Raw genomic sequence first — 114665 nt, 5'->3', positions numbered from 1 at the left:
CTATGGGCGGCTGCTCGACATCATCTTTGGTGCAGATATCTAGGAGAGGACTTGTCCAGGAAGCCCAAGAGGGCGCTAGTTGTGCTGGATTCCCGCCGCGCCGGCTTGCGGGCGGTGGATTACCTACGGGTCAGCACGGAGGATCAAAAAAAGGGCTTCGGCACCGCGTACACAGGCAAGAAGACGGCGGCGTTTATCCAGCGCAAGGGGTGGACACATGTCGGCACCTACGCGGATGAGGGGTACAGCGGCACCCTGCCAGCCGCAGAGCGGCCTGACCTGTGCGACCTCATGACGGCCGCCCGGAGGGCTGAGCGGCCGTTTGACGTGGTAGTCGTGCCCGAGGAGCGTGTTATCGGCCGCGCAGGTGAGGCGTTCTGGCCCTGGGTCTGGGAACTTCGCCATCTCGGGGTTTTTGTGGCCATTGTCCGCGGCGATTACGACAACACCACCGACGAAGGCGAAAGCCGTATGCGCAAAGCGGCCGACCGGGCAGAGGATGAGCGCATTCTGATTCGAGACCGCACGCAGGGCGGCATTCAGGAGAAGGCGGAAGTTGACGGCTATATGGGGGGCAAGCCTCCGTATGGATACCGCATAGAAAACAAGGGAGTGCTGAAGGAGTCCCGTCTTGTTATTGACGACAGGGAGAAAGGGGAAGCCGCGCTCTTGAGACGAGCGCGAACGCTTTTCATCCAGCGTCAAAACTGGAGTCAGGTCGCCGAGATGGTCAACGCCGAGGGGTTCAGGACCCGCGACGGCAAGATGTGGACTCGGGGGCGCCTGCGCGGGCGCACGTTGAGTGACACCACGCTCCTTGCGCAGCGCGTGTGGCGGGGCAAGGACGCGAAGACCCTCCCGGACGGTACGCCGTTCTACGGAGAGCGAGTCATTGTCAAGCTCCCCCCGATCTTCACTCCTGAAGAGGTTGCCGAGTTGCGCCGGGCCGAGGGGGCGACTAGGCGGAGATCGAACCGGACAGGAGAACGGGTCTATCCCCTGTCCGGACGGATCGCCAGCAGATGCGGGGGGAGGTATGTGGGGCAAGAGTGCAGTAAGGGGAGTGCCCGCTACAGGTGTAACCGGGGGGGCGAGTCATACCCAGGGGCTAACGATGGCTGCTCCTGCCATTCATTCCCGGCCGCCGTTGCCGAACAACGCGCATGGAACGAGTTGAATGACCTGCTGCGCGACGGGAGTCGCCTTGAGAGCATGACCAGGGACCGCCTGTCCGCCTACGACGGCACGGGCGAGGCGGCAGCGGAACGCGTGGCCGAGCTTCAGCACCGGGTAGATGAACAGCAGGAGATCATTGCGCTGACGACGCGCTCAGCGGCCCGTCAGGCGCATGGGCGCGGTCTCCGCGAGGGTGACGCTGACGCTCACATTGAGCGTGCCGTGGCTCCCCTGGTCGGGGAGCTCGCAGGGCAAGAAAGGCTCCTCGCCGAGGCTCGCGCGTGGCAACGTGAGGTGGAATCCGCCTCCGAACAATTGGCGGAGCTGAGCCGGCTCGTAACCCTGGCCAAAGAGCGCCTGCCAGGACTGGGCCCTGCCAGACAGGCAGAAATCTATGCGCTCCTGGAGTTGCAGGGTGAGGTTCTTCGGGTGCATGAGGGGAAGCTCGGTCGCCCCTGCTCTCTGCTGGCCTGGTTTGAGGCTCACGGCCGAGGGGTGCCAATACTGACAGACGCCCTTTGGGGCAAGGCGACAGTGGCCGTCCCCGAATTGACGGCCCGGGGGGCCAGGGCAAACCTTGAGGTCATCTTCGTCAAGGCCAGGACGGGGGCGCCCTGGCCGACCCTCCCCCGAGGGATCGCCGGACGCACCCAGTTCCGGCGGTGGCAGCGGCTTGGAGCCTGGGACAGGATCATGGCCGCTCTACAGGGCGCCGAGACGGCTGCCCCCGCGGCGGCCATGCGGGCGCCTGACCTGCACCTGAGCATCCGCCCTCTCGGGCTTGCTCGTTTCTCTGACGCGAACACCACTGCCCGAAGCGCCCGGGCACGTAGGAGATCAGCGCGTGCGGGAGTCCGCGGGAGTCGACTCCCTGGGACTCCTGGTTCATCAGCGCGTGGTCGGGTCCGAGCGGATCGGCGATCAGCCCGGGCGAGTTGACCCCGGCGGTGGCCGAGCCGGTGGTCGCCACGCGGGTGCCCGCCGCGTTGGTCCAGGTGCGGCCGTCGTCCGTGCTGCGGACGTAGACGGTGTCGTGGTTGGTGAGGTTGGCGCCGCAGGTCACCGCGCCGCTCCGCTCGCGCCAGGTGCCGAAGACGTGGAGGGTGCCGTCGGGCCCGTAGTCCAGTCCGTGCAGGTAGAGGTTGCGGGACGGGCTGGAGCCGCGGGCGGTGGTGTAGGTGCCGGTGGCGCTGCTCCAGGTGCCGAGTTCCCGCCAGCGGCTGCCGTCGTACTCGGCCAGCGCGGCCTGGCCGTTGCCCGAGACGCCGGTGCGGTAGCTGAGCAGCAGGCGCCCGCCCGGGGTCGGCAGGAACTGCGGGTAGGTGAACGCCGAGGTCAGCGCGACGCCGTCGAGGCTGGAGAGCACCGGGCCGAAGGCGGCGGGCGTCCAGTCGTGCGCCGCCGGCGCACTGATGAGGCCCGCGACGGACTTGACGTAGCGGTAGCCGCTGCTGTGCGCGTCCATCACCAGGTGCAGGCGGCCGTCCGTGGGCGAGACGCCGGCGGAGATGACGTTGTGCGAGTTGTCGGAGCTGAGCCGGTGGCCGACCCGCACGGTTTCCCAGTCGGCCGAGCCCACCGCCCGGCGGCCGACCACCGCGTTCCGGTCGGCGGTGTACCAGACCGCGTACTGGTGGCCGGCGTGGGTGAGCAGGCCGTTCTTCTGGAAGGCGTTGTTGTTGACGAGGCCGTCGTAGGAGACGAAGTAGATGGCGGCCGGGTCGAGCCGCGTGCTGCCCAGGGGCGTGACGGACGGCGCCGCTGCCGCTGCCGCGGACGGCGCGTGGCCGACCGCCGTCAGGGCACCGAGGGCGGCGGTGCCGAGGGCCCCGCGGACGAAGGTTCTGCGGTCGGGTGCGGGCGGCATGGCGGCTCCTCGGTCGGCCGGCCACCGGGGGCGGCGGCGGCATGAAAGGTTTCATCCCAGTCCCGCCACGGAAAGTAGGAGCTTGTCGCAGACCGGTCAAGAAGCCCGGCGGGGCCGTCTCAGTCCGGCCGGACGATGCGCAGGAACGGCGGCACGGCGACGGCGCCGATGACGGCGAACGCGGCGAACGCCAGGCGCGCACCGCCGAGTTCGGCCAGCAGCCCGGCGAGCGCCGCGCCGAGCGGCAGCGCGCCCCAGCCGAAGAGGCGGCTGACCGCGTTGTACCGGCCCAGCATGCCGTCGGGAACGATGCGCTGCGCGATGGTGCGCGCGTTCACCGACCAGAGCGTTCCGCCCATGCCGCCCGCGAACGCGGCCGCCGCGACCACCCCGGGCCGCGCGGTGAGCGCCGGGGCCGCCATCATGGCGACGGTGCCGAGCAGATCGGCGAACATCACGCGGCGGCGGCCCAGCCACCGGTTGAGCCGGGACACGGTGAGCGCGCCGGTCAGCCCGCCCACGCCCAGCGCGCCGAGCACCAGGCCGTACTGCCGCGTGTCCAGGCCCATGCCCTGCGTCGCGTACAGCGGCAGGAGCGCGAGCCAGGCACCCCAACTCGCGCAGAGCGCGGTGAGGATGAGCGCCATCGTGCGCAGCAGGCGGTGCCGCCACAGGTAACGGAGCCCTTCCGCGATGTCGTGGCGCAGGGACGACCGGGCGGACGCGGCGCCCGGGCCCGGACCTGCGTCGGCCGCTCCGCCGCCCGCGGCGAAGCGGCCGGTGAGCAGCACGAGGGTGAGGGCGCCGACGAGGTAGGCCGCCCACGTGGCGCCGAGCGCCACGCCGGTGCCCAGGGCGAGGAGCAGTCCGCCGACGAACGGTCCACAGAACTCCCCGCACACGGTTTCCGCGCCCGCCAGCCAGGCGTTGGCGCGCTCGCGCCCCGCGGGCGGCACCGCGGCCGGCACCAGGGAGGCGGCGGCGGTCATGGCGACGACCTCGGCGACGCCGAGCAGCGCGCCCGCGCCGTAGAGCACCGGCAGGCCGGGCTCGCCCGCGGCGAACGCGGCGAGCAGCCCGCCGAGCGCGAGCAGCCGCACCGCGCCCGCCGCCCACAGCAGCAGCCGCCGGTCGACGCGGTCCACGAGGGCACCGACCGGCAGCGCGGCGAGCAGCCACGGCAGCGTGAGGGTGAGCGAGACGGCGGTGATCTGCGCGGGCGAGGACGTGACGCGGGTCGCCAGCAGGGGCAGCGCCATCTTGGCCACGCCATCGGCGAGATTGGTCAGCGCGGTGAACGCGACGAGCACCGCGGTGTTGCGCCCGGCGCGCGGCGGCGCCCAGGGCCGTGCGGCGGCGGATTCCACGGGTGCCACGGGTGCCACGGTGGTCGGCACGACTCCCCCTTAACCATCTAAACGTTTTGCCGGTGCGCGCCGACTCAGCTTAACCAGTCATCGCATTAGCCGGTAGGGTGCGGGCATGCTCGGCCCGCCGCCCTCCGCCGTTCTGCTCCAGGACTTCACGAACACCCTGGACATCCACCTGGGCACCGACGCGGTGCCGACACCGGCCGCGCTGGCCGCCTGGCTGGCCGGTCGCGGCCTGCTGCCGTCCGGGTCCCGCATCACGGCCGCACAGCACGCCGCGTACCTGACGGCGCGGGCCGGGCTGCGGGAGCTGCTGGGGCTGCGGACCGCGGGAGACGCGGACCCGGAGGTGACGGCGGCGGCGCAGCGGGTCCTCGACGGGCTGCCGCTGCTGGTCCGCCTGGACGGACGGCCCGTGCTCACCCCCGCCCCCGGGCTCGCGCCCGGCCTGCGCCCGCTCGCCGTACTGGCCGCGGCCTGGGGCGAGTTGGTGACCACGGGGGACGCCGTACGCCTGAAGCGCTGCGCGGAGACGACGTGCGGCGAGGTGTTCTGGGACGTGTCGAAGAACCGCAGCCGCCGCTGGTGCTCGATGAGCGTGTGCGGCAACCGGGCGAAGGCCCGCCGCCACGCGACGCGCCGCGCCCCCGGCGGGCGGGAACCCGCCTGAGGAGCGCCTGCGGGCTCCCCCGTCCTGGGCGAACTACGCTGCGCAGCATGCGGATTGAAATACGTGAGATGACGCCCGGCGACATCGAGGGGGTGGCGCGCGTCCGAATCCAGGGCTGGCGGCACGCCTACCGAGGGCTGGTCCCCCAGGACTACCTCGACGGCATGCGGCCGGAGTTGTTCGCCGCCATGCTCAGGGCCGCGGCGCCGGGCGAACCGGCGGACCGCGTGCACCTGGTGGCGGACGCCAGGGGCACGGGAGTGATCGGCTGGGCGCACCCCGGCGCGTACCGGCCCGACGAGCACGTCGACGAACGGCCCGGCCGGCCGCAGGAGGAGGCCGGGCAGGGGAGTTACGGCGAGCTGTACGCGTTGTACTTAGTGCCCGAGTTCATCGGCACCGGCGTGGGCCGGGCGTTGCTGGACAGCTCGCTGCGGTGGCTCGCGGGGCAGGGGCACCGGCGGCTGCGGCTGTGGGTGCTGCGGGACAACGCGATGGGGCGCCGCTTCTACGACCGCGTCGGGCTCGTCGCGGACGGCGCGGTGCGGACGGATGCGATCGCCGGGATGCCGGTGAACGAGGTGCGGTACGCCGCGGCGCTGGACGCCGAGGGCCGCGTCCTGGCCCGGCGCGGTGCGACCCTGGGTGATCCGGCGTGACGGGGCGCACACCAGCGGGGGCTGCCGCGGGGGTGGCGACCCGGTTACTCACAAGTTAGCCTGCTCATCAGAGCGTTGGTCCGCTCAGACGGTCTGGCGACGCGGCCGTCAGGGACGCCGTCGGTCCGGCGTCCGTCGCACGTTCCGCACGGCGGCCCCGGGACGGGGCCCGCCGCTGCCCCGGCCGACGCGGGGCACCCGGTTATGCCCGCGCATCGGTGTGACGCATGCAGTACGTTCGGTCCATGGCCCAGCCCGTGAAGACCGCACGTCCGCATGCCGCGACCCAGCGCCTCAAGGTGCGCCGCCAGCTCGCGGCGGCGGCGATGGAGCTGTTCGCGACCAAGGGGTACGAGGCCACCACGGTGGACGAGATCGCCGCTACCGCGGGCGTCGCGCGGCGCACCTTCTTCCGGCACTTCAGGTCCAAGGAGGAGGCGATCTTCCCGGACCACGACGACACCCTGGAGCGCGCGGAGGCGGTACTGGAGGCCGCGCCCGCCCGGGAGAACCCCATCGACACGGTGTGCCGCGGCATCAAGGAGGTCATGAAGATGTACGCCTCCTCCCCCGCCGTATCGGTGCAGCGCTACCGGCTGACCCGCGAGGTGCCCGCGCTGCGCGAGCGGGAGATCGCCTCCGTCGCCCGTTACGAGCGGCTGTTCACGCGCTATCTGCTGGCGCAGTTCGACGAGAGTTCCCACCAGGGCGACGAGCCGCTGCTCGCGGAGGTCGCCGCCGCCGCGGTGGTCACCGCGCACAATCACGTGCTGCGGCGCTGGCTGCGCCGGGACGGCCAGGGCGACGTGGAGGCGGAGCTGGACCACGCGTTCGCCATCGTGCGCCGCACGTTCGGCGCGCTGCCCGCCATCAGCCGCGCGGCACCGGCGGCCATGGCGCCGGCCGCGGTCGTGTCGGCCCGCGACGAGGTGCTGGTGACCGTGGCCAGGACGGACGCGCCGCTGAGCGAGGTCATGCGGACCATCGAGCAGGCCCTGCACGACCGGTCCTGAACGCCCCTGCGGGCGAGGAGCGCGTCGTCGGCGTCAACTGCTACCGCACCGGCGAACCGAGCCCGCTCACCGCCGACCTGGCCGCCGCCGTCCTGGCCACGGACCTGACGTCGCGGGGGCGCCCGCCGTGCCGTACCCGGACGGCAGCCCGGCCCGGGTGCGCGGCGCCGCCGCCGCGGCGGCCGGGGAGCTGTCCGCCGGGCGACTCCGGCTGCTGGTCGGCAAGCCGGGCGAGGACGGCCACAGCAACGGCGCGGAGCAGATCGCCGTCCTGGGCAGGGACGCGGAGGTCGCCGCCATCGCGGCGGCGCTGCGGGCGGCGGGGGCGGCCGCCGTACTCGCGCCCAGGGACTTCCGCATCACGGAGATCACCGGCCGTATCGTCGACGAGATCCGCGCGGCCCACGGGCTGCTCCCCGTCCTGGAGGTCCCCTCATGACCACCGCAAGGTTCCGTCCCCGGCGCTCCTGCCTCGCCGTCCCCGGCAGCAACCCGCGCTTCCTCGAAAAGGCCCAGGGCCTGCCGGTCGACCAGGTGTTCCTCGACCTGGAGGACGCCTGCGCCCCGCTGGCGAAGGAGAGCGCCAGGCAGGCGGTCGTCGAGGCGCTGAACGAGGGTGACTGGGGCGGAAAGACGCGGGTCGTGCGCGTCAACGACTGGACAACGCACTGGACTTACCGCGACGTCATCACCGTCGTGGAGGGCGCGGGGGCCGGCCTGGACTGCCTGATGCTGCCCAAGGTGCAGGACGCGCAGCAGGTGCTGGCCCTCGACATGCTGCTCACGCAGATCGAGAAGACGATGGGGTTCGAGGTGGGCCGCATCGGCATCGAGGCGCAGATCGAGGACGCCCGCGGCCTGGTGAACGTCGACGCCATCGCGGCCGCGTCGCCGCGGCTGGAGACGATCGTCTTCGGACCGGCCGACTTCATGGCGTCGATCGCGATGAAGACGCTGGTCGTCGGGCAGCAGCCGCCTGGCTACCCGGCCGACGCCTACCACTACGTGCTCATGCGCATCCTGATGGCCGCCCGCGCCCACGGCCTCCAGGCCGTCGACGGCCCCTACCTCCAGATCCGCGACACCGACGGCTTCCGCGAGGTGGCGGGCCGTTCCGCCGCGCTCGGCTTCGACGGCAAGTGGGTGCTGCACCCCGGCCAGATCGAGGCCGCCAACGACATCTACTCGCCCGGCCAGGAGGACTACGACCGCGCGGAGCTGATCCTGGACGCCTACGCGCACGTCACCTCGCGGGCGGGCGGCGCCAGGGGCGCCGCCATGCTCGGCGACGAGATGATCGACGAGGCCAGCCGCAAGATGGCCCTGGTGATCGCGGGCAAGGGCCGCGCCGCCGGGATGCGGCGCACGACGTCGTACGAGCCGCCCGCCGACTGACGGAGGAGCCCATGCAGTTCGGCCGCACCTTTGCGGAGTTCACCGGCACTGGCCGGGGAAGACCGTCACCGAGTCCGACGGCCACCTGTTCTGCCGGCTGACCATGGACCACCACCCGCTGCACCTGGACGCCCACCGCGCGGAACGGACGGCCGAGTTCGGGCGGAACGCCGTCGTCGGCACGTACGCGTACGCGCTGCTGCTCGGCATGTCCGTGCCGGACGTCCCGGGCAGGGCCATCGCCGATCTGGAGACGGAGTCGCTGCGGTACGTCGCGCCCGGCCGGGCCACGGCGTGGTGGCCGTGGAGACCAGGGGGCACAAGCAGGACGGCACGCTTCCGTGCGCCTTCAGCCGCAAGGCGCTGGTGCCCGTCGCCGCCCGCGTGGCGGAGCGCGGCGGCGAGCGGCCAGGGCGGCCCGGGCCCCGCGGGAGGCTCTGAGATGCTCGCCGCGGCGGAAGGGCTCACCGACGTCCGGCGGGAGATCCTGCCGGTCGCCTCGGATCTCGACCACCACGACGAGTACCCGGGCGACACCGTCGCCGGGCTGCGCGGTCTGTCTCGGCCTGTTCGGCCTCTTCGGCCTGTTCGGCCTGTTCGGCCGACCGTTCCCGAGGGGTACGGCGGGCTCGGCGGGTCACCGCTCACCTACGCGCTGTGCCTGGCGGAGCTGTCGCGCGGCTGGATGAGCGTGTCCGGCATCGTGAACACGCACTTCATCGTGGCCCATCTGCTCCAGCGGTACGCCACACCCGAGCAGCGGGGCGCACCTCCTGCCGCGGATGGCGACCGGCGAGGCGCGCGGCGCGTTCTCGATGCCGGAGCCCGGCCGGAGGAGGCGGACGGGCCGCCGCACCGGTCGATGACGACGTTCCTGGTCGAGAATGAGCCGGGGCTCGGGCAGATCACCCCCGGCCTCACCATCCCCGGCAAAATTGAGAAAATGAGACATAAGGGCGTCGACATCGCCGAGATGATCATGGACGGGTGCGAGTTCCGGCCAACCGGGTCCTCGGCGGCGCCCCCGGTCGCGGTTTTTACCAAATGATGGACGGGGTCGAGGTCGGCCGCGTCAACGTCGCCGCCCGCGGCCGCGGCGTCGCGCTGCGTGCCTTCGAACTCGCCATCGCCTACACACAGCAGCGGCACACGTTCGGCAAACCCATTGCACAGCATCAGGCAAGCCACTTCCGACTGGCGGAGATGGCCACGAAAACAGAAGCCGCCCACACCCTCATCGTGCGTGCGGCGCCCGCCGAGGACGCCGGGCGCCGGGGCGACCTGGAGGCCGGAATGGCCAAGTATCCCGCCGCGGAACACTGCAGGGAAGTCGTCGAGCACAGTTTTCGCATTCACGGCGGTTACGGCTTTTCCGAGCAGTACGAGATCGAACGGCTCTGCCGGGAGGCGCCCATGCCGCTCATCGGCGAGGGAACGGCGGAAATTCAGAAAATGATCATTGCCCGCAGGCCGCTCGACGCCTACCCGCAGGCGGGCTGAACACCCCCGGCCGACGCCGCCGCAGGCCCGCCGGGCACGGGGTTTCCGGCCTCGAACGGCCCGCTGGCTTGCCGAGTTGCCGCTCGAAACCTATAGCATCGGCATAGTCGCATCGCATCGCACAGATGTGACTTCCCACGCTACGAAGGTCTCCCATGCCTTACCGCTCATCTCCCCTATCCGGCGGCCGGGTACGTCTGGCCCGCGGCGCCTCCCCCTGGCTGGTGCCGACGGTGGCCACCGCCGCCGTCAGCCTGGTGAAGGCCCGCCGCTCCGGCCGCTGGGCCGCGGCGGCCGTCCCCGCCACCGCGCTGGCCGCGAGCATGCTGTGGTTCTTCCGCGACCCCGAGCGGGAGATCGGCCAGGGCCGGGTGATCTCCCCGGCCGACGGCGTGGTGCAGAGCATCACGCCGTGGCACGACGGCCGCACCCGGGTGGCCATTTTCATGAGCCCGCTCAACGTGCACGTGAACCGCGCCCCCGTGGCCGGTACCGTCGCCTCCGTCGAGCACGTCCCGGGCAACTACGTGCCGGCCTTCGACAAGGAGAGCGAGAACAACGAGCGCGTCGTGTGGCGGTTCTCCGGCGAGCTGGGCGACATCGAGATGGTGCAGATCGCCGGCGCGGTGGCGCGGCGCATCATCCCCTACGTCCCGCAGGGCTGCAAGGTCGAGCAGGGCGACCGCATCGGCCTGATCCGGTTCGGTTCGCGCGTGGACGTCTACCTTCCGGAGGGTATCGAGCCGGCCGTCGAGGTCGGCGAGCGCACGAGCGCGGGAGTGACTCGCCTTGACCGTGATTGACCGCAAGTCACGACGCGCCTGGGCGGACGTCACCGACGAAGAGGACGGTGACGACGACGGCATGCCGCTGTCGATGCGGCTGTCGATAGCGGACACGCTCACCCTGCTGAACGCCACCTGCGGCTTCCTCGCCGTCTACTTCACCACCACCGGCATCCTCATCCCGCACCTCACCAACAGCGGCGACGAGGGCGTGGTCCGCAACAACGCGGCCACCGCCGTGCTGCTGATGCTGCTGGCCTCCGTCTTCGACCTCTTCGACGGCCTGGTCGCGAGGAAGCTGCGGGCCTCCCCCATGGGCGCCGAGCTGGACAACCTCTCGGACCTGATCAGCTTCGGCCTCGCCCCCGCCTACTTCGTGCTCGTCTGGGGCATGGTCGTGGGCGACGTGCACGAGCCGCTGTCGGCCCTGGCCGCCATCGTCGTGCTGCTCGCCGTCGTGCTGCGCCTGGCCAGGTTCTCGTGCGTGACCATGCCGCACGGCGTGTTCCAGGGCATGCCCAGCCCGTTCGGCGCGCTCACCGTCGTCTCCATCGTGCTGCTGGAGCTGCCGTTCACGCCGACCCTCCTGGCCATCGTCGGGGTGGCCTGGCTGATGGTGAGCCGCGTGGAGTACCCCAAGCCGCGCGGGCCGCTGGCCGCCGCCATGCTCTCCTGGATCGTGCTGAGCATGACCCTGCTGACCGCGTGGGCCTTCGACGCCCCCGGCGGCCTGCTGATGCTCCAGACCGCCTGCTCGCTGCAACTGGTGCTCGGCGCGGTGATCCCGCTGTTCGCCATGGTGCGCCGGGTCTACGCCTTCCGCGACAACCGCCGCGAGGCCCGCGCCGGCGCCGAGCCGTAGGAATACCCGAGTCCGCCGCCCGGCCCCTCGCGGGCCGGTGTCGGTGGTCCGTAGCACAATGGCCCGCATGGAGCTGACCAAGAAGGGCCACGCCTGCATCCGGCTCACCACCGGGGGCCGCACCCTCGTCATCGATCCTGGTGCGTTCAGCGAGCCGGACGCCGCCGCGGGCGCGGACGCCCTGCTCGTCACCCACGAGCACCCGGACCACTACGACGAGGGGCGGCTGCGGGCCGCCCTAGAGGCCGACCCGGCCGTCGGCCTGTGGACGCTCGCGAGCGTCGCCGAGCGCCTGTCGGCGGCCTTCCCCGGCCGCGTGCACACGGTCGGCGACGGCGACACCTTCCGGGCGGCCGGCTTCGAGGTCGAGGTGCACGGACAGTTGCACGCCGTGATCCACCCCGACCTGCCGCGCGTCACCAACGTCGGGTTCCTCGTGGACGGCGAGGTCTTCCACCCCGGGGACGCGCTGACCGTGCCCGAGCGCCCCGTGCGCACGCTGATGCTGCCGCTCCACGCCCCGTGGAGCAAGTTCTCCGAGGTCCTCGACTACGTGCGCGAGGTCGGGGCCGCGCGGGCCTACGCCGTGCACGACGGGCTGCTCTCCGACGCCGGCCTGACCGTCTACGGCCGCAACCTCGGCCCCCAGGGCCCGGGCACCGGCCCCACCGAGTACGCCAGGCTCGCTCCCGGCGAGTCCGTCACCGTCTGAAGAGAGCCCTCATGCGCATCGCCACGTGGAACGTCAACTCGATCACCGTTCGCATCGACCGTCTGCTGGCCTGGCTGGAGTCGAGCGGCACGGACGTGCTGTGTGTCCAGGAGCTGAAGTGCGACGCCGAGTCGTTCCCCGGGGACCGCCTGCGCGAGGCGGGGTACGAGGCGGTCGTGCACGCCGACGGCAGGTGGAACGGGGTGGCCGTGCTCTCCCGCGCCGGCCTGGCCGACCCGGTCACCGGGCTGACGGCAGGCCCGGAGTTCGACGGCCGCGCCGAGCCCAGGGCCGTCGCCGCCACCTGCGGGGGCGTGCGGGTGTGGTCGGTCTACGTGCCCAACGGCCGCGAGGTCGGCCATCCGCACTTCGCCTACAAGCTGCGGTGGCTCGACGCGCTGCGCGCCACGGTCGCCGAGGACGCCGCGGGCGACCGGCCGTTCGCCGTGCTCGGCGACTTCAATGTCGCGCCCGCCGACGAGGACCTGTACGACGTCGCGGCGTTCGAGGGCTCCACGCACGTCACGGACGTCGAGCGGGCGGCGCTCGCCGCACTGCGCGACACCGGCCTGTCCGACGTCGTGCCACGGCCGTTGAAGTACGACAAGCCCTTCACCTACTGGGACTACCGCCAGCTCTGCTTCCCCAAGAACCGGGGCATGCGGATCGATCTCGTCTATGGCAACCGGGCGTTCGCCGCCTCCGTGAAGGACGCGTACGTCGACCGCGAGGAGCGCAAGGGCAAGGGCGCCTCCGACCACGCGCCGGTCGTCGTCGACCTCGACCCGCGGTGAAGTCGCGCGATCTTCGGGTAGCGTGCCCTGTGGTGCGCCGGGCGCCCGGGATGCGACCCTGGACCGCATGAACATCCCTTTCCTGGACAACTGGCGCAAGAGGCCCGTCGCGGAGGCGACCGGTCCCTGGTCCGATCCCGAAGGGGTGGCCCAGCTGTTGTCCGAGTGCGAACTGCTGCGCGCCAGAGCCGAGCGCGCCGGCGTCGTTCTCGGCGACACCCCGCTGTCGCTTGAGGCGCTCGACCAGCTCCTCCCCCGCTGGCGGGACGACCCGGAGGAACTGCCGTGGCTCGCCAACGACGTCGGCCTCTACCTGGGCACCGTGATCGTCCGCACCGTGCCCGGTGCGCGCTGGGGTCCTGGCCCCGACGGCCAACCGGTCGTCGTCATGGCCTCCGGGCGCCAGGTGGACGTGGTCACCACGGGCCAGGAGTGGGCGGACACCGGCACGCCCGAGCTGTCCCAGGTCTACGCGGAGGTCGCCGAATCCTGAGGCGTGCCACCGCGGCGGCGGCGCCCGTCAGGTGCCGAAGGTGATGGCGTACTCCAGGCGCCAGCGGTCGCCCAGCACCACCGTGTCCGAGGTCTCCACGGGGCGGTCGCCCACGTCGTAGTGCGTGCGCTCCACCGCCGTGACGCACTGGCCCGGGGCGCAGCCGAGCGCCTCGGCCTCCGGGCTCGTGGCCGGCCGCGAGCCCACGACCTCGCGGGCCTGCGCGACCTGGATGCCGATGGCCGCGAAACGCCCCCGCACGCCGCGGCGCGCATAGGGCCCGCGCTCGGGGAACATCACGTCGGTGCCCTCGGTGAGGCTCAACGGCTCCCAGCTGGTGGCCAGTTGCAGCGGCCGGCGGTCGGCCAGGTACTCGTACTGGGTGCACATGACGCGCTCGCCCTGGCGGACGCGCAGCCGCTCGGCGATCCCGGGCGGCGCCACCGTACGCGTCGAGGTCGCCTCCCACACCAGGTCGGGCTGGCCGTTCACGGCGGTGGCGCCCGGCACGCTGATCCGGGCCGCGAGCGGCGTGTCCACCGCGTCGGTGGTGCGCACCAGCGCGCCGATCGGGGCCCGGTCGCTCACGAACACCCCGCGGCCGAACTGGCCGATCGCGTACCCCGCGGTCTTCAGCACCCGCACCGCCCGGTCCACCGTCTGGTCGCTCGCCCGGTAGGCGCGCTTCAGCTCGGCTCTGGACGGAATCCGCGCCCCGACCGCGAGCCCCCCCTCGTCGATCTGCCGCCGCAGATCGTCGGCGATGCGCTGGTACATCGGCCGCGTGTCGCCCATCCCCGTCTCCCTTCCGCGGGCCGTATCGCCCTGCGTACCCCAGGGGCCAGGCTACGTCACGCCGCGTCAGAGGTCCTTACTGGTGGTGAGCTTCGGCTGGGCCGTGGTGGCCGCGCGGGTCACGTCCTTGACGAGTTCGACCACGTCGGGGCCGTACGCCTGCGAATTGACGACTTTCAGCAGCACGCAGAAGTTGCCGCCCGAGCCGTGCTTCCTGGCCAGTTTCGTGTGGTGCTTGGCGAGATAGCGGGTCGCCGCCTGGTTGGTGACCGACCGCTGGCCGCAGGCCAGGAACACCGGCCTGCCCTGCTGCCCGGCGGTGAGGCGGGCGAGCAGCACGTGCTCGACCGAGCCGTTCTCCAGCCGGAAGCGCTCGGTCCCGATGAGGAACGCGCCGCGGTCAGGACCCGGTTCGGTATCCGTGTTGACGGCGACGCCCGGCAGCAGACTGTGCAGGTGCGCGGCCATCCGGCGGTTGCTCATGGGGTTCCCGATGCAGATCTCGGTGCGCTCGCCGAAGCCCTGCCGTGCGCTCTCGCCCGATATCAGCTGCGCCTTGGCGCCGCAGTTCTTGATGGCGGCGGCCAGTTCGAGCAGGGCGAAGACGTCGTTGCGGCCGACGGCGCCTTCCGGGCCGGCGTCCCGGCCGACCACGAGCAGGCACTCGGAGTTCTCCGGCAGCCCGAAGAAGGTCTGGAGGCGGCGCAGCGAACGGTCCCGCCGGTGGGCGTGGAGGAACCAGCCCAGCAGGAGCGCGGCCACCGCGGTGGCGGCCACGGCGATCAGGAGCGAGCGGACGTCGTCAGTCATGGCCGGGAATCTACCGGTGGGGCGGTCGGCGGACGAGCCCCGTGCCGCCGGTCCCAGCGGCGCAAGCGGGCACCGATCCGGCGACGTTGCGCCCATGCCCTTGCCACGGAGTGTGACGAATTCTACCGTTCCTCCTGTCGATCCACCTGTCGATCCACGCGAGTACGGGAGCAGTACATGGCAGAAGCGGTGCGTGCCGCGCTGGTGCAGACGACCTGGACCGGTGACACGGAGTCGATGATCGCCAAGCACGAGGAGCACGCGAGGGAGGCGGCCCGCCGGGGAGCGCGGGTGATGGGCTTCCAGGAGGTGTTCAACGCGCCCTACTTCTGCCAGGTGCAGGAGCCGGAGCACTACCGGTGGGCGGAGGAGGTGCCCGACGGGCCGACGGTCACCAGGATGCGGGCCCTGGCCGGGGAGACCGGCATGGTGCTTGTGGTGCCGGTTTTCGAGGTGGAACAGGCGGGCCACTACTACAACACCGCCGCGGTCATCGACGCGGACGGCACGTTCCTCGGCAAGTACCGCAAGCACCACATCCCGCAGGTCCGCGGCTTCTGGGAGAAGTTCTACTTCCGGCCGGGGAATCTGGGCTGGCCGGTCTTCGACACGGCGGCGGGCCGGATCGGCGTCTACATCTGCTACGACCGGCACTTCCCCGAGGGCTGGCGGGCGCTCGGCCTGGCCGGGGCGCAGCTGGTGTTCAACCCCTCGGCGACCTCGCGCGGCCTGTCGGCACACCTGTGGCAGCTGGAGCAGCCCGCCGCGGCCGTCGCGAACGAGTACTTCGTGGCCGCGATCAACCGGGTCGGGCGGGAGCCCTACGGGGACAACGACTTCTACGGCACCAGCTACTTCGTCGACCCGCGCGGGCAGCTCGTGGGCGGCGCGGCGAGCGATACGGAGGAGGAGCTGGTCGTGCGGGACCTGGACTTCGGCCTGATCGACGAGGTGCGGCAGCAGTGGGCGTTCTACCGGGACCGGCGCCCGGACGCGTACGACGGGCTGGTGCACCCGTGACCGGCGGGGGCGGCCCCGAGCAGCTGCTGGCGCGGCACCGGGCGGTACTGCCGGACTGGTTGTCGCTGTACTACGAGCGGCCCGTCGAGCTGACGCACGGCGAGGGCCGCCACGTGTGGGACTCCGAGGGGAACCGGTACCTCGACTTCTTCGGCGGCATCCTCACCACCATGACGGCGCACGCGCTGCCGGAGGTCGGCCGGGCCGTCGCCGAGCAGGCGGGGCGGCTCCTGCACTCCTCGACGCTGTATCTCAACCGGCCGATGGTCGCCCTGGCGGAGCGGATCGCCGCGCTCTCCGGCATCCGGGACCCGCGGGTCTTCTTCACCACCTCGGGCACCGAGGCGAACGACACGGCGCTGCTCCTCGCGACCGCGTACCGCCGGTCCAACCAGGTGCTCGCCCTGCGCAACAGCTACCACGGCCGGTCCTTCTCCGCGGTCGGCATCACGGGCAACTCCGCCTGGTCGCCGACCAGTCTCTCGCCGGTGCACACGCTGTACGTGCACGGCGGGGTGCGCACGCGCGGGCCGTTCGCCGCGCTGCCGGACGCGGCGTTCACCGAGGCGTGCGTCGCCGACCTGCGGGACGTCCTGGCGCAGACCCGCGGCGGGGTGGCGGCGCTGATCGCCGAGCCGGTGCAGGGCGTGGGGGGTTTCACCTCGGGCCCCGACGGGCTGTTCGCGGCGTTCCGCGAAGTGCTCGACGCGGAAGGCATCCTGTGGATCAGCGACGAGGTGCAGACCGGCTGGGGCCGGACGGGCGAGCACTTCTGGGGCTGGCAGGCGCACGCGGGCCACGGGCCGCCTGACGTGCTGACGTTCGCCAAGGGCATCGGCAACGGCATGTCGATCGGCGGTGTGGTGGCGCGCGCGGAGGTGATGAACTGCCTGGACAGCAACTCGATCTCGACGTTCGGCGGCAGCCCCGTCACGATGGCGGCCGGCCTGGCCAACCTGGAGTACCTGCTGGCGCACGATCTGCCGGGCAACGCCAGGCGGGTGGGCGGGCTGCTGATCGAGCGGCTGCGGGCGGTCACGGCCGGTCTCGGCCTGGTGCGGGAGGTCCGCGGGCGCGGCCTGATGATCGGCATCGAGCTGGTGCGCCCCGGCACGGACCTGCCGTACCCGGCCGCGGCCTCGCGGGTGCTTGAGGCGGCCCGCGCGGGTGGCCTCCTGCTCGGCAAGGGCGGCGGCCCCGGCGGCAGCGTGCTGCGGATCGCGCCGCCGCTGAGCCTGACGGCCGCGGAGGCGGAGGCGGGTGCCGAGGTGCTGGCGGCCGCGCTGCGGGCGGTGGACGCCGAGCCGGCCGCGTAGCGGCGGGCGCGCCGGATGTGCCGCGCGCCGCTCCCGGCCCGAGGCGCGGGCCGGGGGCGGCGGGAAGGTGCGTGCGCCGCGGCTACTCGCCGGGGGCCGGCTTGCGGGCGACGCCGCCGACCATGAGCAGGCCGCTGTGGTCGAGCGGCTCCGGCACCGGGGCGTCGGGGCGCCACAGCGGGAGCGGAACGATCCCCGGCTCGATCAGGTCCATGCCGTCGAAGAAGGTCGCGATGCGCTCCTTGCTGCGCAACTGGCCGCGGCCGAGGGACTGGATGAGGACGTCGTTCAGCTCCCTGGCCTCGGGGAAGGAGTTGCAGAAGTGCGTGATGAACAGGTAACTGCCCGGTGCCAGACGGGCCTTGTACGCGTCGACGACCCCGTTCGGGTCCTCCTCGTCCAGCAGGTGGTGGATAACGGCCACCATCATCAGGCCGAGCGGTTTGGAGAAGTCGATGAAGCCCTGGACGCCGGGGTGGTTCAGCACGTGCTCGACGTCGAGCATGTCCGCGGTGATGACGCGCGTGCGCTCGTCCTGGGCGAGCAGCGCCCGGCCGTGAGCGAGAACGATCGGGTCGTTGTCGACGTAGACCACCCGCGCATCCGGGTTGATCGCCTGGGCGACCTGGTGCGTGTTCTGCGCGCTGGGCAGCCCGGAGCCGAGGTCGAGGAACTGGTCGATGCCCTGCTCCGCGAGGTGGCGGACCCCGCGGATGAGGATGTCACGGTTGACGCGGGCACTCGCCACGCCCGCCGCCGACACCTGCCGGCCGGCCTCGACGACCGCCGCGTCCACCTCGTAGTGGTCCTTGCCGCCGATCGCCGCGTCGTAGACCCGGGCGATGCTCGGCTTGGTGGTGTCGATCTCCACCGGCTCGTAGTCCGGCAGCGCCCCGCTCCAACTCAGGCCGTAGTCACGGCCCGTGCCCTCGCCCGACCCCGCCGCGCCGCTGTCTCTTCGGTCGGCCATCTCTTCGCTCCGCTCCTCGACATGCCATCACCTTCGGGAAGCAGTTTCGCACGCCGCTTCGAAGGTGCCCGACCCCGCCGGGACTTGTCGCCGCCCGCGGCCACCGCCCGCGGCCACCGCTCCCGGGGCGCCCCGTGGATCAGGGCCGCAAACGGTGGAAGAGGTCGATCCGCCGCCGGTGGTACGCGCGGTCGGCCGCGCCCGGCGCACGGCCGTCCTCCGCCCCTCCCCCGCCCGCCTCGACGTGCGCCGCCTCGCAGCGCAACCGGTGCCGGATCAGCTGCGCCGTCGTCTCGTCGTCCATCCGTCCCGCCGTGCCGCCCGCCGCGGCGTACGCGTCGGCGAAGCGCCGCACCCCGCTCAGGTCCGTGGCCCACGGATCGCCGAACTCCCGTCCGGCCGTGGCCACTTCCAGCTCCGGCGGGCCGATGTGGGCCTCGTCGAAGTCCAGTACGGCCACGATCCGGCCCCCGCGCGCCAGCACGTTCCCCCGGTAGTAGTCGCCGTGCAGCGGCTGGCCCGGGCCCCGCCTGCGCGCGAACTCGGCCAGCCATCGGCTCAGTGCCGCATCCGCCAGTGCGGCGGGGCCCGACCACGGCTCGCCGCGCAGGCCGCGTTCCAGCAGCGCGGGTTCCGGCCGCGGCGGCGGGCGGTGGCGGACGAGCGCCCGGTGCAGACCGGCCAGCTCCCGCGCCGCTCCTGACCACTCTCCCCGATCCGCGCGGTCGGCCGGCGCGCCCGCCGCGTACGGCCACAGCGACACCGGCCGGCCGCCGATCCGCACCACCGTCGCACCGTCCCTGGTGCGTTCGGGGCGGACGACGGCGGGCGCGCCGCCCGCGGCGGCGGCCAGGGCCACGGCATGGCACCACTCCGCCTCCGCCGTGCCGCGCCACGGCGGGCCGATGCGCACCACGAGGTCACCGAAGCGGTGGGCGGCCGACTCCTCGCCGCCGGGCAGCCGTTCGCCCCGGCCCACCAGGCGGCGGCCCCAGGCGGCGGCCACGGCCGCCCGCAGCTCCGCGTCCGCCGCGGGGCCGGCCATCAGGCGCCCGCCAACGCGCCGGTCGCGGCGCGGATCGCCGCCGGGTCGTTCAGGAAGTCGGTGCTGTCTGCCCACTGGTCGACGCCACCGGTCAGCGGCAGCGCGCGCAGCACGGGGTCGGTCAGCGTGGCGGCCAGGGCCGACGCGAACCGTTCGGCGTGCAGCACCTGGAACGGCCGCGCGTGATACGGCCGCCGGGCCGGGTCGACCGGTGGCGCCATAGCCTCGGCGTTCTGGAGCGCGGCCACCGCCTCGTAGGCGTCGCACAGGTGCCGCTCCCGTTCCGCATGGGCGGTCGCCGCCAGCGCGCCGCGCAGCGACGGGGTCAGCGTTCGCGCGCACGGCAGCCGCCGGAAGGCGCCGCCGAGCCACTTGCTGTACGGCGCGTACTGCCGCGCCAGCAGCAGGCACAGGCGCATCAGGTCGCGCACCAGCCGGCCCGCGACGACCGCGGAGCCCAGGTCGTCGCCGGTCTCGGCGCAGCGCCCCACGAACGCCTCCTCCCGCGAGATCCGCTGCCACTGGCAGGCCAGCAGGTAGCGCCACACCTCGTCCGGGTACCAGGCCAGCCGCCGCCGCGCGGCGTCGAGCGTGCCGAGCCCGTCGTGGAACACGGCGCCCGCGGTCACCTCGGCGAGCCGCTGCTGCGGAATCGACAGCCAGTCGGCCGTGTCCGGCTCGGCCGCCGAGGGGTCGGTGCCGAGGTGGCCGCGCAGCCACGCGCCCAGCTCGTCCACCGAGACGCGGTGGTCGACCGGGCCGGTCGTCGGCGCCATCCGCCCCACGGGGTCGGCCGGGTCGGCGTTCCGCTCGAAGTGGGTGGGCCAGCCCTTCACCTGCTTCGGCAGCCGCCGGGCCAGCAGCGCGTGGACCGACGCGCCGTGCGCGGCGGCGTCCCCCGGGGAGAGGAACAGATCGAGCCGCGGCCCCCAATCGTGGTCGGCGGACCGTTCGGTGTCGAAGCCGAGCACCTCGGAGCCCGCGCCGATCCGCGCCGCCGAGTACCGCAGCTCGGGGAACTCCTCGGCGAGCAGGGGCCGCACCGCCTCCTCGTAGAGGGCGCGGGACAGCTTCAGGCCGGGCAGGAAGGCGGCGGGTGATGACGTCATGACCCCAGCCTGCTGTCGCCGGACGGCGCCCACCACCGAATTTCCCGGTGCCGCGCGTCAGTCGTCGCCCCTGATGGCGCGGGCCTTGAAGAAGGTGTAGTGGAACGTTCCGCCGTCCTCGGCGGTGCGCCTGAGGTCCGCCAGGCCGCGGTCGAGGTCGGGCGCGGTGATCAGGCCCGCGGCCAGCGCCTCGTCCCTGATCGACTCGATCATCGCGACGAACGTGTTGCGGGTGAATCCCTCGGTCAGCGCCGGGCGGGTGCCATCGGCGTACACGGTGCGGGGCCGGACCTCGACGTCCGCGTATCCGGCTTCGGTGAGCAGCGGCTGGAGCCGCCGTCCGATCAGCGCGTCCCCGCCCGCGGCCGACTGGAGCTGCACCTGGCAGTCGATCGCCGCCCGCGCGTACGCGCTGTGCGGGTGGAAGAAGGCCGACCCGTGGTCGCCCTCGATCACGGTGATGGTCCCGCCCGGCCGCAGCACGCGCCGCAGCCCGGACAGCGCGAGCCGCGGGGCCCGCAGGTGTTCGAGGACGAAGCACACGAAGAGGTGGTCGAACGAGGCGTCGGCGAACGGCAGCGCGAACAGGTCCGCCCGGCACCACGTCACGCCGGGCAGCCGGGCGCCGGCCTGCGCGAGGGAGTGGCCGGAGACGTCCACGCCGACGATGTGCGCCCGCGGTCCTGCGGCGACCAGATGCGCCGTCTGCGCGCCGACCCCGCACCCGACGTCGAGCACCCGGCTGCCCGCCGGGTACGCCGTCCCGCCGTGCAGCAGACCGGCCAGCGTGTCCGCCTGGTCGCCGAGCCTGCGGGACTCCTGTTCCGAATAGCCGTGCACGTAGCCGGGGCGGATCACCGTGCGCGGAATGGTCCTCGTCTCCATGGCAGCGACCCTGCCGCCACAATGGCCCGGTGAACAGGTCCAATGGGCGCGACTTGGACTGGTCCGAAACGGCCGGTGCCGACTTCCTCCAGCTCGACAGGAGCCAGGCTCCCCCGGCGGTCTCTCCGACTGGCTGGCCGGGACACTGCGGCAGGCGGTGTCCGACGGCCGCCTGCCGGTCGGCGGCACGCTGCCGCCCACCCGGGTGCTGGCCGCGGAGCTGCGCGTGTGTCCAGGGGTGGTGACCGAGGCGTACCGGCGGCTGGCGGAGGACGGGCACGTCGAGGGCCGCGGGCGGAACGGCACCGTGGTGGTCGCCGCGCCGACCGGCGCGCCGGGCCGCGCGCCCGCCTCCCCGCGCACCGCCCCGGCGCCGGGGCGCGGCGCCGGGCCGCGGGTGAGCGCGGCCGCCGCCTCAGCGCACCTTGGCGAAGAACGCGCGGATGTCGGCGGCGTGGCCGTCCGGCTCCTCCATGGCGATGAAGTGGTGGCGGCCCGGGTTGCTCTCCGGCCAGTGGACGATCCTGTTGTGCCGCTCGGCCAGCCGGCGGATCGCGGGCGGCCCCACGTAGACGCCGGTCGGCACCGCCGCCTGGCCCCTGGGCCAGGCGAAGGGGCCGGTGCTCTCGTACATGGACCACGAGGAGCTGCCCGAGGTGCCCGTCAGCCAGTAGAGGGTGGCGTTGGTCAGCAGCAGGTCGCGGTCGATGACCTCGTCCGGCAGTTCACCTGTCGTGCCGAACTCCTTGAACTTGTGGAGCAGCCAGGCCAGTTGCGCCACCGGCGAATCGTGCCACCCGTAGCTGAACGTCTGCGGCGCGGCGCGCAGCAGGGCGTGGTGGTCGACGCCGTTGGCCCACTCGCCCAGCTGCGCGAGCTGCTCCCGTTCCGCCGGTGTCAGGCCGGGCAGGTCGGCCTCCTCGGGGAAGCCGATGCCGGCGTCGATGTGCACGCCGACGACGTGCTCCGGATCGGCCTTCGCGACCTCGGGCGCGACATAGGCCCCGAGGTCGCCGCCCTGGACGCCGTAGCGGTCGTAGCCGAGGCGGTGCATGAGCGCCACCCAGATGCGGGCCACCCGCGCGGCGTCCCAGCCGGTGCCGTGCGGCGGCGCGGAGTACCCGAATCCCGGCACGGAGGGCACGACGACGTGGAAGTCGGCGGTCAGCCGGGAGATCAGCGGCGCGAACTCCACGAACGTGTTCGGCCAGCCGTGCGTCAGGATCAGCGGCAGCGCATCGTGCCGTGCGGAGCGGACGTGCAGGAAATGCACGTCCTGCCCGTCGATTCCGGTCATGAACTGCGGGAACCCGTTCAGCCACGACTCCTGCCGCCGCCAGTCGAAGCTCTCGCGCCAGTAGTCGGTCAGCCCCTTCAGATAGCCGACCGGCACGCCGCGGCTCCAGCCCTCGCCGGGCAGCTGCCGCGGCCAGCGGGTGCGCGCGAGCCGGTCGTGCAGGTCGTCGAGGTCGGCCTGCGCCGTCTCGATGCGGAAAGGGCGGATATCGGTACTCGTGGTGCTCATGGCGCTCCCCAGGACGGCGCGTGCGTGCTGACGAGAACGACGCTAGACGCCATATAGGCCGCGCTCTGTCCTACATCGCGCGGCATGATGGATGCCGTGAAGGACACCCCGGCGCGGCTGCTCGCGCTGCTCTCGCTCCTCCAGTCGCCGCGGGCCTGGCCCGGCAGCGAACTGGCCGGCCGCCTCGGCGTCAGCCCGCGGACGGTGCGCAGGGACGTCGACCGCCTGCGCGAGCTGGGCTACCCGGTGGAGGCCACGAAGGGCGCGGCCGGCGGCTACCGGATGGCCGCGGGCGCGGCCATGCCGCCGCTGCTGCTGGACGACGAGGAGGCGGTCGCCATCGCCGTGGGCCTGCGGACGGCGGCCGGGAGTCCGGTGGCGGGCATCGAGGACGCCTCGGTGCGGGCGCTCGCCAAGCTGGAGCAGGTGCTGCCCGCGCGGCTGCGGCGGCGGGTCGCGGCGCTCGGCACGGCGACCGTTCCCCTGGCGGAGCCGCCGGGGAGCAGCGGCGGGGTGCGCTTCGACCCCGAGGTGCTGACCGTGATCGCGGGGGCCGTCGCGGGCCGCGAACGGGTGCGGTTCTGGTACCGGGCCGCGGACGGGACGGCAGAGCGCGGGCGGCTCGCCGAGCCCTGCCGACTGGTCGCGGCGGGGCGGCGCTGGTACCTGCTGGCCTGGGACAACGACCGGGAGGACTGGCGCATCTTCCGCGTCGACCGCATCCGCCGGCCGTTCGCCACCGGCGTGCGCGTGCCGCCCAGGGACCCGCCAGGCGCCGACGCCGCCGCCTACGTTCGCGGCAGGCTGTACGCGCTGGCGCCGACGTACCGGGTGCGGGCCACCCTGGGGCTGCCGGCGGACGAGGCCGCGCGCCTGCTCGGCGCCGCGGCCTCGGACATCACCCCGGCCGGTCCTGCGCACTGTCTGCTGGAGGGCCACGCGGACACGGTGGAGTGGCTGGCCGCCAGGCTGCTCATGCTCGGCTGCCAGGTCGAGGTGCACGAGCCGGCCGAACTGCGCGCGTACCTGCGCACGCTGGGGACCCGCGCCCTGCGGGCCGCCGGGCCGTGACGGTCACGGCCCGGGGCCCCGTCCTGCGGCCGGGTCACGGCTTGCGCGCCAGGAGACCCCACTGGTAGGTGAACTCGCCCGGCGTCTCCGTGCGCCACTCGTTCAGCGGAACGACTCCGGGCGGCAGGATTTCGAGCCCATCGGCGGTGGCGGCCAGCTGCTCCTCGGTGCGGCAGTGGTAGGGCACCGCGCCGGTGGCGGCGTAGTCCTCGTTGAGCTTGATCATCTCGGGGGCCGCGATGGAGTCGCAGGTGGCGAGGAAGCTGCCGGAGGGCAGGCGCCGGGTGTACTCCTGGACCAGCAGCGCGGCCTCGTCCGGCAGGATGTGGCCGAGCATCGACATCAGCATCAGGGCCACGGGCTTGTCGAAGTCCAGCGTTTTCGCGGCCTCCGCCAGCACGGTGTCCGGGTCGCGCACGTCGGCCTCGACGTAGTCGGTCGCGCCGTCCGGGTGCGTGGTGAGCAGGGCGCGGGCGTGGACCAGGATCAGCGGGTCGTTGTCCACGTACACGATCCGGCTCTCGGGCGCGGCCCGCTGGGCAACCTCGTGGGTGTTGTCTGCGGTGGGCAGGCCGGTGCCGATGTCGAGGAACTGCCGCACGCCCTCCTCGACGACGAGGTGGGTGACGACCTGACCGAGGAAGTCACGGGAGGCGCGCGCCACGTTCAGCGCCTCGGGATAGTGCTGCTCCAGGTGTTCGCCCAGGCGCTGGTCCGCCTCGAAGTGATCCTTGCCGCCGAGTATCCAGTTCCAGATGCGGGCCGAGTGCGGGACGCTGGTGTCTATCTGGGGCGGGGGGTTCTGCCGGGTCATCGCTCGCCTCCGGGGGTGAGTGGGGTGGGTATGGGCGCCGTGGGGCGCGGCGCCGCCAGGCAGGCCGTGTCCATGGCCCGGTTGAAGGCCCGCACGGCGTCGATGTCGTCGGTGATGGTGGCGGCGGCCTGGTGCAGGCCGCGCACCACGAGCCGGTCGGCGAGGTACCGGTGGTCGAAGCGCACGATCTCCACCGCCCCGCTGGCGAGCATCGGATGGGGCGGCGTGGTGAGCGGCATGATCTGGATCTTGATCAGCGAGGACAGGTCGCCCGCGATCGCGTTCAGATGGTCGAGCTGCCCGCGCATCACCTCCCGGTCCCCCACCACGCGGTGCAGCGCCGCGTGCTCGATCAGGCACCAGTAGCGCAGCGGCCGTTCGCGGTCGAACGCGGCGCGCTTGCGCGCCTCGGCCAGCCGCACACGGCGGTCGAGGCACCGCTGTTCCTCCCGCGGGTGCTGCGTCCGCAGCAGGGCGCGGGCGTAGTCCGCGGTCTGGAGCAGGTCGGGTACCAGGCCGGGCGCGTACGCGCGGATCAGCGAGGCCGAGGATTCGAAGTCGAGCCGGTCGGCCTGCTCCTCGGTCAGCAGATCGCGGTAGTCGTGCCACCAGCCCGGGGTGTTCGCCGCGGAGAGCCGGGCCAGGACCTGGTCGACCTCCTCCTCGGGGACCCCGTAGATCCGCAGGAGGTGGGCGACGGTGGCCGGTTTGAACGTGTGCTTCGCCGCTTCGAGTCTGCGGATCGTCGTGGGATGGACGTCCAGCTTCTCGGCCGCGGTGGCGATGGTCACGCCTGCCGCGGCCCGGCGGGCACGCAGGTCCGCCGCGAGCAGACGCAGGGCGGACGTGGCGCCAGAGCGGGCTCGTGACATGCCCCTCCTGCCGGGTTGGCGAGCGGGTCGAACTTCCCGGCCATTAAATCACTTTGTGCGTGTTGCAAAGTGCCGCGGACAGAGTGACCCGGTGGGCTCAGGAGCCGTAGGTGCGGCGGATCAGGGGGACGGCGGGGCTGTAGTCGACGGCGGCGCGGTAGGCGGAGAGCATGGTGCCGTGGTCCGCCGTGCCGGTGCCGGCGATGTCGAACGCCGTGCCGTGGTCGACGGAGGTCCGCAGGATCGGCAGGCCGACGGTGACGGAGATGGTGCCGTCGAAGTCGTAGGTCTTGGCCGGGATGTGGCCCTGGTCGTGGAAGTGGGACAGCACGCCGTCGTACCGGCCGGTGAGACCCTGGTGGAAGACGGAGTCGGCGGGGACGGGGCCGGTGACGTCGAGGCCCTCCGCCCTGGCCGCCTCGCAGGCCGGGCCGATGTGCACGATCTCCTCGTCGCCGAACGCGCCGTTCTCACCGCCGTGCGGATTGAGGGCCGCGACGGCGAGCCGCGGCTCGGGGACGCCGAAGACGCGCAGCGCGGTGGCGGCCTCGCGGATGGCGCGCAGCACGTTGTCCCGCGTGATCCGGTCGAGGGCGCTGCGCAGGGAGAGGTGCCTGGTGGTGAAGAAGATGCGCAGGTGGTGCCCCTCGGCGGCGGTGTTGCGCACGACGAACATGGTGTCCTGGCGGGTGACGCCGGTCAGCTCGCCCAGCATCTCGGTGTGGCCGAGGTGCTTCGAACCGGCCTCCCAGATGGCCTCCTTGTTGATGGGCCCGGTCACGACACCGGCGACGGCGCCGTCGAGCGCGGCGCGGGTGGCGGTCTCGATCGCGGCGACGGCGGCGCGGCCGGCCCGGGCGTCGACGGTGCCGAACGGCGGCAGGTCGTCGCCGAGCACGCCCGTGTCGAGCACGTCGATGACGCCGGGTCCCGCCGGTGCGGTGCCGAAGTCGGTGATCTCGCGCACCTCGGCGGCCACGCCCGCGGCCCTGGCGCCGCGGCGCAGTGCCTCGGCGTCGCCGACGGCGACCCCGTGGTGCCCTTCCTCGCCCGCGACGGCGGCGAGGGTGCCCGCGGTGATCTCCGGGCCGATGCCGGCGGGGTCGCCGAGGGTGAGGGCCAGAACGGGACGGGTCATACGTTCCTCCGCGGGGGTTGGTGAACGGAAACCGGCGGTCATGATGCCCCGGCGGAACCGCGCCGAACAAGCAGCCGGGCCCCGGACGCCGCCGGACCGCGCGGTCCGGCGGCGCGGTACGCGAGCGGCACGACCAAAGTCTTCCGCGGGCGGACGGGTGTCGTCCGATGGTCTCGGATGCGCGCCGGGCGGCTCCGCGCGGCCCCGGTCGGCCGTAGATTCGGGAGTCATGCGCCGCAAGCTGACAAACTGGCTGGTCGACGCCGCGTTCTGTCTGTTCGCGGTCGTCTTCTCGATGCTCATCGCCGACTCGGTGCTGCCCGCCGACCTGTCCGCTACGGCACGCGCGGTCGAGGACACGCTGTGGGCGCTGGCCTGTGCCGCGGTGTTCGTGCGGCGCAGGTGGCCGGTCGCCCTCGCGGTGGTGCTCGTGCTCGCCGGCATCTGGGCGCACCTGCTGACGGGGCCGACGCTGGTCGCGCTGTTCACGGTGGCCGCACACCGCCCGCCCCGGGTCACGGCGTGGGTGGCCGCCGTCGCGCTGGCACCGGCCCCGCTGGTCGTGGTGCGCCAGGTGCTGGAGCCGGAGCCGGACCGCTTCGCCCGGGGCGTCGTCTTCTTCTTCCTGATCCTGGGGTCGATCGGCTGGGGTCTGTACATCCGCTCACGCCGTCAGCTCATCGCCTCGCTGCGGGAGCGGGCGGAGCGGGCCGCGGTCGACGCGCGGCGGCAGGCCAGGGAGGACATGGCCAGGGAGATGCACGACGTGCTGGCACACCGCCTGTCGCTGCTGAGCGTGCACGCGGGGGCGCTGGAGTTCCATCCGGGGGCGCCGCCCGCCGAGGTGCAGCGGGCCGCCGGGGTAATCCGGGAGAGCGCCCATCAGGCGCTCCAGGATCTGCGGGAGGTCATCGGGGTGCTGCGCCGGCCGGAGAACGGGGAACGCCCGCAGCCGGTCCTCACGGATCTGGAGCGGCTGGCGGCGGAGTCGCGCGCGGCGGGCATGAACGTCGCCCTCGACCAGCGGGTCGGTGCGCCGGAGGAGGCGCCGCCCGTGGCCGGGCGGACCGCGTACCGCATCGTGCAGGAGGGGCTGACGAACGCCCGCAAGCACGCCGCGGACGCCCCGGTGACGGTGACGGTGAGCGGCGGCCCCGGCGCGGGACTGACCGTGGAGGTGTGCAATCCGGCCCCGGGCGGCAGCCAGCGGGGGCCGATCCCGGGCGCGGGCCAGGGGCTGATCGGGCTCGCGGAACGGGCATCGCTCGCGGGCGGGCGCCTGGAACACCGGCAGGCGGGCGACCGTTTCCTGCTGACCGCCTGGCTGCCCTGGCCCGGCTGATCCGGGCTCGGCTGATCCGGGCTCGGGCGGCGCGGCCCCGGTCAGGTCAGGTCAGATTCAGGTCAGGTCAGGTCACCGGCCGACTCCAGTGGGGGGGCGATCTCGGCCCACTCCCGGTCCCAGCGCGCGTACCGGCGCGCGTCGAGGTGGGCGCGCACCGCGATACGGGCACCGGCCGCGGCGAGACCCACACAGACCGCCGCGGCCGAGCCCGCCGTCGTCGCGCCGAACCACGCCTCGGCCGGCGCGGCCGGTGAACCGGTCGGCCTGCCGCGGCCGTCCACCCACACCGTCACCCACGTGCCCTTCTCCGTGCCGTCGGCCACCCGCGCCTGGTCCACGCGCACGGTGCCGTCGGGTTCGGTCCAGCGGACCACGGCGCGCATCCGGCCCGCCGCGACCGCCGCACCCGTCACGGCCGCCCCGGGGGCGCGTTCGAGTACGACCGCACGCTGCTGGCGCGCCTCGCGCCCCTGTTCCAGCAGCGCGTCGCCCACCGCGACCGCCGTGGCGACGCCCGCCGCGGGCGCGCCCACGGCCATCACCGCCACCGCCGCGAACCCGACCCACGCCTCCGCCACGTCCGTTGTGCGCCGCAGCGGGTTGCGCCGCCGGCGCCACCGCCTCACCGTTCCTGCCATCGCCTCGTCCCTTCAGCGCGCCCGGGGGGAAGGTGCCACGACCCGGGTACCCAGGCGGGGACGGCATGGTCGGCCGGCCCACGGGTGTTTCCGGCCGAACCGGCGCCGACGGCCTCGGCGAGCAGGGGCAGGGAACGGGCGAACTCGCGTTCCCAGTAGCCGTAGTGGTGGCGGCCCGGGCCGTACAGGGAGGCGGTCACCGCGAGACCGTGCCCGCGCGCCCGCGCCACGTACTCCCGCGCCATGTCGCCGAACTGCCGCTCCAGCCCGTCGTCCCCCGCGTCCGGCGGGTCGAGCGGGCCGGGGCTGCCGTCCCCGCTGGAGACGTACACGGGAAAGCCGCGCGGCAGGCGGTCCAGCACCTCGACGGGGTTGTGGGCCGACCAGATCCGGGCCTGCGCCTCGGGGTCGCCCCACATGGCCCGCGGGTCGTGGCCGAAATCCTCCAGGCGGCGCATCACCGCGGCCGCGTCGGCCCTGGTGTTCAGCCGCCCGCTGTAGGAGGCCGCGGCGCGGAAGAACCCTGGGTGCCGCCCGGCGTACTCCAGCGCGCCCGTCCCGCCCATCGAGGCGCCCGCCACGGCCCGCGCGCTCCCCGCGCGCACCTCCCCGGCCAGCAGGCGCGGCAACTCGACCAGGTGGAACGTCTCCCAGGCCGGCGGCCCGCCCCGCCCGGCGTTCCACCAGTTCGTGTAGTAGCCCACGGAGCCGCCCTCCGGCATCACCACGAGCGCCTCGGTGCCCGCGGTGAGGCCGGCCACGTCGGCGGAGGACGTCCAGTCGTCGAAGCCCGGCCGGCTGCAGCAGCCGTGCAGCAGATAGATCACCGGCCACACCCGGTCCGGCTGATCCGCGTATCCCGGCGGCAGCAGGACCCGGGTCTTCACCTCGTCGGCCAGCGCCGGCGAGTCGATGGTCAGGTCCAGCGTCCGCTGGCCACTGCGTTCGCGCGCCACGACGGTCGCGCCGTCGGGGCGGGCCGCGGCGGCGGAGCTGCCGCCGACCGCGGGCAGGGCCAGCAACACGGCGCAGAGCAGCGCCCACCACGGGCGGCTGAAGCGTGCATGCCTCGGATTCATTCGTCCCTCGCGGTCGCATGGCATTCCCCGGAAGGGAACGCCGATGCCTTACGGGTTCCGCATTTTGTGCCCCGCACTCCCGGCCATCAAGATGGTCTTCGCGGAAATCCCCCGCACAGGGGAACGCCCGGGCTCCGCCCGGCACATCCGATACCGCGCGGGGGCGCGCGGAGCCGGGGGGACGACGTTCCGCATCCCCCGTGCACGCGTAGGTTTTCCGCCGTGCTCCACAGGCGCTGTGCCATCGTTTCCGAGGCGACGTTAATCTGAAGTTCCACCTCGGACGCAGGAATCGGAGCGGGTCATCATGTCTTCAACGGAGCCGAATGCGCTCACGCTCGCGGATTTGTACGACGGAGTCGCAGAATTGTACGACGAGTGCAGCGCCGCGCTGGAGGCGTCCCGGGCCCCGTTCAGTACCTGGATGTCCGCCCATCTGCCGCGCGGCAAGCGGGCGCTCGACATCGGCTGCGGTGCGGGGCGCCACACCACCACGCTGGCCGAGCTGTTCGACGAGGTGCTCGGCACCGATCCGGCCCCGACGATGATCGATATCGCGCAGCGCGACCGGGCCCGGCCGAATGTGACCTACCAGGTGCGCGACGCCCTCGATATGACGCCGGAAAAGGACGGCACCTTCGACTTGGTGTTCGCATTCAGTTGCGTGTTCCTGATGGGCGAGCCGCGGCAGATCCTTCCCCATCTCGCCGCGCTCGTCGCCCCGGGCGGCACGCTGGTCATCTCCGACCCGGAGAACATGATCGAGCCCGACCGTCCGGACATGCAGGCGGACCTCGCGTTCAAGTTCGCGCGCGTGGCCTACGACGTGACCGGGCGCGTGGAGAACTCGGTGAAGGCACTGAAACTGTTCATGCACGAGAACTGGGGCCGGATCAGCGAGCAGAGCACCAAGCTGAGCCATACGGAGTTCGTGCGGGAATACTCCGCGGCGCTGCCCGGCGTGGAGATCCTCGACGATGTGTGGCCCGGTATGCAGACGGCTCGCTGGCACAAGCCCGCCGTCTGAGTACCCGACCGGCAGGGGCCGGGTCCGTCGGACAGTCGGCCTTGGTGGATAATTCCTGGCCCTCCCGGCGTTCTCCCTGAAGGCTGTTGCGACCTGCGCGCAGGGCCGGGGAGCGGCACGCGGGGACGACCGGGAGGAAGGCGCCATGAGTACGACACATACGGTGATCGATTCGCCGCTCGGCGAGCTGACGGCGGTCGCCGTGGACGGCGCGCTGACCGGGCTGTACTTCGAGGGGCACCTGCGCATGCCCGAGGTGTCCGCGTTCGGGGAACGGACCGACGCGGGTTTCGAGGAGGTGCGGCGGCAGCTCGCCGAGTACTTCGCGGGCGGGCGGACCCGCTTCGACCTCTCCCTCGCCCCGCGGGGCAACGCCTTCCAGCAGCGGGTGTGGCGGCTGCTGGTGGACATCCCGTTCGGGGAGACGCGCACCTACGGCGCGCTGGCCGGGGAGTTGGGCGATCCGGGGCTCGCGCAGGCGGTCGGCGCGGCCAACGGGCGCAACCCGGTGTCGATCGTCGTGCCCTGCCACCGGGTGGTGGGCGCCGGCGGGGCGCTGACCGGGTACGCGGGCGGCCTGGAGCGCAAGCGTTTCCTGCTGGACCTGGAGGAGCCGGCCCTGGTGCGGGAGGAGCGGCTGTTCTGACCCGGCCCGCGGCGCCGCACGCGCACGGGGACCGGCGCGTGCGCGTGCGGCGGGGCGTGCCGTTCAGCCGACGAGGCCGGGAACGAGGTCGGGAACGGCGCACTCCGTGCGGATCTCCACCCGCCGCCCCGTCGCGGCGGATTCGAGCAGCGCCTGCATGGTGTCCAGCACATGGAGCGCCAGGTCGCCCGAGGCCCGGTGCGCGGTGCCCGCGGCCAGGGCCGCGGCCAGGTCGGCGAGGCCGGTCCCGCGGCCGGCGACGCGGTAGCCGTGGGTCGGCGGCAGTTGGCGCCACTCCCCCGTGCCGGCGGCGTGCAGCGCGACCGGTCCGTCGAAGCCGTTCGGGTCGGGTACCGACAGGCTGCCGCCGGTGCCGTGCACCTCGATCCTCGGCAGGTGGGCGGCGTGCGTGTCGAAGCTCATCAGCAGCGTCGTCAGCGCCCCCGAGGCGTGCGTGAGCACGCCGGTGACGTGCGTGTCGACCTCGACGGAGAAGGTGTGGCCCGCCCGCGGCCCCGAGCCGATGGTCCGCCGGTCGGTGGGCCGCGACGCCGCCCCGGTCACGGCGGTGACCGGACCGAGCAGGTGCACCAGGGCGGTGAGGTAGTAAGGACCCATGTCGAACAGCGGCCCGCCGCCCGGCCGGTAGTAGAACTCGGGGTCGGAGTGCCAGACCTCGTGTCCTGGCGTGGTGAAGAACGCGGTGGCGGCCACGGGCCGCCCGATGTGGCCGGCGGCCACGGCCGCGCGGGCGGTCTGCACGCCGCTCCCCAGCACCGTGTCGGGGGCGCAGCCGACGCGCACGCCCGCGGTGCGGGCGGCCGCGAGCACCTCGGCGCCCGCGGCGCGGTCGAGTGCGAGCGGCTTCTCGTTGTAGACGTGCTTGCCCGCGGCGATCGCGGCGTGCGCGACCTCGGTGTGCGCGGCGGGGATGGTGAGGTTGAGCACGACGTCGACGTCGTCCGCCGCGTACAGCTCCTCCGGGGTGCGGACGTGGACTCCGGGGCGGCCGGCCGCGGCCTTGGCGGCGCGTTCCGGGTCGAGGTCGGCGACGGCGGTCAGCGCGAGGCCGCCGTCGCGGCCGTGGTTGTCGAGGTGGCCGAGGTACGCGCGGCTGATGACGCCGGTGCCGACGATCCCGACCCGCAGGGGGCTCACCGGGCCGCCCACAGCAGACCGCGTTCGGTGAGTTCGCGCACGGTGGGGTCCTCCAGGTCGTCGGGTTTGTGGCCGATGGTGCTGACGAAGACCCGCCCGAGCCCCCAGGTGCGGGTCCAGACGGCGGCCGAGGTGGCGCCGCGGGCCGGGGCGGGGATGCCGTCGGCGTCGGCGAAGGTGGTGGTGGCCAGCACGTCGACGGCGGGATCGGTGTGGACGAGGTACTGCTCGGTGTGCACGGGGATGGCGTCCGGCAGGCCCTTGACGATCGCGTGGCCGGCCCGTTCGGGCACGATGTCCACGGTGTGGTCGACGAACTCCGGCGGGTGCATGACGAACTGCCCGCCGGTCAGCCACTGGTAGCCGGTGTCGGAGCGGAACGCGTCGCATATGCCGCCGTGCCAGCCCGCGAGGCCGGTCCCCGCCGCGACGGCCGCGGCCAGCCCTGCCGACTGCTCGCGGGTGATCTCGCCCATGGTCCAGCACTGGACGACGAGGTCGGTGGCGGCGAGGGCTTCGGGGTCGAGGTAGGCGTCGAGGGTGTCGGAAACGGTCAGGTCGAAGCCCTGCTCGCGCAGGAACGGCAGGAAGAGGTCGGTGGCTTGAACGGGGGCGTGGCCTTCCCATCCGCCACGGACGATCAGGGCGTGACGGACCGGTGGGGAGTTCAAGATGCGGCGCCTTTCGGCTAGCGGCGTGAATACCCATGCAAAGCCGGGCATTTGTTCGGGCGGCATGCTAGGCAGACCGGGAGAAGCAGGTCAATGGTGCGAAGCCCCTCCGGTCCGCCACGCCCGCCACACCCACCACGCCCGCCACGCGCCGCCGCCCCAGCCGACCGGTCGGCTGGGGCGGCGGGATCGGCGCCGGGGCCAGTCGGTTCCGGGGTCAGTTCCGGTGGAAGCGCGGCCCGTGGGCCGCGGCGCCCGCGAGGGCGGCGGCGAAGTTGTCCTCGACCTCCGCGCGCTCGGCGGCGTCGGGGTAGGGGTTGGTGCACGAGACGCCGCCGGTGGAGCCGGACATCAGGCTGCTGCACGGGCCCGGCTTCATGTCGGGCAGGCCCAGGATGTGGCCCAGCTCGTGGGCGGCGATGCGCGTGGTGTCGTAGCCTTGGTCGACCGCCTGCCGCCCCATCCACACGGTGCCGTTGCCCAGGCTCGTGGTCAGGGCGCGCGGCCAGCCGTCATCGGCGATGATCTCGACGTTGGCGTCCTCGCCCGGGGCCGCCGGTTCGAGCCGGACGTTCGCCACGCTCTCGTTCCACACCGCGGCGCCGCTGTGGACGGCGTCGACGAACTCGGCGGCGCGCGAGGTGTCGTACGTCACGACCACCGCGGCGGCGGACGGCGCGGCCGATGCCTGGCCGGCCGTCCAGGTCAGGGCCAGGGCGGTCACCAGCGCGGCGACCAGGGCGCGGGCGGCGGTTCTGAGTGTCACGGTCAACCTCCTGTGGGGGGACGGTAGATCATGTCCATGACAGATACGGGGAAGGGAGCCGAACGGAAACGAACGGGAACAGCTGTCATCTGCCCATCCGCCGCCCCCGCCAATCGGCCCGCCCGGCGGCCCCGGAACGCGCCCTCACAGGAACGCGAAACCCTCGCCGCGGTAGGTGGGCATCTCCCCCACCAGGCGGTCGCCCGCCACCAGGTGGAACACGTTCACGTGCTCGGCCAGCTCCCCGGCCTTCGCGTGACGGAACCACACCCGGTCCCCGATGCCGAGCCCGTCCGCGGCCCGGCCCGTGAGCGGCGTCTGCACCTCGCCCGCGCCCTCCAGCCTGCGGTACGAGAGACCGGCGGGGAAGGCGGGCCGCGGCAGCCGGTCCCAGCCGGGCACGCCGGAGGCCACCCACCCGCCGCCGAGCACGGTCGCCACCGCGCGCCCCGGGCGCCGCACCACGGGCAGCACGAAGTACGCCGCGGGCCGCGGCCGGAAGCCGCGGTAGGCGTCGAACAGCACGGGCCCGTACAGGCCAGAGCCCGCCGCGATCTCGGTGACGGCGGGCTCGGCGGCCGTTCGCTCGACGCTGCCGGTGCCGCCGCCGTTGACGAACTCCAGGTCCGCGACGGACCGCACGGCCGCCACCGCCGCGGCGCGGCGCCCGGCCAGCTCGGCCGCGGACCCGCGCTGCATCGCCCGGACCGCGAGGCCGCGCAGCGGCGCGCCGGGCGGGGCGTCGCCGATGCCCGCGATCTGCGATTCGTACGCCATCATCCCGACCAGCCGGAACCCCGGCCGCCCGGCGACGGCCCGGGCCAGCGCGAGCGCGTCGGCCGGGCCGCGCACCGGGGAACGGCGGGCGCCGATGTGCACCCGGCCGCCGAACAGTCGCAGCGAGACGTCGAGTTCCAGGCACAGCCGCAGCGGGCGCTCAGGAACGGGCGCGGCGGCCGACCGCAGGAACTCCAGGTGCTCCTCGGAGTCGACCATGAGCGTCACGCGCCGCGCGAGGTGCTCCTCGTCCGCCAGGCGCCGCAGCGCGCTCCTGTCCGCCGTCGGGTAGGCCACCACGATGTCGCCGCCACCCGCCTCGTCCTTCTCCGCCAGCCACAGGGCCTCGGCCAGCGTGTAGGCGAGCACGCCGCGGAAGCCTGGCTGCCGCCCCGCCTCGTTCAACAGGCCCGCGCAGCGCAGTGACTTGCTCGCCACCCGGACCGGCTTGCCCAGCGCCCGCCGGGTCAGTGCGTCGGCGTTCGCCCGGAAGGCGGCGAGGTCGACCACCGCGAACGGCGGCTCGAGCGCGGCCGTCGCCCGCGCGAGCCCGGGCAGGGCCGTGAGGCCGGACGCGGTCGGCGCGTTCATACGACAGCACGGTAATTGACGAGTGCCCGTGGCGGTAAGACACTTGCGCACCATGACGGCAACCGGGTGGCGCAACTGGTCGGGAACGCGTACCGCCCATCCGGTGCGCACCGAACGGCCGGGCAGCACCGAGGAGGTGGCGGACGCCGTCGCACGCGCCGTGCGGGACGGGCTGCGGGTCAAGGCGGTCGGCAGCGGCCATTCGTTCACCGGCGCCGCCGTGACCGACGGCGTGCACCTGCGGATGGACGCGCTGGACCGCCCCGTCCGCGTCGACGCCCGCTCAGGACTGGTGACGGTCGAGGCGGGCATGCCGCTGCACCGGCTGAACCGGGTGCTGGCCGCGCACGGGCTGGCCATGACCAATCTCGGCGACATCGACCGGCAGACCGTCTCGGGCGCGATCTCCACCGGCACCCACGGCACCGGCGCCCGCTCCGGCAGCCTGGCCGCGCAGGTCGTGGATCTTGAGCTGGTCCTGGCGGACGGCTCGGCCGTGCGCTGTTCCGCGCGGGAGCGGCCCGAACTGTTCCGGGCCGCCCGCATCGGTCTTGGCGCGCTCGGGGTCCTCACCCGCGTCACCCTGGCCTGCGAGCCCGCCTTCGCGCTGCGCGCCGTCGAGGTGCCGATGCGGCTCGGCCGCGTCCTCGGCGACCTGGCCGAACTGACCGCGGCGAACGAGCACTTCGAGTTCTACTGGTTCCCCCACACGGACCGGACGCTGACCAAGCGCAACAACCGGCTGCCGCGCGGGGCGCCGGTGCGGCCCCTGGGGCGGGGGCGTGCCTGGCTCGATGACGCGTTCCTCTCCAACACCCTCTTCGAGGGCGTCAACCGCCTCGGGACGGCCGTGCCGCGCGCGATACCCCGCCTGAACGCCGTCGCCGCCCGGGCCCTCGCGCCCCGGGTCTACAGCGACGCCTCGTACCGCGTCTTCACCTCCCCGCGCCGCGTCGTCTTCCGCGAGCTGGAGTATGCCGTGCCCCGGGAGTCCCTGGCCGGGGTCCTGACGGCCGTGCGTCGCTGGGTCGACCGTTCCGGCGAGCACATCGCCTTCCCCGCCGAGGTGCGCTTCGCCCCCGCGGACGACCTCTGGCTGTCCACGGCGCACGGCCGGGACACCGCCTACCTCGCGGTCCACCAGTACCACCGGCGGCCCCACGAACGGTACTTCCGCGCGGTCGCGGCCATCGCCGACGCCGTCGGCGGGCGACCGCACTGGGGCAAGCTGCACTGGCTGACGGCCGCGGAACTGGCCGGCAGGTACCCGCACTTCGAGGACTTCCGCCGGGTGCGCGCCGCCTCGGACCCGGACGGCACCTTCGCCAACTCCTACCTCGACCGGGTGCTCGGCGCCCCCTGAGTCCGAGGCGGCGCGCCGGCTGCCCCGGGCGCGGTGAAAAGCTGGCCCCGGAAGCCCGCCGCGCGCGGCAGCACGGCGCGCGGCAGCACGGCGCACACCAACCACACCGCACTCCCGATACTTCAGACGCTTCAGACGCTTCAGACGAGAGGAAGCCGTGACCCAGAGCACGACCGCAGACTGGTGGCGCGAATCGGTCGTCTACCAGATCTACGTCCCCAGCTTCGCCGACTCCGACGGCGACGGCATCGGCGATCTGCGGGGCATCGCCGACCGCCTCGACCACCTGGCGGACCTGGGGGTGGACGCCGTGTGGCTCACTCCGTTCTACCCCTCGCCGTGGGCCGACGCAGGATACGACGTCGCCGACCCCCGGGACGTCGACCCGCGGCACGGAACGCTCCGCGACTTCGAGGACCTGCTCGCACGGGCCCACGGCCTCGGGCTGAAGGTCATCATCGACATCGTCCCCAACCACTTCTCCGACCGGCACCCCTGGTTCGCCGAGGCACTGGCCGCGGGGCCGGGCTCCGACGCCCGCGCCCGGTTCGTCTTCCGCGACGGGCGCGGCCCCGACGGCAGCCTGCCGCCCGCGGACTGGCAGTCGAAGTTCGGCGGCAGCGCGTGGACCCGCGTGCCCGACGGGCAGTGGTACATGCACATCTTCGCCGCCGAACAGCCCGATCTGAACTGGGACCACCCGGAGGTCGCCGCGGACTTCGAGAAGACCCTGCGGTTCTGGCTCGACCTGGGCGTGGACGGCTTCCGTGTCGATGTCGCGCACGGGCTCTGCAAAGACCTGACGCCGCCGCTGCGCGACACCTCAGGCCGCGACACCGCCCCGCTGAACGCGCCGCCGGAGGGCGAGGACCACCCGTTCTGGGACCGTAACGAGGTGCACGAGATCTACCGCGCCTGGCGGAAGGTCATCGACGGGTACGAACCGCAGCGGATCGCCGTGGCGGAGGCCGGGGTGAGCGCCCACCGGCTGCCGCTGTACACGCGGCCCGACGAGCTGCACCAGGCGTTCAACTTCTTCTACCTGCGCTGCCCCTGGGACGGCCCCGCCTTCCGCGAGGTCATCGACACCTCGCTGGCCGCCGCGCGTTCGGTCGGGGCCCTGCCGACGTGGGTGCTGTCCAACCACGACGTGGTCCGGCACGTCAGCCGCTACGCGCTGCCGCTCGGCACGGACTACGCCGCCTGGCTCGCCACCGGCGGGCGCTCCCCGGCCCCGGAGCCGGCCACCGGGGAGCGCCGGGCGCGGGCCGCGGCGCTGCTGACGCTGGCGCTGCCCGGCACCAGCTACCTGTACCAGGGCGAGGAGCTGGGCCTGCCCGAGGTCGCCGACCTGCCCCCCGGCGCACTGCGCGACCCCATGTGGGAAAGGACCGGGCACGCGGTCAAGGGCCGGGACGGGAGCCGCGTCCCCCTGCCGTGGACGCGGTCGGGGCCGACGTTCGGCTTCGGTGCGGGCGGGACCGGCTGGCTGCCGCAGCCCGCGGGCTGGGGCGAGCGGTCGGTGGAGGCGCAGCGGGGGCGGCCCGGCTCCTTCCTGGAGCTGTACCGCACGGCGCTGCGGCTGCGCCGCACGCGGCGCGGCGCGGCCTCGTTCGACTGGCTGCCGGCGCGGGAGGGGGAGCTGGCGTTCCGCCGCGACGGCCTGGTGTGCCGGGTGAACTTCTCGCCCGCGCCGCTGCCCCTGCCGGCCGGCGAACGGCTCCTGCTCGCCAGCGGGCCGCTCGATGGCGGCGGCCTGCCCGAGGACACCGCCGTCTGGCTGGCTCCCGAGGCGGCCGGGTAGCCGCGCCGCGGGGCGGGCGGGCACCGGGCGGGCAGCGGGCGCCCGCCCCGCGGCTGCCGCCCGTCCGGATGCGATCAGCGGGCGGCGGCCCGACCATGGGAGGCGCAGGACGAGCCACCCGCACGGACAGGTCGATGCCATGAGTGACGTGATCGAGGACGCCGGCAGCGGCACCGGGGCCGTCCGGCGGGCACTCGCCACCACCGGCGCCCACCTGATGCCGCCCGCGGCGGTGTCCGCGGCCCTCGGCGCGGGGCCCGCGGACTGGGACCGTTTCGCCGCCCACTGGGAGGAGCTGGGGCGGGACCGGTACGCCGCCGAGGGCGGCACCTGCCGGCTGCGCCGCTACGGCGACTTCACCCTGACCGGCGAAGGCGAGCTGTCGGCGGAGCCGCATGTGGCGTTCGTGCAGCCGAAGGACACCAACCCCCTGTTCGTCGACCGGGACCGGCACTTCGAGCCGCTGACCGACGCCTTCGTGGCCGACCCGCTGCTGCGTTCCCTGCTGGCGCTGCTGTCCGACGTGGCGGCCGGACTCACCGACACGTCGGAGTGGCGGGTGAAGGTCCACCCGTTCCGCGTCGTCGCCGCGGCCGGCAGCGAGGGGCGGCCGACGCCGGAGGGCCGGCACCAGGACGGGGTCACGCTGGTGTCCTCGCTGCTCATCGGCCGGGACAACGCGACCGGCGGCCGGAGCGCGGTGTTCGACGAGGACGGCGGGGAGCTGCTGACCACGACGCTCGCGGAACGGGGGACCCTGCTGCTCGGGGACGACCGGCGCACCTGGCACGCCGTGTCCCCGATCCGCCCGGCCGATGCCACGGCGTCCGCGCGGCGCGACGTCCTGGTGGTGACCCTCACGGCGACCGGGCAGGCCCCGCCGGCCGGCTGAGCGCGCCGCCGCGCGCGGTCAGCGGCGCGAGCGCAGCCGCAGGCGCAGGTCCTGCGGGCTCAGCACGCCTCTGATCACCGGCTGGACCTCGGCGCCCGACAGCGGCTGAGTCGTCCAGCGGGAGGTGATGGCCGCCAGGGCCAGGACGACGTGGGTGAACGCGAACCGCTCGGCGATGCACTTGCGGGCGCCGCCGCCGAAGGGGATGTAGGCGGACCGCCCGGGGGGCGAGTCCTGCCACCGATCGGGGTCGAAGCGTTCGGGGTCCGCGTACAGTTCGGGCCTGCGGTGGATGACGTAGGGGCTCCAGGCCACGGTCGTGCCCTCGGGCAGCCCGACGCCGCCGAGGACGGTGTCCGCGGTCACGCGGCGGGTGGTCAGCCAGCCGGGGGGATACAGGCGCAGCGTTTCGTTGACCACGCGGCTGGTCAGCTCCAGGCGCGGCACGTGCGCCGCGGAGACCGGCCCGCCCGCGAGCACGGCGTCGGCCTCGGCCCGCAGGCGCTCGGCGATCCCGGGGTGGCGCGTGAGCAGGTGCAGGGCCCACGCGAGGGTGCTGGCGGTGGTGTCGGTGCCGGCCGAGAGGAACGTCACGACCTGCTCGGCCAGTTCCGCGTCGGACAGGGCGTGGCCCTCCGCCGCGCTGTCCGGGTCCTGCGCGCCCAGCAGGGAGGCCAGCAGGTCGCCGTGGTCGGCGTCCTCGGCGCGGCGGTCGGCGACGATGCCGCGGACGGTGCTCCGCAGGTGGCGGCGCGCCCGCGCGTAGCGCCGGTTGCCCGGGGTCGGCAGCCGGGTCAGGGCGGCCGGGGTCAGCATGCGCCGGAAGACCGCGGCGGTGAGGAGGCGGAAGTCGTCCGCGATGGACGCGGCGGTCGGCGGCTTGAGCCGCGTGGAGAACATCGTCTCGACCGCGATGCGCAGCACCACGGACGTGATCTCGTGCACCACCTCGATCTCCTCGCCGTCCCGCCAGGTCTCGACCTCGGCGTCCCACCGGGCGGCCATGGCCTCCGCGTGGCCGGGAATCCGGTCGCGGTGGAAGGCGGGCTGGCACAGCCGGCGCTGGCGCCGGTGCGCGCTGTGCGGGCAGGTGGCGAGACCGTCGCCCGTCACCTCGCGGGCCCGGTGGATGAACGGCCCGCCCTTGTCGAACGTGCGGTCGTCGACGAGCACCTGGCGGGTCAGCTCGGGGTCGCACACCACCACGACGGCGAGCGGCCCCAGGCGCATCCGCACGAGGTCGCCCAGGGCGGGCAGGGAGGAGACGAAGCCCAGCGGGTCCCTGAACAGCCGCAGGGAATGGCCGAGGAACGGAATCGGCCTGCCCGCCTGCGGAATCGTCACTTCGGCGCTCATGTGCTCAACTTTCTTCTTGCGAATTGCAGTGGCCGTGTGCCGGGGCGAACGAACGGCCCAGGGCCCGGCCCGGGCGTGCCATCACCCGCCCCGGGGGCACCAGGTGCAACCCTGTCCCCCCGCCGCCCCGGCCAATCAGCCCGCGCCCGGCCTGCGCGAAGCACGCGCGGGAGCGCGCAAAGAGAGGAGCGCGCCGTACCCAGGTACCGGGCGGCCGACCGAACATTTCCGCGGGCCGGTGTTCCCCGCCCCGTGCGGGCTAGGGCGGTGCCGAACGGGCAGACAGAGCGCCGTGACCTCTCCGGATACGCCCGCCGGCCGGGAAACGCCGCCGCTGAAAAAGGCGCTGACCACACCGCTGCTCTTTCTGTTCATCCTTGGCGATGTGCTGGGCGCCGGGGTGTACGTGCTGGTCGGGGAGGTGGCCGCGGAGTCGGGCGGTGCCGTGTGGGTGCCGATGCTGGTGGCCTTGGCGCTCGCGCTGCTGACGGCCGCCTCCTATGCCGAACTCGCCACGAAATACCCGTCGGCCGGCGGCGCCGCGCATTACACCGGCCGCGCGTTCGGCCCCTTCGCGGGTTTCTTCACCGGTTTCTGCATGCTTTCCGCTGGCCTGGTCGCCGTTGCCGGGCTGGCCCGCGCCTTCGGCGGGGACTACCTGGCGGCCTTCGTGACCCTGCCCACCACCGGCGTGACCGTGGTGTTCCTCGGCGCGCTGGCGCTGCTGAACCTGCGGGGCATCTCGGAGTCCGTGCGCGCCAACGCCGTGGCCACCGTGGTCGAGGCGGGCGGCCTGCTGCTCATCGTCGGCCTCGGGGCGTGGATCGCGCTGCGCGGTGACGGGCACTACGCGGAGCTGACGCGCCTGGGCACGGAGGGGAACGGGGCGGCGGCGGCCGTGCTCGGCGGCGCGGTGGTCGCCTACTACTCGTTCGTGGGCTTCGAGAGCTCGGCCAACCTCGCCGAGGAGACGCACGATCCGCGGCGTTCCTATCCGCGGGCGCTGTTCGCCGCGCTTGGCACGGCGGGCGTGATGTACGTGCTCGTGGGCCTCGCGGCCGGGATCGCCCTGCCCACGGCCGAACTGGCCGGGTCGAGCGGCCCGTTGCTCGAAGTCGTCGACGCGGCGGGCGGCGTCCCGCACCGGCTGTTCAGCGCGATCGCCCTGGTCGCCGTGGCCAACGGGGCGCTGCTGACCGGGATCATGGCCTCGCGGCTGGCCTACGGCATGGCCCGCGACGGGCTGCTGCCCGCGGGCCTCGCCCGGGTGCTGCCGCGCCGCCGCACGCCGTGGGCGGCCATCGCGGTCACCACCGTCCTGTCGATGCTGCTCGCGCTCACGGGCGATGTCACGACCCTGAGTTCCACGCTGGTCCTGCTGCTGCTCGTCGTCTTCACGGGCGTCAACTCCGCGGTGCTCGCGCTGCGCAAGGACCGGGTCACCGCGGATCACTTCCGGGTGCCGCGCGTGGTGCCCGTGCTCGGCGTGGTCTCGTGCGTGGTCCTGGCCACCCAGGTCGAGGCCGACGTATGGCTGCGCGGACTGCTGGTGATCGGCGCCGGAGCGCTCCTCGGCGGCCTCGCGGCACGCCGGTTCGCCCCGCACCGGCATGACCGCGGCGGCCACGGGTACGCGGAAGCGCCAGAGAAAGAACGTGGGTGAAAGGGAGATGACCAAGACCGAGCAAGAACCGGCCCGAAGCCTCGACGAGGAGTCGACCGGGGCACTGATCTCCAGAACGTCCCGGCAGCTCTCGCAGCTGATGCGCGAGGAGATGCAACTCGCGCAGGGCCGCCGCGCTCGCGGCGTGCGCCGCGGTCCTGGCCGTCCTGGGCAGGAGGCAGCTGCCCGGGGCCGCGCCGCCCAGGCCGGAACAGGCAATCGACAGCGTGCAGGCCGACGTGGCCGAGACCAGGGAAAGGGCACACCGATGACGAGCAACACCAAGGTCACAGAAGAACTGCGGGCCCAGGTGGACGGGACCCGCGAACAGCTGGGCAGGACCGTGGCCGCGCTGGCCTCGAAGGCACACGTGAAGGACCGCGTCGCGGGCAAGGCGGCCACCTTGAAGGGGCAGGCCACCACGCTCAAGGGACAGGCCACTTCGCTCAGGGGACAGGTGCGGGGCAAGGCGGTCGCACCGGCCCGCAGGCAGGCAGGCCGGGCCACTCACCTGGTCCGCAGCTCCCCCGTGCCGGTCGCCGCGGTGACGGTGGCCGTCGCGACCGCGGCGTTCCTCGTGATGCGGCGCCGCAGCCGGAGGAACCGGTGAACGCGACCAAGGCCGCCTACCGGCCCGTCGGGCTGATCAGCGGCACGCTCGGCGGGCTGGTGGCCGGGGCCGTGTTCAAGCAGGGGTGGAAGAGCCTGCGGCACGACGAACACACCTGGGGCGCCACCGACCGCGACCGTTCCTGGCGCGAGATCTGGCTGGCCGCCGCGGCCCAGGGTGCGGTCTTCGCCGTGGTCAAGGCCACCGTGGACCGCGCCGGTGCCAAGGCGGTGCACCGGGCGACCGGCACCTGGCCCGGCTGATGGCGGCAGGCGGGCGACCGCGGCGGGCGACCGGCCCGCCGTCCGCCCGGCGCCGCGGCGCTCACTGCGCCGTCCACTTGGTGACCCACTCCTCGTTGACCCCCGCGATGGCCGCCTCGCAGCGCCGCACGAACGCGTCCTCGGCGTCCGGGCCGCGCGCCGCCCGCCCGGCGGACCACTCGTCGAGCAGGCGGCGCAGCGCATCGGCGGCCCGCACGAACACCACCTGCTGCGACTGGTACTTGGCCGCGAGTGAGTGCGCCGAGAGGGTGGCCGCCACGGTCGCCGTGACGGCGACCCAGGCCGCCGCCTGCTCCGCGCCGAAGGCGCCCGCCAGCGCGCCGAGTGCCGCCCCCGCGATGCCGAGCGCCAGTTCGGCCCGCCGCACCAGGACCAGCCTGCGCCGCATCAACTCGGCCCTGGGCCGGTAGTAGCCGTCGATCTGCCGCAGCAGCCGGTGCTCCAGATAGGAGCCGACATCGGTGACGGGCGGCGGAACGCGCGGCACCGGCCGCAGACCAAGCGTCTCCGGCAGCAGTTCCGACGCCTCGGCCCGCAGTTCCTCGACCCGGCGGCGCAGCGCCTCCGTGGCGCCCGCGCCCCGGTAGGACGAGACGCCCGCGAGGAACGCGTACCCCTCGTTCTTCATCGCCTCGCTCACCGAGCGCAGCCGCGTCCACCGCTCGATCGCCGCGGGCCCGGCCCGGCCGGCCAGCAGCGGGGTGACACCGGCGGCCAGCGCGGCGCCGAAGGCCAGGGCGCCACCCAGGAGTTGACTCCATCCCATGAGCTGCGCGGCGGCGGTGCCGAAGACCGCGGCGGCGATCCCGAGGGCCAGCGCACCGGAACGCGCCCGGTCGATGCCCCGCTTGAGCCGGTCCGCCGCCTGTGACCACACGCTCTGCTCGTCCCACACGGCCTGCGCGGCCGTGTGGCCCCCAGGATTCGTCACCCCCGGATTGTCGCGGACGCCGGTAGGCGGGCGCAAAGCGCCGGTAGAATGCGTCACTTGGCGTTTCGCCGGCTCACAGGGAGGGGTGCGCCGTGGCCGCGCAGGAGGGCACCAGCGGGGCGGAGGGCGCGAGCGGGCGCGCCGTCGTCGTCCGCGCGGGCGAATCCGACTCGACGGGATTCCTGCTGGCGCCGCGGCTCGTGCTGACCGGCTACCTGCCGCGGGCGGGCACCATCCGGCTGACCCTGCCGGGGCACGCCGAGGACGTTCCGGCCGAGGCCGTCTGGTCGCAGGCCGACGAGGGGCACGACGCGGCCCTGCTGCGGGCCGAACGGCCCCTGCTGTCGGCCGAGGAGTTCGCCGCCCGCGGCCCGCTGATCCTGGCCCCGGTGCGCTCGGCCGCGGCCCGCGACATGCGCGTCGAGCACTACGGCGGTGAACCGGGCGGCGAGCCGCGCCTGTTCGGCGACGCCTGCGAGTTCGTCCTGCACTCCCCCGGGGCCGACCACCTCTCGCTGCGCGTGCGCCGCTGGCTCGACCTCGCGGGCATCATCGGCGCGCCGGTGCTGATGGGTGCCGCGCTGGTCGCCCTGGTCGGGCGGCACCGTTCCGCGCAGGGCCACATCGTCACGGCCGCCGCGACGCTGCTGCGGGACGCGGGTTTCGTCAGGCAACTGGCCGAGCACGGGGTGCCGGTGACGGACCCGGCCCTGCGCACGGCGTTCGAGCAGCGCTGGCGCGACAGCGTCGTCGCGCGGTACGGGGACCTGACGGTGAACGGGGCGGCCGGCGGCACCCACGCCGTGCCGCTCGACGCCGTCTGGCTGCCGCCCGAGGTCCTCGGGCGGCGGCGGGGAGCAGCCGTCGAGGGCATCGAGCAGGTGCTCGCGGCCCGGCACCGGGTGCTGCTGTGGGGCCCGGCCGGTTCTGGCAAGACGGCGGTCGTGCAGCGCCTCGCGGTGGCCGCCGCGCAGCGCCGGGGCCCGTTCGCCGACAGCGTGCCGTTCGTCCTGCCGCTGCGGGCGCTGATGCGCTCCGGCCGCCCCCTGCCGCCGCCCGAGGACTTCCCGCGGGCCGCCGGATTCGGAGAGGCGCCGGCGGGCTGGGCGTCCGAGGTGTTCGCCGCGGGGCGGGCACTGGTGCTGGTCGACGGCGTGGACGAGGCGCCGCCCCGGCAGCGGGACCGGGTCGGCGCGTGGCTGCAGGACCTGCTGGCCGCCTTCCGCGGGAACCGCTGGCTGATCACCTCGCGGCCCGACCCGGCGCTGTCGTCCTGGGCCGACCGCTACGGCGGTTTCACCGAACGGTCCCTCGGGCCGCTGTCCGCCGCCGCCATGGGGGACCTCGTCCGCCGGTGGCACCGGGCCGCGGGGGACGACGAGGACACGGCCGAGGAACTGCTGGCCACGCTGCGCCTGCGCGGCGACCTGACGCGCCTGGCGACGAACCCACTCATGTGCACGCTGCTGTGCGCGCTGCACCTGGAGCGGGGCCGCCTGCTCCGCGGCCGGGCGGCGCTCCTGGACGCGCTGCTCGGCGTGCTGCGCCACCGGGACACCGAACGCGGCCTGACCGAGGACTCGGCTCCGGCGCACGAGGCGCAGACCGAGGTGTTGCAGCGCCTGGCCTACTGGCTGGTGCGCAACGGCTCGTCGGAGATGCCCTGGGAAAGCGCCGTGCGCTCGGTCGAAACGGCGCAGAGCCCGTGGCCCGGCATGCCGCCCGCGGAGGAGTTCCTGCGTCTCCTCGTGGTCCGCAGCGGGGTGGTGCACCAGACGGCCTCGGGGAATGTCGCCTTCCTCGACCGCGCGTTCCTCGACCACTTCGCCGGCCGCGCCGCGGTGCTGGAGAACGACCTGCCGATGCTCGTGGCGCGGGCCGAGGCGGAGGCGTCGTGGGAGGACGTGTTCCGTTCCGCGGTCGCGTTCGCCCGGCCGCGCGAACGTTCCCTGCTGCTGGCGGGCCTGGTCGAGCGCGGCGGCCGGGCCGGGGACCCCGCCCGCGGCGTGCGGCTGCGGCTGCTCGCTCTGTCCTGCCTCGCGGAGGCGCCCGAACTCGACCCGGAGGTGCGCACGGACATCCTGCGGCACGCCGCCGGGCTGGTCCCGCCCGCGAACGAGGAGGGCGTCGCCCTGCTGGCCGCCGCCGGGCCGCTGGTACTCGAACTGCTGCCCGCGCCCGAGGATGTGGACGGGCCGACGGCCCGGCTGATCCGCGACCTGGCCACGCGGATCGGCGGCCCCGCGGGAGCCGCCCTCGCGCAGCGGTTCGCGGAGCGGATGGCGCTGAGTGCGGCGGGCAGCGGCCCCTGGCTGCCCGACCGGCCGCTGCCCTCCGGCTGGGTGCCCGACCGGCCTGCCGCCGACCTGGCGAGGGCCGCCCCGCCGGACGGGCCCTTCGCGTCGGACCCCGGGGTGCTCATGCTGTCCGCGGGGCAGCCCTGGACCAGCGCGGCGGTGCCGGTGCACACCGTCGTCTCGTTCGGCGACCGGGCCAGGTTCGGCGCGCTCGCCGGGCTGCCGGAGCTGCGCTCCCTCGCGCTGATCGGCAACGGCGTCGCGCAGGAGGCACTGCGCCAACTGCCCGGCCTGCCGCGGCTGCGGTCGCTCGTGCTGCACGGGTGCAGCCTCACGGACCTGTCGGTCGTGGCGGCCACGGGCGTGATGTTCCTCGAACTGTGGCCCACCCCGCCGCCGAATGTGCTCAGTGGGCTGGCCGGGGCCGGGTGGCTGCGCGTGCTGTATCTTCCCGACGCGGCCGGCCGGTCCGATGCCGACGCCGCCCAGGCCGCGTTGCCGACCGTACTCGTCCTGCACCGCCCCGGCGGGCTGGTCGACGAGACCTATCTTCAGGAACCTGCGGAGGTGCGCCCGTGAGGCCGGACGAGTCGGGCGGGGGGCAGCCGGGGGTCGACGTGCTGCGCTACGCCAAGGAGTTCGACCCGGTCCGGGACACGGGCCGGGACACCGGCCGGGCCGCAGCCGCGAGCGGCGGGGACGACGGCTACGCCGAGGACGACGAGGTCTACGTCTTCGATGACGAACGGCTCGTGCTCGCCGTCAACGTCGCGCTGAAGACCGGCCGTCCGCTGCTCCTCTACGGGCCGCCTGGCTCGGGCAAGTCCTCCCTCGCGCCGAACGTGGCGCGCATCCTGGGCTGGCGGCACCGCTCGTTCGTGGTGACGGCCCGCACCGAGCCGGAGGATTTGATGTGGCGCTTCGACGCGCTGCGGCGGCTGAACGACGCGCAGGCCAACGCGCTGTCGGAGGACATGGCGGTCTACTACCCGAGGGGCCCGCTGTGGCTGGCCTTCGAGGAGGCCGGCGCCTCGCGGTCCGTCGTCCTCATCGACGAGATCGACAAGGCGGACCCCGACCTGCCCAACAGCCTGCTGGAGCCGCTGGGTTCGCTGTCGTTCCCGGTGCCGTGGGACAGCGGGCGGCGGGTGACGGTCACCCCCGCGCAGGCCCCCCTGGTCGTCATCACCACCAACGACGAACGCGAGCTGCCCCGCCCGTTCCTGCGCCGCTGCATCGTGTTCGAGCTGAGCGCGCCCTCGGAGGAACACCTGCTGCGCGTGGCGCGCAAGCACCTCGGGGCGCGTTATGACGAGACGCTCGCCCGGCAGGTCGCCGGGGCCCTGCTCAACTTCAGGGACCGGCTCGACGACGGGGCGGCGGGGCCGAGCACCGCCGAGTTCCTCGACGCGCTGAAGGCAGGGCAGCAGCTCGGGGTGGTCCCCGGCACGCCGGAGTGGCAGGTGCTCGAAGCCGTGGCGCTGCGCAAACGGCGTGACGCGTGGGACCACCGGGCATGAGCGGGCGCGGCGAGATCTTCCTCGGCGACCTGGTCAGGGCGCTGGCCGCGCTGCGGCCCGCCGACCGGGCCACCGCGGGCGCCGTCTGCGAACTGCTGGGGCTCGCGGGCCCTCCCGCGCCGCACCCCCCGGCCGTGCCGGGCGCGGGCGCGCACCCCGCGGACGACAGACCGGCGGGCCCGGCCTCCGGGGACGAGGGGGCGGCGCGGTGGGCGGCCCCGCCCGCCGACGCGGACCGGCCGACGCCACCCGTTCCGGCCGCGGCCCCGGCGTTCTCGCTGACCGTCACGGAACGCGGCGGCCCCGGGCCGGCCGAGCGTCCGTCGCTGCCCGAGCCGCTGTCCGCCGCGGGGCAGCTCTCCGCGCTCTCCTACGAGCCGCCGTGGACACCCGGCTGGGCGCGCGGCGTCATGTTCGCCGTGGTGGCCACGCCGGTGGAGAGCACGCGCGTCGACCAGCGGGTCCTGGTGCGGAAGGTGTCGCGCCACCAGGCGGTGCGTTCCGTGCCGCGCCTGCGGCGGCCGAGCACCAGGCAGGGCGTGCAGCTGTTGATCGACCACAGCCCCGGCATGGCCCCGTTCACCGAGGACAGGGACTGGCTGCGGTCCCTGGTCGGCGGCGTCGCGGGGCGGGAGCGCGTGGAGACGCTGCGGTTCCGCGGCTCCCCGGCCCGGGGCGTGGTCGGCACGGACCCGCTCGCCCCGCAGCCGCACCGGCCGCCGACCCCGGGCACGCCGGTGGTCCTGGTGTCCGATCTCGGGCTGCTGCGCCCGCCGTTCGCCGGGGCCGCGGTGGCCGCCGCGGCCGAGTGGACGCGGTTCGTGGACTCGGTGCGGCACGCCGGGTGCCCGGTCGTGTGCCTCACCCCCTACCCCGCGGAGCGCCACCCGGCGCCGCTGCGGCAGCGGGTGACGCTGATCCCGTTCGACCGCGGCCTGTCGGTCACGGTGGCGAGGCAGGCGCGGAAGGCCGGGCCGTGAGCACCGCGGGCCCCGCGCGGGAGGCCGCACCCGAGACCGGCCCCGGCGACTCAGGCGACTTCGGCGACTTCGGCGACTATCTGGCCCGGCTCGCGCGGGAGCGGCCCGACCTGGTGACGCTCGCGGAGTCGCTGTCGCTCGCGGCCACCGTGGACCGGCCCCTGCTGCGGCGCGCGCGGCTGCGCTTCGTGCCGCGCTCGACGGCGGGCCTGGAGGCGGAGCTGTGGTTCTCGCCGCTGGTCGAGGCGGTCGGCGAGACGGCGCTGCTGTTCTCGCCCGAGGCCGCGGCGGCGCTGCGCGCCCGGCTGGCGGAGCGGCCCGCGGCGCACCGGCTGGCGGTGCGCACGCTGATCGACGAGGCCCACGCGAGGGCCCCCGGCATCGTGCGGGTGTGCGAGGACCTGCTGTGGGCGGACGTGGCACCCGCCGCAGTCGCGGAAACGCACCTGTCGCGGCAGGTGGGGCGGCTGCTCGCCGCGGTCGCGGACGAGGGCGAGAGCGGCGACGACATGGGGCGCTGGGCGCTGTACTACCTGAACCGGCTGCCGCCGGGCGTCCGTTCCCGCCGCGACGTGTGGCAGGTGCGGGTGGCCTCGGCCGAACGGCTGGGGGCGGAGCCGCCGGAGAACCCGCACGGCCACCCGCCCGCGGTCGCCTCCGCGGCCCGCGCCCTGGTGCACCGCGAGGTCGCCCTCGGCGTGCGGCTGCGGTCCGACGGCCTCGTCCTCAGCCGCCCGCCGCGGCCGGGCGACCGGGTCGTGCACGTGACGGGCGGGCCGCGGACGCGCCTCGACGTGCGGCACCTGCTGAGCCATGCGGACGAGCCGCGGCGGATCGAGTTGCGCGAGGGGGACGCCGCGCACCTGCCGTTCACCGTCGTCCAGATCTTCGACAGCGGGGGGAACGCCGTGCTGCAGGTGGCGCACCCCGGGGCGACGGGCGAGGTCGCCGTGGCGCGCGAGCCCGGCGGCCCGGCCCGGGTCGCGGTGCTGCTGCCCGACGGGGCGATCGCGCTGCACGACGACTCCGGGGCGGAGACGGACCGCATCCCGCCGGGGAGCGGGCGGCGGCAGCCGGCCCTGTCGGACGAGGGGCAGATCCTGACCTGGCGGGAGAACGGGGTGCCGGTGGTGTGGGACCTGCCGATGATGCGGGAGCTTGGCGGGCGCGCCGTGCTCTCGGACGCGCTGCTGCTGCGCCCGGTGTCCGGTACCGGGGACCCGGGGCTGTGGCGGCGGCCGCCCTTCCACGTCACGCACCACGCGGACGCGGGCCGGGGCACGTGGGTGGCGGCGGGGACCGGCGGTCCCGTGGAGGTCCGGGCCGAGGACGGTTCCGCGTTCCTGCTGGTACCCGAGGCGTTCACCACCGAGGAGACCCCGGGGGTGCCGTCGTGGAGCCGCGGCTGTGTCCTCGCCGAGGTGCCGTGGGGCACGGCGCACCCCGCCGGGCTGCCCGCCCGGCTGTCGGACCTGGCCGCCGCGGGCCTTGACGGGATCGTGCTCACCGATGCGTGGGCGGAGGCCGACAGCGCGCTGCTCGAACTGCTTCCGCACACGCGCGCCGCGGGGCTGCGCCTGCTGGTGGATGTGGAACGCGGCTCCGCGCGCCCGGCCGAGCTGCTCGACCGCGTGCGGCGGCTGCTCGACCGCGGGGCCGACGGAGTGCGTCTGGTCCCTGGAGCCGGAATCCTGCCGCCGAGGGAGGATCTCGGGCATCTGCTGGCCGCCTACCCGGACCGGGCGCTGATGGTACGCATGCCGACGTGGCCGCGGTTCGACCGCCGGCAGCCGGCGGCGACGGTGTCGGGCGCCGAGGAATACGTCGCGTCGGTCGTCCCGCCCTTCGCCCCCGACTCCCAATTCAGCGTCCCCCTGCCGCAGCCCCCGGACGCCCAGACCACGGGACCGGCGGCGGAGGGGGCCGCCGCTTTCGCCCTGTCGCTGCCCGGTTCACCGGCGCTGCCGCTGCCGCTCGCGACGGCCGGCGCGCTCCGGCCGCTGCTGCGCCAGCGGCGCAACCAGCTGGCGCTCTCCCGCGGGGACTGCGAGGTGATCCGCGCGGACGACAGCGTCCTCGGCCTGCTGCGCCGCCACGGGGACGAGCGGGTCCTGTGCCTGGTCAACATGTCCGGTGCGGAAGCCGGCTGCGCCTTCGGGGACGAGCCGCCGGCCGGGCGGCCGGTCGACCTGCTCGGCGAGGGCCGGGACCTGCCGCGCGACCGGCTGCCGGAGCGGGTGGCCGTTCCGGGGCACGGGGTGCGGTGGTTCCGGCTGCTGGCGCCCGCGCCGGACGACTGAGCCGACGCCACCGTCCGCCGCCCGCACCCGACCCCGCACCCGACCCGCACCTCCAGGGAGCCGCCCGACATGGCCCGCCCGCGCATCTTCGTCAGCCACAGTTCCCGCGCGTGCGCCGACGCGTCCTGCGGCTGCTCCGGGTACCTGGAGGCCGCGCTGCGGCTGGTGGAGGAGGCGGGCTGCACGCCCGTCTCCGACCGGGACGTGCTGGCCGCGGGCGATGCCTGGCACGGGGTGCTGATGCGGGAACTCGGCAGCTGCCAGGGCGCCGTCGTCCTGATCTCGCCGCACGCGCTCAGCTCGCACTGGGTGCTGGAGGAGGCGATCGTCGCCGCGTACCTGTGGGAGGTGACGGACGGCGCGTTCCCCGTGATGCCGGTCGCCCTGCCCGGGGTACGCCGCCGTCAGCTGCGCGGGTCGAAGCTGGAGAAGGTGGACCTGGGCAGGTTCGACATGGCCGACTGGGGCACCGAGGACGATCCGAAGGCCCCGCCGCACCGGCTGCGGGAGACGCTGGCGCGGCTGGCGCAGCGGCACGGGTCACTGCCGTACCCGCGGGTGACGGAGCTGATCGCGGACCGCGTCGGCGCCCTGTCCCCCGTCGTGCTCACGGACGTCGCGGAGCTGCTGGGCGTGACGGTGTTGCCGCAGGCGCCCGCGCACATGGGCTACGTGGTGTCGGCGGGGCTGCTGAGCGAACGGCCGGTGGCCGCGCTTGGCGCGCACTGCGCGATGCGCAAGGCGCTCGGCCGGTTCCTGCACCTGCTGAAGCAGGAGGAGCACCGGCAGGAAGTGGTCGACGTGGTCGTGCCGTTCGCGCGGGTACCGGGTCTCGCGGCCGAACAGCTGAACGGCCTGCGCGGCGCGGGGGGCGGGCGGACGGCGCTGCTGCGGGCCCGCTGGCCGGCCACGGCCGACATGTACGTGCGGCGGGCCAGTGAGCATCCGCGGCCGTGGCCGCTGCACAAGCCGGTGCCGCGGCCGGGGGGCGGGTTCGTGGACGGCCTGGTCGAGGAGATCCACGCCTTCCTGGTGCGGGAGCTGTGCTACGGCATGCCGTGCGGCGCGGAGGATCTGCGGCGCATCCTGGCCCGGCAGGAGGAGGAGTGCGGGCCGGTGACGATCGTGCTGAACGCGGAGCCGGACCAGGAGCTGGTCCGGCGCCTGACGGCCGCGTTCCCGCAGCTGCTGTTCCTCTTCACGTCCGGCGGGGCGCCGGACGGCAGGGCCGGGCCCTGGATGCTGCTGGCGAGCCTGCCGCCCGAGCAGGAGCTGGACATGGTGCTCACCCACCGCGACTTCACGCCGGTGCCGCCCGCCCCGTCGGCGGGGCGCGGCCGGGAGCCGGGGCGCGGCCGGGAGCCGGGGCGCGGCGGCGGAGTAGCCTTCGGGACATGACAGGACAAACGAAGCCCGCGGCGGGGTGGTACGCCGATCCGTACGGTGCGCCGAACCTGCTGCGCTGGTGGGACGGCGCCCGGTGGACCGAGCAGACGCACCGGGAGCGGACCGTGCAGGAGGGCCCGCCCGCGGCTCCGGGACCGGCGGGCCCGGCGGGACCGACGGGACCTGCCGCGGGTGGTGGCGGCGGCACCCCGTTCACCGAGCCGGTGCTCGTGGTGAGCCAGAAGACCAAGATCATCGAGCTGACGAACGAGTACGCGGTCTTCGACCAGAACGGGCAGACGATAGGCGCGGTGGTGCAGGTCGGCCAGAGCACGCTGAAGAAGGCGGCGCGGTTCCTGTCCAGCCTGGACCAGTTCATGACGCACCGGCTGGAGATCAGGGACGCGCAGGGACAGCCGCATCTGGTGCTGACGCGGCCGGCGAAGTTTGTGAAGTCGCGGGTGATCGTGACGCGCGCGGACGGCAGTGCGGTCGGCGAGATCGTGCAGCAGAACGCGATCGGCAAGATCAACTTCGCGATCATGGCGGAGGGGCGGCAGGTCGGCGCCGTCCGGGCCGAGAACTGGCGCGCGTGGAATTTCGCCATCGTCGACCACACGGAGACCGAGGTGGCACGGATCACCAAGACCTGGGAGGGACTCGCCAAAACGATGTTCACCACGGCGGACAACTATGTGGTGCAGATCCACCGGCAGTTGGCGGACCCGCTGCTGAGCCTGGTGGTGGCGACCGCCCTGACGGTGGACACCGCGCTGAAGCAGGATTCCCGGGGGTTCGGCTGACCCAGTTCCCGGCGGCTTGTATGATCTTCGACCGCACCTATGTCCGACCGCAGGCGGGAAAAGATCTATGGCCACCGCAGTCGGCCGAGCCGTCCGGGCGCGCGTCGCCGTCGCCGCGCTTTTCTTCACCAACGGCTTCGTCTTCGCCAACGTGGTCCCGCGCTACCCGGAGATCAAGGCGGACCTCGGACTGTCCAACACCGCCCTGGGCACCGCGATCGCGGCGATGCCGCTCGGCGCCCTCGTGGTGGGGCTGCTCGCCAGCCCGCTGATCAAACGGTTCGGCTCCGCCTGGACGGCCGTGATCTCGCTGGCCCTGATGGGCGTCAACATCGTCTTCGTCGGCACCGCCCCCGGCTTCGCGCTGCTGTGCGCCGCGCTGTTCATCGCGGGCAGCCTGGACGGCATCACGGATGTGGCGATGAACGCGCACGGCCTGCGCGTCCAGCGGCTCTACGGCCGGTCGATCCTGAACGCGTTCCACGGACTGTGGAGCGTCGGCGCGGTGCTCGGCGCCATCGCGGGCGCCGGGGCGGCACAGGCCGGTCTCCCGCTGGCCGGGCACCTGACGGCGGTGGGCGCCCTGACGGTGGCCGCCGCCTTCGTCTCCTCCCGCTACCTGCTGCCGGGCGCGGAGGACGCCGAACGGGAACAGAACGCGGCGGACCCGGCGGGCCGGCGGCCGGGGCTCGGCCTGCCCGTGGTCGGTCTGCTGGCCGTTCTGGGCCTGCTCGCCGCGGCGGCGGCCGTCATCGAGGACTCGGGCGCCTCGTGGGGCTCGGTCTACCTGCGCAACGAGCTGATGGCCAACGCCTTCGTCGGCGGTCTCGCCTTCGCCTCGCTCCAGGGCATGCAGACCATCGGCAGGCTGCTGGGCGACCGCGTCGTGCAGCGGCTGGGCGAACGCAGCACCGCCCGGCTCGGCGCGGTGCTCGTCCTCGTCGGCATGGGCGCCGCGCTGCTGTGGCCGTCGGTGCCGAGCACCATCGCGGGCTTCGGGCTGGCCGGGCTCGGCATCGCCACCCTGATCCCCGCCGCGTACCACGCCGCCGACGAGATTCCCGGTCTCTGGCCGGGCGCGGGCATCACCGTGACCGCGTTCCTGCTGCGGATCGGCTTCCTGCTCTCGCCGCCCCTGGTCGGGCTGATCGCCGACGCGGAGTCGATCCGGCTGGGCCTGGTGATCGTGCCGCTGGCCGCCCTCGTCGTCCTCCTCACGTCCCGCATCCTCGACGCCCGCGCCCGCGGCACCGACATCGGCACGGGTGCCGGCGCCGGTGCCGGCACGGCGGACTGAACCGCCCGGCGGTGGCCGGGCCGGCGGGCCGGCCCGGCCACCCGGGGCGTCAGTCCTCGCGCCGCTCGATCGCGGCGGGGCGCAGCTGCGCCGCCCGCACCCGCGCCACGTCCAGCTTCGTGGTGCGGTCGAAGCGGTAGATGCCGTTCTGCTCCTGGAACACGTCCGTCAGCTGCGTGTAGCAGTAGCCGAACATGTCCTGGTCGTCCAGCAGCACGCCGGTCAGACCGGCGAAGCGGACCTGGAACTCCTCCTCGTCGCGCGGCCGGTCGCCGTATCCCCAGGACTCCTGGCGGTCGTCGCCGCGCGCCTCGGCCGCCGTCTCCGGATGCCACCAGATGCCGCCGAACTCGCTGACGAAGTACGGCTGTCCGCGGTAGGGCACCGACCAGGCGCGGCCGTCGGCATAGGCGTTGACGTACGGCTCGTCGCGGTCGAGCCCGGAGACCTGCTTGGCGAAGGCGGCCGGGTCCTGCTCGTAGGTGTGCGAGTCGTACACGTCGGTCTCGGCGACCCGGTGGGAGTACCCGGACGCGTCGACCACCGGGCGCGTGGTGTCCATCGCCTTGGTCGCCAGATACATGGCGCGGGTCACCGAGTCGAGCTGGGTGATCCGGTCGTGCAGCTTCTGGTACGTCTCGTTCAGCGGGCACCAGCCGACGATCGAGGGGTGCGAGTAGTCGCGTTCGACGGCCTCAAGCCACTGGCCGACGTAGGAGGCGTCCGGCTGCTGGTTGTCGCCGGAGGTGCCGCCGACCTCGCAGCCCCAGTCCCCGAACTCGCCCCACACCAGGTAGCCGAGCCGGTCGGCGTGGTACAGGAAGCGCTCCTCGAAGACCTTCTGGTGCAGCCTGGCCCCGTTGAATCCGGCCGCCATCGCCAGCTCGATGTCCCGGACCAGCGCCTCGTCGCTGGGCGCGGTCATCAGCCCGTCGGGGTACCAGCCCTGATCGAGGACGAGCCGCTGGAAGACCGTCTTGCCGTTGAGCGTGATCGCCTTGCCGCGGATTCCGACCGCCCGCAGTCCGGCGTAGCTGTCGGCCGCGTCGACCACGTCACCCGCCGCGTCGAGGAGTTCGAGGCGCACGTCGTACAGGTGCGGGTCCTCGGGGCTCCAGGTGCGGCGGCGGTCCTCCGGGACCGACAGGTACAGCCGGGGCGCCAGGTCGAGGTCGGCCCGCGCCTCGGCGCGCGCCACCTCGCCCCCGGCGTCGCTCAGGACCGCACGCACCCGGTACCCGGGGCGGTTGCCCGAAAGCGGCAGCTCCAGGTGGAAGGCCGAGCCCGCCAGGTCGGGAGTGACACGGGGGCGCCGCAGGTGCACCTCGGGCACCGCCTCCAGCCACACCGTCTGCCAGATGCCGGTGGTACGGGTGTAGTTGCAGTCGTGGTTGGCGTACCTGACCGCCTGCTTGCCGCGGGCCTGCGGCCCGGACCTGGGATCGCGGGCCCGGACGGTGACCGTGAACTCCCGGCCGGGCACGGCCACACCGCCGAGGTCGGCGGTGAAGGGGGTGAAGCCGCCGCGGTGACGCGCCACCTCGGTGCCGTCGACCCACACGGTGGTGTCGTAGTCGACGGCCTGGAAGTGCAGCAGTATCCGCTTGCCCGCCCAGGCCGCGGGTGCGAGGAGGGTGCGCCGGTACCAGACGGCTTCCAGGAAGTCGGTCTCGCCGATGCCGGACAGCTCGGACTCCGGACAGAAGGGAACGGTGATCTCGCCCTTGAGGTCACGATCGAGCAGGCCGCGTTCGATACCGCTGTCACCGCGGTCGAACTCGAACTGCCAGGTGCCGTTGAGGTTCAGCCAGTCGCCGCGAACGAACTGCGGCCTGGGGTACTCGGGCCGCGGTACGGCGGAGGGGGAGGACACAAGAACTCCTGTGGGAGGGAACGGTCGGTACGGGGTTCCGTACCGTGCGGGCGGCGGCGCGCCGCGGTCAGGAACCGCCGAGGCCCGTGGTGGCCACGGACTTCACGATGCGCCGCTGGAAGAAGAGGAAGACGATGATCAGCGGTGCCGCGGCCAGCACGGCGGCGGCCATCGACTGGGCGTAGGCGACGCCGTAGGCGTCCTCGACGGTCGCCAGGCCGACCGGCAGCGTCATCAGGTCGGTATCGCTGGTGATGATGAACGGCCACATGAAGTTGTTCCACGCCCCGATGAAGACGAACACCGAGACGGCGGAAACGATCGGCCGCGACAGCGGCAGGACGATCGACCAGAAGACCCGCAGGTCGGAGGCGCCGTCGATGCGGGCGGCCTCCTCCAGCTCGCGCGGTATCGCGTCGAAGAACCGCTTGAGGATGAACACCATCATCGGCGCCACGACCTGCGGCAGGATGATCGCCCAGTAGGTGTCCACCAGGTTGAACGCGAGCATCTCCTGGAACAGGGGCACCATCAGCAGCTGCGGCGGCACCATGATCGAGGCGACCGTGACGGCCAGCAGCGCCCGCCGCCCGCGGAACGTACCGCGCGAGAAGCCGTAGGCGGCCAGGGTGGACAGCACGATCGTGATCAGCGTGATCAGGCCCGCGGTCAGAATGCTGTTGAACGCCCAGATCGGCAGCGTGCCCCGGTCGAAGACCTGGCGGTACGCGTCCAGGGTCAGTGCGCCCTTGATCGGGTTGAACCCCGGCGAGGAGATGTCCCGTTCTCTCTGGAAGGAGGTGATCAGAGTCCAGACGAAGGGCAGCACCCACAGCAGCGCGAAGATCCCGAGGGCTCCGCCCGCCAGCACGCGGGGCAGCCGGCCGTGACCGAGCAGCAGCGGCGCGCCCACCGCCTCCGGCGGGCGTCGGCGGCGGGGCCCGGCCGGGGGCAGGGAACGGGGACGCGTGGTCGTTGGGGCGGACACGGTCAGCCCTCCTTGCGCGGCATGAACCGCAGCTGGGCGATCGAGACGATGACGATGATCGCGAAGAACAGGTAGGAGATGGCCGAGGCGTAGCCCAGCCGGTAGCCGGTGAAACCGACGTCGTAGATGTACTCGAGGATCGGCCGGGTCGAGCCGTTCGGACCGCCCTTGGTCATGATGTAGATCTGGTCGAAGACCTTCAGCGACGCCAGGACCTGCAGCATCACCACGAGCACCGTGGTACGGCTCAGCTGCGGGAGCGTGATCGAGAACAGCCGCCGCCAGGCGCCGGCGCCGTCCAGGGCGGCGGCCTCGTAGAGGGTGTCGGGCACGGACTGGAGAGCGGCGAGGTAGAGCAGGAAGTTGAAGCCGATCGTCCACCAGACGGTCAGCGCGGCCATCGACCACATGGCGAACGCCTCGTCCGAAAGCCAGCCGACCGGGGCGATGCCGACCTTGTCGAGCGCCTGGTTGAACATGCCGAGATCCGGCTGGTAGAGCCACTGCCAGATCATGGTGACGACGCTCACCGGCAGCAGATAGGGCGCGAAGAACGCCAGCCGCCACACCCACTGGCCGGCCAGCCCGGTGTGCACCAGCAGCGCCATGCACAGCGCCAGGAGCACCAGCGGCACCACCGATATGACCGTGAAGAAGACGGTGTTGCCCAGCGAACTCCAGACGTCCGGGTCACCGAACGCCTCGGCGTAGTTGTCGAAGCCGACGAACTCGGTGTCCTTCAGGGACAGCGACTGGTCGGTGAAGCTCATCCAGATGCCCTGGACGATCGGCCAGACCATGAAGAGGGCGAAGACCACCGCGAACGGGAGGACGAAGAACAGGCCGGTGCGGCGACGCCGGACGGGTGCGGCGGGCACGGTGCTCCCGCCGGTCTCCTCGGTCACGGGGACTTTCGAAGCTGTGGTGCTCACGTTGCGGCTCCTAGTCCTCGTCACACGACCGGGTTGGGCTGGTCGAGAAGCGTGGCGCTCTCGTCGATCATCTGCTGCGCCGCCGATGCGGCCGAGGTGTCGCCGAGCAACGCACTCTGCATGACCGACGACATGCGGATCTGGAAATTGGACCCCGAGCCGGTGAACCAGGTGGGCGGGTCGAGGACCGCGATCTCGCCCGCCTCGGCATAGGAGGACTGCGGGTCGAGTTCGGCGTACGCCGGGTCGTCGACCACCGGCTGGTAGGCCGGTATGTGCCCGGCGCTGGCCCAGGCGAGGCTGCGCTTGAGCATCTCCGCCACGTAGCGGTGAGCCTGACGGCGCCGTTCGGGGTCGGGGTTCTCCTGCCGGGGCAGCACGTAGCTGTGCGAATCGGCGTTCACGGCGGGCTTCCCGAAGACGTTGGGGAACGGCGCCGCGCCCAGGGGCCGTCCCGATTCACGCAGTCCCGGCATCTCCCACTCCCCCACCATGATCGAGGCGCCGCGCCCGTCGGTGAACGCGGCCACCGCCCCGTCGTAGTCGAGGTTGTTGGGATTGGTGCTGCCGTCGAACAGGCTTTGCATGAACGAGACGACCTCCGTCGCCGCGTCGATGTCCACCTCGGGCTCGCCGCCGTCGGGCAGCGAGAACGTGTTGCCGGTCTGGGCGTAGAGCCCGTTGAACAACCGCCAGTTCTGCGCCGGGTCGGTCACGTGGCCGAACAGCACGCCTATGCCGCCCTGGGCCTCGGCGAACGCGGCGCTCGCCGCCAGCATCGCCTCGGGGGAGCCCATCTCGACCAGGGCGCCGTCGGAGTCGAGCAGCCCCGCGCGTTCCGCGACGTCGAGGTCGTAGAAGTAGACGAAGGGGTGGGTGTCCAGCGGAATCGCGTACACCTCGCCGTCCCACTGGGCCCGCTGCCAGATCGCCGGCGCGAAGTCGCCTTCGCGCACGCCGAATTCGGCCAGCAGTTCCATGTCGAAGGGTTCGAGGAGGCCGCCGGGCGCGTAGCCCGCCAGCCGCGACAGGTGCAGCACGGCCACCTCGGGGGCCCGCCCGCCGGCCGCGGCCATGGCCAGCTTGGTGTAGTACGCGGAGCCCCACTCCAGGATGGTGCGGTCGATCTCGAAGGCGTCGGGTCCCCGCGTGACCTCGGCGATCATCTCCTCCATCAGCACCCCGTCGGCGCCGGAGAACAGATCCCAGACGCGCAGGGAGTTCGCCCCGCCGGATGCCGCGGGCGAGGCGCAGGCGGACAGCAGTCCCGGTGCCAGGGCGGCGCCCGCTCCCGCGAGCCCGAAACGCAGGAAGCCCCGCCGTCCCATCCGTGGATGGCCGCCATGCCCTGAGTGGTCAAAACTCATCTCGCACCTTTCCAACCCCGACGCCGCGGTTTTCCGGCCATTCTTTACATCGATGTACACCCGCTGTAAAGACTTTGTGGCTTATGCCTTTCTGTGGTACTAGCGCAACGCTTTGTGTTCTTCGGTCGGCCGAACGATCCGGGGCGCGTACGATCGTGAACCGGCTCAGGAGGTGGGTGGGTGGCCAGGCCCAGGATCAAGGACGTGGCGCAGCGCGCGGGTGTCTCGGAGAAGACCGTCTCCAACGTGATCAACGACTACGAGCACGTCTCCGAGCGGACCCGGATCGCGGTACGCAAAGCGATAGAGGAGCTGGGCTACCGCGTCAATCTCGCCGGCCGCCACCTGCGGCGCGGGCGGACCGGCATCATCGCGCTGGTCCTGCCCGAGCTGGACTTTCCCTACTTCGCCGACCTGGCCAACGGGATCATCAGCGAGGCCGAACGCAACGGGCTGACCGTTCTGCTGCACCAGACCAGGGCCGACCGGCAGCACGAGCTGTCCGCGCTGCGCGGCTTCGACTCCGACTTCGCCGACGGCGTGATCCTCAGCCCGCTCGCCCTCACCACCGACGACCTGCGCGGCCGCGGACGCACGCTGCCGGCCGTGCTGCTCGGCGAGGCCATCGAGCCGGGCTGCGCCGACCACGTCGCGATCGACAACGTCCGCGCCGCCCAGGAGGCCACCGAGCACCTCATCGCGCTCGGGCGCCGCCGCATCGTCGTCATCGGCGGCAGGGACCGCCCGCCGCCCGGCACCGCGGAGGCCAGAACGCTCGGCTACCGCAGGGCCCTCCACGCGGCGGGGCTGCCCTACGACCCGACGGCCGTGATGCCGGTGCGGCAGTTCCGTATACCGCACGGCGCCGCCGCCGTCGTTCGGGCCCTCGACACCGGACCGCGCCCGGACGCGCTGCTGTGCCTGAACGACCAGATGGCGCTCGGCGCGATCAGGGCCCTGCACGAACGCGGCCTGCGGGTGCCGGAGGACATCGCGGTCGTCGGGTTCGACGATGTGGAGGGCGGCCGGTTCAGCGTGCCCACGCTGACCACCGTCGCACCCGACAAGAAGGCGGTGGCACGGGTCGCCGTGGAGCTGCTGCTCCTGCGCATCGCCGAGGCCGCCGACCGCACGCGGGACGCCCCCGGGCCGCCCCCGGAGGAGCGGGTCGTCCCGTACACGCTGGCCGTCCGCGAGAGCACGGCGGGGCGGGGAAGGGCCTGATCGTTGCACCGGCGAACGGTGCGGCCGGTCAGCCGCCCCGGCCCGCCGTCCGGCCGGCGAGCAGGCGCACCAGGCCGAACGCCGCGCGCGTCCATGTTGCTCTCAGCCGCGTCGTGCGCCTGGGGCGCGGCGGTGCGGCGGGCTTCCATCGGGGCGCGGCGCGTGGCCGCTCCGGGCTGATCGTCAAGTCGTCCCCCTCCGGCGGATACGGACGGTTTCGTGGGGGTGGAATGCGATGATGTCCCCGCCGGCCGCCGGGAGCGCCCCCCGTGCGCGATTCGTGACCTCGCCGTGACCTGGCGGCGCCGCCGCCGGCCGTCGCCCACGCCATCGGGGGCAACGGTCGTGCGGACTCAGGTGAGTTGAGCGCTCTGGAGGGTGGTGTACGCGCCGCCGCGGCGCAGCAGCTCCTCGTGCGAGCCGATCTCCTGGATCTGCCCGTCCTGCATGACCACGATGCGGTCGGCGTTGCGGATGGTGGACAGCCGGTGGGCGACGACGAAGGTGGTGCGGCCGTCGACGAGCCGGTTGAGCGCCTGCTGCACCAGCGCCTCGGAACGGGTGTCGAGCGCGGAGGTGGCCTCGTCGAGGATGAGGACGCGGGGGTTGCGTATCAGGGCCCGCGCGATGGCGAGCCGCTGCCGCTGCCCGCCGGACAGGCGCGCGCCGTTGTCCCCGACGACCGTGTCGAGTCCGTGCGGGAGGCGTTCGACGAACTCCAGCGCGTTGGCGTCGCGCAGCGCCTGCCGCACGGTCTCCTCGTCCGCGGCTTCCATGCCGTAGGCGACGTTCTCGCGGACGGTGCCCTCGAAGAGGATCGACTCCTGCGGCACGACCGACACGAAGTGCCGGTAGGTGCGCAGGTCCAGGGTGGTCATGTCGGTGCCGTCGAGCAGCAGGCGGCCGGTGGTGGGGCGGATGAAGCCGATCACGAGGTTGAGCACGGTCGACTTGCCCGCGCCGGACGCGCCGACCAGGGCGACCGTCTCGCCGGGCCGCACGGAGAGGGTGAAGTCCCGTACGGCCGGGGCCTTCGCGCCCTCGTAGGCGTGGCCGACCTCGCGGAACTCCACGGCGCCCGCGACCTCCGCGACCTCGGCCTTGCCCGCGTTGTGCTCCAGCTCCGGCGCCTGGAGCACCTCGCCGATGGACCGCACGGATTCGAGGCCCTTGGTGATGACCGGGGTGAGGCCCATCAGCGTCGTCGTGGAGTTGGTCAGCGTCGTCAGGAACGCGCTGAGCATCACGACGTCGCCCGCCGTGATCGGCCACACCTCGTAGTAGGCGATCAGCGCGGCCACGGTGAGGAAACCGATGCCGAGCGCGTTCAGGAAGACCCAGGCCAGGGACGCGAAGCGGCCGTTGAGGAGGTCGAGTCGCTGCCCGGAGTGCAGCACGCGGCGCAGCGTGCCGTCCATCTTGCGCAGGGCGTCGCGCTCCAGGCCGTGGGCGCGGGTGATGGAGATCAGCCGCGTCATTTCGCTCACCCGCGAGGAGAGGTGCTCCACCTCCTGTCTGAAGTGCTCGTTGTGCGCCCGGAGCCGGCTGCGCAGCCGGAACACCAGCAGCGAGGCGACCGGCACCACGAGCAGGAAGACGGGCAGGAACTGCGGCGTCCGCACCCCGATGATGATCAGGCCGCCGACGAGCACCGTGAGCGCGCCGAGCCCCGTTTCCGAGGTCTGCTGCACCATTTGCTCGACGGTCTCCACATCGCGCACCACTTTGGTCTGGAGCACGCCGGCGCTGACCCGCGAGTGGTAACCGATGGACAGCTGCTGCATGCGCGTGCACAGCGCCGAGCGCAGCGCGGTGCCGGTGCGGCGGACGCTGCCGTACATCAGGCGTACCCACAGCAGGTGCAGCGGGGTGTTGGCGGCCAGGATGATCATGATGAGCCCCGCACTGCTCCACAGCCGCGTGAGCGGCAGGTGCAGCACCACCGTGTCGACGATGGCGGCGGTGACCAGCGGCAGCAGCCAGACGGGGCTGTGCTTCACCGTGAAGACACCGAACGCGGCGGCGAGCCGCCAGCGGTCCGCGCGGAAGAGGTAGGCGAGGGTTCGGACGGGATGTTCGCCCCGGTAGCGGTGGTCCAGCGGACCTTCCGACGACGCCACGGCAGAAACCTTTCTCATGACACACAGTACGGATTGGGCGTGTCCGGCAAGTCCGACGACTGCCGGCCCCTGCTGCTTCTCCCCCACCGGACCACCGCTCAAAGGCGCCACGGCAACCTGCCGACGCGTCAGATCTCTTGGCCCCGCTTCAGGGGACGTCGTGCCTCTTCGGGGCGGGGATTCTCCGGTTGCCCCGGCCCGCCCACCGACTGGGAAGTGTGATGAGCGTCAGATCCTTCGTGCTGGCCGCGCCCGCGGCCGAGGCGCCCGACAGCTGGGGCACGCGGTGGGCGACCGACCTGATGGACGCCCTCGGCGCCCCGGGCGCCGGCATCGTCACGGCCCCTGAGGGCCTGGCCCCGGTGGTGCCGAGCGAAATCGTCCTGCTGCTCGGCGGCTTCACCTCGCGCTACGACGGGCCGAACTACGTCGCCCTCGTCTTCTGGACCATGCTGGGCTCGGTGCTCGGCGCGGTCGCGCACTATTACTTCGCCGGCTGGTGCCCATCGTCAGAACGTTCGTCTCGCTGCCGGCCGGAATCGAGCGCATGCCGATGCCACTGTTCGTCGGCTACACCGCGCTCGGCAGCCTGGTGTGGAACGCGACCCTGCTGTTCGCCGGATACCAGGCGGGGGACAACTGGCAGACGGTCGAGCAGTACGCCAACGTGTTCACCGCCCTGGGCCTGGTGCTCGCGCTCGTGCTGATCGGCCGCTTCGTGGCCATCCGGGTCCGGGCCCGCCGCCGCGCCACGGCGGCCGGTTCCGGTGCCCCTGCCGAGGCGGAGGCCGCCGCCGAGGCGGTAGAGCCGACCGGGTCCGCGAAGTCCGCACAAGCCGCTCCGCACGCGGAGGAAGGTGCGCCGACCGCCTGAACGCGATCCGGGAAACGGGCGCAAAGCAACGTCGGTTTCACGCCAGATCCGCCGCTCGCCGTGCCGCCCCGGCAACGTGCCGAGGGCGGCGCGAGCTGCGGAGGCTCGGGATCGCACGGCCGTGGGCGGCCGGAGGAGTTGGCCGGATACCGGGCAACGGAACCACGACTTGTTTGCCCGCGCACACAAAGCAGGAATGGCCTTCTAGTGTCCGTTCGTGCAGGACTTCGGACACGTGAAGGAGCACAGTGCCCATGCACCACAGTGACCCGAGAGCGCAGCGGGTGCGCAGGAGACGCAGGAGATCCGCCGCCGCGACCGCCGTCACCCTGGCCGTGGCGGGCGGCCTGCTGCTCGCCCCGGGGGCGGGCGCCGAGGAGACCGAGGCCGCGCCGGGCGGGGCGGCGCGCGAGATCACGCTGCTCACCGGCGACCGGGTGCGGCTCGACGCCGCGGGCGGCGTGACCGGTGTCCGGCCGGGCCCCGGCCGCGAGGACATACCGATCTCGGTGGCCGAGGGGCCCGAGGGCACGTTCGTGATCCCCGCGGACGCCCGCCGGCTCATCGGCGAAGGGCTCGTCGACCAGCGGCTGTTCGACGTCGCGGAGCTGAGCAGGCCCGAGTACGGCCGGCTGGCGGACGAGGGCCTGCCGGTCATCGTCCGGTACACGGGCGACCGGCCGGCCCGGCTGTTCGCGGACGGCGGGCCCGAGGTGCGCGCCGAGCTGGACAGCATCGACGCCGAGGCGTGGACGGTCGCGCCGGACGAGACAGCCACCGCCTGGGAGGCGCTCACCGGCCCGCGCACGCTGTCCTCCGGTGTCGCCCGCATCGCGCTTGACGGGGTCAGGACGGCGAGCCTGGACCGCAGCGTGCCCCAGATCGGCGTGCCCGCGGCCTGGGAGGCCGGCCTCGACGGCACGGGCGTGACGGTCGCGGTCCTGGACACCGGGATCGACGTCACGCACCCGGACCTGGACGGCGGCAAGGTCGCCGCCGCGGCCAACTTCTCCGACTCCCCCGGCACCGAGGACCGTTACGGCCACGGCACGCACGTGGCGTCCATCACGGCCGGCACCACCGGCGACTACACGGGCGTGGCCCCCGGGGCCACGCTGCTCAACGGGAAGGTGCTCGACGACTTCGGCAGCGGCGCCGACTCGGGCATCATCGCCGGGATGGAGTGGGCGGTCGAGCAGGGCGCCGACATCGTCAACATGAGCCTGGGCAGCGAGGACACACCGGGAGTCGACCTCCTGGAGGAGGCCGTGAACCGCCTGTCCGCGGACACCGGCGTCCTGTTCGTCATCTCCGCGGGGAACGACGGGCCCCGGCCGGGCACGCTCGGTTCGCCCGGGACCGCCGACGCGGCGCTCACCGTCGGCTCGGTCGACGAGGACGACGCGCTGGCCAGCTCCTCCTCCATCGGCCCGCGCCTGGGGGACTCGGCCGTGAAGCCCGATCTGACCGCCCCCGGCGTCGACATCGCCGCGGCGGCGGCCGAGGGCAGCTACCTCGCGGACGGGCAGGAGCCGGTCGCCGAGGGCTACATGAATCTGTCGGGCACCTCGATGGCGGCGCCGCATGTGGCGGGGGCCGCGGCGCTGCTGGCGCAGCAGCATCCGGACTGGTCGGGCGACCGGCTGAAGGCGGCGCTGGTGGCGTCTGCCGATCCCGTCGCGGGCTACGGCGCGTTCCAGCAGGGGGCGGGGCGCACCGACGTCTCACGCGCCGTCGGGCAGACGGTCGTGGCCGAGCCGGTCTCCGTCGGTTTCGGCGAGCAGGAGTGGCCGCACGCGGACAACGAGCCGGTCACCAGGGAGCTGACCTACCGCAATCTCGGTACCGAGGATGTCACCCTCGACCTGTCCGTCGAGGCCGTCGGGCCGGACGGTTCGCCCGCGCCCGCGGACATGTTCCGCCTGGGCGCCGATACGGTGACCGTTCCCGCGGGCGGCACCGCCGCGGTCGAGGCCACGGCCCACACGGCTCTGGACGAGACCGCCCCCATCGGCGGCTACAGCATGTACGTGACCGCGACCGGTGGCGGCCAGAGCGTGAGCGTCGCCGGCGGCGTCGACCTGCTCCGGGAGTTCCACGAGGTGACGCTCGAAGGCATCGGGCTCGACGGCGGGGTGCCGGAGAGCTGGTGGCTGAACGTGTACGACCTCACCACGGGCGAAATCCTGGAGGTCCCCGGCGATCCGGCCGACGGCACCTGGCGCCTCCGGCTGCCCGCCGACCACGACTACCTGCTGATCTCCACCATGGGCGGGGACGGTTACAGCAACCGGCAGACCGTGTCGCTGCCCGGGCTCGCCGAGGACACCGCGGTCCCCCTCGACGCCCGCGCGGCCGAGCCGATCGACCTCACGGTCCCCGACCCCGATGCCGAGCGGTTCTACACCTTCGCCAACATCGCCCTGCCGTCCTTTGGGACGAACCTGGGCTGGGAGGACCACGGCCCCGACACCTTGATGCTCACCCAGCACATCGGGCCCGCGCTGCCGGAGGACGAGCTGATCGCCAGTTTCCAGGCGTCGTGGACCGGTGGCGAGGACGCCGAGTACCACGCGGTGGTCGAGCGGGCCGGCTCCCAGTTCACCGGCCACGAGCAGCACTTCACCCACGAGGACCTCGCCGAGCTGCGGCTCGTGCAGGGCGCGCCGACCGAGGGCGCCACGGGGCAGCTGGAGGTGTCGGGCAGCCGCCGCGGCGCATTGGGGCCCAGCCGCGACCTGCCCGCCGACACGACGCTGTACCTGACCGGTGGCACCTGGTCCTACACCCTGACCCTGTCCGGGCCGGGCGAAGCGGGCTCGCTGAGCGTGTACGCACGGGAGGTCACGGCGGGCGAGACCTACACGGACGTGCTGGGGGTCGGGGTCTTCGCGCCGGTCGTGCCGCCCGGTGGCGGGATTCGGCGCGTCGGCGACCGGCTCGACGTCGGCCTCACCACCGTGACGGACGGCGCGGGACATCAGGCCTACCTGTCCGGCGGCCACGGCACCGCCACGCTCTCCTACGACGGCGAGGTGATCCACACGAGTAACGACTTCATCCGCGGCTGGGCCGGCTTCGACGTGCCGTCCGCGGCGGGCCGTTACGAGCTGACCACGACGGCCGAGCGGCCCGATGCCGGGGTGAGCACGCGGATCTCCGCGACGTTCGGCTTCACCTCCGCCTCCGTGCCGGACGGGGAGGAGCAGGTGCTCCCGGTCTCGCTGGTACGCTTCGCACCGGCGCTGGCGCCGGACAGTTCCGCGCCGGCCGGGCAGGAGATGCGGGTGCCGGTGTCCGTCGAGGGCGCGGCGGCCGGGGACGGGCTCGCGTCGCTCACCGTCGAGGTGTCCTACGACGGCGGCGGTACGTGGCAGGAGATGCCCGTCACCGACGGCGGCATATCCGTGGCCAACCCCGCGGCGGGTGGTTCTGTGTCGTTCCGCGCCGAGGTGGCCGATCGTTCCGGCGGCACGACCGAGCTGACCCTCATCGACGCCTACCGGACCGTGTGAGCGCGCTTCGCGGCGCGGGCTCCTCACGGCTGCCCGCGCCCGCGAAGCACCTCGTTCACACGGGGGAACAGGCGACCGGACCAGGCGATCGGGACGGCCGTGGAAAAGCCGTGCCCGCAGCGCACCGGCCGTATGCGCCGAGTGCCGCGGGCCCGTCACGACTGTGTATCCGAACCGGCCCCCGACTGGTCGCGCACTCGGCCGGTCCATAAGGATGGGCCTATGCCAAGTGACGGGATTCATGCCGACGACACCACCAGTTACTCCCTGCCGGCGCCGACGCAGCCGATGGACCGGAGTGGTGGGCGCACGGCCGACGATGGCCGGTTGCTGGGTGGGCGCTACCGGTTGATGAATCGGCTCGGTCACGGTGGCATGGGTACGGTTTGGCGCGCGCACGACGAGTTGATGGACCGGGAGGTCGCGGTGAAGGAGCCGCGCATCCCGGACACCGTCCCCGAGCGGCAACGCGCGACGCTGCACGAGCGGATGCAGCGTGAGGCACGGGCCGCGGCCCGCATCAGTCACGCCTCGGTCATCACCCTCCACGACGTGGTCGTCGTGGAGAACCAGCCGTGGCTGGTGATGGAGCTGGTGCGCGGCGAGTCCCTCGCGGACGTGCTGGAGACCGGGACGGTCGACGTGCGGGAGGCGGCCCGCATCGGGCTCGCGGTGCTCGACGGCCTGACGGCCGCGCACGACGCGGGCGTGACGCACCGGGACGTGAAGCCGGCGAACGTGCTGCTCAGCAAGGACGGCCGGGTGGTGCTGACGGACTTCGGCATCGCGCGGATGGAGGGTGAGCAGGGGCTGACCGACACCGGTTCGCTGATCGGCTCCCCCGAGTTCATGGCCCCGGAGCAGGCGCTGGGCCAGCGCCCAGGGCCGAAGTCCGACCTGTGGGCGCTCGGGGTGCTGCTGTATGTCGCGGTCGAGGGGGTGTCGCCGTTCCGGCGGAACAACACCGCCGCCACGTTCCAGGCGGTGATGTCCGCGGAGCCGCAGCGCCCGGTGCGGGCCGCGGGCCCGCTGGGCGAGCTGATCGTGCGGCTGCTCGACAAGACTCCGGCCGCCCGCCCCGACGCCCCCGAGATCCGCAGCGTCCTCCGTGCCGTCGTCACCCCGCCGCCGCTGCCGCCCACCCGCACGGCCGTCATGCCCGCCGCCACCGGCCCGTGGCACGTCGGCCGGAAGATGCTGGTGGCGCTCGTCGCCGGCGGGCTCGCGGTAGTGCTCGCGGCAACGCTCCTGGTGGTGCTGCGTCCCTCGGGGGACGACGGCGAGGAGACCGTCTGGGAAACGCGGGAGGAGTCCGCTTTCCGCATGAACATCGCCGTTCCGGAAGGCTATACGCGCAGCATCGGCGAGGACACGGAGGACCACGTCATCTTCACCTCGCCCGACGGCATTTACCTCATCGAGGTATGGCTGCGGCGCGAGGAGGAGCGCGGCGCCCTCCAGGCCGCCGGTGCGCAACTGGGGGACATCCAGGAGAACTCCAGTTACGACGAGGTGGACGGCGACCACTCGGAAACGGAGTTCCAGGGCGGCGAGGCCGCGGAAATGACCGTGGTGACGCAGGAGTCCGATTTCGACGGGCCGCTGCCGCGCAAGCAGCGGATGGCCCTGTTCTACGGCCTGGAGGACGAGAGGCTGATGTGGCGCGTCCAGGTCTTCATGCCGGGCGAGGACGGTCCCACCAAGACGTACGGCGAGGAGCTGTACGCGGAGGTCGTGGAGCGGCTGGAGCTGGACGCAGGCTGAACGGGCGCCCGTTCCTCCGCCGTTCGACCGCGGGCAGGCAGGCGGAGTTCACCGCCGGGCCCGTGCGATCCTGGGATGCTGTGAGCGATCCCACTGCCGCCGACGGTGCCCGGCGCAACCCGGAGTTGCGCCGCGTGGCGATGCGCCGGCAGGTGGCCGAGGCGGGTTTCGTCCGGGTGGACGCGCTGGCCCGGCACTACGGCGTGAGCATCATGACCGTGCACCGCGATCTGGACGAGCTGGAGCGGCGGGGGTTCCTGCACAAGGTGCGCGGGGGTGCGACCAGCGCGCCCACCACGACGTTCCACGGCGACCTCGAACACCGGATGCAGGCCCAGGTCGAGGCGAAGCAGGCGATCGCGCGGGAGGTGCTGGCGAGCGAGGTCGAGCCGGGCCGGATCGTCGCGCTGGACGACAGCACGACGTCGCTGATGCTGGCGCGGCTGCTGCCGGAGCGCGCGCCGCTGACGGTGGTCACGCACTTCCTCCCGGTGGTGCGGGCGCTCGCGGCGCAGCCCGGTATCGAACTGGTGGGTCTCGGCGGCCGGTACGACGCGGCGTACGACTCGTTCCTCGGCCGCGCGACCGCGGATGCGGCGGCCGCGCTGAGCCCCGACGTGCTGTTCCTGTCGACCACGGCGGTCGCGGACGGGGTCTGTTACCTCCAGTCGCTGAATACGACGATCACGCGGCGGGCGCTGGTCGCCTCGGCGGCGCGCACCGTCGCGATGATCGACCACACCAAGTTCGACCGCAGGGCGCCGCACCGGCTGGTGGGGATAGCGGAGCTCGACCGGGTGGTCGTCGACGGGGGGACGCCGTCCAGGACGGTGCTCGAACTGCGCGCGCGGGGCGCCCGGATCGACGTGGTCGACGTGGTCGACGGCGTCTGACGCCGCGATGTCATGTGAAGTTCACCTGCGGAACGCGCCCCCTGTGGCGTGTGCCTGACACTCCTAGCTGCTGTTTCCGTTCCCGGCCCCCTCGGCGCCACCAAGATCAATGTTAAAAGTTGCGAAATCCCGGCAGCCTGCGTGTAATACGCCTCACTTCGGACTCGGTCGGGGAAGAGGTGCGGCAGGTGGCGGTGAGCGAACCCGTTGCGGTATGCGTGGACGCCGGCACGACGATGATCAAAGCGGTCGTGTTCGGCGACGACGGACGCGAACTCGCGGTGTTCCGGCGGGAGACGGCGGTCGGCCACCCGCGCGGGGACCGGGCCGAGCAGGACATGGCCGCGGTGTGGGACGCGGTCGTCGCCGCGGCGGGCGAGGCGATCGCCCACGCCGCCGGGCCCGTACGGCTGCTCGCGGTCACCGCCCAGGGCGACGGCGCCTGGCTCGTGGACCGCGACCACCGGCCGGTGCGGCCCGCCGTGCTGTGGAACGACGCCCGCGCGGCCGGCGTCGTCCGCGCGTGGCGTTCCGATGGCGTCCTCGAACGCGCCTTCCGCGACAACGCCTCGCTGACCAACGCCGGGCTGCCGAACGCGATCCTCAAGGTGCTCGCCGCGGAGGAGCCGGACGCGCTGGCCGCCGCGCACGCCGTACTGACCTGCGGCAGCTGGCTCTTCCTGCGGCTGACCGGGGTGCTGGGCATCGACGCCTCCGAGGCGTCCGCCCCCTGGCTCGACATCCGCACCCGCGGCTACTCCGACGCCCTGCTCGCCGCCTACGGGCTCACCGCGCACCGCGGGCTGCTGCCGCCGCTGCTCACCGGCGCCGACCAGGTCGGGGCGCTGACCGCGCGGGCCGCGGACGATCTTGGCCTCGCGCCCGGCACGCCCGTGGTGCTCGCGCCGTACGACATCGTCTCCACCGCGCTCGGCACCGGCGCCACCGCGGTGGGCCAGGCGGCCTGTGTGCTGGGCACCACGCTGTGCACCGAAGTCCTGATCGACGCGCCCGCACCGGACGGCGAACCCTCGGGGCTCACCCTCGACTTCGGCGTGCCAGGACTGCTGATGCGCGCCTTCCCCACCCTCGCAGGCACCGGCGTCCTCGACTGGACGGTCGGACTGCTCGGCCTGCGCGACCACGACCAGCTGTCCGCACTGGCCGCCGCGGTGCCGCCGGGCGCGGCGGGGCTGCGGGTGCTGCCCTACCTGTCGCCCGCGGGCGAACGGGCGCCGTTCCTCGACGCCGCGGCCAGCGGCCTGGTCACCGGCATGCTGTTCTCCCACGGGCGCGAACACCTCGCCCGCGCCGTGTTCGAAGGGCTGGCGCACGTCATCAGGGACTGCCTCGACGCGGCCCCCGGCCGCCCCGCCGAGCTGCGCCTGTGCGGCGGCGGCACGGCAAGTGCCCTGTGGTGCCAGCTGATAGCGGACGTCACCGGCGTACCCGCCACCGCCACCCAGGACTCGGAGGTCGGCGCGAAGGGCGCCCTGCTCTTCGCGCGGACCGCGCTGGGCGACTACCGGGACCTGACCGCGGCGGCCTCGGCGCTGGTCCGCCCCGGGCGGCGCTTCGATCCCGAGCCGGCGCTGCGCGACCTCCACGAACGCGAGCACGCGGAGTTCCTCGCCAGCAGGGAGCTGGCCGCCACCCGCTGGACCGGCTGGCGCGCCCATGTCTGAGCCCGTGTGGCTGGGAGTCGACCTCGGCACGCAGAGCGTCCGCGCGCTGGCGGTCGACGGCCGGGGCCGCACCGTCGCCGCCGCGTCCCGCCCGCTGCGCGGCCGCCGGGACGGGCCCCGGCACGAACAGGACCCGGCCGCCTGGTGGGACCTGGCCGCGGACGCGCTCGGCGAGTTGACGGCCGCGCTCGGCCGCCGCCCCATCGGCGCCATCGCGGTGTGCGCGACCTCGGGAACCGTGCTGCTGACCGGCCCCGACGGCGGCCCGCGCACCCCCGGCCTGATGTACGACGACACCCGCGCCGGGGCGCTGGCCGCCGAGGCGCAGGACGCGGGCGCCGCGCGGTGGGGGCGCCTGGGGTACCGGATGCAGCCGACGTGGGCGCTGCCGAAGCTGCTGTGGTGGCGCGACCGCGGCCTGCTCGGCGGCGGCGCCCGCCTCGTTCACCAGCCGGACGTGGTGACCTCCGCGCTGGTCGGGCATCCGGTGCCGAGCGATTCGAGCCACGCGCTGAAGACCGGGTACGACCTGGTCGGGGAACGCTGGCCCGCGGAGGTGCTGGCGCGGCTGCGCGTCGACCCCGCGGTGCTGCCCGAGGTGGTCCGCCCGGGAACGGTGCTCGGCCACGTGTGCCGGGCCGCCGCGGCGATCACCGGGCTGCCGGCGGGCACCCCGGTGATCGCGGGCATGACCGACGGCTGCGCGGCGCAGCTGGCCGCCGGCGCGGTGGACGTCGGCGAGTGGAACGCGGTGCTGGGAACCACCCTGACCCTCAAGGGAGTCAGCACCTCGCTCCCCCACGACCCGACCGGCGCCGTCTACTCCCACCGCGCCCCGCACGGCGATCTGTGGCTGCCGGGCGGCGCGTCGAGCACCGGCGCGGGCGCGGTGCGGGCGCTGTTCCCCGGTGCGGACCTCGACGCGCTGACGGCCGCGGCGGCGCTGGTGCGCGACGCGCCGCTCTGCTATCCGCTGGCCGGGCACGGGGAGCGGTTCCCCTTCGTGGCGCCGCAGGCCCGCGGATTCCTCGGCGACGGGCCGCTGCCCCACCCGCATGACGCGACGGACGCGACGGACACGGCAGCCGCGGCGACGGCGTTCGCCGCGGTCTGCACCGGGGTCGCGCACATCGAACGGCTGTCCTTCCAGGTGCTGGCACGGGCGGGCGCCGACGTCGGCGGGCCCGTCACGTTCACCGGCGGCGCGGCCCGCAACGCGTGGTGGAGCCAGCTCCGCTGCGACATGCTCGGCGTGCCGGTGCGGCTGCCGGTCAACCCGGAACCCGCCCTCGGCATGGCGGTGCTCGCCGCGGGCGCCCTCACCGGCGGCGTGCCCGCCGCGGCCCGGCGCCTGGTACGGGTGCGGCGCACCCTCGAACCCGATCCGGCCCGCACCGCCGCGCTCATGCCCGCCTACCACGCGTTCGTCCGCCTGCTGGCCGAACGCGGCTGGCTCGACCCCCGGTTCGCCACCGGCGCCGGATGACTCAGGAAGGGAACCACCGTGCCAGAACCGATCCGGGTGCTCGTCGCCGGTGACGACTTCGTGCTGAACCGGCTCATGACCGACGCGCTGCACGCGGACAGCGGCCCCGCGCCGTGGGACGTGCGCGAACTGCACCTGCCCTGGCCGCACGTGCCGTTCGGCCGGGTCGGCGAGGTCGACGAGGCATCGGGCTCCGAGGAACAGCTCATCGAGGCGCTGCGCGGGGCCCGGGTGTGCCTGACGCAGATGGCACCGCTGACCCGCCGGGTCCTGACCGCCTGCCCCCAGCTCGAACTGTTCGCCGTCTCCCGCGGCGGCCCGGTGAACGCCGACCTCGACGCCGCGACCCGGCACGGCGTCGCGGTCACGTTCGCCCCCGGGCGCAACGCCGAGTCGACCGCGGAGCACACACTCGGCCTGATGCTCGCGGCGATGCGCCGCATCCCGCAGGCACACGCCGGGATGCTCGCCGGCCGCTGGGACAGTGGCCTGTTCGCCTACGAGGCCACCGGTCTCGAAATCGCGGGCAGCACGGTCGGCCTGGTCGGGGCGGGCGCGATCGGCGGCCGGGTGGCGGCGGCGCTGGTGGCCCTCGGCGCCGAGGTCCTGGTGACGGACCCGTATGTGGAACGTTCCGCGCTGCCGGCCGGAGTGCGGGCCGTCTCCCTGGACGAACTGCTGGCCCGCGCCACGGTGGTCTCCCTCCACGCGCGCCTCACCGACGAGACCGCGGGGCTCATCGGCGCGGACCAGATCCGCGCGATGCGGCCCGGCTCCGTGCTGATCAACTGCGCGCGCGGCGGCCTGCTCGACTACACCGCGCTGGCCGCCGCGCTGCGCGCGGGGCACCTGTTCGCCGCGGGCCTGGACGTCTACGACGTGGAGCCGCTGCCGGCCGGCCATCCGCTGCGCGACGCGCCCCACGTGGTGCTCACGCCGCACCTGGCGGGCGCCAGCCGGGCCGTGGCGGAGCGCGCGGCGCGCATGGTCGCGGCCGAGGCGGGCCGCTGGCTGCGCGGCGAGCCGCTGCTGCACCGCGCCAACCCGGTGGCGGCGCACCCATGACCGGCCGGCTGCTGCTCGTGCGGCACGCGGAGACCGAGTGGCACCGCGACAACCGGTACGCGGGCGCGCGCAGCGACCCCGACCTCACCGCGCACGGGCTGCGCCAAGTCGACGCGCTGGCCAAGGGCGTGCTCGCCGAGCGGGTCGAGGCGGTGGCCAGTTCGCCGCTGCGCCGCGCGCTGCGCACCGCCACGCCCGCGGCCGACGCCCTGGGCGTGCCGGTGGACGTGGTGCCCGACCTGCGCGAGGCCGACTTCGGCGCGCTGGAGGGCCGTACGCGGGCCGAGGCCGACCCCGGGCTCGTGCGCCGGTTCCTCGCCGACCCGGTGGCGCACCCCTTTCCCGGCGCGGAGCCGCCGCGCGACGCCGCGGCGCGCACCGCAGCCGCGCTGCGCGACATCTCCGCCCGGCACGCCGGGCGGACCGTGCTGGTCGTCGGGCACAGCACGGCCCTGCGCCTGGCCCTGTGCGCGCTGCTCGGCCTGCCGCTGGCCGCGTACCGGCAGGTGTTCCCCCGTCTCGACAACGTCGCGGCCACCGAGATCCGGCTGCCCGCGGAACCCGGCGGACCCATGTCCCTGCTCTCCCTGAACCGCCCCTTCCCGCCGTCGAGAAAGGAAGTTCCGTGCGACGACTCCTCGCCTTCGCCGCGACCGCGCTGCTCGCCCTGACCTCCGTGACCGCCTGCTCCGACGAGGGCGGCGGCACGGGGAACGGCGGGGACGCGGAAAACGCCAAGATCGCCTTTCTGATGCCGGACATCGCCTCGACCCGCTACGAGCTGTACGACCACCCGCTGTTCGAGGCGAGGATGGCGGAGCTCTGCCCGGACTGCGAGGTCATCTACAACAACGCGAACGCGGACGCCTCCCGCCAGCAGCAGCAGGCGGACTCCGCACTGGCCCAGGGCGTCAGCGCCATCGTCATCGACCCGGTCGACTCGACGGCGGCGGCCTCCATCGTCAACACCGCGCGCACGCAGGGCGTTCCCATCATCGCCTACGACCGGCCGGTCCTCGAAACCCCGCCGGACTACTACATCTCCTTCGACAACGAGGCGATCGGCGAGAGCATCGGGCAGTCCCTCGTGGACCACCTGGACGAAACCGGCGCGGAGGGCGGGCTGCTCCAGGTCAACGGCTCGCCGACGGACGCCGCGGCCGGGCTGATCAAACAGGGCATCCACAACGCGATCGACGACAGCGGCTACGAGCTGCTCGCCGAGTACGACACCCCGGACTGGCAGCCGGCGGACGCGCAGGAGTGGGTGAGCGGCCAGATCAGCAGGTTCGGCGACGACATCGCGGGCGTGGTCGCGGCGAACGACGGCACGGGCGGCGGCGCCATCGCCGCGTTCAAGGCGGCCGGGATGCCGGTGCCGCCGGTGACCGGCAACGACTTCGAGGTGGCCGCCGCCCAGCGGATCGCGGCCGGCGACCAGTACAACACGATCTCCAAGCCCATCAAGATCGTGGCGGAGGCGGCGGCCGAGGTCGCCTACCAGTTCGTCACCGGCGAGGAACCCACCGCGGAGACCGAGCTGTTCGACACGCCCGCGCAGCTTTTCGAGCCCACCGTGGTGACCGCGGAGAACCTGCCGGACGTCCTCGCCGAATCCGACCAGGTCGACGTGGCGGACGTGTGCACCGACGGGTACGCGGCAGCCTGCGCCGAAGTCGGCGTGTCCTGACCGGGGAGGGACGACCATGACAGCTGTGTCCACGACCGGTCCTGTCCTGTCGCTGCGCGGCGTCAGCAAGAACTTCGGCGCGGTGGCCGCGCTCACCGGGGTCGACCTGGACGTGGCGCCCCGCCAGGTGGTCGCCATCGTGGGCGACAACGGCGCGGGCAAGTCCACCCTGGTGAAGATCCTCTCCGGCGTGCACCGCCCCGACGCCGGCTCCATCGTCTTCGGCGGCCGCGAGGTCAGCATCCCGGGTCCCGCCGACGCGCACGCGCTCGGCATCGCGACCGTCTTCCAGGACCTCGCGCTGTGCGAGAACCTCGACGTCGTCGAGAACCTCTTTCTGGGACGCGAGTTGCGCCGCGGGCGGCTGGACGAGGTCACGATGGAGCTGAGGTCGTGGGAGCTGCTGCGGCAGCTGTCCGCGAAGATCCCCTCCGTACGCGTCCCGGTGGCCTCGCTGTCCGGCGGTCAGCGGCAGACCGTGGCCATCGCCCGCTCCCTGCTCGGCGACCCGGCCGTCATCATCCTGGACGAGCCGACCGCGGCGCTCGGCGTCGCCCAGACCGCCGAGGTGCTGCACCTGATCGAACGGCTCCGCGACCGCGGCCTCGGCGTCATCATGATCAGCCACAGCATGGAGGAAGTGCGCGCCGTGGCCGACGAGGTCGCCGTGCTGCGCCTGGGCCGCAACAACGGAGTCTTCAAGGCCGCGGAGGTGTCCTCGCAGGACATCATCGCGGCGATCGTCGGTGCGGACGCGCTGCCGCAGCGCCCGCAGCGCCCGCACCGCCCGCACCGAGGGGAGAACCGTGGCGATGAGTGAGCGCCCGCTCGCGGAACCGACCGCCCCGCTCGACCTGCTCGACGAACGGCTGCGCCGCGGCGCCGGCCTGCGTTCGGCACTGACCGGAATCCTGGAGCGGATTCGCTCCGGCGATCTGGGCGCGCTGCCGATCATCGTCGGCCTCCTCGTCATCTGGACGGTCTTCCAGGCGCTGAACCCGGTCTTCCTCTCCAGCACCAACCTGGTGAATTTGCTGATGGAAAGCGTGTCCGTCGGCGTCATCGCGCTGGGCGTGGTGTGCGTGCTGCTCGTGGGCCAGATCGACCTCTCGGTCGGCTCGGTCAGCGGCCTGTCGGCGGCGCTGACCGCCGTCACGTTCGTCGAGGCCGGCTGGCCGCTGCCGGCGGCCATGGCCGCGGCGATCGGGGCCGGGGCCGCCATCGGCTGGGTCTACGCACAGATGGTCACGCGCCTGGGCGTGCCCAGCTTCGTGGCTACGCTGGCCGGGCTGCTCAGCTTCCTCGGGGTGCAGCTGTGGCTGCTCGGCGACACCGGCGCGGTCAACCTGCCGTACGACTCGGACCTGGTGCACTTCGCGCAGCTCGCGTTCGTACCGGCCTGGCTTTCCTACGTGCTGGTGGTGCTCGCCGCCGGCTGGCTGTTCGCCACCGGCTACGCGCTGGCCAGGACGCGCCGCGCCGCGGGCCTCTCGGCCCGGTCGACCCGGCTGCTCGTGGTGCGCAGCGCCGGCCTGCTGGCCGCCCTCGGATTCGCGGTCTGGTACCTGAACCGGGCCCGGGGCATCGGCTGGATGTTCGTCTGCTTCGTGGGCCTGGTGCTGGCCCTCAACTACGCGCTGACGCGCACCGGCTGGGGCCGTTCGGTGTTCGCGGTCGGCGGCAACGCCGAGGCGGCACGCCGCGCGGGCATCAACGTCAGGCGCGTCTACACAGGCGCCTTCGTCCTGTGCTCCTCGCTGGCCGCGCTCGGCGGGCTGCTCGCCGCGGCCCGGCTGGCCGCCGCCAACCAGGCGAGCGGCGCGGGGGACGTCAACCTGAACGCCATCGCCGCCGCCGTCATCGGCGGCACCAGTCTCTTCGGCGGCCGGGGCAGCGCGTTCGCCGCCCTGCTCGGCATCCTCGTGATCCAGTCCATCTCCAGCGGCCTCACGCTGCTCGACCTGGACTCGTCCTTCCGGTTCATCGTGACCGGTCTGGTCCTCGCCCTGGCCGTGGCCCTGGACTCCGCGGCCCGCAGGTCGCGGGCCTCCCACGGCCGCGCCTGACGCCGCTCCCCCGGCGGTCCGCAGCCCCGGCCCCCGTGCACCACGGCGGGCCGGGGCCGGCGGGCCGGGCCGAACGGTGTCGGGTCAGACGGCGTGGGTCAGGCGGTGCGGGCCGGGTCAGACGGCGCGGGCGTGGTCCGGTACGGGAACGTGCACGCGGACCGTCTTGCCCGCGCCCGGCCCGACCGACACCGTGACCGCGCTCCCCAGTTGGCGCACCAGCCGCCAGCCGAACCCGCCGGCCCGCCCCGGCACGTGCTCCCCGGAAACGGGGCGCAGGGAGCTGGCGTCCGACACGAACACCGCGACCCCGCGGGGCCCCGCCTCCAAGCAGAAGCCGGTCACGCCGCCGGCGTGCCTTATGGCGTTGGTGACCAGCTCGGACACCACCAGCAGGACCGCGTCGAGGTCGACGGCGCGGGCGTCGACCGCGGGACCGGCCAGGTAGGCACGGGTCAGATCCCGCGCGTGCCCGCTGGTCTGCGGGACATCCCGCCACTCCACCGCACTGCGCCAGGGCCGCGCCGGGCGCCGCCGCCCGGCGCACTGCCGCCGCGGCTGCCTTTCCGCCTTCGTCACCATGGGTGCCCCCACCGTCGTTCCTCCGCTCCGGCCGCCCCGGCCGGGGCGCGAGGGTGTCGTCTCAGCCCGTGGCGAGCATGCCCTTGCGCAGGCGGGCGAGCGTACGCGCCAGGAGCCGGGAGACGTGCATCTGGGACACGCCGAGGCGTTCGCCGATCTGCGTCTGGGTCAGCTCCTCCACGAACCGCAGGTGAATGATCTCCCGGTCGCGCCCGCCCAGCTCCGCGATGAGCGGGCCCAGTGCGTGGAAGTCCTCCACCAGCTCCATGCCCGGGTCGTTCCTGCCGATGAAGTCGGCGAGGGCGGTCTCGCCCTCCTCGTCGTTCCCGATGGCGGCGTCCAGGGAGGAGGAGTGGTAGCCGTTGGACGCCACCCGCGCCTCGATGACCTCCTCCTCTGTGAGGTTCATCAGGGCGGCCAACTCCTTGACCTTCGGGGAACGGCCCAGGCGCGTGGACAGCTCCTCGGTGGCACGCGCCAGTTCGAGACGGGCCTCCTGGAGGCGGCGCGGCACGCGCACGGCCCAGGTGGTGTCGCGGAAGAACCGCTTGATCTCGCCGACGATGTACGGCACGGCGAACGTGGTGAACTCCACCTCCCGGGTCAGCTCGAACCGGTCGATGGCCTTGATCAGCCCGATCATGCCGACCTGGACGATGTCCTCCATGTCGTCGCCCCGGCTGCGGAACCGTCCGGCCGCGTACCGCACCAGCGACATGTTCATCTCGATGAGCGTGTTGCGGGCATCCTGGTACTCCTGGGTGCCCTCCTCCAGCTCGGTCAGCCGGTCGAAGTACAGCTTCGACAGACTGCGCGCGTCCTTGGGGGTCACCTTCCGAGGGTTCTCCACCTCGGGAAGCCGCGCCTCCCGGCCGTTCACCGTCGGCGTCGCGGACGTCGTCATCACCGTCATCGTCCCTCCCGCAGTCGCGCTGTTGATCCGGCGCATACCCGCCTCCCGCCCGCCCAATCAGCGTTGCCAAAGCCACGGGACCGCGCGACACTGCCCGGTGGCCCGCCCGCACGGCGGGTACGCGTCGCGCGGAAGGGACCGTATGAGCAGCGGAACACTGCAGCCCGTGCTGACCGACGAGCAGGTCGCCCGGTTCCACCGGGACGGATACCTGCTGGTCGAGAACGTGCTCACCCCCGAGGAGACCGACCGCTACCGCAGGGCCGTGCTCGGCCTCCTGCCCGGGGACCTGACCCTGCCCGCGCACTGGTCGGTGCACAACGGCCGCATCAAGCCGCTGCACCCCGACGGGAACGACCGCTTCGACATCCCGGAACTGATCCCGCTGATGGGCAACGAAACGCTGTACCGGGTGATGGCCCAGCTGTTCGGCACGCCCAGGCTGCGCGTCTTCGACGGCTCGGTCGGCATCACCGTCCGCAATGACGGGCTGGCCGACCAGGTGCTCAGCCAGCATCTGCACCTCGACGCCTCGGTGCCCGCGGACACCGACTTCCTCTTCACGCCGCAGGAGGTGCAGCTCGGCGGCTGCTTCTACCTCACCGACGTGGAGCCCCGCGGCGGCGGCATTCACGTGGTGCCGCGCGGGCACACGATCGTCCGCGAGGAGGTCGAGGCCGCGCGGGCCGCGGGCGGGGACGGGCGGGCCCTGCACGACGGGTGGCGGCGGATCACCCACCTCGACAGTGTCGAGGTGACGGGCCCGGCGGGCTCGTTCGCGCTGCTGCACCACCTGATGCCGCACGGCGCCTCCCACAACCGGCGCCCCACGAGCCGCGTCGCGCAGTTCACGCGCTACGTGCAGATCCCCCACCCGCACGGCGCGGACGCGCCGCCGCCGCCCGGCCACTGGGACGCGGCCGGGCTGGCGGCCATGACGCCGCTCACGCGGCGGCTGTTCGGCCTCGACCCCTGGCCCGCCCCGGCACCGTGAGCGGTGCCGGGGCCGGTCCCCGCGGGGGCGTTCAGGCGTGCCGGGCGGCGCCGATGCCGTAACGGTCCTTGAGGTGGCGCCAGAAGTCCCTGGCCATCCACGTGTCGAACTCGGTGACGTGGCTGGCCGCACCTGCCTTCATCAGGAACCCGCCGGCCCCGGTCGGTGTCCAGTCGTAGAAGTCGTCCAGACCCAGGGTGTGTCCCATCTCGTGCAGGAGAATGGTGATGTCCTCCTGGCCCAGCGCGCCGCTGAAGTACTCCTGGCCCATCCGCTGGCCCCAGTCACCGCCCGCGCCGCCGCCGAAGCCGTCGGTCAGCCACAGCGACTGGTCGTAGTGCCGCGCCTCGCCTCCCGGGCACCGCGAGTAGTCCCCGTCCTGGTTGAAGAACCGGCCGCACTCCGGGGCGCACTGCGGCGCGCCCGCCCCGTCGAGGATGCCGATGTAGCGGTCGACGGCGTCGTCGTCCCATTGCAGGACGCCGTCGTTGGTCGCGGCCCATCCGACGACCTCGACCGGCACCTGCTGGTAGGGGAAGCCGTCGAAGCCGCGCATGCCGTCGAACCACTTGGCCCACTGCTCCTGGAGCACCGTCTCGATCCGGTCGCGGGTGGCCGCGGTGACCGGGGTGGCGGACTCCCAGCGCACGCAGTAGGTGAACGTGCCCTCGTTCGCGATCAGCTGGTCCCAGCCGTAGTTGCGGAAGCCGTACAGGTCCGGGTAGGTGCTCTCCACGTGCTGCCAGACCTCGTCCAGGCCCTGCGCGTACTGGGCGGGCGGGTTCCACGGTTCCGCGGCCCGTGCGGACGGCCCGTCCGCGGCGGCGGCCGGCGGCCCGGACACCAGCGCCGCCGCAACGGCCAGTAGCACCGCGCCGACCAGGCCCGGCAGCCGAACGGCACGGCGCAGACGTGACTTCACCCTCATCGCGGCTCCTGACTGTGTGGGGGATGGTGCCGAGCAGGTCGAGCACCTCCAGGTCGCCGCGGGACCGCGAAAGGTTGCCGCGCTCAGTCCGCCGGGCCGCCGCTCCGGAAGGTTCGCAGGTAGGCGCCGAATCCTTCCGCGCCGTCCACGATGCGCGGGCCGCTGATCGCCTCGTTGTAGTCGAGGATGTGGAAATTGTCCTCGCGGATCGCCGTGACCTCGGAGAGCGCGGGGAAGGACTTCAGGAAGGCGATCTTCTCCTCGGCCGGCTGGTCGCCGTAGTCGAGGATGACGATGACCTCGGGGTCGGCCTCGACCACGGCCTCCCAGCCGACGGACGTCCAGCGGTCGGTGAGGCCGGAGAAGATGTTCTCGCCGCCGGCCACGTCGATGATCTCGTTGGGCGGGGCCTGGTTGCCGGACGTGAACGGTTGGTCGGTGCCGGAGTCGTAGAGGAACACGCGCGGCGGCGGCCCCTCGGGCGCCTGTTCCGCGACGGCCGCGACCCGTTCGCGCAGCCCGTCGATCACCTCGGCGGCCCGTTCCTCGACGCCGAAGATCGCGCCCATCCGTTCCAGGTCGGTGTAGAGCCCCTCGAACGGTTCGACCTCCATCGGGTGCCCCGGGTAGTTGTAGCAGGTCTCGCTGTGCATGAAGCTCTGGATGCCGAGGCCGTCCAGGATCTCCGGGGTGATGCCCCGTTCGTCGCTGAACCCGGACTGCCAGCCCGCCACCACGAGGTCCGCGCGGGCGTCGACGACCAGTTCGCGGTTGAGGAGGTCGTCGCTGAGCATCTCCACCCGGGCGTACTCCTCGGCCCACGGCGACTCCTCGACGGGCGGGTTGGCCGGGGGCATGACGTAGCCGTGCACCGCGTCGGTCAGCCCCAGGGCGAACATCTTGTCCGCGCTGCCCGCCTCGTAGACCACGGCCCGTTCCGGCCTGCGGTACTCCACCTCCTCGCCGCACCGGCCGACGGTCACCGTGTTCGCCGCGTCACCGTCGTCGTCCGCCACATCCGCACCGCAGCCGGCGAGCAGCAGCGTGCCCGCCGTCGCCGGCACGAGGACGCGGCGTGCGGCGCGGCGTGCGGCACGTCGTGCGGCGGTCGTGGTGTCAGTTCTGGTCATGAGGCGGCTCCCGGTGCCGTTGCGGTGGTGGGGAAAGGGAGTAGAGCAACTGGACGTCGCCGGTCAGCGGGTGCGGCACCACGGTGGCGGTGACGCCGAAGACCTCGCGGACCAGCTCGGCGGTGAGCACCCGGCGCGGCGGTCCGGACGCGACCAGCGAGCCGGCGGACAGCACGCCGATGCGGTCGCAGACGGCCGCGGCCAGGTTCAGGTCGTGCAGGACGACGACGACGGTCAGCTCCGAGGCGCGCAGCATCGAGAGCAGCGCGATCTGGTGCTTGATGTCGAGGTGGTTCGTCGGCTCGTCGAGCACCAGCACGGCCGGCTCCTGCACCAGCGCCCGCGCCACCAGAACGCGTTGCCGCTCGCCGCCGGAGAGCGTGAGGATGCCGCGGTCGGCCAGGTGCAGCACGTCGAGGCGGCGCATCGCCGACCGGCACAGTTCGCGTTCCCCGGGGCTGAGCGCCCGGTTGCCGCGCAGATGCGGGGTGCGGCCGAGGGCGACGACCTCGCCGACGGTGAAGTCCAGCTCCGCGCCGCCCTCCTGGGTCAGCGCGGCGACGGACCTGGCGCTTTCTGCGAGCGAGAGCCCGGACAGCTCCCGGCCGCCGAGCCGCACGGCGCCGCCCGTCGGCTTCACGGCACGGTAGATGCAGCGCAGCGCCGTCGACTTGCCGCTGCCGTTGGGGCCGACGAGCCCGACGATCCGGCCCTCGGGCGCGTCCAGGGACAGCCGTTCCACCAGCGCCCTGCCGCCCATCTCGACCGTTACGGCGTCCAGTTCCAGGTCCATGTCACCGGCCTCCGAACAGGTAGCCGCGGCGGCGCATCAGGGTGATGAAGACCGGAACGCCCACCAGGGCCGTGATCACGCCGAGCGGCAGTTCACGCGGGGCGACCAGGGTCCGGGCCAGCAGGTCGGCCCACACCATGAAGATGCCGCCGACCAGCGGCGCGAACAGCAGGACCCGGGCGTGCCCGGCGCCCGCCACGATGCGCACCAGGTGCGGAATGATCAGCCCGACGAAGCCGATGGCGCCGCTCACGGCCACCATGGCTCCCGTCACCAGCGAGGTCAGCACGAACAGCCCCTTGCGCAGGGCGGTGGCGTCGATGCCGAGGCTGGCCGCCGTCTCGTCGCCGAGGGCCATGACGTCGAGGGCCCGGCTGAACCGGTGCAGGACCGCGAGGCCGGCGGCCACCGCGACGGCCACGGCCGGCAGGGAGCCCCAGGTGGCCGCGCCGAAGCTGCCCATCGTCCAGAACAGCACGGTGTGGGTGGCCTCTCCGTCGGGAGCCAGGTACACGAGCACGCTCATCAGCGCCTGGAAGCCGTAGGCCATCGCGATGCCGGTCAGGACCAGCCGCAGCGGCGTGAGTCCGGCCCTGCTGTAGGAGGCGGCGTAGACCAGGACGGAGGCGCACAGCGCACCCGCGAACGCCCCGGCGGAGAGCGCGTAGACGCCGAGGGAGGTGAACGCGCCCACCGCGAGCACCGACACCGCGCCGGCCGAGGCTCCCGAGGAGACACCCAGCACGAACGGGTCGGCCAGCGCGTTGCGCACCAGCGCCTGGACCGCCACACCCACCGCGCTGAGCCCCGCACCGACGACCACGGCGAGCAGCACCCGCGGGGTGCGCACCTGCCAGACGATTTGGTAGGTCGTGACCTCATCCGGCGCGATCGTGCCGCCCGTCACCGCCGCCAGGAGGTAACGTGCCGTGTCCGCGGGGGAGATGACGGCCGGTCCCAGGCCGACCGCCACCACCACCGAGACCAGCAGGACGACGCCGAGCGCGAGGGCCGGCAGCAACCGCGCGCGGCCGCTCACGCGGTCCCCCCGCTCGCCCGGCCGTGGGCGTCGTGCATGGTGGCGGCCCCTTCGTGATGGTGCGTCGTCCGGCAGACGCGGACACCCGAGGGACAGTAGCGATAATCATTTTCATTGTCACTGTGTCCTGCCCCACAGCGCAGCGGACGCGCTGCGGGGCAGCGGGATCTCGACGCGCACGGCCGCGCGTCCCCGGCTCAGGGCGTGTCGGGGCCCTGGATGAGCTGCAGGTAGGTGCCCACCGGGTCGAGGACCGTGGAGAAGTACCAGCCCTCGCCCGCGTCCTCGACGGGCCGCACCCAGGTGACCCCCAGCGTGTTCAGATGTGCCTCGGCCGCCCGGATGTCGCGCACGGTGACGTTGACCAGATGACGCCCCGGCTCCGCGGCCTCGTCCGCCACGTCGTCCCGCCGGTCGAATCCGATGATCGCCCCCGGCCCGACGATGAGCATGTGTTCCGCCCAGCGAGCCCCCAACGGCTCCAGCGCGGCCCGGTACCACTCGATGAGCCGCTCGGGCTCCGTGCTGCCGAGAATGACACCGAGTCCGGTGATGTTGTCCTGGGACGCCATGCGTTCCCACCTCCTGCACTTACGGGTTGTTGCCGTAGTGAGGACCGTGACCGCGCCCGGAACTCATCGGCCGTACGGCGGGTCCTGCCTCAGTCCGGCATGCGGTCACCGATCAGGGCCAGGTTCTGGATGGCCGCGAGGCCGTACTGGGCGGTGTTGTTGGTGGACGCGTTGTCGCACCAGTCGGTGGGATTGAGCGTGCTCTCCACGCGTTCCGTGCCCAGTTCCGTGTCCCGCCCGTACTCCCAGTCGGTGGACGGGTGGAAGAAGCCGGTCCAGGCGCGTTCGGCCTGCGTGTCGTCGTCCAGGCGGGCCGCGGCGTAGGCCGCGAGCCGGGTGTGGGCCTGCCTCAGGTTGCGGTTGGCGGGCAGGGTGCCGCCCAGCTCCTCCTCGGCCTCGGCGTCCGTTCCGTTGTACAGGCGGCAGTACTGGAGCCAGGCCGCCTCGAACTCGGGCATGTCGATCTGCTGGATCAGCTCCGCGTTCACCTCCACCAGGCCGAAAACGGCCGAGAGGTGGGACACCGAGATCCGCGGCTCCTCCTGGACGGCGTAGCGGCCGGTCTCCATGTCGTACAGTCCCGGGCTCTGGAAGAAGCCGTTGGGCTGCGCGGCGATGGTCTCCATGGTGCCGAGCAGCTTGTCGCGGCACTCCTCCCACCGCGGCCCGCGCCGCTCCCACTCGGTCAGCCAGGCCGCGGCGAGCCCGCTCCAGTCGGTGCCGAAGCCGATGGACAGCGCCCGCGGGTCCGGTTCGTAGGGCTCCTCCCTGATCTTGCGGATGGGGTCCAGGACGAGGAACGTCTCCTCGCTGCGGGCGAGTTCGCGCATCAGGTCGCCGGTGCGCTCGTCGGTGGTGAGGTAGTGGTAGAAGCGGCGGTAGGTGGCGGTGCTGATGCGCTGCTGCTTGGCGCTGTCGGCCCAGTGCTGCACGCCGTGCCGGGTGCCGAGACCGGCCCAGTCGCCGGCGTGGTAGACGTCCACCTCGCCGGTGTGGCGGGTCATGGCCTCGGCGAAGCGGAAGATGTCGGCGCGCCCGGAGCGCACGAAGGCGTACCAGAGCCACAGGTCGGGCGACAGTTCGGAGTTGTCCCAGGCGTAGCCGCCGATGTCGTAGCGCCATACCTTGCGGTCGCCGTCCTGGCTGTGCATGACGTCGCCGTAGTTCCAGAAGCCGTACCAGTGCCGCTGCTCGCGCGCGGTCACGTAGTAGTCGAAGAGGAAGTCCAGATTGTCCTCGATGCGGCTGCGGGCCGGGGTTGAGCGGTCCACCGGCGAGAAGAGACCGCCGAACGCACCCGTCGCGATGAGGTGCTCGGTCGGGTTGACCAGCTGCGGAGCGGCACGCACCGCGTCCGCGATGGCGCCGAGACGTTCCGCGTCCGGCGTGCCGTCCAGCGCCCAGAACGTCAGTTCGCTGGTGCGGGCGACGCCGTAGGGCGTGCCGAACTCCGGCTCGTAGTCCTCGTAGGTGATCTCAAGACCTTCCAGCTGTTCCTCGTAGGTGTCCTGGCCCAGGCCGTCGTGGTAGAAGCGGGTGTCCATGGCCGGGGCGTCCGGCGACCACAGCCACACCGTGACCTCGGCCGCGCGGGTGTGCGCGGCGCGGATGTCGAGCTGGGTGGGGTGCAGCTGCCAGAAGTCCTTCAGCCCGAACGCGAACCCGCCGCCGGGACCGCCGAGGTAGCCGACGCCCGCCGCCCGGTGGCCCTCGTCGGCCTGGACCCAGCCCTGTCCCGGCTTGGTCCGCTTGGTCACGGTGAAGCCCTCGGAGCTGAGCTGGGACAGCTTGTAGTCGCCGAAGGCCGGGATGAGGTCGATCCGGCCGGACACGCGGGTGTCCCAGGTCGAGAGGTCCGGGGTGCGCCGGCCGGCGACCTGGGCCTGCCGGACCGCCTCGCCGGGGTCGCGGCGCAGCCCGGTGATCGGGCGGACCGCCTCGGCCAGCGCGCCGTGCCCCTCCCCCACCAGCCGGACGTGCCGGTCGTGCAGTTCGTCGTCGAGCGGGACGGTGAAGCGCACGCCGAGGCCGGCGATGAAGTCGCGCTGCCCGTCGGAGTCGAAGACGAAGCTGTGGACCATGCGGAAGCTCTCCGCCCCGGCGTGGAAGTACAGCCGGACCGTGAACGGCAGCCAGGAGCGGCCCCGCCGCTTGTGCTTCCCGCTGATCTTCACCACCGCGCGGACCGGTCCCGACTGTTCGACCGTCACCTCCTCGACGGCGCTGAGGAGTTCCTCCCGGCGCACGGTGCCGAGGCCGTCGTCGGGGATGCCGTCCTGCTTGAGGTTGACCAGCCTGCCCTTTTCGGCGATGACGCGGTCCCCGCGCTTGACCCGCGCCACCAGGTCGGTGCCGCCGGTCGGCATGCGGACGGTGATCACGCCCGTGTCCACGTCCACGTGCCCGCGCCGTTCCCTGACGGTGACCGCCGAGCGCGGCGCCGCCGGTTCGCCCGCGGTCAGGGTGTAGCCGTCGGCCGCGGCCCCCGCGCCGGAGATGGCGTGCCCGCTCCACTTCAGCGAGCCGTCCGGCCAGTACGCCAGCGGCCAGGACTGCACCGGCACCGCCGCCCCGTCGGCCGCCGTGAGCGCGAACGACTGGTCGCCCGGCACCGCGCCCATCGGCCAGGGCGTGCCCCAACTGGCTCCGGCCAGTTCGGCGGGGCGGTCCTCCAGCCACCGGAGTGCCACGTCCGACGGGCCGGCGGACTCCGTCGGCCGGCCGGCGGCGGAGGCGGTGCCCGGGGAGAGGAACGACGACAGGGGCGCGGCCGTGCCGACGGCCGCGGCTCCGCGCAGGAAGGACCGTCTGCCGGGGCCCGGCGAGGACGTCGGGGCGGTGGCGGCGGCCGGCTTGGGGAGTGTCATGCGAAAGAACCTCACAAAGAAACGCGGATGTCGGCACAGCCGGGGGTGAATCGATTCACCCCGACTTCGGCGTGCCGCGAGGGAAGGGCGGAGGGGCGGAGAAGCGGGCATCGGGCAAGCAGTCCGCGGGCTCCCGGTGGGGGGCCACTGGCGGGTACTGTGCGCACGTTGTCACGGATCGCTACGGCTCGATCAGTTGCCGCTCATAATTACACCGAACTGCTCCAACGGACCAGAGTCGGGCGCCAGTTTTCCCCGGACCGACGCGCGGACCATCCGCCCGCGTACGGGGCGCGCCACCGGCGAACGCCGCGGAACACCCCGTCCGATCAGGCCGTTTGATTCCGCGCGCCGAACCGGCGGGAGCGGCCCGCCGGGGCCGACCGCCGCCGACCGGGAACGCGGCGCCGCTCACCGGACGGCCGCGCCTGCACACTTCTGCACAAGCAGGGTCAGTGTTGCGCGCTTCCGCAGGACTGTCGTATCACCAGACGCGGCTGCATGGTCACGCTGCGCACGGCGCCCCCGCCCGGCTCGCCGAGGCGGTCGACGAGGAGCTGGGCGGCGCACGCGCCGAGTTGCTCCTTCGGCGGCGCGACCGCGGTGAGCGGCACCTCGGCGAGCGCCGCCAACTCGTTGTCATAGGCGATCAGGGCCATGTCCTGAGGCGTGCGCAGCCCGCGGGCACGCAGCCGCTGGAGCAGCACGATCGCGTCCTGGTCGGAGTGGACCAGGGCCGCCCCGGTGCCGCTGGCCAGGCAGTCCTCGATGAACGCGTCGTACTGGCGCGCCGCCGCCCGTGAGCCGGGCGGGTGCCGGTGCCCCTCCCGCACCGGGGCCGCGGGGTCGAGCCGCAACTGCCGGACGGCGGCGGCGTGCCCGTCCCTGATCAGCGGCGCGGTGGGGCTCGGGTACGCATAGAGACCGACGCGGGAGTGGCCGAGCCGGTGCAGGTGGCGCACGGCACCGAAGGCGCCCCTGCGGTGGTCGGAGACGACGGACTCGCAGGCTTCGTGGTGATCGTCGGTCCGGCGTTCCAGCAGGACGAACGGAACGCCCGTGGCGTGGAGCCGGTCGACCAGGGCGTCGGTCACGTGCGTGCCGCCCGAGGAGGCGATGAGCAGTCCCGAGGCGCCGGACGCGAGGAGTTCGTCGACCTGCTCCAGGTCGCGGGGGTCCGCGTAGCGGGAGAGGGCGATGACCACCCGGGCCCGGTGCCGCGCGGCGACCGACCGCACTCCGTCGATCACCGAGGGGTAGTAGTAGGTGGCCGAGGGCACCAGCAGCCCGAGTGTCCGCGGGTCCAGGTCCTGGGCGGGGGCCGCGCCGGCGCCGCCCTCCGCGGACGGCGGCCGGCCGTCCACGTTCCGCCGGGGCAGGACGGCTCCGCCGCGCGTCTTGATGACCCGGCCCTCACGGGCGAGTTCGGTCAGGTCCCGCCTGATCGTGCCCGGGGAGACGCCGTGCCGGACGGCCAGTTCCGCGACGTGCACGGCGCCGGTGGCCCGCAGTTCGCGAAGGAGCAGCTCCCGGCGTTGCAGGACGAGCAAGTCGGCCATCCACCTGTCCTCTCGTGACGCTTAATGCACCATCGTAGGACTCACTGAATAACTATGAATCTCTGCGTGCACTTGTATTGACTCATGTGCACTGCTGGGCCAAGGTGCAGTAGCGCAAGCCAGAGAAGGAGCCGCCGTGGTGTCTCACCGCAGAAACCTGACCGTCCGAGGTTCCCTGGCCGCAGGCGTGGCAGCCGCTCTGCTCGCCTCGTGCGGCCTATCGGACGCGGCCGAGGGAGGGCCGACCACCATCACCTTCTGGTCGTGGACGTCCGGCTCCCAGGAGGCAGTTGACCGCTTCAACGCCACGCACGACGACATCCACGTCGTCTTCGAGCAGGTACCGGCGGGGACCGGCGGCGGTTACTCCAAGATGTACAACGCGGTGCGCGCCGGCAAGAGCCCCGACGTGGTGACCGTCGAATACCCGCAGGTCCCCGCGTTCGTGACGCACAATGTCGTCCAGCCCATCACGGACTACGGCGCCGGGGAACTGCGCGACGTGCTCCCGGAGTGGGCGTGGAATCAGGTGGCGCTGGGCGGTGACGTCTACGCCCTCCCGTACAACATCGCGCCCCAGGTGTTCCTCTACCGGGCCGACCTGTTCGAGGAGTACGGGCTGGACCTCCCCACCACGTGGGAGGAGTTCCGCGACACGGCCGAGCAACTGCGTGCCGAGCGGCCGGACACCGTGCTGGCCACCCTGGGCAACACCGACGCCGCGCTCCTGGCGGGCCTGGCCTGGCAGGCCGGTGCCAACTGGTTCGACACCGGCGGCGGCAGCTGGGAGGTGAACGCCACCGACGAGGCGAGCCTTTCCGTCGCACGCTACTGGGACGACATGGTCGCCGACGATCTGGTCAACGCCGAGCCGCTGTTCGCCGAGAAGCACATCGCGGACCTGCAACAGGGCCGCTCGCTCGGCATGATCGCGGCGCCCTGGATGCTGGGCAACCTCTCGCGCTTCGTGCCCGAGCTGGCCGGCAGCTGGGCCGCGGCACCGCTGCCCACCTGGGACGGCACCGCCGCGGGCAACTACGGGGGCTCCGGCTTCGCGGTGCCGGAAGGTGCCGACCACCCGGAGGAGGCCATGGAGTTCGCCCGCTGGGTCGCCACCTCCCCCGACGCCATCGCGGCGATGGTCCCCGCCAGCACGGCGATGCCGGCCAACAGCGACCTGTACGACATCTGGGCGACCGAAGTCGAGGCCGCCAACCCCTACGTCGCGGGCATGGGTGTGCCGGCCGTGGCCACCGCCGCCGCGGAGAGCGTGCCCCCGGACTGGGAGTGGGGTCCCGACATGACCGACGGCTTCGCCAGGCTCATGGACGAGATGACCGGATCGATGGGCCGTCCCGGGGGCCTGGAAGATGCGCTGCACCGCTGGGAGGACGACATCGTCGACCAGCTGAGGCTGCGTGGCTTCGACGTGACCACCTGACCCGCACACCCGGTACGCATCCCAGGGAAAGCCATGGCATCCACCACCTCACCTCCGCGGTCGCGGATACGCAGACAACGACGCAACGGTGTCCTGCTGCTCCTCGGGCCGTTCTTCCTGCTCTTCGCCCTCACCTACATCCTGCCCCTGTGCTACGCCGTCGGGCTCAGCTTCTTCCGCGAGCGGTTCAGCGGGCTCGGCTGGGGCGGTCCCGAACTCGTCTTCGCCTGGTTCGACAACTACACGCGGGCCCTGACCGATCCGGACTTCCTCAGCGGCGTCGGGCGCGTGCTGCTCTACGGCCTGATCTACGTTCCGCTGCTCATCGCGCTGGCGATCGTGCTCGCCCTGCTGCTGGACAACGCGCTCACCTACGGGCGGCGCTTCTTCCAGACCCTGCTCTTCCTGCCGCACATCGTCCCCGGCCTGATCGCTTCCCTCATCTGGCTGTACCTCTACACCCCGGAACTCAGCCCGATCGTCGACGCCTTCTCCGCCCTGGGCTGGGACATCGACTTCCTCGGCGGCAACAACGTCATGTTCTCGCTGGTCAACATCGCCGTCTGGGGAGCGCTCGGCTTCAACGTCGTCCTGATCTTCGTCGGCCTCCAGGCGGTGCCGCGCACGACCATCGACGCGGCCAGGATCGACGGCGCCGGCGAACTCCGCATCGCCTTCAGTGTGAAGCTGCCGCAGGTCCTCCCGACCGTCCTGGTGGCGACGCTGTTCACCATCATCGGCTCGCTCCAGCTCTACACCGAGCCGATGATCCTGCGTACCTCGGGCGAAAGCCCCATCAGCAACACCTGGACCCCGAACATGCTCGCCTACTCCTCGGCGTTCAACAGCAACGACTACCACTACGCCGCGACCGTCTCCGTGCTGATCGCCGTGCTGGCCGGCGTCCTCTCCTTCGCCGTCACCAGATTCGCCAACCGGAGGGCGCTGCGATGACCGACACCCTCGAAACCGAACGCGCTTCCGCCAGGTCCGGTGGGCCGGGCGGCGCGGGACCGGCCCGCGGCGCGCGGGCCACGGGCACCCCGCTGCCGTGGTGGCTGCGGCGCTCCGCGGTCACCAGCCTGTGCGCCATCGCGGGCATCTACACCCTGCTGCCGCTGCTCTGGCTGCTGTTCGCCGTCACCAAGACCCTCCCCGAGCTGTACAGCGGGAACGGCTTCTCGCCGTCGAGCGGCTTCCACGTCCTGGAGAACGTGCGGGACCTGTTCGCCGCGGACGGGGGCCGCTTCGGCCGCTGGATGCTCAACACGGCGGTGTACGCGGTCGGCGGCGCGTTCGCCGCCACCCTGCTGTCCGTGGCGGCCGGCTACGCCTTCGACAAGTTCCCGTTCCGCGGCAAGGAGAAGTGGTACGCCCTCGTCATCGCGGGCGTGCTGATCCCGAACACCGCCATCGTCATCCCCCTCTACCTCATGATGGCGAACCTCCAGCTCACGGACACCATGTGGTCCGTCTTCATCCCGCTCATCGTCAACCCGTTCGGCGTCTACCTGGCCAGGGCCTACTCCGCGGGCGCCATACCCGACGAACTGCTCGAAGCCGCCAGGATCGACGGTGCGGGCGAGGTGCGGACCTTCTTCTCGGTCGGCCTGCGCATGATGGCGCCCGGGGCCCTGACGATCTTCCTCCTCCAGTTCATCGGCATCTGGAACAACTTCTTCCTGCCGATGGTGATGCTCACCGACAACGACCTTTTCACCGTCGCCCAGGGCCTGTTCACCTGGAACTCGGCGGTCAGCCAGAACCCGGACTACACGCGCCTGGTCGTCATCGGCTCGGCGGTGACCACCATTCCGCTCCTGCTCCTCTTCATACCGCTGCAACGCCGGTGGCGGGCCGGTCTTGCGGAGGGTGGCGTCAAGTGACGAGCAGCTCCACCGCCCCGACCGCCCCGACCGCTCTGTTCGCCCTGGACGGCAGCAACCTGCCGTTCCTCTTCCCCGCGGACGTCGCCGCCGCGCTGGCGGACCTGGTCGACATCGACCAGGACCATGCGGTCACGGACTTCGCGGACGCCGGCGTCCTGCCCCGGCTGCCCGACGTGGAAATCCTCATCACCGGCTGGGGCTGCCCGCTCATCACCCCGTCCGTCCTGGACACCCTGCCCCGCCTGCGCGCGATCCTGCACACCGGAGGCACCGTCAAGAAGCTGCTGACGCCCGAGGTATGGGAGCGCGGCATCGCCGTCTCCACCGCCGCCGCGGCCAACGCGCTGCCCGTCGCCGAATACACCCTCGGCATGATCCTGCTGCTGGGCAAGGACGTCTTCGCCGCCCGCGAGGACTTCCGCACCAGCAGAACGTTCGCGCCACAGGCGCCGGGCGCGGACATCGGGAACGCCGGCCGCCGCGTCGGCATCATCGGCGCGTCGAGGACGGGCCGCCGCGTGATCGAGCTGCTGCGGCCCTTCGACTTCGATGTCCTCCTGCACGACCCGTACGTCGGCGCGGCGGAGGCCGAAGCCCTCGGCGTGCGCGCGGCCGGCCTCGATGAACTGCTCGCGGCCAGCTCCCTCGTCTCCGTCCACGCGCCGGCCACCGCCGAGACGCACCACCTGCTCGACGCCGCGCGCCTGGCGCTGCTGCCCGACGGCGCCGCGCTGATCAACACCGCCCGCGGCAGCCTGGTGGATACCGACGCGCTGGTGAAGGAGCTGGTCACCGGCCGCATCCGGGCCGTGCTCGACGTCACGGAGCCCGAGCCGCTGCCCGCCGACTCGGCCCTGTACCGCCTGCCCAACGTCTTCCTCACCCCCCACGTGGCCGGCTCGATGGGCAACGAGCTGCGCCGCCTCGGGCTCACGGCCGTGCGGGAGGTCGAACGGCTGCTGGCCGGACGCCCGTTGGCGCACCGCGTCGAGCACGCCCAGCTCGCCCGCACCGCCTGACCGGATTCGATGCGCCGTCATGCGCCGTCATTCACGGCCATGACGCAGACGAAGGAGCAGAACCGTGCCTCCCCTCCGAGACCACGGGTCCGGCGCGCGGGCGTCGGCCACCGCCGCGATCTCCCCGATCACCGGCTTCACCCGCACGGACTGGGAACGGACGGCGGACCGGCTGCTGGCCGGGGCCCAGCGGCACGCGGGTCCTGGCCGCTCCCTGCTCAACCTGCCCGGGCCGGCCAGCGGTTCCGGCCGGCACAGCGACGGCCTGGAAGGCTACGCCCGCACCTTCCTCCTGGCGGCCTACCGTTCGGCGCACGCGGGCAGGAAACTCGCCGAGGACGTGCTCGCGCCCTACGCCGAGGGCCTTGAGACCGGCACCGACCCCGAGGCACCGGGGCACTGGCCGCTGCCCTCGGCCCTGCCGCAGGCCAGGGTCGAGGCGGCCGCCGTCGCCATCGGCCTGCACGAATCCAGGCACTGGCTGTGGGACCGGCTGCCTGACCGGGTCAGGCAGCGCACCGTGGACTGGCTCGGCGGCATCTCCGGCGTCCAGGTGCCGGCCAACAACTGGCTGTGGTTCAGGGCCGTGGTCGCCGCGTTCCTCCGCTCCGTCGGGGCGGCGTACGCGTCCGAGGACATCGAACGCGCCGTGGAGTCCACCGAGAGCTGGTACGCCGGCGGCGGCTGGTACACGGACGGGGCCAGGGGCCCCGGCCAGTTCCGGAACTTCGACCACTACAACGGCTGGGCGATGCACCTCTTCCCGCTGTGGTACTGCCGCATCTCCGGTGCGGAGGCCGAGGCGCGGCTCCTGCCGCGGTACCGCGACCGGCTGCGCACGTTCCTCCACGACGCGGTCCACCTGGTCGGCGGCGACGGGGCGCCCCTCTTCCAGGGGCGGTCCCTCGTCTACCGCTTCGGGACCGCCGCGCCGTTCTTCGTCGGCGCCCTCTTCGACGCGACGGAGCTGCGGCCGGGGCTCACCCGCCGCGCGGGCAGCGGCATCCTGCGCTACTTCCTCGACCACGGCGCCCTCTCCCCGGACGGCACGCTGTCCCTGGGCTGGCACGGCCGCTTCGAACGGCTGCGGCAGATCTACTCGGGGCCCGCCTCCCCGTACTGGGCCTGCCAGGCGTTCTCCGGCCTGCTGCTCCCGCCGCAACACCCGGTGTGGACCGAGCCGGAGGAACAACTGCCCGTCGAACGGGCCGACTTCGTCCGTCCGATCGGCCCGCCCGGGTGGGTGTCCTGCGGCACCGCGGCCGACGGCGTCGTGCGGATCGTCAACCACGGCACCGACCACACGCCACCCGACCGGCCCGCCAGGGACGACCCCGCGTACGCGCGCGTGGCCTACTCCACCCACACAGGACCCGACCTCGGCCCGCCGCTCGACCTCGCCGACGACCCGGAGGCCAAGCCCCGCGACGGCGACGCCCGCGAGGTGCAGGGCCAGGACAACCAGGTCGCCCTCGTCCGCGACGGGCAGCCGTCGCACCGCAGCCCGCTGCGCCGCATCCGGGCCGCGGGCCGCGTCGCGGTCTCCGCGCACGTGCCCCACTGGCCGGTGGCGGGCGAGCACGAGCGGGAACGCTGGCCGGCGGGGCCCGCCGTCCTCACCGCCTCGGTGGTCAACGGGCCCTGGGAGGTCCGCCTCGTCCGGGTCGCGGCGCCCGGGCACACCGTGCGGATCGGCGGCCACGCGCTGGCCGCCGACCGGCCGCCGTGGAGCCGGGCCGCGGATGACCACCTCCTCGTCGTCCGCCCCGACGGGCTCACCAGCGGCCTGTTCGTGCTCGGGCCGCCCGGCTCCCCCGCCGCCCTGCGGGTGCGGCGCGCGGTGGCGATGAACGCCTTCGGCACCTTCAGCTCGACCCCCGTGTACGAGGCGGCCGGGGACCTGCACGCGACGGCGGTCTTCCTCGGCGGTACCACCGACGCCACCCCGCCGCCCCTGCCCCGGGCCCGGCTCACCCAGGCCGGGGCGACCGTCACCTGGTCCGACGGCTCCGCCGACACCCTCACCTGGCCGGAGTGGCCGGAGTGGCCGGCGTAGCCGAAGTGGCCGAAGTGGCCGAAGTGGCCGTCAGCCGCGGAGGTCAAACGCCGGCTCCGGCCGGTGGACGCCTTGGGGCCGGTAGCCGAGGGATTCGGCGATGCCGAGCAGATCGGCGATGTACCAGAGGGTGGCGAGCCACATCTCCGTGCCCTGGAGGCCCGGCCGGTGCGCCGGCCGGGCCGGGCCGCTCAGCGGGGGCAGGCAGAAGGGGAAGCCCTCGCCGTCCACCCACTGTTCGGTGAGGGTGCCGAGCTGCGCGTCGGCCCACTGCCTGATATCCGCCTGCCGGTGGCCGGTCTGCCGGGAGAGCAGCCACAGCGGCTGGGCGACGTCCAGCACGTTGCAGGCCGTGGTGCGCCCGGGGCCGAAGTGCCGTTCGTCGGCCGCGTGCCGCAGCACCGTGTCGACGGCCTGTTCCGGGTGGGGCACGGGCAGGCCGAACTGGGCGAACGTGCCGCGCGCCGCGCGGTAGTACCCGTTGACCGCCTGGAGCATGCCGTCGGCGGGCCGGCCGCCGGTCCACATGCCGCTCTCCGGGCGGCAGTTGGTGTGCAGCCAGCCGAAGAGGGTGTGGTACTGGGTGAGGGCCGCGGCCCTGTCCTCCGGCCGGTACTTCAGGTTCCACATCAGTGCGGTCCCCAGCGTGTCGACCCCGGCGCCCGCGGCCCAGCCCGCGTGCCGCCAGGGCTGGCCCTCCAGGGTGGCCACGATGTCCTGGGGCGTCATCCGGGCGACGGCGGTGATCGGGTGTGCGAAGCGGGAGCCGAGCAGGTCGAGGGCGTAGCCGAGGCTGAGGATGTGGTAGTGGGTGTCGCTCTGTTCGTACCCGGTGGGCGCGGCGCCGTGCCGACCGGTGTCGTCCAGCGGCGGAACGAGACCCGTGCCGGGGTCCTGGTTCTGCCGCAGGCGCCTGATGTGTTCCGCGGCGGGGAGCTGTTCCGGTGCGGACGCGTGCAGCAGGACGGAGATCTCGACGGCGTCGGCGTGGGCGCGCAGGGTGGGCGCGGCACCGGGCGCGTCGAGGTAACGGCCGGCGGTGGTCCCGTCCGGCGCGGGGGCGTCCGGCTCCCAGCAGCGGGCGATGAGGGCCGGCGCCTGGTCCCCGGCGCGCGCGGCCAGTTCGGCCAGGCGCCGGGCCGGCCCGCGCCCGCGGTCGCCCGCGGAGGTGGCTTTCGGGGTGCGCCGGTCGCGGATGACGCGCGCGGGGTTGCCGGCGACCACGGCCCAGTCCGGTACGTCCTTCGTCACGACGGAACCGGCGCCGATGACGGCGTGGGAGCCGATGGTCACGCCGTCGACGATGACGGCGTTGGACCCGATCCAGACGTCGTCGCCGATGGCGATGCCGCGTTCGGTGCCCGCCTGCCGGAAGACGGGGCGGTCGGGCGCGAAGGAGTGGTTGAAGCCGAGGATGGAGGTGTGGGCGCCGATCCGGACGCCGTTGCCGAGCGTGACGGTGCCGCGCACCACGGAGTAGGCGTTGAGGGTGCAGTCGTCACCGGCCCGCACGGTGCCGGTGACGTAGGCGTGGGCGGCTATGTAGGAGTTGGCGCCGAGCGTCAGCGCGGTCGGACTGACCATGGCCAGCTCGGAGATGAACGTGCGGGGGCCGAGGGTGGCGCCGCACTGCCGGCCGATCGCCTCCTGCCGTGCGCGCTGCGCCTGTTGCCGGCTTTCGTCGGCCCGTTCCCAGAAGAGCCAGGCGTTGTAGTCCAGCACTTTCTGGTCGTCGTCGGGTACGTCGTCCATGGGGGTGTTCCTCGCAGGTTCTGAGGTGGCTACGCACGGAGTCGGTGGGTGGCGGGGTTTATGGGGCGGGCCAGGGGCCGACCCGCCGCGGCGCGGGCGACCTCGTCAAGGGCATTCTCGGCCAGCCTATCCAGTTCCGTCCCCACCGAACCGGCCAGGTGCGGCGTGAGGAGGACATTGGGCAGCTGGAAGAGCGGATCGTCGGCGCCGCGGATGTCCGGAACGTCCAGGATCGCCGTGATGCGGCCGGTGGACAGCTCCCCGATGAGGGCCTGACGGTCGACGAGCGAAGCCCGCGCCGTGTTGATCAACGTCGCGCCCGGCCGCATCAGGGCCAGCCGCCGCGCGTCGAGGAGATGGCGGGTCTCCGGAAGCGCGGGGGCATGGACGGTGACGACGTCGCTCTCGGCCATCAGCGTGTCGAGATCGGCATGGCGGGCGCCGAGGGCAGCGGCCCCGGCCGGGTCGAGGGTCGGATCGTGGAGGAGCACGCGCAGGTCGAAAGGGCGGAGCAGGGTCAGGAGCCGGCGGCCGATGGCGGAGGCGCCGATGACGCCGACGGTCTGTCCGTAGTTGCCGCGGGTGGCCAGGGCCTGCCGGATGTCGGGGGCGCGCCGGTCGTGCACGAAAGAACGCGCCATGCCGAAGACGTCCTTGTTGGCCAGCAGGATCATGGCCAGCGTGTATTCGGCGACCGGGACGGCGTTCGCCTCCGCCTGCGAGCTGACCTGTATGCCGCGGGCGAAGACCTCCTCGTCGGCGATGCCCCTGACGGAGCCCGCGGTGTGGACGACGTGGGTGAGGCGTGGCGCGGCGTCCAGCACTGCGGACGTCAGGCGAGGCGCTCCCCAGCCCGTGACGAGAACGGCGGCCTCGGCCAGCACCCGCCGGGCCCGCTCGCTGTCGTACTCCTCCAGGACCGGGCCCGGCGGAACGCGCACGTGCTCGCGCAGCGCGGCCATGCGCGCGGGCGGGAAGAAGCGCTCCGCCAGGGCGGCCGGGGAGAAGACCAGGCCGGCCGCGGGCTTTCCGGTCATCCCTTCAGCCCACCGCTGATCATGTCGAGACGCCAGAACCGCTGGAGGAACAGCAGCAGGCAGATGAGCGGGATGACGGAGACCGCGGTGCCGACGATCGCGAGGCCGTAGAGCGACGGCTCCCCCGACCCCTTGGACATCAGGGTGTAGAGGCCCAGGTTGATCGGGTACTTGCTCTCGTCGGCCAGCATGATGAACGGGAGCAGGAAGTTGTTCCAGTTGCCGACGAACTGGAGCATGAAGATGGTGATCATGCCGGGGAACATCATCGGCAGCCCGATGGAGGAGAAGATCCGGTACTCGCTCGCGCCGTCGATCCGGGCGGATTCGATGGTGGAGTCGGGCACCGAGGCGTCCGCGTAGACGCGGGCGAGGTAGATGCCGAAGGGCGAGATCAGGCCGGGGAGCAGCACGGACCAGTAACTGCCCACCATGCCGATCTCGGCCATGATGATGTACTGCGGGATCGCCAGGGTCATGCCCGGCAGGAGGACACCGGCCAGGATGAGGTAGAAGAGGGAAGTGCGCCCCCGGAAGCGGTACTTGGCGAAGGCGTAGCCGGCGCAGGTGGATATCAGCGTGCACAGGACGGAGCCGACTCCGGCGTAGAGCAGGCTGTTCCCGGCCCACTTCAGGAACTGCCCGTCCTCGTAGGCGAAGAGATCGCGCACGTTGTCCAGGAGGCCGGTGCCTGGCTGGAAGGTGAACGTCGAGAACAGTTCGGCGTTCGACTTCGTCGAGGCGATCACGATCCAGGCCACCGGCACCAGCGCGTAGAAGGCGCCGATCAGCAGGATGACCGTGGGCACGATTTTGGCGCGCTGGTGGGGAAGCAGGGCGGGCCGGCCGCTCGTCGCGTTGCTCACTGGATTCCTCCGAAGGCGCGCCGCTGGGTGAGTTTGAGCAGCAGCAGGGAGACGAGCAGGGTGCCCACGGCGAGGATCACCGATCCGGCGGCGGCCAGCGGCAGGTCGTCGCGGATGAATCCGTCGCGGTAGACCTGCATGAGCGGCACCCAGGTCTGGGAGATCTCGGTGGTCATGGGGCTGAGCATGGTGGGCTCCCCGTACACCTGGAGGGTGCCGATGAGCGCGAACAGCCCGGTGAGCACCAGCGCAGGCGCGACGAGCGGAATCTTGATCCGCAAGGCGATCCGCCACTCCGTGCAGCCGTCGATCCTGGCGGCGTCGTACAGCTCGGGCGGGATGCCCCGCAGCGACGTGAAGATGATGATCATGTTGAATCCGACGCCGCCCCAGATGGCGATGTTCGCCATGGACGGGTAGATGACGCCGGCGTCCAGGAACGGAATGGTGCCGAGGCCGAGTTTCTCGGTGAGGTAGCTGAACGGGCTGGTGGAGGGCAGGTACATGAAGCCCCACATCAGCGAGGCGACGACGCCGGGGATCGCGTAGGGCAGGAAGATCGCCACCCGGGCGAACCGCTTGGAGCGCGCGGCGCCGTGGTCCAGGAGCAGGGCGAAGAGCAGGGCGAGCCCGAGGGTGAGGGGCACGGCGATGATGCCGTAGAGGCCGAGCCGCCCGAAGCCCGCCCAGAAGCCGGAGTCGGTCAGCATCTGCCGGTAGTTGGCCAGGCCGACGAAGACCTCGGTGCGGATGCCGAACACGCCCTCGTCGACGATCCGCAGGCCCTGGAGGCTGAGGTAGAGGGCGTAGCCGATGGGGATGGCCATGAAGGCCAAGAAGAAGAGGAGCGCGGGCGCGATGAACACGAACGGCGCCATCGTGGTGCGGCGTTTCCCGGTGGCCTTTCCTGCGGCCTTCCCCGGGGCCTTGCCGACGGCGCCCGCCGGCGGTGTGGTCCTGGCGGTCATACGGAGCCTGTCTGGTGAGTCGTGACGGTGCGGGGCATCAGTTGGAGATGTCGAAGCCGACTCGATCCATGTCCTCGACCACCGTGTCGTGTACCTGCTGGAGCGCGTCGGGCAAGGGAGTCCCGTTGCGGACGGCCGCGGAGATCGCGTCCTGGTAAGCGTCGCTTGCCGTGCTGACGTTCGGGCCCCAGGTGACGCCCGGGACGGTGTTCGAGGCCGCTTCCGTGGCGATGTCCCAGTAGTCCTGCTGACGCGCCGTCAGGTCGGGCGGCGGGCTCTGGACGGTGGCGTCCTGGCCGGCGATGCAGGCGGGGTACTGGCCGGCGGCGATCTGGATGTCGTAGGCCGTCGCGTCCGTGCTCATCCACATGGCGAACTCCGCCGCCGCCTCGGGGTGGTCGGAGTTCTTGGTGACGGTCAGAGCCGACCCGCCCTGAATGGCGACGTCCCTGTCGCCGCTCTCCCACTGGGGCAGGGGCGCGATCGCCCAGTCTCCCGCCTGCCCTTCGGCCACGCCGTACAGCACGCCCGGCGCCCACAGGGCGGACGGCCAGGTGAGCACGTGTCCGTTGTTGACCCGGTTGTTCCACTCCGGGGTCAGCAGCGGCTCCGGCCTGACCAGGTCGCGGTCGATCAGGCCCTGCCAGTACTCGGCGACCCGCATGGTCTCCTCGTCGTCGATGCCGACGGTCCATTCCCGGTCCTCGACCGTCCACCAGTCGGCGCCCGCCTGCTGGGCGAGCCCCGCGAAGTTGCCGAACTCCGAGGGAGCGAACGTGGCCAGGTGGGAGGACGGATCGCGCTCGCGGACATCGGCCGCGACCTCTTCGAACTCCTCCCAGGTCGTCGGTACATCGAGGCCAAGCTCGTCGAACCGCGCCCGGTTGTACAGCAGCACCATCGGGCCCACGTCCTGAGGGAGGCCGTATACCTCCTCCTCGAACCGGGTCATCTCCCACACTTCATCGGAGAAGTCGTCCTCGACCTCGGCGGTGTACTCGGAGATGTCGGCCAGCACGTCGGAGACGACCATCGCCGGGATGGTCTGGTACTCGACGCACGAGATGTCCGGCGCGTTGCCCGCCCGGCTCGCCGTCAGCAGCTTCGTGGAGGAGTCCCCGCCACCACCGGCATCCGTGTGCCGCACCTGGATATCGGGATGCGCGGCGTTGAACGCGTCGACCATTTCGCCCGGGGACTGGCTCCAGCACCAGAAGTCCAGGGTGATCACACCGTCGCCGGCCTCGCCACCCGAGCAGGCCGCCACCAGGGAAGCGACCCCGGCGAGGGCGATTCCACGGATGAAACGTCGTTCAGCCATACCCACTGCCTTCCTCGACCCGTCTCCCCCGGCCCACGGCGGATCACCACGCGGTCCTGAGGCGCGGCCCGGTGGGCCGCAACAGCGCGCACCGCCACCAGGTGGCGCCCGTCCACAGCAGTTGGCTTTGCGACAGAGTCAAGCTAGGCCACCGAGCCTTGGCTGTCACTACCTCTTGCCACAAAAATCCACAGCGATCGACAGCGCACCGGGGAGACAGTTTCGCAGAAGAGTTAACTTACCCTGACAGACCGGCGGCCCCGACCCGCGGGCGCAGGCGGGGCAACGGGCCGCCGCGGGCGGCCGGGACCGCGGCGGCCGGGCCTCCGCTCGCCCCGGCGCTCCCGGTCCGTACCTATATGCTGCGTGCGTGAATTCGGCACGCACGCAGGCCGGTAGCCGGTCTTCGATCCAGCAGTGGGCGGCGGTTTCCCGCCCCGCCCGCCCCATAGTCAGGGAATTGCTGATCAACGGCCCGCAGACGCGGACTTCCCTGGCCAAAACCCTGGGCCTTTCGACCGGCAGCCTGACGCGCCTGACGAAACCCCTGGTCCAGTCCGGCCTTCTCGTGGAACGCGACATCGTGCACGACCCGGTCAACGGCCGCCCCACCAGGCCGTTGGACATTGTCGCCGAAGACTTTCATTTCCTCGGCATCAAATTGACGTCCACCCACGTGTACGCGGTGGTCACCGATTTGCGGGCCCGCGTGGTCGCCGAGGCGGCCGAGCCGATCGGCGACAGGCAACCGGAATCGGTTATCGCGCAGGCCAGAAACATGATGACGCGGCTGTCCCGGGAGGGAGCGGAGCCGGTCGCGGCCGGGTTCGCCCTCGGCGGCCATCCGCAGGCACCGGGTGAGACCGCGGCGGCCGAGGTCTTCGACGCACCCTTCCTCGACTGGTGGGGTATCCCGCTCCAGCCCCTCCTCGACGACCGGATGGGCATTCCCTGCGTGGTCAGCAACGATGTCTCGGCGCTCGCGCACAGCCAGCACTGGTTCGGCGCCGCCCGGGGCCTGTCCGACTTCGCCCTGGTGACCGCGGGAGCCGGAATCGGATATTCCCTTTTCATTCGCGATCACATGGTGACGGCCACGGAATCCAATCTCCGGGAATTCAGCCATCACATTCTCGACCCCGGCGGACCCATGTGCGCAGAAGGCCACCGCGGCTGCGTGGCGTCCTATCTTTCGACGCACTCGATTCTCGCCTCGGCCGCCCACGGACTGCGGCGACAGGTGAGCATCGAGGAGATCACGCGGATGGCGCGCGAGGGCGATGCCGTCTGCCTGCAGGTCACGCGCCAGGCCGGCTGGGCGCTCGGCGCCGTCATCGCGACGGTCGTCAACATCACCATGGTGAAGACGGTGGTCGTGGCGGGCGAGAGCGTCGAGGTCGCGCGAACGGGGAAACGGCATATCGAACGCGGGATGGGCCACCGCAGGCATCGCGACTACCGGTCCATCGACATTCCCATGCTGTCCGCCGACTTCACGGAATGGGCCAGGGGCGGCGCCGTGGCGGCCATCAGGACCTTCGTCGCCGGGACTTCCTGAGCCGCGCGGCCGGCCCGGGACACCGGTCACACCCGGTGGCGGACGTCCTCCAGGTAACGGAGAACGGCGGCGACGCGCCGGTCCACGTGGTCGGTGGGTGCCAGGTCGAGCTTGGCGAAGATGTTGCGGATGTGCTTGTGCACGGCGCCGTGCGTGACGCAGAGCCGTTCCGCGATGGCCGCGTTGCCGAGCGGCCGCCTCGGCGCGGTGGACGTCGTCGTCGCGGCGGATCAGGAGTACCACCCGGGCGCGGACCTGCCGATCGCGCTCCCCGAACGCGGCGCCGTTCCGGCCGAGTTGGTCGAGCGGCTGGCCGGACTGCCCGGCGTCGCCTCGGCGGTCGGCGACGTCGGCTTCCCGGCCGCCCTCGTCGACGCCGAAGGGCGGGTCGTGCCGAACGAGGCCCCGGAGACGGCCGGGCACGGCTGGTCCTCGACCGGCCTGTCGGCGGACCCGCGGATCGACGGCGCGGAGCCGGCCGGACCCGACGAGATCGGCCTGGACCGTTCCCTGGCCGCCGCGGCCGGGGTGGGCCCCGGCGACCGGGTCGAGGTCGTCGCGGCGGGCCGGCCCGCCGCCGAGTACCGCGTCTCCGCGGTGGTCGACGCCCCGGAGGCCGGGATCTTCTTCGCCGCGCTCGCCGCCGGGCTGGTGCTTTCCGTCGTTCCGCCGGCGCTCCTCGGGATGGGTTTTCCGGACCGGCCCTGGCCCGCGGGTCCGGTCTGGCTGCTGCCCGCCACCGCGCTCGCGGTCCTCGCCACGGCCTTCCTCACCGTGGAGATCCCCACCCGGCAGGCGCTGCGCACCGCCCCCGCCGACGCCCTCGCGCACCACGAGTAGCCCTACCAGGAGCACTGTCAGGAGCGCTGTTAGGAGCGCTGTCAGGAGCACCCGGGAACGGCCGGGCCCGGGGCGCGGGCCCGGCTATGGGCTCCGCCGTCAGGCGGTCCCGTCGAGCAGGCGGCGGTGTTCCGCGGGCAGTTCGAGCCGCACCCCGGCGAGTGCCTCGGCCAGCTGGTCCCGGGTGCTCACGCCGACGATCGGGGTGAGGGCCGGTTCGCCCCCCGCCAGCCACGCCAGGACGACCTGGTTGCGGCTGACCCCGAGGTCCTGCGCGACCCGGGTCAGGGCGGCGAGCCGCCGTTCGTTCCCGACGTGCTCGTACGCCTCCGGCAGGGGCCTGTCGGCGCGAGTGTAGGCGCCCTCGAGCAGCACGGTGTACGCCCACAGGCTCAGTTCCGGGTCGGCCCGCACGTAGTCGAGCGTCTCGTCGGTGACCCAGCCGAACCGGTGGTTCTGGCCGGGCACGGGTGCGCCCGGCCGCGGCCGCAGGTACGAGTGGCGCAGCTGGAGCGCCGTGTACGCGCTCCAGCCGTGCCCGCGGGCGATCTGACGGGCCCTCTCCACACGCCACAGCGGGTGATTGGAGCAGCCGAGCCGGGCGGCCGTGCCTGCCTCGACCAGCTCGGCGAGGGCGCCCGCCGTCTCCTCAAGGCCGACCGAGCGGTCCTCCATATGCGCCCAGTACAGGTCGATCCGCTCGGTGCCGAGCCGCCGGAGGCTGCCCGCCACGGCCGCCTTGACGGCGCTGGCCGACAGGCCCTGCCGGTTGGCGGGCCACTCACCGCTCGCGCCCGGCTCCGCACCGAGCTTGGAGCTGAGGAACACGCGGTCGCGCACTCCTGGACGCCGGGCGAGCCACTGCCCGATCAACTCCTCGCTCCGCCCGCCGTGGCCGCTGGGGTCGGCCCAGAAGGCGTAGCAGTCGGCGGTGTCGATCAGCGTCCCCCCGGCGTCCACGAACCGGTCCAGCAGGTCGAACGAAGCGGGCGCGTCGAGCTTCGTGCCGAAGTTCATGCTGCCGAGTGCGAGGTTGACGGCGCTCATGGGTGTCCCCTTCCCGGTCGGGTTCCCCGCGGCGGGCGGGGACCCGGAGCATCGCAGCTGGAGCGCGCTTCAACGCAAGCCCCGCAGGGCGCGTTCAGGCGCCTTCCGGGCGGATGCGGAGCCCGGCGGCTCCGGGAAGTTCCGGTTCGTCCGGGGACGCCGCCGGCCGGGCCGGCTCAGGGCACCGCCGGCCCGGCCAGGTAGTCGCCGTTCTCGTCGTAGGGCCAGGCGTTGGCCACGCAGCCGTCCAGGCCCTTGATCTGCTGCATCATCGCGGGCGCCGGTGCCCCGGGAGCCGGGCAGCCCTCGTGCCCGTGCCCCAGGAAGTGACCCACCTCGTGGTTGATGATCAGCGCCCGGTACTCCTCGACCGGCCCGGGGAACTGCGGCGAACCGGTCTGCCAGCGCCGGAGGTTGACCATGACGGATTCGCCCACCCGGCAGTTCACCTCGCCCCCGGTGTCCAGCCCGTACTCCCCGCAGATGGCGTCGACGGTGGCCGGGGTCGCGATCCGCACCAGGAAGTCGGCGGCCTCGTCCCCGCCCACGAGCCGGAAGCCGGTACGGCCGTCCCTGGTCCAGCCGCGTTCGTGGCCGAGGACCGCGTGCACCTCGGCCGCGGTGTCGTCGGGGTCGAGGGCGATGCCGTCCTCGACCTGCACCTGGTAGCGGAAGACGGTGCCGCGGCCCACCGGCTCCCCACCGCCCGAAGCCACCCGGAAGGTCCCGGGGCCGGACTCCGGTCCCGGGTCGGGCTCGGGCTCGGGTTCGGGCTCGGAGGGCGCGGTCGGCTCGTCCGGTTCCATGACGGCCGGCTCCTCCGGGGCCGTGGGCGGCGGCTCGGCGACGGGCGCGTCGTTCCGCCCCGGCGTGCTGTCCCGCGCGGTGAACCACGCGGCGCACGACACGAGCAGCAGAACGCCGGTGACCGCGACGAGGGGCAGTCGGACGCGCCGTATCCGTGCCGCGGACCCGGAGCGCCGACCGCGGGACGTGGTGTAACGGCCTCGGGAGCCCATGGTGATTCCTTCCAATGCTGGTGTTTCTGGTGGTGCTGGTGGTGCTGGTGGGGTCCGGCGGACCCGCCGGACCGCGGGATGCGGAGCACGGGAACGGCCGGGGCGGGCGGTCACCCACCGTCCGGCAGCGTGACCAGCGGCCGGATTCTGGGATCTGCGACGACGTCCAGCAGGTGCGCGGTCGTCACCGGTACGGACGTCCGGGAGGCGGTGTCGGGCCGGACGTCCACGAACAGCTCCTCGCCGCCGAACCGGAGCAGCGCGGCGATCCGGGACAGGCCATCGCTCTGGCCGGTGTAGATGGCGACGGGCGTGCCGTCCGCCAGCATGTGGCTCGCACAGGCACCGAGGTTGCTGTCCACCCGCTCGCAGGGGCTCGCTTCCGGGCCGTCACCCGCCGGACGCACCGAGAAGGTGATGGGGAACACCTCGCCGCCCTGGCCCTCGCCGTGGAAGTCCGCCCCCTCGACGGGCGTCACGTCCTCGACGGCCGGGGCGAGCAGCTCCCGGAGAGTGGCGGCGATCTGTGCTCGGTGGTCGTCGTCCCACCGGGACGCGAAGTCGGCCGAATCGGGCGTGCGGGAGGCCGAGGGAGCGGCGGAAGGGGCGGGCGGCGTGGCGGGGGGCCCGGCCGCGCCGCCGGGTCCCGCGGTCAGCGCGAGTACCGCGGTCGCCGCCGCGGCCGCCACGCACAGCCCGGCGCCAAGACCCGCGGCCCGCACCCGCTTCCGCCGGCGTCGCGCCAGCTCGATCGCACCGTGCACCAGGCCGGCCGGCGGCGCGAGGCCGTCCACCGCGCGCACCATGGCCCCCCTGACCAGTGACTCGTCCCGAGGCAGTTCCCTCATGCCGCTCCCCCTCGTCCCTGTCTCCCGTGGCAAGGCGCTCAGCTCCCCTGACCCGTGAGCAGCTCGGCGTCCTGAAGCCGTGTGCGCAGCCGGGCCAGAGAACGCGAGCACTGGCTCTTGACCGTGCTCTCACTGCACCGCATGAGGCTCGCCACCTCGGCCACGCTGAGGTCCTCCCAGTAGCGCAGGATGACCATGGCCCGGGCCTTGGGCGGCAGTTCGGCCAGCGCGGCGAGCAGCGTCAGCCGCAGCTCCGGATCGTCGGCGGCAGGCGCGGGGTCCTCGACCGCATGGGCCCGCCTGCTGAGCAGGCCGCGCCGCTGCTCCGCGAGGAACGTGCGGGTCAGGACGGTGCGGGCGTAGGCGTCGACGCTGTCCGCCCGCGCCGCCTTTGACCAGTGCCGCAACAGCTTGACCAGGGTCGTCTGGACGAGGTCCGGCGCGCGGTGCGGATCACCGCAGAGCAGTACGGCGGTGTGGTAGAGCCAGCGCTGACGGGCGAGCGCGTACTCCTCGAACTCTCCGTAACTGCGCATCCGCTCTCCTGCCTTGCTTGCCGGCCCGTCACCAGTCTTTGAGTCGCCGACCCCGCCCGGAGGTTGAGTAACAACTCGATAACGGCCGCTCACCGGCCGCGGGCGCGCACGAGTGACCACCCGTTCGATCTCGATGCTTTCTGTCGATTATCGCGCGGGAGCTGACACCTTCAGACCTGACGCCGCGCGCCGAGCGTCCGCCGCATCGCGACGAACAGGGTTGACAGGCACCGCGAGTTCGACTCAGGTGTGAGGCGCACAGGAACGAACATGATGCTGTCATGATCGCGACAACAGCGGCGTATCGCGGCACCCGGCGCCGAGGGCCCCGGGTATCAAAGAATCAAAGGGAGGACCGACATGACCGCAGGTCGTGGCAAGCGCCTGGCCGTGGCAGCGTTCGCGGTGGGTGCGCTCGTGGTTCAGGGGGCGGCGGCCCAAGCCGCCACCCCCCAGGCCGATCAGGCACCGCGGGCGCAGGTCGCCGCGGCGAGCATTTCCTGGACGCTGGTCAGGGCGGACAACCCGACCCAGGACCAGCGGGAGGCGTACGCCCTCATCACGGACGCCATGAACGCGGCGGTGGCCCGGTACAACGGGCTGAGCGGCCTGGGCAAGACCATCACCGTGCACTACGACCCGAGCGTGCCGACCGCAGACGGACACCTCAACGGAACGATCCGGTTCGGCGGTCGCGGCTACATGACCGAGCGCACCGCCCTGCACGAGATATCCCACACCCTGGGTGTGGGGCAGAGCGCGGGCTGGTCGTCGCTGTCCAGCGGCGGCACGTGGCGGGGGGCCGGGGCCACGGCCCTGGTCAAGCAGTACGACGGCGCGTCCGCCACCATCTCCACCGGCGGCGGCCACTTCTGGCCCTACGGCCTGAACTACGAGAACGAGTTCTCGCAGACCAGCGCGGACCGCCACGTGCACATCGTCGAGGCCATGGTCGGGGACGGCATGTGACACCCGCCGCCCGGTGGCGCACCGCGTCCGCTCCACCGGGCGCCGGGACCCTTCCCCGGGCGCCGGCGCGTGCGCGGGGCGGGGCTGGGCTGGGCTGGTCAGAGGCGGGGCTGGTCAGAGGCGGATCATCACGGTCTTGGTCTCGGTGTAGGCGTCCAGCACCTCGGTGCCGTGCTCGCGGCCGATCCCCGACTGCTTGAAGCCGCCGAACGGGACGGTGCCCGCGCTCATCTCGGCGTAGGTGTTGACCCACACCGTGCCGGCCCGCAGGCCGCGTGCCACGCGGTGCGCACGCTCCAGGTCGGTGGTCCACACCGAGCCGGCCAGCCCGTAGACGGTGTCGTTGCCCTGCCGGATGGCGTCGTCGGTGTCGGTGAACGTCAGCAGGGCCGCGACCGGGCCGAAGATCTCCTCCCGCACCACACGGGCGTCCGCGCCGACGTTCTCGATGAGGGTCGGCGGCATGTAGAGGTCCCGGGCGTCGCCCGCGGTGACGAGGGTGCCGCCCTCCTCGCGGGCGAGGTCGAGGTAGGAGGCGACCCGCTCGAAGTGCTGCGCCGAGGCCAGCGGCCCCATCCTGGTGTCGGGGTGGAAAGGATCGCCCAGGGCGTATGCCCGCATCTCCCTCAACAGCAGCGCGCGAAACCGCTCGTGTACCGATTCCTGGACGAAGATGCGGGTGCCGGCGACGCAGCCCTCACCGCTGCCCTGGGCGAACCCGGCGACCGCTCCCTTGGCCGCGGCCTCCAGATCGGCGTCGTCGAACACGATCGTCGGGGACTTCCCGCCCAGTTCCAGGGTCACGCGCTTCAGATCGCGGCTGGAGACCTCCAGGATGCGCTTGCCCACGGCGAGCGAGCCGGTGAAGGAGATCTTGTCCACGCCCGGGTGGCGGGTAAGGGCCTCGCCGGTGGTGGCGCCGCCGGTGAGGATGTTGACCACCCCGGGCGGCAGGTCGGTCGCGCTCAGCAGCTCGCCGATCCGCAGCGCGGACAGCGGCGACCAGGCGGCGGGCTTGGCGACCACGGTATTGCCGGTGGCCAGCGCCGGCCCCAGTTTCCAGGCCAGTTGCAGCACCGGGCCGTTCCACGCGGTGATCGCGGCGACGACGCCGAGGGGCTGGCGCAGGGTGAAGTGGAACGCGCCGGGGTCCGCGGGCGCGGTCGTGCCGTAGATCTTCGTCGGCCAGCCCGCGTAGTGCCGGAAGACCTCGACCGAGTGGTCGACCAGCCAGCGGGTCATCCACAGCGGACCGCCCATGTCGAGCGAGTCCAGCACGGCCAGTTCCTCGGCGTGCTCCTCGACCACGTCGGCGATCTGGAGCAGGACGCGGCTGCGCCGGTACGGTGTGAGGTCCGCCCAGGAGGGGTCCTCGAAGGCCCGCCGGGCAGCTGCCACCGCCAGGTCGACGTCCCGTTCACCGGCCTCGGCCGCCCGGGCGAGCACCTGCCCCGTCGCGGGGTCGAGCGTCTCGAACGTGCGGCCGTCGGCCGCCGGTTCCCAGTCGCCGCCGATCAGCAGCCGCTTGGCCGGACCGGCCAGGAACACCGGAGCCGGACGCGTACCCGGCTCGACGGTAAGGGGAGTGCTCACGACGCTCTTCCTTCCATACAAACGAACTGGTTCGTTCGCTTCAGCCACAGTAGCCGTGCCCGGCACCCTTGGCAAACGAACCAGTTCGTTCATGTGATCGGCAGCGGGAGGGCCGGGTTCAGTGGTCGGCGGTGAGCTGTCCCGCGAGTCTTTCGTGCATGGCGGCACTGGGCGCGTTGAGCCCGATGATGGTGACTTTCTTGCCGCGGGTGGCGTATTTGTTCTCGATGGCGTCCAGGGCCGCGACGGTGGAGGCGTCCCAGATGTGCGCGTCGGTGAGGTCGATGACGATGTCGTCCGGGTCCTCGGCGTAGTCGAACTGGGAGACGAGGTCGTTGGACGAGGCGAAGAACAGTTCGCCGGTGACCGCGTAGACCGCCTGCCGGCGGTCGGGGTCCACGACGCCGGTCACCTCCGCGAGGTGCGCGACGCTGCGGGCGAAGATCACCATGGCGGTGATCGATCCGACGACGACCCCGATGGCCAAATTGTGGGTGGCGACGACGCAGGCGACGGTGACGGCCATCACCAGGGTCTCGCCGACCGGCATCCGCCGCAGCGTTCCGGGCCGGACGGAGTGCCAGTCGAAGGTGGCGACGGACACCAGGACCATGACGGCGACCAGGGCGGCCATCGGAATGTCGGAGACGACGGGGCCGAAGGCGATGCACAGGACCATGAGGAAGACGCCCGCGAGGAAGGTGGACAGGCGGGTGCGGGCGCCGGAGGTCTTCACGTTGATCATGGTCTGGCCGATCATCGCGCAGCCGCCCATGCCGCCGAAGAAGCCGGTGACGATGTTGGCGAGGCCCTGCCCGATGGATTCGCGGGTCTTGCCGGAGTGGGTGTCGGTGATGTCGTCCACAAGCTTGGCGGTCATCAGCGACTCCATCAGGCCGACCAGCGCGAACGCGAAGGCGTAGGGGGCGATGGTCGTGAGGGTGTCGAAGGTGAAGGGAATGTCCGGCAGGCCGGGAGCCGGCAGGGCCGAGGGCAGTTCGCCCTTGTCGCCCACCGTGGGCACCGCGATCCCGGCGGCCACGGTGATCACGGTCAGGATCACGATGGACACCAGGGGCGCCGGGACCACCTTGCTGACCTTGGGGAAGAGCACCATCAGCGCCAGGCCGCCGGCGATGAGCGGATAGACGGCCCAGGGCACATCCGTCATCTCCGGCACCTGCGCCATGAAGATCAGGATCGCCAGGGCGTTGACGAAGCCGACCATCACGCTGCGCGGGACGAACCGCATCAGCTTGGCCACGCCCAGCGCGCCCAGGACGATCTGGAAGATGCCGCCCAGGATGACGGCGGCGATGAGATAGCTCAGGCCGTGGTCGTGGTTCAGCGGCGCGATGACCAGGGCGATGGCGCCGGTCGCGGCGGAGATCATCGCCTTGCGGCCGCCGACGAAGGAGATCACCACGGCCATCGTGAACGAGGCGAACAGCCCGACGCTCGGGTCGACACCGGCGATGATCGAGAACGAGATCGCCTCGGGAATCAGCGCCAGGGCGACGACGAGACCGGCCAGCACCTCGGTGCGCAGGACCTTGCCGGAGGCGAGGAAGTCGGGACGGGACGGGCGGGACAGACGGGACAGACGCAGCCTTCCGGCCGCGGACAGCGCTGGGGACATGCAACCGTTTCTGTTTCGGGCGCGCCCCGGGGGCGTGCGCCGTTAAGGCCGGGCGCCACGCGCGAGCGGGGGTGGAGCCCGGGTCCTGCCGAAGTGGTCCGGCGCCCGTGGCGGAGCGCCGTTCGGGCATCATTGCCCGGGAGCCCGGCCCGCGTCATGGCACGGACCCGGCCGCTCCGGCTGCACAGCCGGGGCGGACACGCCCAGACTCTACCCTGACGTGACGGCAGGGTGCGGCGCGGTGGTGAAGAAGTGCTCACCTGCGGGCCCGGGCGGGGTGCGGCGGCGAAGGCAACGGTTGAGAAGGAGCGGCGCGGCGATGACCGAACGGCACATGCAGATCGGCGAGGTGGCCGAGCGGACCGGACTGTCCCTGCGCACGATCCGCCACTACGAGGAGGTCGGCCTGGTCATCCCCTCCGCCCGCAGCAAGGGCGGCTTCCGCCTCTACACCGGGACCGACGTCGAGCGGCTCATGGTGATCCGCCGGATGAAGCCGCTCGGTTTCTCCCTTGAGGAGATGCGCGACCTGCTGGAGATCACCGACCGCATCGCCGCGACCGACGATCCCCCGGCCGGGGAGGAGAAGGAACGGCTGCGCGAACGTCTGGACGCCTACCGCAAGATCTCCGAGGCCCGCTGCGAGACCCTGCGCGCCCGCCTGGAGATGGCCGAGGACTTCGCCGCCACCCTGCGCAGGCGACTGCGCGCCACGGACTGATCCGGGCCTGTCCAGGACGGCCCGCGCGGCGCCACGGCTCAGCAGGCCGTTCACAATCTCCCTTCACGTCAAGGTAGATCCCTGGGCGGTGAGGCCGAACCGGCAGGGCCGCTTCCACCGGGCATCCCCCGGCATCGGCCGGCATCGGCCGCACTCGAACGAACGGCTCCCAGGGGGACGTTCACGGCATCCGGCGCGGCGCCGCCCCGGCGCGGGCGCCCGTTCCGGCGCTGGTGCGGCCGTGCGGGCCGCGGGCGTGCCAGGCGGCGATGGCGAACGCGGCGAACGCGGCGCCGAGCAGGGCGCCGGCCAGGGTGTCGGTGAGCCAGTGCACGCCGAGGAACACCCGGGTGAAACAGGCGGCGGCAACGGCGAGAACGGCCACCGCCACACCGGCACGCACCAGGCCGGCGGGTGCGCCGGCCCGTCGCGCGAGCCACAGCAGCAGCACGCAGGTGGCGGCCGCGGTCATGGCATGGCCGGAGGGCAACGAGGCGAACTGGGCGGAGTCGACGGGACGTTCCCACTCGGGGCGTTCACGTCCGATGATCCCGCGCAGCACCCCGCGGACGGCCCACTCCGCGGCGGACGTGCAGGCCGTCCAGAGGGCGACGAGCCGCTGCCGCGTGTGCCACAGCCACACCACCGCGGCGACGATCAGCAGGCGCATGGTCCACGGGTCGACGATCCAGTCGGTGACGATCCGGCTGGCGTGGGTGAGGTCCGGGTTCTCCAGGGCCGCCGTGTGCAGATGGTCCGCCACGGCCCGGTCCACGCGGAGGATGGGCCGCGCCTCGACGACGGTCAGGGTGATGACCAGGGCCGCGGCCGCGATGAGCAGCAGGGCGGCTTTGCCGGCCGGGTCGGTGAGGAACGCGGCCACCTGTTTCCTGGCCGGCCGTGGACGTATACCGGGTTCGCCGGTGCGGGGCATCTCGGGCGCCTCCTTCGGGGGGGGCGGGGTGCGGTGGTCGGGCCGGGGCCGAAGAGCGGGACCGAGGCGTAAACTCGGTACCCGATATCGGTTGCGTCACTGCCCGGTGGGCGGGGAGGTGGGTCGGCGTGCGGGAGTTCCAGCGGGGCGCGGTGCGGCTGCACATCCTGCACCACGCGGCCGAGGAGGAGATCCACGGCGCGTGGATGACCGAGGAACTGGCGCGGCACGGTTACCGGATCAGTCCCGGCACCTTGTACCCGACGCTGCACCGGCTGGAGACCGACGGGCTGCTGATCTCCGAGCAGCGGGTGGTCGGGGGACGCACCCGCCGGGTGTACCGGGCCACCGCGGCCGGGAAGCGGGCCCTCGCGGAGGACCGCAGGGCCCTGGCGGAGCTGGCCCGCGAGGTTCTCGGCGGCGACGGCGCCGCCTGAGGCGGCCGGGGGCCCGGCCGCCGTCACCGGCGCGACGCCGCCCGGGCGCGCCGCGCCCCGTGGACGGCGGCACCGGCGGCCAGCACCGCCGCGCCGGAAAGCACCGAGGACATGGGCAGCGCGAAAGCCAGGACGACGCAGCCCGCCAGGCCCACGACGGGAACCGGGCGCGGCGGGCGCCCTTCGGCCGAAGTGAGCGTCCACGCGGCGGCGTTCGCGATGGCGTAGTAGGCCAGCACCCCGAAGGAGGAAAAGCCGATCGCTCCGCGCACGTCCGCCGTCGCCGCGACCACCGCCACCACGGCGCCGACCGCCAGCTCGGCCCGGTGCGGCACCCCGAACCGCGGGTGCACCGCGGCCAGGACGTGCGGCAGGTGCCGGTCCCTGGCCATCGCCAGGGTGGTGC

General features: G+C 73.0%; 99 protein-coding genes and 7 pseudogenes (2 of these 106 running past the window's edge). 57 read left to right on the top strand and 49 right to left on the bottom strand.

The features are described 5' to 3' along the window. Together RM779_RS06730 and RM779_RS33655 are read left to right on the top strand one after the other, a co-directional pair. Positions 1 to 43: the 3' portion of a hypothetical protein gene (locus tag RM779_RS06730; protein WP_311616726.1), read on the top strand. Its footprint begins 122 nt before the window's first position; the window shows 43 of its 165 coding nt (coding positions 123–165); the start codon falls outside the window, past its left edge; its stop codon occupies positions 41 to 43. Between the two features lie 38 nt (positions 44 to 81). After that, a pseudogene (locus RM779_RS33655) lies at positions 82 to 1164 on the top strand (recombinase family protein); the annotation flags it as partial. 165 nt (positions 1165 to 1329) lie between these two features. On the opposite strand, the gene RM779_RS06720 reads toward RM779_RS33655, so the two are convergent. From RM779_RS06720 to RM779_RS06710, 3 genes and pseudogenes are all read right to left on the bottom strand, one after another. After that, positions 1330 to 1611, bottom strand: coding sequence for a hypothetical protein (locus tag RM779_RS06720; RefSeq protein ID WP_311616724.1), 282 nt, complete (start codon positions 1609 to 1611; stop codon positions 1330 to 1332). A 373-nt stretch (positions 1612 to 1984) separates the two neighbouring features. Continuing rightward, a pseudogene (locus tag RM779_RS06715) lies at positions 1985 to 3043 on the bottom strand (BNR repeat-containing protein); the annotation flags it as partial. Between the two features lie 119 nt (positions 3044 to 3162). Beyond that, the gene (locus RM779_RS06710) at positions 3163 to 4419 is read right to left on the bottom strand and encodes an MFS transporter (protein WP_311616723.1); all 1257 of its coding nucleotides are present in this window, start codon (positions 4417 to 4419) and stop codon (positions 3163 to 3165) included. Positions 4420 to 4525: 106 nt separating this feature from the next. Between RM779_RS06710 and RM779_RS06705 the strand changes: the two genes are divergently transcribed. The 12 genes and pseudogenes from RM779_RS06705 to RM779_RS06650 all read left to right on the top strand — a co-directional run bounded on the left by RM779_RS06705 (position 4526) and on the right by RM779_RS06650 (position 13296). Further along, entirely contained in the window at positions 4526 to 5083 is a 558-nt protein-coding gene (locus tag RM779_RS06705) for a CGNR zinc finger domain-containing protein (RefSeq protein ID WP_311616722.1), read from the top strand. A gap of 47 nt (positions 5084 to 5130) precedes the next feature. Further along, positions 5131 to 5742, top strand: a complete 612-nt coding sequence (locus tag RM779_RS06700) for a GNAT family N-acetyltransferase (RefSeq protein ID WP_311616721.1) — start codon at positions 5131 to 5133, stop codon at positions 5740 to 5742. Positions 5743 to 5969: 227 nt separating this feature from the next. Continuing rightward, complete coding sequence (locus RM779_RS06695; RefSeq protein ID WP_311616720.1) at positions 5970 to 6755, top strand: TetR family transcriptional regulator; 786 nt, start codon at positions 5970 to 5972, stop codon at positions 6753 to 6755. Next, positions 6716 to 7194, top strand: a pseudogene (locus RM779_RS06690) (hypothetical protein); the annotation flags it as partial. The gene RM779_RS06695 and the pseudogene RM779_RS06690, both read left to right, overlap by 40 nt. Continuing rightward, complete coding sequence (locus RM779_RS06685) at positions 7191 to 8150, top strand: HpcH/HpaI aldolase/citrate lyase family protein (RefSeq protein WP_311616719.1); 960 nt, start codon at positions 7191 to 7193, stop codon at positions 8148 to 8150. The pseudogene RM779_RS06690 and the gene RM779_RS06685, both read left to right, overlap by 4 nt. Positions 8151 to 8161: 11 nt before the next feature. Continuing rightward, positions 8162 to 8591 (top strand): annotated as a pseudogene (locus RM779_RS06680) (MaoC family dehydratase). Position 8592: 1 nt separating this feature from the next. Beyond that, a pseudogene (locus RM779_RS06675) lies at positions 8593 to 9650 on the top strand (acyl-CoA dehydrogenase family protein). A gap of 155 nt (positions 9651 to 9805) precedes the next feature. Continuing rightward, complete coding sequence (locus RM779_RS06670) at positions 9806 to 10453, top strand: phosphatidylserine decarboxylase (protein ID WP_077058101.1); 648 nt, start codon at positions 9806 to 9808, stop codon at positions 10451 to 10453. After that, positions 10440 to 11297, top strand: coding sequence for a CDP-diacylglycerol--serine O-phosphatidyltransferase (pssA, locus tag RM779_RS06665; RefSeq protein ID WP_311616718.1), 858 nt, complete (start codon positions 10440 to 10442; stop codon positions 11295 to 11297). Before RM779_RS06670 ends, pssA begins: the two co-directional genes overlap by 14 nt. 67 nt (positions 11298 to 11364) lie before the next feature. Next, positions 11365 to 12009, top strand: a complete 645-nt coding sequence (locus tag RM779_RS06660; protein ID WP_311616717.1) for an MBL fold metallo-hydrolase — start codon at positions 11365 to 11367, stop codon at positions 12007 to 12009. Positions 12010 to 12020: 11 nt separating this feature from the next. Then, positions 12021 to 12803: an exodeoxyribonuclease III gene (locus RM779_RS06655; protein WP_311616716.1), complete on the top strand. Its 783-nt coding sequence runs from the start codon at positions 12021 to 12023 to the stop codon at positions 12801 to 12803. 67 nt (positions 12804 to 12870) lie between these two features. Then, entirely contained in the window at positions 12871 to 13296 is a 426-nt protein-coding gene (locus RM779_RS06650) for a DUF6278 family protein (protein WP_311616715.1), read from the top strand. A gap of 27 nt (positions 13297 to 13323) precedes the next feature. On the opposite strand, the gene RM779_RS06645 is transcribed toward RM779_RS06650, so the two are convergent. Continuing rightward, positions 13324 to 14091 carry a GntR family transcriptional regulator gene (locus RM779_RS06645; RefSeq protein WP_077058106.1) on the bottom strand — a complete coding sequence of 256 codons (768 nt, stop codon included), beginning with the start codon at positions 14089 to 14091 and terminating at the stop codon, positions 13324 to 13326. Positions 14092 to 14157: 66 nt separating this feature from the next. Further along, positions 14158 to 14901, bottom strand: coding sequence for a hypothetical protein (locus RM779_RS06640; RefSeq protein ID WP_311616714.1), 744 nt, complete (start codon positions 14899 to 14901; stop codon positions 14158 to 14160). Positions 14902 to 15078: 177 nt separating this feature from the next. Here RM779_RS06640 and RM779_RS06635 point away from each other — a divergent pair, with 177 nt between their 5' ends. Both RM779_RS06635 and RM779_RS06630 read left to right on the top strand, forming a co-directional pair. Continuing rightward, complete coding sequence (locus RM779_RS06635) at positions 15079 to 15921, top strand: nitrilase-related carbon-nitrogen hydrolase (protein WP_311616713.1); 843 nt, start codon at positions 15079 to 15081, stop codon at positions 15919 to 15921. Continuing rightward, a complete protein-coding gene (locus RM779_RS06630; protein ID WP_311616712.1) occupies positions 15918 to 17237 on the top strand; it encodes an aspartate aminotransferase family protein in 1320 nt (439 codons plus the stop codon). The genes RM779_RS06635 and RM779_RS06630 overlap by 4 nt, the downstream gene beginning before the upstream one ends. Positions 17238 to 17319: 82 nt before the next feature. Here the strand turns inward: RM779_RS06630 and RM779_RS06625 are convergent, their stop codons facing one another. From RM779_RS06625 to RM779_RS06610, 4 genes are all read right to left on the bottom strand, one after another. Then, on the bottom strand, positions 17320 to 18207 hold the full coding sequence (locus RM779_RS06625) for an SAM-dependent methyltransferase (protein ID WP_311616711.1): 888 nt from the start codon (positions 18205 to 18207) through the stop codon (positions 17320 to 17322). A 139-nt stretch (positions 18208 to 18346) separates the two neighbouring features. Next, entirely contained in the window at positions 18347 to 19252 is a 906-nt protein-coding gene (locus RM779_RS06620; RefSeq protein WP_311616710.1) for a phosphotransferase, read from the bottom strand. After that, a complete protein-coding gene (locus tag RM779_RS06615; RefSeq protein WP_311616709.1) occupies positions 19252 to 20361 on the bottom strand; it encodes a DUF4037 domain-containing protein in 1110 nt (369 codons plus the stop codon). Before RM779_RS06615 ends, RM779_RS06620 begins: the two co-directional genes overlap by 1 nt. Before the next feature lie 57 nt (positions 20362 to 20418). Further along, on the bottom strand, positions 20419 to 21246 hold the full coding sequence (locus RM779_RS06610) for a methyltransferase domain-containing protein (RefSeq protein ID WP_311616708.1): 828 nt from the start codon (positions 21244 to 21246) through the stop codon (positions 20419 to 20421). A 29-nt stretch (positions 21247 to 21275) separates the two neighbouring features. Between RM779_RS06610 and RM779_RS06605 the strand changes: the two are divergent. Then, positions 21276 to 21578, top strand: a pseudogene (locus RM779_RS06605) (GntR family transcriptional regulator); the annotation flags it as partial. An 83-nt stretch (positions 21579 to 21661) separates the two neighbouring features. Here RM779_RS06605 and RM779_RS06600 read toward each other — a convergent pair. Then, entirely contained in the window at positions 21662 to 22771 is a 1110-nt protein-coding gene (locus RM779_RS06600; RefSeq protein ID WP_311616707.1) for an epoxide hydrolase family protein, read from the bottom strand. A gap of 96 nt (positions 22772 to 22867) precedes the next feature. Here RM779_RS06600 and RM779_RS06595 point away from each other — a divergent pair, with 96 nt between their 5' ends. Continuing rightward, positions 22868 to 23842 carry a helix-turn-helix transcriptional regulator gene (locus tag RM779_RS06595; protein ID WP_311616706.1) on the top strand — a complete coding sequence of 325 codons (975 nt, stop codon included), beginning with the start codon at positions 22868 to 22870 and terminating at the stop codon, positions 23840 to 23842. A 34-nt stretch (positions 23843 to 23876) separates the two neighbouring features. Here the strand turns inward: RM779_RS06595 and RM779_RS06590 are convergent, their stop codons facing one another. The 3 genes from RM779_RS06590 to pdxA form a co-directional block, all read right to left on the bottom strand. Continuing rightward, positions 23877 to 24656, bottom strand: a complete 780-nt coding sequence (locus RM779_RS06590; protein ID WP_311616705.1) for an SAM-dependent methyltransferase — start codon at positions 24654 to 24656, stop codon at positions 23877 to 23879. Continuing rightward, the gene (locus tag RM779_RS06585; protein ID WP_311616704.1) at positions 24653 to 25528 is read right to left on the bottom strand and encodes a helix-turn-helix domain-containing protein; all 876 of its coding nucleotides are present in this window, start codon (positions 25526 to 25528) and stop codon (positions 24653 to 24655) included. Before RM779_RS06585 ends, RM779_RS06590 begins: the two co-directional genes overlap by 4 nt. A gap of 97 nt (positions 25529 to 25625) precedes the next feature. Next, positions 25626 to 26666, bottom strand: a complete 1041-nt coding sequence (pdxA, locus tag RM779_RS06580; RefSeq protein WP_311616703.1) for a 4-hydroxythreonine-4-phosphate dehydrogenase PdxA — start codon at positions 26664 to 26666, stop codon at positions 25626 to 25628. Positions 26667 to 26895: 229 nt separating this feature from the next. Between pdxA and RM779_RS06575 the strand changes: the two genes are divergently transcribed. Next, positions 26896 to 28008, top strand: coding sequence for a sensor histidine kinase (locus RM779_RS06575; RefSeq protein WP_311616702.1), 1113 nt, complete (start codon positions 26896 to 26898; stop codon positions 28006 to 28008). Positions 28009 to 28070: 62 nt separating this feature from the next. Here the strand turns inward: RM779_RS06575 and RM779_RS06570 are convergent, their stop codons facing one another. Further along, complete coding sequence (locus tag RM779_RS06570; protein ID WP_311616701.1) at positions 28071 to 28649, bottom strand: Rv1733c family protein; 579 nt, start codon at positions 28647 to 28649, stop codon at positions 28071 to 28073. Continuing rightward, on the bottom strand, positions 28634 to 29728 hold the full coding sequence (locus tag RM779_RS06565; RefSeq protein WP_311616700.1) for an alpha/beta hydrolase: 1095 nt from the start codon (positions 29726 to 29728) through the stop codon (positions 28634 to 28636). Before RM779_RS06565 ends, RM779_RS06570 begins: the two co-directional genes overlap by 16 nt. A gap of 307 nt (positions 29729 to 30035) precedes the next feature. Between RM779_RS06565 and RM779_RS06560 the strand changes: the two genes are divergently transcribed. Further along, positions 30036 to 30755, top strand: a complete 720-nt coding sequence (locus RM779_RS06560; protein ID WP_311616699.1) for a class I SAM-dependent methyltransferase — start codon at positions 30036 to 30038, stop codon at positions 30753 to 30755. Between the two features lie 145 nt (positions 30756 to 30900). Then, a complete protein-coding gene (locus RM779_RS06555; protein ID WP_311616698.1) occupies positions 30901 to 31401 on the top strand; it encodes a methylated-DNA--[protein]-cysteine S-methyltransferase in 501 nt (166 codons plus the stop codon). A gap of 63 nt (positions 31402 to 31464) precedes the next feature. Here RM779_RS06555 and RM779_RS06550 read toward each other — a convergent pair whose 3' ends face one another. From RM779_RS06550 to RM779_RS06535, 4 genes are all read right to left on the bottom strand, one after another. Further along, entirely contained in the window at positions 31465 to 32559 is a 1095-nt protein-coding gene (locus tag RM779_RS06550) for a Gfo/Idh/MocA family protein (protein WP_311616697.1), read from the bottom strand. Further along, entirely contained in the window at positions 32556 to 33230 is a 675-nt protein-coding gene (locus RM779_RS06545) for a ThuA domain-containing protein (protein ID WP_311616696.1), read from the bottom strand. Before RM779_RS06545 ends, RM779_RS06550 begins: the two co-directional genes overlap by 4 nt. Positions 33231 to 33447: 217 nt before the next feature. Continuing rightward, positions 33448 to 33996 carry a snapalysin family zinc-dependent metalloprotease gene (locus RM779_RS06540; RefSeq protein ID WP_311616695.1) on the bottom strand — a complete coding sequence of 183 codons (549 nt, stop codon included), beginning with the start codon at positions 33994 to 33996 and terminating at the stop codon, positions 33448 to 33450. Between the two features lie 144 nt (positions 33997 to 34140). Next, positions 34141 to 35364 (bottom strand): amino acid deaminase/aldolase, encoded by a 1224-nt coding sequence (locus RM779_RS06535; RefSeq protein WP_311616694.1) that lies wholly within the window; start codon positions 35362 to 35364, stop codon positions 34141 to 34143. A 52-nt stretch (positions 35365 to 35416) separates the two neighbouring features. Here RM779_RS06535 and RM779_RS06530 point away from each other — a divergent pair, with 52 nt between their 5' ends. The 3 genes from RM779_RS06530 (at position 35417) to RM779_RS06520 (ending at position 39423) form a co-directional block, all read left to right on the top strand. Beyond that, positions 35417 to 36727, top strand: a complete 1311-nt coding sequence (locus RM779_RS06530; RefSeq protein WP_311616693.1) for a D-arabinono-1,4-lactone oxidase — start codon at positions 35417 to 35419, stop codon at positions 36725 to 36727. Between the two features lie 157 nt (positions 36728 to 36884). Next, positions 36885 to 38531, top strand: coding sequence for a glycoside hydrolase family 13 protein (locus tag RM779_RS06525; protein WP_311616692.1), 1647 nt, complete (start codon positions 36885 to 36887; stop codon positions 38529 to 38531). A gap of 139 nt (positions 38532 to 38670) precedes the next feature. After that, entirely contained in the window at positions 38671 to 39423 is a 753-nt protein-coding gene (locus RM779_RS06520) for a 2OG-Fe dioxygenase family protein (protein ID WP_311616691.1), read from the top strand. 18 nt (positions 39424 to 39441) lie between these two features. Here RM779_RS06520 and RM779_RS06515 read toward each other — a convergent pair whose 3' ends face one another. Then, positions 39442 to 40779, bottom strand: a complete 1338-nt coding sequence (locus RM779_RS06515) for a cytochrome P450 (protein ID WP_311616690.1) — start codon at positions 40777 to 40779, stop codon at positions 39442 to 39444. Positions 40780 to 41071: 292 nt separating this feature from the next. Here RM779_RS06515 and RM779_RS06510 point away from each other — a divergent pair, with 292 nt between their 5' ends. From RM779_RS06510 to RM779_RS06500, 3 genes are all read left to right on the top strand, one after another. Continuing rightward, complete coding sequence (locus RM779_RS06510) at positions 41072 to 42442, top strand: APC family permease (RefSeq protein WP_311616689.1); 1371 nt, start codon at positions 41072 to 41074, stop codon at positions 42440 to 42442. Between the two features lie 268 nt (positions 42443 to 42710). Then, positions 42711 to 43052 carry a DUF3618 domain-containing protein gene (locus RM779_RS06505; protein ID WP_311616688.1) on the top strand — a complete coding sequence of 114 codons (342 nt, stop codon included), beginning with the start codon at positions 42711 to 42713 and terminating at the stop codon, positions 43050 to 43052. Then, positions 43049 to 43315, top strand: a complete 267-nt coding sequence (locus RM779_RS06500; protein ID WP_311616687.1) for a DUF4235 domain-containing protein — start codon at positions 43049 to 43051, stop codon at positions 43313 to 43315. Before RM779_RS06505 ends, RM779_RS06500 begins: the two co-directional genes overlap by 4 nt. 61 nt (positions 43316 to 43376) lie before the next feature. Here the strand turns inward: RM779_RS06500 and RM779_RS06495 are convergent, their stop codons facing one another. Then, entirely contained in the window at positions 43377 to 44267 is an 891-nt protein-coding gene (locus tag RM779_RS06495) for a DUF4231 domain-containing protein (protein ID WP_311616686.1), read from the bottom strand. A gap of 92 nt (positions 44268 to 44359) precedes the next feature. Here RM779_RS06495 and RM779_RS06490 point away from each other — a divergent pair, with 92 nt between their 5' ends. The 7 genes from RM779_RS06490 to RM779_RS06460 all read left to right on the top strand — a co-directional run bounded on the left by RM779_RS06490 (position 44360) and on the right by RM779_RS06460 (position 54850). Continuing rightward, the gene (locus RM779_RS06490) at positions 44360 to 47143 is read left to right on the top strand and encodes an NACHT domain-containing protein (RefSeq protein ID WP_311616685.1); all 2784 of its coding nucleotides are present in this window, start codon (positions 44360 to 44362) and stop codon (positions 47141 to 47143) included. Then, positions 47140 to 48084: an AAA family ATPase gene (locus tag RM779_RS06485; RefSeq protein WP_311616684.1), complete on the top strand. Its 945-nt coding sequence runs from the start codon at positions 47140 to 47142 to the stop codon at positions 48082 to 48084. Before RM779_RS06490 ends, RM779_RS06485 begins: the two co-directional genes overlap by 4 nt. Beyond that, complete coding sequence (locus RM779_RS06480; protein WP_311616683.1) at positions 48081 to 49064, top strand: hypothetical protein; 984 nt, start codon at positions 48081 to 48083, stop codon at positions 49062 to 49064. The genes RM779_RS06485 and RM779_RS06480 overlap by 4 nt, the downstream gene beginning before the upstream one ends. Further along, entirely contained in the window at positions 49061 to 51364 is a 2304-nt protein-coding gene (locus RM779_RS06475; RefSeq protein ID WP_311616682.1) for a hypothetical protein, read from the top strand. The genes RM779_RS06480 and RM779_RS06475 overlap by 4 nt, the downstream gene beginning before the upstream one ends. Before the next feature lie 69 nt (positions 51365 to 51433). After that, the gene (locus RM779_RS06470; protein WP_311616681.1) at positions 51434 to 52762 is read left to right on the top strand and encodes a toll/interleukin-1 receptor domain-containing protein; all 1329 of its coding nucleotides are present in this window, start codon (positions 51434 to 51436) and stop codon (positions 52760 to 52762) included. After that, positions 52759 to 53553: a phospholipid scramblase-related protein gene (locus RM779_RS06465; protein WP_311616680.1), complete on the top strand. Its 795-nt coding sequence runs from the start codon at positions 52759 to 52761 to the stop codon at positions 53551 to 53553. The genes RM779_RS06470 and RM779_RS06465 overlap by 4 nt, the downstream gene beginning before the upstream one ends. A 67-nt stretch (positions 53554 to 53620) precedes the next feature. Then, complete coding sequence (locus RM779_RS06460) at positions 53621 to 54850, top strand: MFS transporter (RefSeq protein WP_311616679.1); 1230 nt, start codon at positions 53621 to 53623, stop codon at positions 54848 to 54850. Positions 54851 to 54899: 49 nt separating this feature from the next. Here the strand turns inward: RM779_RS06460 and RM779_RS06455 are convergent, their stop codons facing one another. The 4 genes from RM779_RS06455 to RM779_RS06440 all read right to left on the bottom strand — a co-directional run bounded on the left by RM779_RS06455 (position 54900) and on the right by RM779_RS06440 (position 59971). Then, positions 54900 to 56723, bottom strand: coding sequence for a glycoside hydrolase family 2 protein (locus tag RM779_RS06455; protein ID WP_311616678.1), 1824 nt, complete (start codon positions 56721 to 56723; stop codon positions 54900 to 54902). Positions 56724 to 56790: 67 nt separating this feature from the next. Continuing rightward, on the bottom strand, positions 56791 to 57711 hold the full coding sequence (locus tag RM779_RS06450) for a carbohydrate ABC transporter permease (protein WP_394813237.1): 921 nt from the start codon (positions 57709 to 57711) through the stop codon (positions 56791 to 56793). 2 nt (positions 57712 to 57713) lie between these two features. Beyond that, the gene (locus RM779_RS06445; RefSeq protein WP_394813236.1) at positions 57714 to 58643 is read right to left on the bottom strand and encodes a carbohydrate ABC transporter permease; all 930 of its coding nucleotides are present in this window, start codon (positions 58641 to 58643) and stop codon (positions 57714 to 57716) included. Positions 58644 to 58663: 20 nt separating this feature from the next. Then, positions 58664 to 59971, bottom strand: coding sequence for an extracellular solute-binding protein (locus tag RM779_RS06440; protein ID WP_311616677.1), 1308 nt, complete (start codon positions 59969 to 59971; stop codon positions 58664 to 58666). 219 nt (positions 59972 to 60190) lie between these two features. Between RM779_RS06440 and RM779_RS06435 the strand changes: the two genes are divergently transcribed. Next, a complete protein-coding gene (locus tag RM779_RS06435; protein WP_311616676.1) occupies positions 60191 to 61234 on the top strand; it encodes a LacI family DNA-binding transcriptional regulator in 1044 nt (347 codons plus the stop codon). A gap of 353 nt (positions 61235 to 61587) precedes the next feature. On the opposite strand, the gene RM779_RS06430 is transcribed toward RM779_RS06435, so the two are convergent. Continuing rightward, positions 61588 to 63372, bottom strand: a complete 1785-nt coding sequence (locus RM779_RS06430; RefSeq protein WP_394813235.1) for an ABC transporter ATP-binding protein — start codon at positions 63370 to 63372, stop codon at positions 61588 to 61590. Positions 63373 to 63853: 481 nt separating this feature from the next. Between RM779_RS06430 and RM779_RS06425 the strand changes: the two genes are divergently transcribed. The 11 genes from RM779_RS06425 (at position 63854) to RM779_RS06375 (ending at position 78392) form a co-directional block, all read left to right on the top strand. Further along, entirely contained in the window at positions 63854 to 64228 is a 375-nt protein-coding gene (locus RM779_RS06425; RefSeq protein WP_311616674.1) for a DedA family protein, read from the top strand. Positions 64229 to 64482: 254 nt separating this feature from the next. Further along, on the top strand, positions 64483 to 67743 hold the full coding sequence (locus RM779_RS06420; protein WP_311616673.1) for a S8 family peptidase: 3261 nt from the start codon (positions 64483 to 64485) through the stop codon (positions 67741 to 67743). Positions 67744 to 68118: 375 nt separating this feature from the next. Further along, entirely contained in the window at positions 68119 to 69507 is a 1389-nt protein-coding gene (locus RM779_RS06415) for a serine/threonine-protein kinase (RefSeq protein ID WP_394813234.1), read from the top strand. 80 nt (positions 69508 to 69587) lie between these two features. Next, complete coding sequence (locus RM779_RS06410; protein WP_311616671.1) at positions 69588 to 70400, top strand: DeoR/GlpR family DNA-binding transcription regulator; 813 nt, start codon at positions 69588 to 69590, stop codon at positions 70398 to 70400. A 194-nt stretch (positions 70401 to 70594) separates the two neighbouring features. Next, positions 70595 to 72085, top strand: a complete 1491-nt coding sequence (locus RM779_RS06405; RefSeq protein WP_311616670.1) for an FGGY-family carbohydrate kinase — start codon at positions 70595 to 70597, stop codon at positions 72083 to 72085. Next, a complete protein-coding gene (locus RM779_RS06400) occupies positions 72078 to 73571 on the top strand; it encodes an FGGY-family carbohydrate kinase (protein ID WP_311616669.1) in 1494 nt (497 codons plus the stop codon). The genes RM779_RS06405 and RM779_RS06400 overlap by 8 nt, the downstream gene beginning before the upstream one ends. 18 nt (positions 73572 to 73589) lie before the next feature. Continuing rightward, positions 73590 to 74636: a 2-hydroxyacid dehydrogenase gene (locus tag RM779_RS06395; RefSeq protein ID WP_311616668.1), complete on the top strand. Its 1047-nt coding sequence runs from the start codon at positions 73590 to 73592 to the stop codon at positions 74634 to 74636. Next, on the top strand, positions 74633 to 75307 hold the full coding sequence (locus tag RM779_RS06390; protein ID WP_311616667.1) for a histidine phosphatase family protein: 675 nt from the start codon (positions 74633 to 74635) through the stop codon (positions 75305 to 75307). Before RM779_RS06395 ends, RM779_RS06390 begins: the two co-directional genes overlap by 4 nt. Further along, positions 75262 to 76326: a substrate-binding domain-containing protein gene (locus tag RM779_RS06385; RefSeq protein ID WP_311616666.1), complete on the top strand. Its 1065-nt coding sequence runs from the start codon at positions 75262 to 75264 to the stop codon at positions 76324 to 76326. Before RM779_RS06390 ends, RM779_RS06385 begins: the two co-directional genes overlap by 46 nt. Before the next feature lie 16 nt (positions 76327 to 76342). Then, positions 76343 to 77146, top strand: coding sequence for an ATP-binding cassette domain-containing protein (locus RM779_RS06380; RefSeq protein ID WP_311616665.1), 804 nt, complete (start codon positions 76343 to 76345; stop codon positions 77144 to 77146). Then, complete coding sequence (locus tag RM779_RS06375; protein WP_311616664.1) at positions 77139 to 78392, top strand: sugar ABC transporter permease; 1254 nt, start codon at positions 77139 to 77141, stop codon at positions 78390 to 78392. Before RM779_RS06380 ends, RM779_RS06375 begins: the two co-directional genes overlap by 8 nt. 117 nt (positions 78393 to 78509) lie before the next feature. On the opposite strand, the gene RM779_RS06370 is transcribed toward RM779_RS06375, so the two are convergent. Further along, positions 78510 to 78974 carry an ATP-binding protein gene (locus tag RM779_RS06370; protein ID WP_311616663.1) on the bottom strand — a complete coding sequence of 155 codons (465 nt, stop codon included), beginning with the start codon at positions 78972 to 78974 and terminating at the stop codon, positions 78510 to 78512. Between the two features lie 61 nt (positions 78975 to 79035). After that, on the bottom strand, positions 79036 to 79887 hold the full coding sequence (locus RM779_RS06365; RefSeq protein ID WP_311616662.1) for an RNA polymerase sigma factor SigF: 852 nt from the start codon (positions 79885 to 79887) through the stop codon (positions 79036 to 79038). Positions 79888 to 80029: 142 nt separating this feature from the next. Here RM779_RS06365 and RM779_RS06360 point away from each other — a divergent pair, with 142 nt between their 5' ends. Continuing rightward, the gene (locus tag RM779_RS06360) at positions 80030 to 80881 is read left to right on the top strand and encodes a phytanoyl-CoA dioxygenase family protein (RefSeq protein WP_311616661.1); all 852 of its coding nucleotides are present in this window, start codon (positions 80030 to 80032) and stop codon (positions 80879 to 80881) included. A gap of 31 nt (positions 80882 to 80912) precedes the next feature. Here RM779_RS06360 and RM779_RS06355 read toward each other — a convergent pair whose 3' ends face one another. The 7 genes from RM779_RS06355 to RM779_RS06325 all read right to left on the bottom strand — a co-directional run bounded on the left by RM779_RS06355 (position 80913) and on the right by RM779_RS06325 (position 89769). After that, positions 80913 to 81809: a hypothetical protein gene (locus tag RM779_RS06355; protein ID WP_311616660.1), complete on the bottom strand. Its 897-nt coding sequence runs from the start codon at positions 81807 to 81809 to the stop codon at positions 80913 to 80915. A gap of 83 nt (positions 81810 to 81892) precedes the next feature. Beyond that, positions 81893 to 82939 (bottom strand): ABC transporter substrate-binding protein, encoded by a 1047-nt coding sequence (locus tag RM779_RS06350; protein ID WP_311616659.1) that lies wholly within the window; start codon positions 82937 to 82939, stop codon positions 81893 to 81895. Further along, positions 82926 to 83732, bottom strand: coding sequence for an ABC transporter ATP-binding protein (locus tag RM779_RS06345; RefSeq protein ID WP_311616658.1), 807 nt, complete (start codon positions 83730 to 83732; stop codon positions 82926 to 82928). Before RM779_RS06345 ends, RM779_RS06350 begins: the two co-directional genes overlap by 14 nt. 1 nt (position 83733) lies before the next feature. Then, a complete protein-coding gene (locus RM779_RS06340) occupies positions 83734 to 84753 on the bottom strand; it encodes a FecCD family ABC transporter permease (protein ID WP_394813244.1) in 1020 nt (339 codons plus the stop codon). 215 nt (positions 84754 to 84968) lie between these two features. Beyond that, positions 84969 to 85343: a VOC family protein gene (locus RM779_RS06335; RefSeq protein WP_311616656.1), complete on the bottom strand. Its 375-nt coding sequence runs from the start codon at positions 85341 to 85343 to the stop codon at positions 84969 to 84971. Positions 85344 to 85432: 89 nt separating this feature from the next. Beyond that, on the bottom strand, positions 85433 to 88210 hold the full coding sequence (locus tag RM779_RS06330) for an exo-rhamnogalacturonan lyase family protein (RefSeq protein WP_311616655.1): 2778 nt from the start codon (positions 88208 to 88210) through the stop codon (positions 85433 to 85435). Between the two features lie 452 nt (positions 88211 to 88662). Beyond that, positions 88663 to 89769 carry a LacI family DNA-binding transcriptional regulator gene (locus RM779_RS06325; RefSeq protein ID WP_311616654.1) on the bottom strand — a complete coding sequence of 369 codons (1107 nt, stop codon included), beginning with the start codon at positions 89767 to 89769 and terminating at the stop codon, positions 88663 to 88665. Positions 89770 to 89908: 139 nt separating this feature from the next. Between RM779_RS06325 and RM779_RS06320 the strand changes: the two genes are divergently transcribed. From RM779_RS06320 to RM779_RS06300, 5 genes are all read left to right on the top strand, one after another. Then, a complete protein-coding gene (locus RM779_RS06320; RefSeq protein WP_311616653.1) occupies positions 89909 to 91210 on the top strand; it encodes an ABC transporter substrate-binding protein in 1302 nt (433 codons plus the stop codon). Between the two features lie 33 nt (positions 91211 to 91243). Continuing rightward, entirely contained in the window at positions 91244 to 92164 is a 921-nt protein-coding gene (locus RM779_RS06315) for a carbohydrate ABC transporter permease (protein ID WP_311616652.1), read from the top strand. Next, positions 92161 to 93096 (top strand): carbohydrate ABC transporter permease, encoded by a 936-nt coding sequence (locus tag RM779_RS06310; protein WP_311616651.1) that lies wholly within the window; start codon positions 92161 to 92163, stop codon positions 93094 to 93096. The genes RM779_RS06315 and RM779_RS06310 overlap by 4 nt, the downstream gene beginning before the upstream one ends. Continuing rightward, on the top strand, positions 93093 to 94118 hold the full coding sequence (locus RM779_RS06305; RefSeq protein WP_311616650.1) for a hydroxyacid dehydrogenase: 1026 nt from the start codon (positions 93093 to 93095) through the stop codon (positions 94116 to 94118). The genes RM779_RS06310 and RM779_RS06305 overlap by 4 nt, the downstream gene beginning before the upstream one ends. A 64-nt stretch (positions 94119 to 94182) precedes the next feature. Continuing rightward, positions 94183 to 96174 carry a DUF2264 domain-containing protein gene (locus RM779_RS06300; RefSeq protein WP_311616649.1) on the top strand — a complete coding sequence of 664 codons (1992 nt, stop codon included), beginning with the start codon at positions 94183 to 94185 and terminating at the stop codon, positions 96172 to 96174. A gap of 30 nt (positions 96175 to 96204) precedes the next feature. Here RM779_RS06300 and RM779_RS06295 read toward each other — a convergent pair whose 3' ends face one another. From RM779_RS06295 to RM779_RS06275, 5 genes are read right to left on the bottom strand one after another with little or no spacing between them, the layout of a single operon-like run. After that, positions 96205 to 97926 (bottom strand): acyltransferase, encoded by a 1722-nt coding sequence (locus tag RM779_RS06295; RefSeq protein WP_311616648.1) that lies wholly within the window; start codon positions 97924 to 97926, stop codon positions 96205 to 96207. A gap of 29 nt (positions 97927 to 97955) precedes the next feature. Next, positions 97956 to 98963 carry a hydroxyacid dehydrogenase gene (locus tag RM779_RS06290; protein ID WP_311616647.1) on the bottom strand — a complete coding sequence of 336 codons (1008 nt, stop codon included), beginning with the start codon at positions 98961 to 98963 and terminating at the stop codon, positions 97956 to 97958. Next, positions 98960 to 99829: a carbohydrate ABC transporter permease gene (locus RM779_RS06285; RefSeq protein WP_311616646.1), complete on the bottom strand. Its 870-nt coding sequence runs from the start codon at positions 99827 to 99829 to the stop codon at positions 98960 to 98962. The genes RM779_RS06290 and RM779_RS06285 overlap by 4 nt, the downstream gene beginning before the upstream one ends. Beyond that, the gene (locus RM779_RS06280; protein ID WP_311616645.1) at positions 99826 to 100797 is read right to left on the bottom strand and encodes a carbohydrate ABC transporter permease; all 972 of its coding nucleotides are present in this window, start codon (positions 100795 to 100797) and stop codon (positions 99826 to 99828) included. The genes RM779_RS06285 and RM779_RS06280 overlap by 4 nt, the downstream gene beginning before the upstream one ends. 37 nt (positions 100798 to 100834) lie before the next feature. Then, positions 100835 to 102118, bottom strand: coding sequence for an ABC transporter substrate-binding protein (locus tag RM779_RS06275; protein WP_311616644.1), 1284 nt, complete (start codon positions 102116 to 102118; stop codon positions 100835 to 100837). A 370-nt stretch (positions 102119 to 102488) separates the two neighbouring features. Here RM779_RS06275 and RM779_RS06270 point away from each other — a divergent pair, with 370 nt between their 5' ends. Continuing rightward, positions 102489 to 103676, top strand: a complete 1188-nt coding sequence (locus tag RM779_RS06270; protein ID WP_311616643.1) for an ROK family transcriptional regulator — start codon at positions 102489 to 102491, stop codon at positions 103674 to 103676. Between the two features lie 26 nt (positions 103677 to 103702). On the opposite strand, the pseudogene RM779_RS06265 reads toward RM779_RS06270, so the two are convergent. Next, a pseudogene (locus RM779_RS06265) lies at positions 103703 to 103867 on the bottom strand (DNA-binding response regulator); the annotation flags it as partial. Between RM779_RS06265 and RM779_RS06260 the strand changes: the two are divergent. Further along, positions 103830 to 104516: a hypothetical protein gene (locus RM779_RS06260; protein WP_311616642.1), complete on the top strand. Its 687-nt coding sequence runs from the start codon at positions 103830 to 103832 to the stop codon at positions 104514 to 104516. The pseudogene RM779_RS06265 and the gene RM779_RS06260 overlap by 38 nt on opposite strands. A gap of 99 nt (positions 104517 to 104615) precedes the next feature. Here RM779_RS06260 and RM779_RS06255 read toward each other — a convergent pair whose 3' ends face one another. From RM779_RS06255 to RM779_RS06240, 4 genes are all read right to left on the bottom strand, one after another. Continuing rightward, positions 104616 to 105563: an aldo/keto reductase gene (locus tag RM779_RS06255; protein WP_311616641.1), complete on the bottom strand. Its 948-nt coding sequence runs from the start codon at positions 105561 to 105563 to the stop codon at positions 104616 to 104618. A gap of 176 nt (positions 105564 to 105739) precedes the next feature. Further along, on the bottom strand, positions 105740 to 106582 hold the full coding sequence (locus RM779_RS06250) for a DUF3152 domain-containing protein (RefSeq protein ID WP_311616640.1): 843 nt from the start codon (positions 106580 to 106582) through the stop codon (positions 105740 to 105742). A 110-nt stretch (positions 106583 to 106692) separates the two neighbouring features. Then, the gene (locus RM779_RS06245; protein ID WP_311616639.1) at positions 106693 to 107430 is read right to left on the bottom strand and encodes a hypothetical protein; all 738 of its coding nucleotides are present in this window, start codon (positions 107428 to 107430) and stop codon (positions 106693 to 106695) included. Positions 107431 to 107468: 38 nt separating this feature from the next. Next, the gene (locus RM779_RS06240; RefSeq protein ID WP_311616638.1) at positions 107469 to 107966 is read right to left on the bottom strand and encodes a SigE family RNA polymerase sigma factor; all 498 of its coding nucleotides are present in this window, start codon (positions 107964 to 107966) and stop codon (positions 107469 to 107471) included. Positions 107967 to 108326: 360 nt separating this feature from the next. Between RM779_RS06240 and RM779_RS06235 the strand changes: the two genes are divergently transcribed. Next, positions 108327 to 108935 carry a hypothetical protein gene (locus RM779_RS06235; protein WP_311616637.1) on the top strand — a complete coding sequence of 203 codons (609 nt, stop codon included), beginning with the start codon at positions 108327 to 108329 and terminating at the stop codon, positions 108933 to 108935. 114 nt (positions 108936 to 109049) lie between these two features. On the opposite strand, the gene RM779_RS06230 is transcribed toward RM779_RS06235, so the two are convergent. Both RM779_RS06230 and RM779_RS06225 read right to left on the bottom strand, forming a co-directional pair. Further along, on the bottom strand, positions 109050 to 110528 hold the full coding sequence (locus tag RM779_RS06230; protein ID WP_311616636.1) for an aldehyde dehydrogenase family protein: 1479 nt from the start codon (positions 110526 to 110528) through the stop codon (positions 109050 to 109052). A 118-nt stretch (positions 110529 to 110646) separates the two neighbouring features. Continuing rightward, the gene (locus RM779_RS06225) at positions 110647 to 112167 is read right to left on the bottom strand and encodes a SulP family inorganic anion transporter (protein ID WP_311616635.1); all 1521 of its coding nucleotides are present in this window, start codon (positions 112165 to 112167) and stop codon (positions 110647 to 110649) included. Between the two features lie 319 nt (positions 112168 to 112486). Here RM779_RS06225 and RM779_RS06220 point away from each other — a divergent pair, with 319 nt between their 5' ends. After that, positions 112487 to 112888, top strand: coding sequence for a MerR family transcriptional regulator (locus RM779_RS06220; protein WP_311616634.1), 402 nt, complete (start codon positions 112487 to 112489; stop codon positions 112886 to 112888). Between the two features lie 181 nt (positions 112889 to 113069). On the opposite strand, the gene RM779_RS06215 is transcribed toward RM779_RS06220, so the two are convergent. Continuing rightward, a complete protein-coding gene (locus RM779_RS06215) occupies positions 113070 to 113822 on the bottom strand; it encodes a phosphatase PAP2 family protein (protein ID WP_311616633.1) in 753 nt (250 codons plus the stop codon). Positions 113823 to 113950: 128 nt separating this feature from the next. Here RM779_RS06215 and RM779_RS06210 point away from each other — a divergent pair, with 128 nt between their 5' ends. Continuing rightward, on the top strand, positions 113951 to 114259 hold the full coding sequence (locus RM779_RS06210; RefSeq protein ID WP_311616632.1) for a PadR family transcriptional regulator: 309 nt from the start codon (positions 113951 to 113953) through the stop codon (positions 114257 to 114259). Between the two features lie 23 nt (positions 114260 to 114282). Here the strand turns inward: RM779_RS06210 and RM779_RS06205 are convergent, their stop codons facing one another. Further along, positions 114283 to 114665: the 3' end of an APC family permease gene (locus tag RM779_RS06205; protein ID WP_311616631.1), read on the bottom strand. The gene runs 892 nt beyond the window's last position; 383 of the gene's 1275 nt are visible here — the last part of the coding sequence; the start codon falls outside the window, past its right edge — the gene reads right to left on this strand; its stop codon occupies positions 114283 to 114285.

This window comes from Streptomyces johnsoniae, from assembly GCF_031845565.1.
In the GTDB taxonomy this organism is placed as follows: Bacteria; Actinomycetota; Actinomycetes; order Streptomycetales; family Streptomycetaceae; genus Streptomyces; species Streptomyces johnsoniae.
The sequence above is the reverse complement of the archived record's forward strand: the minus strand, read 5'-3'. Positions and strand labels throughout refer to the sequence as shown.

Excerpts from the sequence above, each read along its gene's own strand:
- RM779_RS06720 (WP_311616724.1), bottom strand. The coding sequence starts at position 1,611 with ATGCACCCGAAGAACCTCACCCTGCAACTCCAGGAGCGCATAGATTTC.
- RM779_RS06705 (WP_311616722.1), top strand. The coding sequence starts at position 4,526 with ATGCTCGGCCCGCCGCCCTCCGCCGTTCTGCTCCAGGACTTCACGAAC.
- RM779_RS06700 (WP_311616721.1), top strand. The coding sequence starts at position 5,131 with ATGCGGATTGAAATACGTGAGATGACGCCCGGCGACATCGAGGGGGTG.
- RM779_RS06695 (WP_311616720.1), top strand. The coding sequence starts at position 5,970 with ATGCAGTACGTTCGGTCCATGGCCCAGCCCGTGAAGACCGCACGTCCG.
- RM779_RS06685 (WP_311616719.1), top strand. The coding sequence starts at position 7,191 with ATGACCACCGCAAGGTTCCGTCCCCGGCGCTCCTGCCTCGCCGTCCCC.
- RM779_RS06670 (WP_077058101.1), top strand. The coding sequence starts at position 9,806 with ATGCCTTACCGCTCATCTCCCCTATCCGGCGGCCGGGTACGTCTGGCC.
- RM779_RS06660 (WP_311616717.1), top strand. The coding sequence starts at position 11,365 with ATGGAGCTGACCAAGAAGGGCCACGCCTGCATCCGGCTCACCACCGGG.
- RM779_RS06655 (WP_311616716.1), top strand. The coding sequence starts at position 12,021 with ATGCGCATCGCCACGTGGAACGTCAACTCGATCACCGTTCGCATCGAC.
- RM779_RS06650 (WP_311616715.1), top strand. The coding sequence starts at position 12,871 with ATGAACATCCCTTTCCTGGACAACTGGCGCAAGAGGCCCGTCGCGGAG.
- RM779_RS06645 (WP_077058106.1), bottom strand. The coding sequence starts at position 14,091 with ATGGGCGACACGCGGCCGATGTACCAGCGCATCGCCGACGATCTGCGG.
- RM779_RS06640 (WP_311616714.1), bottom strand. The coding sequence starts at position 14,901 with ATGACTGACGACGTCCGCTCGCTCCTGATCGCCGTGGCCGCCACCGCG.
- RM779_RS06635 (WP_311616713.1), top strand. The coding sequence starts at position 15,079 with ATGGCAGAAGCGGTGCGTGCCGCGCTGGTGCAGACGACCTGGACCGGT.
- RM779_RS06625 (WP_311616711.1), bottom strand. The coding sequence starts at position 18,207 with ATGGCCGACCGAAGAGACAGCGGCGCGGCGGGGTCGGGCGAGGGCACG.
- RM779_RS06620 (WP_311616710.1), bottom strand. The coding sequence starts at position 19,252 with ATGGCCGGCCCCGCGGCGGACGCGGAGCTGCGGGCGGCCGTGGCCGCC.
- RM779_RS06615 (WP_311616709.1), bottom strand. The coding sequence starts at position 20,361 with ATGACGTCATCACCCGCCGCCTTCCTGCCCGGCCTGAAGCTGTCCCGC.
- RM779_RS06610 (WP_311616708.1), bottom strand. The coding sequence starts at position 21,246 with ATGGAGACGAGGACCATTCCGCGCACGGTGATCCGCCCCGGCTACGTG.
- RM779_RS06600 (WP_311616707.1), bottom strand. The coding sequence starts at position 22,771 with ATGAGCACCACGAGTACCGATATCCGCCCTTTCCGCATCGAGACGGCG.
- RM779_RS06590 (WP_311616705.1), bottom strand. The coding sequence starts at position 24,656 with ATGACCCGGCAGAACCCCCCGCCCCAGATAGACACCAGCGTCCCGCAC.
- RM779_RS06585 (WP_311616704.1), bottom strand. The coding sequence starts at position 25,528 with ATGTCACGAGCCCGCTCTGGCGCCACGTCCGCCCTGCGTCTGCTCGCG.
- pdxA (WP_311616703.1), bottom strand. The coding sequence starts at position 26,666 with ATGACCCGTCCCGTTCTGGCCCTCACCCTCGGCGACCCCGCCGGCATC.
- RM779_RS06575 (WP_311616702.1), top strand. The coding sequence starts at position 26,896 with ATGCGCCGCAAGCTGACAAACTGGCTGGTCGACGCCGCGTTCTGTCTG.
- RM779_RS06570 (WP_311616701.1), bottom strand. The coding sequence starts at position 28,649 with ATGGCAGGAACGGTGAGGCGGTGGCGCCGGCGGCGCAACCCGCTGCGG.
- RM779_RS06565 (WP_311616700.1), bottom strand. The coding sequence starts at position 29,728 with ATGAATCCGAGGCATGCACGCTTCAGCCGCCCGTGGTGGGCGCTGCTC.
- RM779_RS06560 (WP_311616699.1), top strand. The coding sequence starts at position 30,036 with ATGTCTTCAACGGAGCCGAATGCGCTCACGCTCGCGGATTTGTACGAC.
- RM779_RS06555 (WP_311616698.1), top strand. The coding sequence starts at position 30,901 with ATGAGTACGACACATACGGTGATCGATTCGCCGCTCGGCGAGCTGACG.
- RM779_RS06535 (WP_311616694.1), bottom strand. The coding sequence starts at position 35,364 with ATGAACGCGCCGACCGCGTCCGGCCTCACGGCCCTGCCCGGGCTCGCG.
- RM779_RS06530 (WP_311616693.1), top strand. The coding sequence starts at position 35,417 with ATGACGGCAACCGGGTGGCGCAACTGGTCGGGAACGCGTACCGCCCAT.
- RM779_RS06520 (WP_311616691.1), top strand. The coding sequence starts at position 38,671 with ATGAGTGACGTGATCGAGGACGCCGGCAGCGGCACCGGGGCCGTCCGG.
- RM779_RS06515 (WP_311616690.1), bottom strand. The coding sequence starts at position 40,779 with ATGAGCGCCGAAGTGACGATTCCGCAGGCGGGCAGGCCGATTCCGTTC.
- RM779_RS06505 (WP_311616688.1), top strand. The coding sequence starts at position 42,711 with ATGACGAGCAACACCAAGGTCACAGAAGAACTGCGGGCCCAGGTGGAC.
- RM779_RS06480 (WP_311616683.1), top strand. The coding sequence starts at position 48,081 with ATGAGCGGGCGCGGCGAGATCTTCCTCGGCGACCTGGTCAGGGCGCTG.
- RM779_RS06470 (WP_311616681.1), top strand. The coding sequence starts at position 51,434 with ATGGCCCGCCCGCGCATCTTCGTCAGCCACAGTTCCCGCGCGTGCGCC.
- RM779_RS06465 (WP_311616680.1), top strand. The coding sequence starts at position 52,759 with ATGACAGGACAAACGAAGCCCGCGGCGGGGTGGTACGCCGATCCGTAC.
- RM779_RS06460 (WP_311616679.1), top strand. The coding sequence starts at position 53,621 with ATGGCCACCGCAGTCGGCCGAGCCGTCCGGGCGCGCGTCGCCGTCGCC.
- RM779_RS06440 (WP_311616677.1), bottom strand. The coding sequence starts at position 59,971 with ATGGGACGGCGGGGCTTCCTGCGTTTCGGGCTCGCGGGAGCGGGCGCC.
- RM779_RS06430 (WP_394813235.1), bottom strand. The coding sequence starts at position 63,372 with ATGAGAAAGGTTTCTGCCGTGGCGTCGTCGGAAGGTCCGCTGGACCAC.
- RM779_RS06420 (WP_311616673.1), top strand. The coding sequence starts at position 64,483 with ATGCACCACAGTGACCCGAGAGCGCAGCGGGTGCGCAGGAGACGCAGG.
- RM779_RS06415 (WP_394813234.1), top strand. The coding sequence starts at position 68,119 with ATGGGTACGGTTTGGCGCGCGCACGACGAGTTGATGGACCGGGAGGTC.
- RM779_RS06400 (WP_311616669.1), top strand. The coding sequence starts at position 72,078 with ATGTCTGAGCCCGTGTGGCTGGGAGTCGACCTCGGCACGCAGAGCGTC.
- RM779_RS06390 (WP_311616667.1), top strand. The coding sequence starts at position 74,633 with ATGACCGGCCGGCTGCTGCTCGTGCGGCACGCGGAGACCGAGTGGCAC.
- RM779_RS06380 (WP_311616665.1), top strand. The coding sequence starts at position 76,343 with ATGACAGCTGTGTCCACGACCGGTCCTGTCCTGTCGCTGCGCGGCGTC.
- RM779_RS06375 (WP_311616664.1), top strand. The coding sequence starts at position 77,139 with ATGAGTGAGCGCCCGCTCGCGGAACCGACCGCCCCGCTCGACCTGCTC.
- RM779_RS06370 (WP_311616663.1), bottom strand. The coding sequence starts at position 78,974 with ATGGTGACGAAGGCGGAAAGGCAGCCGCGGCGGCAGTGCGCCGGGCGG.
- RM779_RS06365 (WP_311616662.1), bottom strand. The coding sequence starts at position 79,887 with ATGACGGTGATGACGACGTCCGCGACGCCGACGGTGAACGGCCGGGAG.
- RM779_RS06360 (WP_311616661.1), top strand. The coding sequence starts at position 80,030 with ATGAGCAGCGGAACACTGCAGCCCGTGCTGACCGACGAGCAGGTCGCC.
- RM779_RS06355 (WP_311616660.1), bottom strand. The coding sequence starts at position 81,809 with ATGAGGGTGAAGTCACGTCTGCGCCGTGCCGTTCGGCTGCCGGGCCTG.
- RM779_RS06350 (WP_311616659.1), bottom strand. The coding sequence starts at position 82,939 with ATGACCAGAACTGACACCACGACCGCCGCACGACGTGCCGCACGCCGC.
- RM779_RS06345 (WP_311616658.1), bottom strand. The coding sequence starts at position 83,732 with ATGGACCTGGAACTGGACGCCGTAACGGTCGAGATGGGCGGCAGGGCG.
- RM779_RS06335 (WP_311616656.1), bottom strand. The coding sequence starts at position 85,343 with ATGGCGTCCCAGGACAACATCACCGGACTCGGTGTCATTCTCGGCAGC.
- RM779_RS06330 (WP_311616655.1), bottom strand. The coding sequence starts at position 88,210 with ATGACACTCCCCAAGCCGGCCGCCGCCACCGCCCCGACGTCCTCGCCG.
- RM779_RS06325 (WP_311616654.1), bottom strand. The coding sequence starts at position 89,769 with ATGGCCGACTTGCTCGTCCTGCAACGCCGGGAGCTGCTCCTTCGCGAA.
- RM779_RS06315 (WP_311616652.1), top strand. The coding sequence starts at position 91,244 with ATGGCATCCACCACCTCACCTCCGCGGTCGCGGATACGCAGACAACGA.
- RM779_RS06310 (WP_311616651.1), top strand. The coding sequence starts at position 92,161 with ATGACCGACACCCTCGAAACCGAACGCGCTTCCGCCAGGTCCGGTGGG.
- RM779_RS06295 (WP_311616648.1), bottom strand. The coding sequence starts at position 97,926 with ATGGACGACGTACCCGACGACGACCAGAAAGTGCTGGACTACAACGCC.
- RM779_RS06290 (WP_311616647.1), bottom strand. The coding sequence starts at position 98,963 with ATGACCGGAAAGCCCGCGGCCGGCCTGGTCTTCTCCCCGGCCGCCCTG.
- RM779_RS06280 (WP_311616645.1), bottom strand. The coding sequence starts at position 100,797 with ATGACCGCCAGGACCACACCGCCGGCGGGCGCCGTCGGCAAGGCCCCG.
- RM779_RS06275 (WP_311616644.1), bottom strand. The coding sequence starts at position 102,118 with ATGGCTGAACGACGTTTCATCCGTGGAATCGCCCTCGCCGGGGTCGCT.
- RM779_RS06255 (WP_311616641.1), bottom strand. The coding sequence starts at position 105,563 with ATGAGCGCCGTCAACCTCGCACTCGGCAGCATGAACTTCGGCACGAAG.
- RM779_RS06250 (WP_311616640.1), bottom strand. The coding sequence starts at position 106,582 with ATGGGCTCCCGAGGCCGTTACACCACGTCCCGCGGTCGGCGCTCCGGG.
- RM779_RS06245 (WP_311616639.1), bottom strand. The coding sequence starts at position 107,430 with ATGAGGGAACTGCCTCGGGACGAGTCACTGGTCAGGGGGGCCATGGTG.
- RM779_RS06240 (WP_311616638.1), bottom strand. The coding sequence starts at position 107,966 with ATGCGCAGTTACGGAGAGTTCGAGGAGTACGCGCTCGCCCGTCAGCGC.
- RM779_RS06235 (WP_311616637.1), top strand. The coding sequence starts at position 108,327 with ATGACCGCAGGTCGTGGCAAGCGCCTGGCCGTGGCAGCGTTCGCGGTG.
- RM779_RS06225 (WP_311616635.1), bottom strand. The coding sequence starts at position 112,167 with ATGTCCCCAGCGCTGTCCGCGGCCGGAAGGCTGCGTCTGTCCCGTCTG.
- RM779_RS06220 (WP_311616634.1), top strand. The coding sequence starts at position 112,487 with ATGACCGAACGGCACATGCAGATCGGCGAGGTGGCCGAGCGGACCGGA.
- RM779_RS06215 (WP_311616633.1), bottom strand. The coding sequence starts at position 113,822 with ATGCCCCGCACCGGCGAACCCGGTATACGTCCACGGCCGGCCAGGAAA.